Annotated in this window: 111 protein-coding genes, 4 tRNA genes and 2 pseudogenes (2 of these 117 only partly in view); 48 read left to right on the top strand and 69 right to left on the bottom strand. The window is 60.1% G+C overall.

Annotated features, from left to right (window positions below):
- From CAURI_RS00985 to CAURI_RS14050, 5 genes are all read right to left on the bottom strand, one after another.
- Nucleotides 1–1,268: the 5' portion of a SaeA-related protein gene (locus CAURI_RS00985; protein ID WP_010188423.1), read on the bottom strand. It extends 1,153 nt beyond the left edge of the window; the window shows 1,268 of its 2,421 coding nt (coding positions 1–1,268); its start codon is at nt 1,266–1,268; the stop codon falls past the left edge of the window.
- 23 nt (nt 1,269–1,291) lie between these two features.
- Complete coding sequence (locus tag CAURI_RS00980) at nt 1,292–4,129, bottom strand: AAA family ATPase (protein WP_010188422.1); 2,838 nt, start codon at nt 4,127–4,129, stop codon at nt 1,292–1,294.
- Nucleotides 4,129–7,794 carry a tubulin-like doman-containing protein gene (locus CAURI_RS00975; protein WP_010188421.1) on the bottom strand — a complete coding sequence of 1,222 codons (3,666 nt, stop codon included), beginning with the start codon at nt 7,792–7,794 and terminating at the stop codon, nt 4,129–4,131. Before CAURI_RS00975 ends, CAURI_RS00980 begins: the two co-directional genes overlap by 1 nt.
- Before the next feature lie 70 nt (nt 7,795–7,864).
- Complete coding sequence (locus CAURI_RS00970; protein WP_010188420.1) at nt 7,865–10,720, bottom strand: vWA domain-containing protein; 2,856 nt, start codon at nt 10,718–10,720, stop codon at nt 7,865–7,867.
- Entirely contained in the window at nt 10,720–11,403 is a 684-nt protein-coding gene (locus CAURI_RS14050; RefSeq protein ID WP_012714759.1) for a PMP-22/EMP/MP20 family protein, read from the bottom strand. The genes CAURI_RS00970 and CAURI_RS14050 overlap by 1 nt, the downstream gene beginning before the upstream one ends.
- 418 nt (nt 11,404–11,821) lie before the next feature.
- Here CAURI_RS14050 and CAURI_RS00960 point away from each other — a divergent pair, with 418 nt between their 5' ends.
- Together CAURI_RS00960 and CAURI_RS00955 are read left to right on the top strand one after the other, a co-directional pair.
- Nucleotides 11,822–12,556, top strand: a complete 735-nt coding sequence (locus CAURI_RS00960; RefSeq protein ID WP_010188418.1) for a queuosine precursor transporter — start codon at nt 11,822–11,824, stop codon at nt 12,554–12,556.
- A gap of 180 nt (nt 12,557–12,736) precedes the next feature.
- Nucleotides 12,737–13,462, top strand: a complete 726-nt coding sequence (locus CAURI_RS00955) for a sortase family protein (protein WP_012714757.1) — start codon at nt 12,737–12,739, stop codon at nt 13,460–13,462.
- Here CAURI_RS00955 and tgt read toward each other — a convergent pair.
- Together tgt and CAURI_RS00945 are read right to left on the bottom strand one after the other, a co-directional pair.
- Nucleotides 13,450–14,733: a tRNA guanosine(34) transglycosylase Tgt gene (gene tgt / locus CAURI_RS00950; protein WP_010188410.1), complete on the bottom strand. Its 1,284-nt coding sequence runs from the start codon at nt 14,731–14,733 to the stop codon at nt 13,450–13,452. The genes CAURI_RS00955 and tgt overlap by 13 nt on opposite strands.
- Nucleotides 14,734–14,739: 6 nt before the next feature.
- Nucleotides 14,740–17,172: an MMPL family transporter gene (locus CAURI_RS00945; protein WP_010188409.1), complete on the bottom strand. Its 2,433-nt coding sequence runs from the start codon at nt 17,170–17,172 to the stop codon at nt 14,740–14,742.
- Nucleotides 17,173–17,353: 181 nt separating this feature from the next.
- Between CAURI_RS00945 and CAURI_RS13915 the strand changes: the two genes are divergently transcribed.
- A complete protein-coding gene (locus tag CAURI_RS13915; protein WP_010188407.1) occupies nt 17,354–17,521 on the top strand; it encodes a hypothetical protein in 168 nt (55 codons plus the stop codon).
- Between the two features lie 47 nt (nt 17,522–17,568).
- On the opposite strand, the gene CAURI_RS00940 is transcribed toward CAURI_RS13915, so the two are convergent.
- From CAURI_RS00940 to CAURI_RS00925, 4 genes are all read right to left on the bottom strand, one after another.
- Nucleotides 17,569–17,659: transfer RNA gene (locus CAURI_RS00940), tRNA-Ser, on the bottom strand.
- Nucleotides 17,660–17,751: 92 nt separating this feature from the next.
- Nucleotides 17,752–17,949: a CsbD family protein gene (locus CAURI_RS00935; protein ID WP_010188406.1), complete on the bottom strand. Its 198-nt coding sequence runs from the start codon at nt 17,947–17,949 to the stop codon at nt 17,752–17,754.
- 92 nt (nt 17,950–18,041) lie between these two features.
- On the bottom strand, nt 18,042–18,485 hold the full coding sequence (locus CAURI_RS00930) for a nucleoside deaminase (RefSeq protein ID WP_010188404.1): 444 nt from the start codon (nt 18,483–18,485) through the stop codon (nt 18,042–18,044).
- A 34-nt stretch (nt 18,486–18,519) separates the two neighbouring features.
- Entirely contained in the window at nt 18,520–19,023 is a 504-nt protein-coding gene (locus CAURI_RS00925) for a tRNA adenosine deaminase-associated protein (RefSeq protein ID WP_010188401.1), read from the bottom strand.
- 39 nt (nt 19,024–19,062) lie between these two features.
- On the opposite strand from CAURI_RS00925, the gene CAURI_RS00920 reads away from it, so the two are divergent.
- A complete protein-coding gene (locus CAURI_RS00920; protein ID WP_010188399.1) occupies nt 19,063–20,091 on the top strand; it encodes a prephenate dehydrogenase in 1,029 nt (342 codons plus the stop codon).
- Nucleotides 20,092–20,528: 437 nt separating this feature from the next.
- Here CAURI_RS00920 and CAURI_RS00915 read toward each other — a convergent pair whose 3' ends face one another.
- The 13 genes from CAURI_RS00915 to CAURI_RS00855 form a co-directional block, all read right to left on the bottom strand.
- The gene (locus CAURI_RS00915; protein WP_010188398.1) at nt 20,529–20,717 is read right to left on the bottom strand and encodes a hypothetical protein; all 189 of its coding nucleotides are present in this window, start codon (nt 20,715–20,717) and stop codon (nt 20,529–20,531) included.
- An 11-nt stretch (nt 20,718–20,728) separates the two neighbouring features.
- Complete coding sequence (locus CAURI_RS00910) at nt 20,729–21,868, bottom strand: trypsin-like serine protease (RefSeq protein WP_010188396.1); 1,140 nt, start codon at nt 21,866–21,868, stop codon at nt 20,729–20,731.
- Nucleotides 21,868–22,773: a DUF418 domain-containing protein gene (locus CAURI_RS00905; protein WP_012714755.1), complete on the bottom strand. Its 906-nt coding sequence runs from the start codon at nt 22,771–22,773 to the stop codon at nt 21,868–21,870. Before CAURI_RS00905 ends, CAURI_RS00910 begins: the two co-directional genes overlap by 1 nt.
- 116 nt (nt 22,774–22,889) lie before the next feature.
- The gene (locus CAURI_RS00900; RefSeq protein ID WP_010188392.1) at nt 22,890–23,369 is read right to left on the bottom strand and encodes a hypothetical protein; all 480 of its coding nucleotides are present in this window, start codon (nt 23,367–23,369) and stop codon (nt 22,890–22,892) included.
- Between the two features lie 169 nt (nt 23,370–23,538).
- Nucleotides 23,539–23,614: transfer RNA gene (locus CAURI_RS00895), tRNA-Arg, on the bottom strand.
- A gap of 166 nt (nt 23,615–23,780) precedes the next feature.
- Nucleotides 23,781–24,848: a GTP-binding protein gene (locus tag CAURI_RS00890; RefSeq protein WP_010188390.1), complete on the bottom strand. Its 1,068-nt coding sequence runs from the start codon at nt 24,846–24,848 to the stop codon at nt 23,781–23,783.
- 42 nt (nt 24,849–24,890) lie between these two features.
- A complete protein-coding gene (locus CAURI_RS00885) occupies nt 24,891–26,465 on the bottom strand; it encodes an SLC13 family permease (protein WP_010188388.1) in 1,575 nt (524 codons plus the stop codon).
- 237 nt (nt 26,466–26,702) lie between these two features.
- Nucleotides 26,703–27,002, bottom strand: a complete 300-nt coding sequence (locus CAURI_RS00880; RefSeq protein ID WP_010188386.1) for a DUF202 domain-containing protein — start codon at nt 27,000–27,002, stop codon at nt 26,703–26,705.
- Nucleotides 26,999–27,361: a YidH family protein gene (locus CAURI_RS00875; RefSeq protein ID WP_010188385.1), complete on the bottom strand. Its 363-nt coding sequence runs from the start codon at nt 27,359–27,361 to the stop codon at nt 26,999–27,001. Before CAURI_RS00875 ends, CAURI_RS00880 begins: the two co-directional genes overlap by 4 nt.
- 60 nt (nt 27,362–27,421) lie before the next feature.
- Nucleotides 27,422–28,105 (bottom strand): potassium channel family protein, encoded by a 684-nt coding sequence (locus CAURI_RS00870; RefSeq protein WP_010188384.1) that lies wholly within the window; start codon nt 28,103–28,105, stop codon nt 27,422–27,424.
- A gap of 1 nt (nt 28,106) precedes the next feature.
- Nucleotides 28,107–29,471, bottom strand: a complete 1,365-nt coding sequence (locus tag CAURI_RS00865; protein WP_010188383.1) for a TrkH family potassium uptake protein — start codon at nt 29,469–29,471, stop codon at nt 28,107–28,109.
- 120 nt (nt 29,472–29,591) lie between these two features.
- The gene (locus CAURI_RS00860; RefSeq protein WP_010188377.1) at nt 29,592–31,640 is read right to left on the bottom strand and encodes a YhgE/Pip domain-containing protein; all 2,049 of its coding nucleotides are present in this window, start codon (nt 31,638–31,640) and stop codon (nt 29,592–29,594) included.
- Nucleotides 31,640–34,180 (bottom strand): YhgE/Pip domain-containing protein, encoded by a 2,541-nt coding sequence (locus CAURI_RS00855; RefSeq protein WP_012714752.1) that lies wholly within the window; start codon nt 34,178–34,180, stop codon nt 31,640–31,642. Before CAURI_RS00855 ends, CAURI_RS00860 begins: the two co-directional genes overlap by 1 nt.
- A gap of 174 nt (nt 34,181–34,354) precedes the next feature.
- Here CAURI_RS00855 and CAURI_RS00850 point away from each other — a divergent pair, with 174 nt between their 5' ends.
- The 4 genes from CAURI_RS00850 (at nt 34,355) to CAURI_RS00835 (ending at nt 37,830) form a co-directional block, all read left to right on the top strand.
- On the top strand, nt 34,355–35,539 hold the full coding sequence (locus tag CAURI_RS00850) for an Nramp family divalent metal transporter (RefSeq protein ID WP_011272788.1): 1,185 nt from the start codon (nt 34,355–34,357) through the stop codon (nt 35,537–35,539).
- 20 nt (nt 35,540–35,559) lie between these two features.
- A complete protein-coding gene (locus CAURI_RS00845) occupies nt 35,560–35,952 on the top strand; it encodes an NUDIX hydrolase (RefSeq protein WP_010188366.1) in 393 nt (130 codons plus the stop codon).
- 943 nt (nt 35,953–36,895) lie between these two features.
- Entirely contained in the window at nt 36,896–37,471 is a 576-nt protein-coding gene (locus CAURI_RS00840; protein ID WP_010188362.1) for a TetR/AcrR family transcriptional regulator, read from the top strand.
- Nucleotides 37,468–37,830, top strand: coding sequence for a DoxX family protein (locus CAURI_RS00835; RefSeq protein ID WP_010188361.1), 363 nt, complete (start codon nt 37,468–37,470; stop codon nt 37,828–37,830). Before CAURI_RS00840 ends, CAURI_RS00835 begins: the two co-directional genes overlap by 4 nt.
- 579 nt (nt 37,831–38,409) lie before the next feature.
- On the opposite strand, the gene CAURI_RS00830 is transcribed toward CAURI_RS00835, so the two are convergent.
- The 4 genes from CAURI_RS00830 to CAURI_RS00815 all read right to left on the bottom strand — a co-directional run bounded on the left by CAURI_RS00830 (nt 38,410) and on the right by CAURI_RS00815 (nt 40,864).
- On the bottom strand, nt 38,410–38,847 hold the full coding sequence (locus tag CAURI_RS00830) for an NUDIX domain-containing protein (RefSeq protein ID WP_010188359.1): 438 nt from the start codon (nt 38,845–38,847) through the stop codon (nt 38,410–38,412).
- 243 nt (nt 38,848–39,090) lie between these two features.
- Complete coding sequence (locus CAURI_RS00825; protein WP_035116966.1) at nt 39,091–39,438, bottom strand: hypothetical protein; 348 nt, start codon at nt 39,436–39,438, stop codon at nt 39,091–39,093.
- Nucleotides 39,439–39,575: 137 nt separating this feature from the next.
- Nucleotides 39,576–39,664: transfer RNA gene (locus CAURI_RS00820), tRNA-Ser, on the bottom strand.
- A 45-nt stretch (nt 39,665–39,709) separates the two neighbouring features.
- Nucleotides 39,710–40,864 carry a PucR family transcriptional regulator gene (locus CAURI_RS00815; RefSeq protein ID WP_012714748.1) on the bottom strand — a complete coding sequence of 385 codons (1,155 nt, stop codon included), beginning with the start codon at nt 40,862–40,864 and terminating at the stop codon, nt 39,710–39,712.
- Nucleotides 40,865–40,977: 113 nt separating this feature from the next.
- On the opposite strand from CAURI_RS00815, the gene CAURI_RS00810 reads away from it, so the two are divergent.
- The 4 genes from CAURI_RS00810 to CAURI_RS00795 are packed head-to-tail and all read left to right on the top strand — an operon-like array spanning nt 40,978 to nt 45,524.
- Complete coding sequence (locus tag CAURI_RS00810; RefSeq protein ID WP_012714747.1) at nt 40,978–42,375, top strand: amino acid permease; 1,398 nt, start codon at nt 40,978–40,980, stop codon at nt 42,373–42,375.
- Nucleotides 42,376–42,388: 13 nt separating this feature from the next.
- Nucleotides 42,389–44,062 carry an alpha-keto acid decarboxylase family protein gene (locus tag CAURI_RS00805; protein ID WP_010188354.1) on the top strand — a complete coding sequence of 558 codons (1,674 nt, stop codon included), beginning with the start codon at nt 42,389–42,391 and terminating at the stop codon, nt 44,060–44,062.
- 10 nt (nt 44,063–44,072) lie between these two features.
- Nucleotides 44,073–45,131: a histidinol-phosphate transaminase gene (hisC, locus tag CAURI_RS00800; protein WP_010188353.1), complete on the top strand. Its 1,059-nt coding sequence runs from the start codon at nt 44,073–44,075 to the stop codon at nt 45,129–45,131.
- A 21-nt stretch (nt 45,132–45,152) separates the two neighbouring features.
- Nucleotides 45,153–45,524: a phage holin family protein gene (locus CAURI_RS00795; protein WP_010188352.1), complete on the top strand. Its 372-nt coding sequence runs from the start codon at nt 45,153–45,155 to the stop codon at nt 45,522–45,524.
- Here the strand turns inward: CAURI_RS00795 and CAURI_RS00790 are convergent.
- Nucleotides 45,521–45,775, bottom strand: a complete 255-nt coding sequence (locus CAURI_RS00790) for a MoaD/ThiS family protein (protein WP_010188351.1) — start codon at nt 45,773–45,775, stop codon at nt 45,521–45,523. The genes CAURI_RS00795 and CAURI_RS00790 overlap by 4 nt on opposite strands.
- A gap of 40 nt (nt 45,776–45,815) precedes the next feature.
- Here CAURI_RS00790 and CAURI_RS00785 point away from each other — a divergent pair, with 40 nt between their 5' ends.
- The 4 genes from CAURI_RS00785 to CAURI_RS00770 are packed head-to-tail and all read left to right on the top strand — an operon-like array spanning nt 45,816 to nt 48,865.
- Nucleotides 45,816–46,967: a molybdopterin molybdotransferase MoeA gene (locus CAURI_RS00785; protein ID WP_010188350.1), complete on the top strand. Its 1,152-nt coding sequence runs from the start codon at nt 45,816–45,818 to the stop codon at nt 46,965–46,967.
- Nucleotides 46,964–47,434: a MogA/MoaB family molybdenum cofactor biosynthesis protein gene (locus CAURI_RS00780; RefSeq protein ID WP_010188349.1), complete on the top strand. Its 471-nt coding sequence runs from the start codon at nt 46,964–46,966 to the stop codon at nt 47,432–47,434. The genes CAURI_RS00785 and CAURI_RS00780 overlap by 4 nt, the downstream gene beginning before the upstream one ends.
- Nucleotides 47,424–47,843: a molybdenum cofactor biosynthesis protein MoaE gene (locus CAURI_RS00775; protein WP_010188346.1), complete on the top strand. Its 420-nt coding sequence runs from the start codon at nt 47,424–47,426 to the stop codon at nt 47,841–47,843. The genes CAURI_RS00780 and CAURI_RS00775 overlap by 11 nt, the downstream gene beginning before the upstream one ends.
- Complete coding sequence (locus CAURI_RS00770; RefSeq protein ID WP_010188345.1) at nt 47,840–48,865, top strand: ThiF family adenylyltransferase; 1,026 nt, start codon at nt 47,840–47,842, stop codon at nt 48,863–48,865. Before CAURI_RS00775 ends, CAURI_RS00770 begins: the two co-directional genes overlap by 4 nt.
- 137 nt (nt 48,866–49,002) lie before the next feature.
- On the opposite strand, the gene CAURI_RS00765 is transcribed toward CAURI_RS00770, so the two are convergent.
- Nucleotides 49,003–49,317 carry a DUF4288 domain-containing protein gene (locus CAURI_RS00765; RefSeq protein WP_010188343.1) on the bottom strand — a complete coding sequence of 105 codons (315 nt, stop codon included), beginning with the start codon at nt 49,315–49,317 and terminating at the stop codon, nt 49,003–49,005.
- A 72-nt stretch (nt 49,318–49,389) separates the two neighbouring features.
- On the opposite strand from CAURI_RS00765, the gene CAURI_RS14165 reads away from it, so the two are divergent.
- The 5 genes from CAURI_RS14165 (at nt 49,390) to CAURI_RS00745 (ending at nt 51,789) form a co-directional block, all read left to right on the top strand.
- On the top strand, nt 49,390–49,518 hold the full coding sequence (locus tag CAURI_RS14165) for a rhodanese-like domain-containing protein (protein ID WP_256380802.1): 129 nt from the start codon (nt 49,390–49,392) through the stop codon (nt 49,516–49,518).
- Between the two features lie 197 nt (nt 49,519–49,715).
- The gene (locus CAURI_RS00760) at nt 49,716–50,447 is read left to right on the top strand and encodes a DUF1648 domain-containing protein (RefSeq protein ID WP_010188341.1); all 732 of its coding nucleotides are present in this window, start codon (nt 49,716–49,718) and stop codon (nt 50,445–50,447) included.
- Between the two features lie 4 nt (nt 50,448–50,451).
- A complete protein-coding gene (locus CAURI_RS00755; RefSeq protein WP_010188339.1) occupies nt 50,452–51,195 on the top strand; it encodes an NAD-dependent deacylase in 744 nt (247 codons plus the stop codon).
- 45 nt (nt 51,196–51,240) lie between these two features.
- Nucleotides 51,241–51,510 (top strand): prevent-host-death family protein, encoded by a 270-nt coding sequence (locus CAURI_RS00750; protein WP_236660854.1) that lies wholly within the window; start codon nt 51,241–51,243, stop codon nt 51,508–51,510.
- A gap of 9 nt (nt 51,511–51,519) precedes the next feature.
- A complete protein-coding gene (locus CAURI_RS00745; RefSeq protein ID WP_010188336.1) occupies nt 51,520–51,789 on the top strand; it encodes a type II toxin-antitoxin system RelE family toxin in 270 nt (89 codons plus the stop codon).
- Between the two features lie 79 nt (nt 51,790–51,868).
- Here the strand turns inward: CAURI_RS00745 and CAURI_RS13910 are convergent, their stop codons facing one another.
- Nucleotides 51,869–52,009: a type II toxin-antitoxin system Phd/YefM family antitoxin gene (locus CAURI_RS13910; RefSeq protein WP_010188335.1), complete on the bottom strand. Its 141-nt coding sequence runs from the start codon at nt 52,007–52,009 to the stop codon at nt 51,869–51,871.
- A gap of 55 nt (nt 52,010–52,064) precedes the next feature.
- On the opposite strand from CAURI_RS13910, the gene CAURI_RS00740 reads away from it, so the two are divergent.
- Nucleotides 52,065–52,349 (top strand): hypothetical protein, encoded by a 285-nt coding sequence (locus tag CAURI_RS00740; protein WP_010188334.1) that lies wholly within the window; start codon nt 52,065–52,067, stop codon nt 52,347–52,349.
- A 13-nt stretch (nt 52,350–52,362) separates the two neighbouring features.
- Here CAURI_RS00740 and CAURI_RS00735 read toward each other — a convergent pair.
- Nucleotides 52,363–52,450 (bottom strand) — tRNA-Ser (locus CAURI_RS00735).
- A 153-nt stretch (nt 52,451–52,603) separates the two neighbouring features.
- On the opposite strand from CAURI_RS00735, the gene CAURI_RS00730 reads away from it, so the two are divergent.
- Together CAURI_RS00730 and CAURI_RS00725 are read left to right on the top strand one after the other, a co-directional pair.
- Nucleotides 52,604–53,500 carry an NAD(P)/FAD-dependent oxidoreductase gene (locus CAURI_RS00730; protein ID WP_010188333.1) on the top strand — a complete coding sequence of 299 codons (897 nt, stop codon included), beginning with the start codon at nt 52,604–52,606 and terminating at the stop codon, nt 53,498–53,500.
- A 15-nt stretch (nt 53,501–53,515) separates the two neighbouring features.
- A complete protein-coding gene (locus tag CAURI_RS00725) occupies nt 53,516–54,472 on the top strand; it encodes an NAD(P)H-quinone oxidoreductase (RefSeq protein ID WP_010188332.1) in 957 nt (318 codons plus the stop codon).
- Here CAURI_RS00725 and CAURI_RS00720 read toward each other — a convergent pair.
- Nucleotides 54,469–55,680 carry an aminotransferase class V-fold PLP-dependent enzyme gene (locus CAURI_RS00720; protein WP_010188331.1) on the bottom strand — a complete coding sequence of 404 codons (1,212 nt, stop codon included), beginning with the start codon at nt 55,678–55,680 and terminating at the stop codon, nt 54,469–54,471. The two genes, CAURI_RS00725 and CAURI_RS00720, sit on opposite strands and share 4 nt — an antisense overlap.
- 196 nt (nt 55,681–55,876) lie before the next feature.
- Between CAURI_RS00720 and wzm the strand changes: the two genes are divergently transcribed.
- Together wzm and wzt are read left to right on the top strand one after the other, a co-directional pair.
- Nucleotides 55,877–56,728 (top strand): galactan export ABC transporter permease subunit Wzm/RfbD, encoded by an 852-nt coding sequence (gene wzm / locus CAURI_RS00715; protein ID WP_049754615.1) that lies wholly within the window; start codon nt 55,877–55,879, stop codon nt 56,726–56,728.
- Between the two features lie 12 nt (nt 56,729–56,740).
- On the top strand, nt 56,741–57,538 hold the full coding sequence (gene wzt / locus CAURI_RS00710; protein ID WP_010188329.1) for a galactan export ABC transporter ATP-binding subunit Wzt/RfbE: 798 nt from the start codon (nt 56,741–56,743) through the stop codon (nt 57,536–57,538).
- A 2-nt stretch (nt 57,539–57,540) separates the two neighbouring features.
- Here wzt and CAURI_RS00705 read toward each other — a convergent pair whose 3' ends face one another.
- The gene (locus CAURI_RS00705) at nt 57,541–58,134 is read right to left on the bottom strand and encodes a GNAT family N-acetyltransferase (RefSeq protein ID WP_012714744.1); all 594 of its coding nucleotides are present in this window, start codon (nt 58,132–58,134) and stop codon (nt 57,541–57,543) included.
- Between the two features lie 267 nt (nt 58,135–58,401).
- Between CAURI_RS00705 and CAURI_RS00700 the strand changes: the two genes are divergently transcribed.
- The 3 genes from CAURI_RS00700 (at nt 58,402) to glfT1 (ending at nt 60,298) form a co-directional block, all read left to right on the top strand.
- Entirely contained in the window at nt 58,402–58,704 is a 303-nt protein-coding gene (locus CAURI_RS00700) for a hypothetical protein (protein ID WP_010188326.1), read from the top strand.
- Nucleotides 58,705–58,924: 220 nt separating this feature from the next.
- Nucleotides 58,925–59,332, top strand: coding sequence for a hypothetical protein (locus tag CAURI_RS00695; RefSeq protein ID WP_010188323.1), 408 nt, complete (start codon nt 58,925–58,927; stop codon nt 59,330–59,332).
- 60 nt (nt 59,333–59,392) lie between these two features.
- Nucleotides 59,393–60,298 carry a galactofuranosyltransferase GlfT1 gene (gene glfT1 / locus CAURI_RS00690; protein ID WP_010188322.1) on the top strand — a complete coding sequence of 302 codons (906 nt, stop codon included), beginning with the start codon at nt 59,393–59,395 and terminating at the stop codon, nt 60,296–60,298.
- On the opposite strand, the gene CAURI_RS00685 is transcribed toward glfT1, so the two are convergent.
- Genes CAURI_RS00685 through CAURI_RS00670 form a run of 4 tightly spaced genes read right to left on the bottom strand, consistent with a single transcriptional unit; the run spans nt 60,295 to nt 62,493 of the window.
- Nucleotides 60,295–60,750 carry a GtrA family protein gene (locus CAURI_RS00685; protein WP_010188320.1) on the bottom strand — a complete coding sequence of 152 codons (456 nt, stop codon included), beginning with the start codon at nt 60,748–60,750 and terminating at the stop codon, nt 60,295–60,297. The two genes, glfT1 and CAURI_RS00685, sit on opposite strands and share 4 nt — an antisense overlap.
- A gap of 2 nt (nt 60,751–60,752) precedes the next feature.
- On the bottom strand, nt 60,753–61,142 hold the full coding sequence (locus CAURI_RS00680; RefSeq protein WP_010188318.1) for a GtrA family protein: 390 nt from the start codon (nt 61,140–61,142) through the stop codon (nt 60,753–60,755).
- A 32-nt stretch (nt 61,143–61,174) separates the two neighbouring features.
- Entirely contained in the window at nt 61,175–62,050 is an 876-nt protein-coding gene (locus tag CAURI_RS00675) for a plasmid pRiA4b ORF-3 family protein (RefSeq protein ID WP_010188316.1), read from the bottom strand.
- Nucleotides 62,051–62,070: 20 nt separating this feature from the next.
- Nucleotides 62,071–62,493, bottom strand: a complete 423-nt coding sequence (locus CAURI_RS00670; protein ID WP_010188314.1) for a hypothetical protein — start codon at nt 62,491–62,493, stop codon at nt 62,071–62,073.
- 36 nt (nt 62,494–62,529) lie between these two features.
- Between CAURI_RS00670 and CAURI_RS00665 the strand changes: the two genes are divergently transcribed.
- From CAURI_RS00665 to CAURI_RS00645, 5 genes are all read left to right on the top strand, one after another.
- Nucleotides 62,530–62,808 carry a hypothetical protein gene (locus tag CAURI_RS00665; RefSeq protein ID WP_010188312.1) on the top strand — a complete coding sequence of 93 codons (279 nt, stop codon included), beginning with the start codon at nt 62,530–62,532 and terminating at the stop codon, nt 62,806–62,808.
- A gap of 148 nt (nt 62,809–62,956) precedes the next feature.
- Nucleotides 62,957–64,372 carry a decaprenylphosphoryl-beta-D-ribose oxidase gene (locus CAURI_RS00660; RefSeq protein ID WP_010188310.1) on the top strand — a complete coding sequence of 472 codons (1,416 nt, stop codon included), beginning with the start codon at nt 62,957–62,959 and terminating at the stop codon, nt 64,370–64,372.
- Between the two features lie 14 nt (nt 64,373–64,386).
- On the top strand, nt 64,387–65,145 hold the full coding sequence (locus CAURI_RS00655; protein ID WP_010188308.1) for a decaprenylphospho-beta-D-erythro-pentofuranosid-2-ulose 2-reductase: 759 nt from the start codon (nt 64,387–64,389) through the stop codon (nt 65,143–65,145).
- A 38-nt stretch (nt 65,146–65,183) separates the two neighbouring features.
- Complete coding sequence (locus CAURI_RS00650; protein ID WP_010188306.1) at nt 65,184–67,124, top strand: galactan 5-O-arabinofuranosyltransferase; 1,941 nt, start codon at nt 65,184–65,186, stop codon at nt 67,122–67,124.
- A gap of 31 nt (nt 67,125–67,155) precedes the next feature.
- Nucleotides 67,156–70,500, top strand: a complete 3,345-nt coding sequence (locus tag CAURI_RS00645) for an arabinosyltransferase domain-containing protein (protein ID WP_010188304.1) — start codon at nt 67,156–67,158, stop codon at nt 70,498–70,500.
- Between the two features lie 3 nt (nt 70,501–70,503).
- Here the strand turns inward: CAURI_RS00645 and CAURI_RS00640 are convergent, their stop codons facing one another.
- Both CAURI_RS00640 and CAURI_RS00635 read right to left on the bottom strand, forming a co-directional pair.
- On the bottom strand, nt 70,504–71,313 hold the full coding sequence (locus CAURI_RS00640; RefSeq protein WP_010188302.1) for an alpha/beta hydrolase: 810 nt from the start codon (nt 71,311–71,313) through the stop codon (nt 70,504–70,506).
- A 13-nt stretch (nt 71,314–71,326) separates the two neighbouring features.
- Nucleotides 71,327–73,243, bottom strand: coding sequence for a M13 family metallopeptidase (locus CAURI_RS00635; RefSeq protein WP_010188300.1), 1,917 nt, complete (start codon nt 73,241–73,243; stop codon nt 71,327–71,329).
- Nucleotides 73,244–73,285: 42 nt separating this feature from the next.
- On the opposite strand from CAURI_RS00635, the gene CAURI_RS00630 reads away from it, so the two are divergent.
- Both CAURI_RS00630 and CAURI_RS00625 read left to right on the top strand, forming a co-directional pair.
- Nucleotides 73,286–73,777, top strand: coding sequence for a hypothetical protein (locus tag CAURI_RS00630; protein WP_012714742.1), 492 nt, complete (start codon nt 73,286–73,288; stop codon nt 73,775–73,777).
- On the top strand, nt 73,774–74,616 hold the full coding sequence (locus CAURI_RS00625) for a PrsW family intramembrane metalloprotease (protein ID WP_010188296.1): 843 nt from the start codon (nt 73,774–73,776) through the stop codon (nt 74,614–74,616). The genes CAURI_RS00630 and CAURI_RS00625 overlap by 4 nt, the downstream gene beginning before the upstream one ends.
- A 104-nt stretch (nt 74,617–74,720) precedes the next feature.
- On the opposite strand, the gene CAURI_RS00620 is transcribed toward CAURI_RS00625, so the two are convergent.
- A protein-coding gene (locus CAURI_RS00620; protein ID WP_157860598.1) for an IS3 family transposase occupies nt 74,721–75,937 on the bottom strand; the annotation gives its coding sequence in 2 pieces (ribosomal slippage) (nt 74,721–75,676 and nt 75,676–75,937; 1,218 coding nt in all).
- 844 nt (nt 75,938–76,781) lie between these two features.
- Here CAURI_RS00620 and CAURI_RS00610 point away from each other — a divergent pair.
- Nucleotides 76,782–77,792, top strand: a complete 1,011-nt coding sequence (locus CAURI_RS00610) for an HNH endonuclease signature motif containing protein (RefSeq protein WP_010188287.1) — start codon at nt 76,782–76,784, stop codon at nt 77,790–77,792.
- 44 nt (nt 77,793–77,836) lie between these two features.
- Here the strand turns inward: CAURI_RS00610 and CAURI_RS13495 are convergent, their stop codons facing one another.
- The 5 genes from CAURI_RS13495 to betA all read right to left on the bottom strand — a co-directional run bounded on the left by CAURI_RS13495 (nt 77,837) and on the right by betA (nt 81,685).
- A complete protein-coding gene (locus CAURI_RS13495; RefSeq protein WP_010188284.1) occupies nt 77,837–78,136 on the bottom strand; it encodes an MGMT family protein in 300 nt (99 codons plus the stop codon).
- Nucleotides 78,108–78,812 (bottom strand): VOC family protein, encoded by a 705-nt coding sequence (locus CAURI_RS00605; protein WP_010188283.1) that lies wholly within the window; start codon nt 78,810–78,812, stop codon nt 78,108–78,110. The genes CAURI_RS13495 and CAURI_RS00605 overlap by 29 nt, the downstream gene beginning before the upstream one ends.
- Complete coding sequence (locus CAURI_RS00600) at nt 78,812–79,090, bottom strand: RNA-binding S4 domain-containing protein (RefSeq protein WP_029158896.1); 279 nt, start codon at nt 79,088–79,090, stop codon at nt 78,812–78,814. The genes CAURI_RS00605 and CAURI_RS00600 overlap by 1 nt, the downstream gene beginning before the upstream one ends.
- 19 nt (nt 79,091–79,109) lie before the next feature.
- On the bottom strand, nt 79,110–79,757 hold the full coding sequence (locus CAURI_RS00595; RefSeq protein ID WP_012714740.1) for a LysE family translocator: 648 nt from the start codon (nt 79,755–79,757) through the stop codon (nt 79,110–79,112).
- A gap of 152 nt (nt 79,758–79,909) precedes the next feature.
- Nucleotides 79,910–81,685: a choline dehydrogenase gene (gene betA, locus CAURI_RS00590; RefSeq protein ID WP_010188279.1), complete on the bottom strand. Its 1,776-nt coding sequence runs from the start codon at nt 81,683–81,685 to the stop codon at nt 79,910–79,912.
- Between the two features lie 331 nt (nt 81,686–82,016).
- On the opposite strand from betA, the gene betT reads away from it, so the two are divergent.
- On the top strand, nt 82,017–84,266 hold the full coding sequence (betT, locus tag CAURI_RS00585; protein WP_010188278.1) for a choline BCCT transporter BetT: 2,250 nt from the start codon (nt 82,017–82,019) through the stop codon (nt 84,264–84,266).
- A 45-nt stretch (nt 84,267–84,311) separates the two neighbouring features.
- The gene (locus tag CAURI_RS00580; RefSeq protein WP_010188277.1) at nt 84,312–85,889 is read left to right on the top strand and encodes an aldehyde dehydrogenase family protein; all 1,578 of its coding nucleotides are present in this window, start codon (nt 84,312–84,314) and stop codon (nt 85,887–85,889) included.
- 47 nt (nt 85,890–85,936) lie between these two features.
- On the opposite strand, the gene CAURI_RS00575 is transcribed toward CAURI_RS00580, so the two are convergent.
- Nucleotides 85,937–86,629, bottom strand: coding sequence for an SDR family oxidoreductase (locus CAURI_RS00575; protein WP_029158895.1), 693 nt, complete (start codon nt 86,627–86,629; stop codon nt 85,937–85,939).
- A gap of 5 nt (nt 86,630–86,634) precedes the next feature.
- Complete coding sequence (locus tag CAURI_RS13490; protein ID WP_010188275.1) at nt 86,635–87,171, bottom strand: NADPH-dependent FMN reductase; 537 nt, start codon at nt 87,169–87,171, stop codon at nt 86,635–86,637.
- 99 nt (nt 87,172–87,270) lie between these two features.
- On the opposite strand from CAURI_RS13490, the gene CAURI_RS00565 reads away from it, so the two are divergent.
- Together CAURI_RS00565 and CAURI_RS00560 are read left to right on the top strand one after the other, a co-directional pair.
- Nucleotides 87,271–87,894 (top strand): sugar O-acetyltransferase, encoded by a 624-nt coding sequence (locus CAURI_RS00565; protein WP_010188274.1) that lies wholly within the window; start codon nt 87,271–87,273, stop codon nt 87,892–87,894.
- Entirely contained in the window at nt 87,887–90,076 is a 2,190-nt protein-coding gene (locus tag CAURI_RS00560) for an ATP-dependent RNA helicase (protein WP_010188273.1), read from the top strand. Before CAURI_RS00565 ends, CAURI_RS00560 begins: the two co-directional genes overlap by 8 nt.
- Here the strand turns inward: CAURI_RS00560 and CAURI_RS00555 are convergent.
- Nucleotides 90,073–90,849: a TSUP family transporter gene (locus CAURI_RS00555; RefSeq protein ID WP_420805241.1), complete on the bottom strand. Its 777-nt coding sequence runs from the start codon at nt 90,847–90,849 to the stop codon at nt 90,073–90,075. The two genes, CAURI_RS00560 and CAURI_RS00555, sit on opposite strands and share 4 nt — an antisense overlap.
- 16 nt (nt 90,850–90,865) lie before the next feature.
- On the opposite strand from CAURI_RS00555, the gene CAURI_RS00550 reads away from it, so the two are divergent.
- Nucleotides 90,866–91,912 (top strand): AbrB family transcriptional regulator, encoded by a 1,047-nt coding sequence (locus tag CAURI_RS00550; RefSeq protein ID WP_420805225.1) that lies wholly within the window; start codon nt 90,866–90,868, stop codon nt 91,910–91,912.
- 83 nt (nt 91,913–91,995) lie between these two features.
- On the opposite strand, the gene CAURI_RS00545 is transcribed toward CAURI_RS00550, so the two are convergent.
- Nucleotides 91,996–93,657, bottom strand: a complete 1,662-nt coding sequence (locus tag CAURI_RS00545) for a DUF885 domain-containing protein (RefSeq protein ID WP_010188270.1) — start codon at nt 93,655–93,657, stop codon at nt 91,996–91,998.
- Nucleotides 93,658–93,727: 70 nt separating this feature from the next.
- Nucleotides 93,728–94,297 carry an LOG family protein gene (locus tag CAURI_RS00540; protein ID WP_010188269.1) on the bottom strand — a complete coding sequence of 190 codons (570 nt, stop codon included), beginning with the start codon at nt 94,295–94,297 and terminating at the stop codon, nt 93,728–93,730.
- Between the two features lie 98 nt (nt 94,298–94,395).
- Between CAURI_RS00540 and CAURI_RS00535 the strand changes: the two genes are divergently transcribed.
- Nucleotides 94,396–95,472 (top strand): ROK family protein, encoded by a 1,077-nt coding sequence (locus tag CAURI_RS00535; protein ID WP_010188268.1) that lies wholly within the window; start codon nt 94,396–94,398, stop codon nt 95,470–95,472.
- Here the strand turns inward: CAURI_RS00535 and CAURI_RS00530 are convergent.
- From CAURI_RS00530 to amn, 6 genes are all read right to left on the bottom strand, one after another.
- Nucleotides 95,469–96,038: an HAD-IA family hydrolase gene (locus tag CAURI_RS00530; protein ID WP_029158893.1), complete on the bottom strand. Its 570-nt coding sequence runs from the start codon at nt 96,036–96,038 to the stop codon at nt 95,469–95,471. The genes CAURI_RS00535 and CAURI_RS00530 overlap by 4 nt on opposite strands.
- A complete protein-coding gene (locus CAURI_RS00525) occupies nt 95,980–96,366 on the bottom strand; it encodes a hypothetical protein (RefSeq protein ID WP_010188266.1) in 387 nt (128 codons plus the stop codon). The genes CAURI_RS00530 and CAURI_RS00525 overlap by 59 nt, the downstream gene beginning before the upstream one ends.
- Nucleotides 96,367–96,430: 64 nt before the next feature.
- Nucleotides 96,431–96,913, bottom strand: coding sequence for a ferritin (locus tag CAURI_RS00520; protein ID WP_010188264.1), 483 nt, complete (start codon nt 96,911–96,913; stop codon nt 96,431–96,433).
- 112 nt (nt 96,914–97,025) lie between these two features.
- Entirely contained in the window at nt 97,026–98,474 is a 1,449-nt protein-coding gene (locus CAURI_RS00515) for a SulP family inorganic anion transporter (RefSeq protein WP_010188263.1), read from the bottom strand.
- Nucleotides 98,474–98,989, bottom strand: coding sequence for a phosphoribosyltransferase (locus CAURI_RS00510; RefSeq protein WP_010188260.1), 516 nt, complete (start codon nt 98,987–98,989; stop codon nt 98,474–98,476). Before CAURI_RS00510 ends, CAURI_RS00515 begins: the two co-directional genes overlap by 1 nt.
- Before the next feature lie 53 nt (nt 98,990–99,042).
- A complete protein-coding gene (amn, locus tag CAURI_RS00505) occupies nt 99,043–100,446 on the bottom strand; it encodes an AMP nucleosidase (RefSeq protein WP_010188258.1) in 1,404 nt (467 codons plus the stop codon).
- A gap of 167 nt (nt 100,447–100,613) precedes the next feature.
- Here amn and CAURI_RS00500 point away from each other — a divergent pair, with 167 nt between their 5' ends.
- Nucleotides 100,614–101,363 carry an esterase/lipase family protein gene (locus CAURI_RS00500; protein WP_010188257.1) on the top strand — a complete coding sequence of 250 codons (750 nt, stop codon included), beginning with the start codon at nt 100,614–100,616 and terminating at the stop codon, nt 101,361–101,363.
- Here the strand turns inward: CAURI_RS00500 and CAURI_RS00495 are convergent.
- From CAURI_RS00495 to bioB, 3 genes are read right to left on the bottom strand one after another with little or no spacing between them, the layout of a single operon-like run.
- Entirely contained in the window at nt 101,360–102,283 is a 924-nt protein-coding gene (locus CAURI_RS00495; RefSeq protein ID WP_010188255.1) for a Sir2 family NAD-dependent protein deacetylase, read from the bottom strand. The two genes, CAURI_RS00500 and CAURI_RS00495, sit on opposite strands and share 4 nt — an antisense overlap.
- 11 nt (nt 102,284–102,294) lie before the next feature.
- The gene (gene bsaP / locus CAURI_RS00490; protein WP_010188253.1) at nt 102,295–102,549 is read right to left on the bottom strand and encodes a biotin synthase auxiliary protein BsaP; all 255 of its coding nucleotides are present in this window, start codon (nt 102,547–102,549) and stop codon (nt 102,295–102,297) included.
- Nucleotides 102,549–103,529: a biotin synthase BioB gene (bioB, locus tag CAURI_RS00485; RefSeq protein WP_010188252.1), complete on the bottom strand. Its 981-nt coding sequence runs from the start codon at nt 103,527–103,529 to the stop codon at nt 102,549–102,551. The genes bsaP and bioB overlap by 1 nt, the downstream gene beginning before the upstream one ends.
- Before the next feature lie 77 nt (nt 103,530–103,606).
- On the opposite strand from bioB, the gene CAURI_RS00480 reads away from it, so the two are divergent.
- The gene (locus tag CAURI_RS00480) at nt 103,607–104,923 is read left to right on the top strand and encodes a M20/M25/M40 family metallo-hydrolase (protein WP_010188250.1); all 1,317 of its coding nucleotides are present in this window, start codon (nt 103,607–103,609) and stop codon (nt 104,921–104,923) included.
- 41 nt (nt 104,924–104,964) lie between these two features.
- Nucleotides 104,965–105,459, top strand: a complete 495-nt coding sequence (locus CAURI_RS00475; RefSeq protein ID WP_236660856.1) for a hypothetical protein — start codon at nt 104,965–104,967, stop codon at nt 105,457–105,459.
- 4 nt (nt 105,460–105,463) lie between these two features.
- Here CAURI_RS00475 and CAURI_RS13485 read toward each other — a convergent pair whose 3' ends face one another.
- A complete protein-coding gene (locus CAURI_RS13485; protein WP_174878613.1) occupies nt 105,464–105,778 on the bottom strand; it encodes a CHY zinc finger protein in 315 nt (104 codons plus the stop codon).
- The gene (locus CAURI_RS00470) at nt 105,760–106,587 is read right to left on the bottom strand and encodes an esterase/lipase family protein (RefSeq protein WP_010188244.1); all 828 of its coding nucleotides are present in this window, start codon (nt 106,585–106,587) and stop codon (nt 105,760–105,762) included. The genes CAURI_RS13485 and CAURI_RS00470 overlap by 19 nt, the downstream gene beginning before the upstream one ends.
- 104 nt (nt 106,588–106,691) lie before the next feature.
- Between CAURI_RS00470 and CAURI_RS00465 the strand changes: the two genes are divergently transcribed.
- Nucleotides 106,692–107,225 carry a hypothetical protein gene (locus tag CAURI_RS00465; protein ID WP_010188243.1) on the top strand — a complete coding sequence of 178 codons (534 nt, stop codon included), beginning with the start codon at nt 106,692–106,694 and terminating at the stop codon, nt 107,223–107,225.
- An 11-nt stretch (nt 107,226–107,236) separates the two neighbouring features.
- Here the strand turns inward: CAURI_RS00465 and CAURI_RS00460 are convergent, their stop codons facing one another.
- The 7 genes and pseudogenes from CAURI_RS00460 to CAURI_RS13725 form a co-directional block, all read right to left on the bottom strand.
- Entirely contained in the window at nt 107,237–107,650 is a 414-nt protein-coding gene (locus CAURI_RS00460; RefSeq protein WP_010188242.1) for a hypothetical protein, read from the bottom strand.
- A gap of 48 nt (nt 107,651–107,698) precedes the next feature.
- On the bottom strand, nt 107,699–108,130 hold the full coding sequence (locus CAURI_RS00455; RefSeq protein WP_100067419.1) for an ASCH domain-containing protein: 432 nt from the start codon (nt 108,128–108,130) through the stop codon (nt 107,699–107,701).
- A gap of 266 nt (nt 108,131–108,396) precedes the next feature.
- On the bottom strand, nt 108,397–108,873 hold the full coding sequence (locus tag CAURI_RS00450; RefSeq protein WP_010188240.1) for a hypothetical protein: 477 nt from the start codon (nt 108,871–108,873) through the stop codon (nt 108,397–108,399).
- Nucleotides 108,874–108,882: 9 nt separating this feature from the next.
- Nucleotides 108,883–109,176 carry a hypothetical protein gene (locus tag CAURI_RS00445; protein WP_010188239.1) on the bottom strand — a complete coding sequence of 98 codons (294 nt, stop codon included), beginning with the start codon at nt 109,174–109,176 and terminating at the stop codon, nt 108,883–108,885.
- 153 nt (nt 109,177–109,329) lie between these two features.
- Nucleotides 109,330–109,434, bottom strand: a pseudogene (locus tag CAURI_RS14240) (type I restriction enzyme endonuclease domain-containing protein); the annotation flags it as partial.
- Between the two features lie 38 nt (nt 109,435–109,472).
- A protein-coding gene (locus CAURI_RS00440; protein ID WP_420805220.1) for an IS3 family transposase occupies nt 109,473–110,665 on the bottom strand; the annotation gives its coding sequence in 2 pieces (ribosomal slippage) (nt 109,473–110,383 and nt 110,383–110,665; 1,194 coding nt in all).
- A gap of 1,184 nt (nt 110,666–111,849) precedes the next feature.
- Nucleotides 111,850–112,280: pseudogene (locus CAURI_RS13725) on the bottom strand (TIGR02391 family protein).
- Between the two features lie 345 nt (nt 112,281–112,625).
- Between CAURI_RS13725 and CAURI_RS00430 the strand changes: the two are divergent.
- Nucleotides 112,626–112,933: the 5' portion of a hypothetical protein gene (locus CAURI_RS00430; protein ID WP_029158892.1), read on the top strand. It continues 262 nt past the right edge of the window; 308 of the gene's 570 nt are visible here — the first part of the coding sequence; it begins with the start codon at nt 112,626–112,628; the stop codon falls past the right edge of the window.

Below are 112,933 nucleotides of genomic sequence, written 5' to 3'. Positions count from 1 at the left end.
GAGAGCTCCAGCTTCTCCAGCTCGCTGGCGAGCTTCACGGAGCGCTGGACTGCGACTTCGTCTTGGCTTTGCTCAGTAGCGCCGTGGAACTCCGCCTGGCCCAGCAAGGAGATGACGACGGTCTGTCCGGTCTCTTGCACCGGAATAGTCGCCTTGCGCCCGCTGCTGTCCACGTCTTGTTCGAAGCGCGGGGACAGCTTTTCCTTCTCGCTATCGCGGCAGGCATAAACCATGGCGCTCGAGTGCCCCGGCAGCAGGTCCCAAGACACCTGAATGGCGCCCTTGATGGTGGACACCTGAACGTTCACCGGCGGGAAGACCACGCCCGTGTCTCCCATGAATACCGGCTGGCTGTTGACAAGCTCACGAAGGTCGCGGCCCTTATAAGCCCATACCGCGTAGTGGCGCAAGCCTGTCTCGCCCGGCTCGTGTTCACGGTAGGCGGTTCCCTTCGTGTAGACGAGGGTGTCACCGGCATCCGGGGACGCCACCATCTCTGCGTCATCGGCGACGACTCGGTAGAACACCACCTCATCCGGCGCGTGCTCGAGCTCCGGCCACCACAGGCGCACCGGATGGCGCTGATCGGAATCCTCCGGCTCCGGTTCTGGCTCTATGCCGTAGCCAGGCTCTTCTTGAGATTCCTGCTCCAGCGCCGCCTCTTGCGGCACCTCGACTTCAAACTCGATGCCGGGGGCTTCCCAGTTCGGGTCCTGGCGAAACTGGTACTCCGCCTTAATCCCGAAACCAGGGATGGTGATGTAGTCCTCTTCGTTAACCTGAGTCTTTTGCTCTTCCTCTGCCTGCAGTGCCTCCCACTCGGCGAAGAAATCGTGCGGCTGTGCCGCTGCTTGCGCCGGTTGGGGTTGAGCCGCGGAACCTGTCTGCGCTACACCGGCGGCTGCAGCGGCACGCTGTGCTTGCTCGCGTTGGCGGGCCTGCGCTTCAGCCTGTGCGGCGCGCTCGCGTTCTGCGCGCTCCTGTGCCGCGCGTTCTTGCACGGCACGTTCTTGCGCTGCCCTCTCTTGTGCCGCGCGCTCCTGCGCAGCACGTTCCTGGTCCACCGCAGCATTGCGCGCCTGCGCGCTCAGCTCCGGGTGCTCGACCGCTTCGCCGTTATACGCGGCGGCAATCTGCTCGGCGAACTGCCTAAACGGCGCTGATACAGCTGCACGCACATCATCGGCGTTTACGCGCTTGAGCTGGTGCAGGGACTTAAGCTCACTCAGCGGCACATCCGCAATCGAAGGTTTCTGATTGTGTGTCATCAACGTTCCTTAAGAAGGTCTCGTCAGAAAGTTTCGTCGAGGTCTGAGAGGTCCAGCGCTTCCGGCCGGCCAAACGGCGGCTGCGCAGTCGGGCTTTCGCTATTGCTCTGCCCCGGCGACTTGAAGCCCATGTGGTCCATGTCATCCAGATCATCCAAGGAGAAGTCCGAGGAATCCTTAAAGGACGGAGCACCAGACGCCGCATCCGGGATCAGGTACTTGAAATCAGTGATCCTTCCGTACTGCACCACGGTCACAGAACGTGAGAGCTGACTGGTCAGTGCGGTCTGGCTGTCCACCTCCACGATGCGGGTGCGCGAGCCGTCGATTTCGGTATATCCTTCAGCGCCGCCCGCATTGGTCAGCGCATTGGGGCTAAAGGCCTGAAGAGCACCCTTTTCCTGGTTCATGCCGTCGAGGAACTCGGCGGTGCTCTGAACGCGGCTGCCGCCTTCCTCGCGGAAGGTCACGCGACTGAGGTATTGCTGCAAGCTGCGGGCCATGCGTGGATCCGTAATGACCTTCTGCCATTCCTGTTGCTTGAGGTCGCGGTCCTGCATATAAGGGTGGTCAAGGCTGCGCGATAGGTTATCTAACGCAGTGCTGGAGCCGAGGCCAGCCATGCCCCACATCTCATTGAGCGCCACGGCCGAGTGGCCAGTGCGGTTGCGCTCAAAGGTGTCATTCATGTCATCGAGGAGGGACTTGAGCGAGCGGTGTGCCCACTCCGTCTGGAAAATGTGGGAGCGGATTTCATCCGTCATGCGCACGGCATCATCGCGGTTGAGCACGGCCTGAGCAATGCGAGCGTTCTCCGGAAGGCCCGACTGCGGCGTCCGCAGGTGATCGCTCGACGTCTCCTTGCGCCCAAAGGGCGCGTAGATAGCGCGGCCCAGCAATGCCGACCAGCTCAGGAACTGGTTATAGGCATTAGAGATACGCGAGATCTCGGCCGAGGCCGTCGCCAGATTCTGCGCGGCGATCTCTTGGTTGCGGTTCAACAGCTTGCGGCGCTGCACGTAGTCAAAGATCTCACGCTGAGCCTTGGTAAAGACCGCCCAAGAACACACAAGGAAAAGAAGAACAGCCAGGATGATGCCCACGACGTACCACGGCCAGTCGAACCACTGCAGGTACTCACCCAACGGCAAGTCCGGGTTGTAGCGGCCGGCCACCATGTAGGTCATCAGAGCAAGCACTACGAAGAACACAATCCACATCGTGCGCAGCTTTCGGGTCAGCGCTTTGTTCTCCGCGTTGAAGTCACGCGCTTGGAAGCTGTTGGCCAACTCTTGCAGTTCACGTGCCTTGGCGTGTGCGTCGCGGTACTTCTGCTGGGCGTGCCCCAGCTTCTCCCACAGGCCCTGGCCCACCTTCCACGCGAAGGTGGTGCTGTTCTTTGCTCGCCACGAAGCAAACTCGTGCTTCTTGCGGCTGACAGCTTCATTGCGGGTCTGCTGGCTGGTGTACTCAATATCGGCGGCGAAGCGCTCGGCACCCACCGGATCGAAAGGCGCGACGGTTGCTTGGGACTCGTGCGTATAGCCCAGAGTGCTGGTCATGAGCGGATGGAAGCCCTCGAAAGAAGCGCTGACATCCTGCACGGACTGGCCACCGTATTGCACGATGTACATGTTGCCCTGGTTATTGCGCAGCCCCTTGGTGTCGATGCTGTCGCGCCAGGATCCGTCGACAAGGCCCAGCGCATAATCGTGATAGGCCTCCCACGTGCGCGAGAGTTGCGGCTCCTGGCCCAAGGAGAACTGCTGCTCGCGGGCAACTCGCATGGTGTGCTCACTGGCTTGGCGCAGCTCGTCGACGCTCGTCGCACCGCTGCCCTTACCGGAGTGCCCGGCCAAGACGACCTCCACGCTGGAGTCCGCACCGTAGAGCATCTTCTGCAGGAAGGTAGCCGCGTTCTTGTTCATTGCACCGCGCTGGCCCTCGACCCAATCCTGCGGCTTGCCCACCACGGTGGACCAGTACAAACGCAGGTTATCCTTCAACGCCGCCCAGCCGCTGACTTTGTGGGACTGCAGCTCCTCATAAGCGGTCGGAGCGCTCACCAACGGGGAAATCTCCTGGTTGATGAACATCTGGGCGCACTGATCCGTCAGCTGCTCCGGATTGGCGTAGTGCACGGCGCGAGAAATGTTATTGACCTGCGGCTGCGGTAGGCGCTGGCCGGGATCGAAGACGGCCTTCCTGACCTTGTCCTCAATATCACCGGCATCGATGGTGCGGTGGAAGGCACGCACCAAACGGAAGCGCTGCCGGTCACCGGTCTCGATGACGCGATGCGTATCCGGGTCCAGCACTGCCGGCTCGGGCATGCCGCGCCACAAACCGAAGATGCTGGCTACGGCTGGGGCTGCAAACTGTGCAAGCTCGAAACCGTTGGCAGTGCGCTTGATGGGGCGAATACGCGAGGAGGCCGGGGTTCCACCCTCCTCTGGGGAGAGCACGAGGTTACTCCAGCCCTGCAGCGGAGCGATGTCCACGCTCTCACGCGGCAGGGCGGAGAGCAGCAAACGCACGCGCAGGTTGGAGGCTTGAATCAGGCGCTGATCGACGGCCCCGACCCACTCCGTGAGCTTGGCGACGTCCTGCGGCTGTGCCGCATCCATCGGGTCAATGGTGGCGAGGAGGACGTCCCCGCTGAAGCTGCGGAGGGCATCGTCGAGCGTCGACAAGCGCGCCGTGCCCTCCTCCGTAAAGGAGCGCACAACGGCCCCGTTGATGGGGTGGGCATAGTCAATCCAAAGGAAGTCCTGCAGAAGGCCAACCGCACGCAAATCACTAAGACGCGAACGGATATCATCCGCCGTGGCGCCGTGTCCGAAAAAGATTACGTTCGTCATTAGAAGGTGTCATCCAGGTCGTTGAGGTTGAATTCCGGTGCGACGTCCTGGCCAAAGCCGGAATCGGAGCTACGCACCTGCGGGGCAGGCTGGGCGACGGGATTCTCCGCCACAGTCTTGGCCTGGTTCAGGTAATTGCGGATAACCGGAACTACCTCGATGACGTCCAGCGCCAAGTCACGGTAGTACGGCGTATGCGATGCGACCTCGCGGGAGCGTACCTCCGCAAAGGGCTTTTCCTTCCGTCCCTGTCCCGGCAAGGAATTGGTGTGGCCCGGCACAAAGTGATCTGCGCCGCGGGTGAACTTATCCAGCTCCTCCACGAAGGATTCGTAGCGGTCCTGGATGGAGGTACCCATGACTCCGCGGTTCGGAGCTTCACCGGATGCCAAGAACTGCGCGAGGCGGTGAACCACCGGGTGCGTGGATGCACCGGAATGGGCGAAGTCCAGGCCGTCGTCGAAAAGCCCGCGCAACAGCTGGTATGGGTAGAGCGAGGAAGCGAATCCGTAGCGCCCGGTTTCCTGCACCTTCGCGTAGGCGATGAAGATGGACTCCAGAACCGAAGACATCCAGTCGGATTTCTTGATCATGCGGCGCGGCGAGATAAGCAGCGGATCCGGGAAATCAACCCAGCCATTCACGCCACCATCCGTGTCATCGAAGATGTGGGCTGCCGCATTGGCTGCATCGGCGTTGGAAATGTAGACGCGGCCGGTAATGCGTCCGATGATCCAGCCCGCCACCATGGCCTGACGCTCCGTCTTCGTCAGCGGCAGGGCTGCCGGCAGCGGACGGGTGCGGCGCTCCGACCACCAGGAACCATCGAAATTGTCCTGCTTCTCGATGTCCTTGGCGATGTAGTTGAACATCGAAGAGAAGACGATCGGCGAGTAGTTGGGGTAGGAACCGAAGATCTCGATGTGCTGAACGTGATCCGACATGTTTAGCGAGTTGCGCAGAGCCACCGTGGAAGGCCCGTCAATCTCCGGGCGGCTGAGCACCGACTCCAGCTGGGAGGCAATGCCAGTTTCTGCGGAGCCAAGCTCCGCAAATGGGATATCGGAGAAGGAGTAGGTGTACTGCACGGACTTGCCGTGGATGCGCTGAACCATGTCGTCGTTAACAGCAGCCAACGGGCGGGCATAGCTCAGGGCCAGCTGGAAAGCCTCGATGAAGCGGCGCTGGCGCTCAGCGTGCTCGACCTCGTTGATGTCCGGGGTAAGAGTGAGGTAGCGGCGCAGATCCACCGAGTTGAACTTCTGGAACTCATAATCACGGCGGTTAATCCACTGGCGCGAGCGCTCCAGCAGATCAGTCGGGCGGATCTTGGCGTGGTAGTGCGCGCGCTGCGATTCGCGGGACTCACCACTTTGCGGATGGCGCGAGAGGTACTTGGACACCCAACCAGCACGGTTGGAGTAGGCATCGTTGGTACGCTTCTGCGGGGCCAGGGTGTCATTCGGCGCCTGGGCCGCATCGAGCGACTCCCATTCACCGCGGATGACCGCACGCACCGCAAAGGGATAAGCCTGCTCGTAGTTGGTGACATCCGAGGTGGACTGCTGGCCCTGGATGGTACGCAACATCTGGTCCCGGTAGTCCGAAATGAAGGTGTTGACGTCAGTCAGCATGATCTCGTTCTCGGCACCCTTGAAGCGGGTTTCCACGACCTCATCGAGCTCTGTTGGCCACGAGTTGACCTCGTCTGTGCGGACGTCGGCCAACTTGTTGGTCTCCGGGCGCTTTGACACGGCCTTCTCCAACACCGCGTGGGCATCCCCCAGCTCGCGCTTAAGGTGGAAGAGGTTCTCATCGGCATAGTCCTGCAGGACATCCTTGAGCAGGTGCGCAATGGCCATAAGGGCGTAGCTGTAGAACTGGTTGAAGTACAGACCCATCAGAGCATTAACCGTAGGAGTCGGGTCCGTCATCTGGCCCTTGCCAGTCAGCGGGCTGAGGATTGGATCCGCGCCTTCCGGCTTCGCCAACACGCGGGTGTTCTGGTAGTAGCCAGAGTACTCAAACAGGCACGGCAGGAGAAGGTCAGAGTTGGTGAGCACATCCGTGATCTTGGAGAGCATCTCGCGCACATAGGGCACGCCCACCGCAGCCAGCTCCGACTCCACGGTGGCGAGGACACCATCGCTGAAGAAGTTGGCGTAGCGGTAAACAATGTCATACGCAGCATTGTTCAGAACCGATGCGATGGCCTGCTCATTGCGGGGATCGGCCATGTTGCCCTCAAACTCTTCGCGCCATTCGTTGACGTTGCGGCCCTGGCCCACCGGAATGAAGTTCTGCAGGTGCTTCGCGGCGCTGTCCGCGGCTTGCTGGGCTTGGCCACCGAACACACTGTTGAGCCAGTTCCAGACGCTACCGCTATCGATCTGTCCGCCCTGTGCCCAGGAAGGATCAAGCGTCATAGAGCTAAAGGCGCTAGGCAGGCGCTCCTCCAACTTCTTCGCAATCTGCATCTCGCCGGCCTCGGGGTTCTGCGGATCGAGGTGCCCGTTGAAGAGGCGCTCGAAGGCGCTGCGGGCAAGGCGCTGGGAAGAGTATTCGGCAAAGCGGTCACGGCCCATCGAAACCTGGGCATAGCCCAGCGAACCCCAGGGCAGGCGCCCCCACGGCGTGCCGTCCGGGCGATCCCAACCGAAGAAACGGCGGCCGCCATCACCGGCCGGGGTGTTAGTCAGCGCGTAGGACACGAGGTTATCGCTGGCCTTGGTGGAAGCCATCAGCCCCGCCAACGCGCGGCCCAAGCCGCGGTAGATGGACATGGCGGAACCATCGCCGAAGCGAGCGCTGGTGGTGCCCATCTTGGAACCAATGGGGAAAATACGGCCGAAGGTCTGCCCTTCCGGCGGGGTTCCCATGTCGAAGGCCTCAAAGATAGCGCGGTCGTGATCATACGCATTACCCATCTGTGCGGCGACAACCTCACCGAACATAGCCAGCGAGTTCGGCCACGCACCGGCCATGTCATCCGCCTTGTTATCGGCGAAGATCTCCGGGGTGTACATGAAGATGAGGGTGCCCTGCGGGTTCACGTTTGGAATAGTGGTGAGTACACGGCACACATCGAGGAACATCGAGGCGCCCGCGCCACCTGCCATGGAAGAGACAACGAGGACAACCGGCTGGGAATCACCGGTATCGGTGTCCAGCTTGGTCTGCTTGTAGTTGAGGCGGTTGAGCTCCTGGATTGCCTCCTGCGTGAACATCTCATCCACCGCTTCCTTGAGCGACTGGCGGATCTTCTTGAGATTCGGCAGGGTCAGCATGCGGCCGATCGCGCGGTACTGGCCGGCGCCATCAGCCAGCTTCACGTCATTGGTAGAGGGGTTGCGGGTGGCCCACGTTGCGATCTCACCGAGTTTGCCGGCACGGCCCAGGATGCTGGACACGCCCTCATCGAAGGTGTTGTAGTTCTGGCGAGCACCAATGCCCACGTAGTGGCCGCCATTCTGGGTAACATTCGGCAGCTTCTGCGGGCCTGCCTCCTCCTCGAGCGGCACATCGATGTTGACGAACTGCCAGGCCTTGGGCAACTCGGTCATGTCCGGGTCGATGCTTCGCAGCTCGGCCTTGAGCTGGTCCATCATGAACGCCAGCGTCTTGGCGCCGGAGCCACCGCAACCGACGACGAGGAACTTCTTCATCTTTAACTACCTTTCGAAGGGGAGGTTCACTTCTGTGCTGTTTATGTCTGTTGTGTGCTGCTCTGCCGGCTTAACCCTGGGAGCCAAATCCCGGGGCTGGGGGCCAGCCGCCGTTATTACCAGGGTTACCAGGATTGTCTGGGCGCTGCTGGCCCGGTTGGCCAAAGCTCGGGCCGCCGCCGAAACCAGATCCACCACCAAAGTGTGGTGCTCCGCCGAAGCCGGGGCGTCCCGGCTCTTCAGCGTGACCTGGCTGGTTCTGAGGTGACGGTCCGGAAGGCTGGGACTGGCCGAAACCGCCAGGTTGCGGCGCCTGCTGGCGCCCACCCGGGTGGGGAGCGCCCTGCTGCGGTCCACGTTGCGGCGGCGGACCGCTCGGCGGCTGGGAGCCGGGCTGGTTCTGCTGGACCGGCTGCCCCGGTTGGCCTGCCTGCGGCGGCGTCTGTGCCTTCTCAGCCTTTTCGGCTGGGAATTCGACTTGGTCAAAGAGTTGCAGGGCCTGGCGGCTGATCTCCTTCGACATCTCGTCGTATGCGCTGGCCTGTGCCAACGTATCGATGGTCATGACAATCTCGCCAGAATCGCGGTCCTTCTTGTTACCGATGAAGAACCACGTGTTCTGCACCGCAAGCGGCAACACTGCCCGGTAACCGGACTTCTTGCCCTTGCCGGAGATAGTGCCATCGCGCTGGACCTCCACGTGGGCGGCAGTGAAGGGGCTCAGTCCCATCTTTACCTTGGCATCATTGCTGCCCAAGCGGGCAGAACGTGCAGAGGCTTCCACCGGAACGGCACCCTGAAACTCATCCTTGGACACCGCAAACGGGCGGCCGGTGTCGGTACGCACGAGGTTCGCACCCTCTCGGCGTACCGGGATGGTCTTCGTAAACATGCGGGGCTTTTCCGGAATGCGGCCGCTAAACCACTTCATGAAGTACAGAATGGCCAGCGGAATCAGCAGTGCCAGCAGTACCGCCAAGACAAAGGAGAGGCCGAAAGCAGACTTGCTCAGTGGTGCGGTCATGGAGCCCTGCAGCGTCAGCGGCAGCTCCATCTGCTGGTTATCCTCAGCAGACTGCAGGTTAATGACCGGCTCCACGCGCAGTGGTCCATCCGCCATCTCTTCCACGCTGAGAGTCACCGGGATGGTTGCCTTCTCATCCTTGGAGAGCTCGAGTGCGGAATCTTCCGAGTTGTGCTGAGAACTCACTGCAACGGAAGGAACTCCCGCGGGAAGCATTCCGCCATCAGAATCCATGGTCTGGTCTACCACCCACACCTTGCCGGGGCCGGTCACGGGAACGTCGACGGTAATCTCTTTCTCCGTCATGGTAATTGTCTGTGCCGAGCCCACCGTCGGCATATTGACCGGGGTAACCGTCAGCGGCGTTTCCGCGTTGATGGGATCCAGCTTCGAGCCCGGGCGCTCACCCGTTTCTTTGGTAGTGATCTCCACGCGGGTTCGCAACTGACCGGATGCCGCGTTTTCCACCTTGTCCAGCGGAATATCTACCTGCTGTCCATCGGTGATCGGCGCATTCTCTACAAGGGTGACCGGGGTGCCGTCCTCTGGTACGAACTCCGCGTAGAGGGTTCCCTCACCCTCCAGCGCACGTGGCTCGCCCTTGCCATCGACCAACTGTCCCTTCAGGATCTGGTCCGAGTTAATGCCGCCTTCTACCTTGGCCCCGTCTTCGGTCTTGAGGTCCAGGTTAAGGCCCGGCACCATAACGACGGAAGCAAGGTATTCGCCGTCCGTACCCTCAGCCGCCTTGTAACCAAAGGTCCATGCTCCGGCCCAGGAATCGCCATCCTTTTCCATAGCGATATCAACCATGCCCGGCAGCTTGTTGTTCTCCGTCACGGAGACCTTCGCGCCGGCGACGCTCGTGGTATCGGGTGTGAGCTCCACCGTTTCGCCATCGGGACCAGTCAGGGTCGGTATGAGGTCGCCTTCACCCACCGAATTCTTCGGCACCGCGGACAAACGCACAGGGGACACGGAGTTATCAAGGACGAAATCAAACTGGTCCTTGAAGTTACCTTCCTTGGTTACGCCACCCGAGGTAGGGATGAGGTTACGGAAGGCCGCGAACAGCGCTGCTGGGTCCTCACCCGCGTCAAAGAATGCACCGTTCGGGGCACCCTGGCCACAGTCTTCACCCTCCGCCATGCGGGTGAGCTGGCGGACTTGATCCTGGGCTTCCGCAGCTGGCACGAGGCCCACGTTAAAGAGGCGGATATTGGAGTTACGGAACGCGGTGACAGAGGAATTGACCTCACACAGCTTGTCCTGCGCGCCCTGAAGATCGTTGGCCTCGGCGTCGGTGTAGTACTTACCATCGGTAAAGAACACGATGCCGCGGCAGCTACTACCTTGATGAGAAGCGAGTTCCTTCAACGCGCCTTTGTAGGCCGCGCCATAGTTGGTCTCTAGATCCGCAACGCGATCCTCCTTGCGGAACTTATCCAGTTCGCCCTGCAGGGCATCAGCGTTACCGGAGACATTGGTCCACCCGCCATACTCGGCAGGATCGCTGTAATAGTCGGATCCGAAGCCAGCGAGTTTCACGTTAATGTCTGCGCCGTTGTCTTCCCCGAGGTGGGCCAACTGCTTCACGATGTCCGCCGTGGCATCAACGCGGAAGGCATCGGCATCCGTCGGCTGCGAGCCCTCATAGCCCACCAAGGACGCTGATTGGTCAAGAACAAAGAGCAGGTCCGCAGACTTCTCGCTGGCAATACAGGAGCCAAAATCGGAGAGGTTCTTTTGTGAGACTTCTGAGAGCGCAGATTCGGAGCCGATTCCCTCAGGGCGCTCTTCCGGAGGCGGCGGAGCATCCTGCGCCACCGCTCCCAGGCTGCCACCGAACCCAGTGATGGCCATCGCAGCGGATAAAGCAAGTACTCGTGTGAACTTCTTCATTAGGCGCCAACCGCCTTTCCTACGTAGAAGGCGATTTCCACCGCAGCGACAATGACAAGGACAAAACTTCCGCCCATGATGATGCGGTAAAGCAAAGTTTGCGTGGTGTCCTCAACATAAAACGTCTCGGCTTGGCGCTGCGTGTTCTTCAGCGTGTACAGGCCCAAGAGGATAAAGGACACGATTCCGGCCAGCAGCCATCCACCGATAGCCAGGACAAAGAACAGAGTCTGCGTCGGCGAAGCAATAAGCGGCGCAATGACCAAGAGGATCAGTGCGATAACTGCGGAAACGCCAGCAGCAATGAGCAGCGGCCACGGCCCCTTCGTCGGACTCGTCGGTGCTGCCACCTGACGGCGATAATCCGGTGCAGGCGAGGACTCACCAAAACCATCAGACGAGCCCGGCGCACCAAAAGAGCCACCTGCCCCTGAACTAGGGTTAGCCCCCGCAGGGCTTCCCGGGGCAGAGCCGAAACCGGAGCCCCGACCAAAATCAGTACCGGAGGAAGGCTTCTGCGCTGGGGTCTGGGCAGGATTCTGTGCTGGATTCGGGGCACCAAAACCACCGGGACCCCCAGCCCCACCGGGCGCGCCGAACCCGGAACCTGCACCTGGCTGATCAGCCCCTTGCGGCGGGCGCCCGCCAAACTGTGGCGACGAGCCTGGGGAACCAAACGTCATATCGATGACCTTCCCTTAAACGAAGTTGGGCCACCGGCGAACCTGGTACCTTCCCCATCTAGCGACGCAGAAGGTAGAAGATCCGCCAGAAAGCTCTAAGGACCAGAAACCAAGGTAGCCGCACCCCCTGACATGACGTGTCTTTCTCTGGCCTCGAAATTCGAACGCGCCCGAATCTCTTCGAGCGCGCGCCATGCACACAATAGACAGGAAACGTTCAGGGAATACGAAAACGTTGCAAGCAAAAGAATGCCATACTGCGTGCATTATTTCTGCCCAGTTCATAGATCTTTATGGGCACAGCACCGAGAGCGCACCCCCGAAACAGCCAGTTCCGCTGCAGGTTCTCAGGAAACAGCCGGGTGAGGGAGCACTCCCCATTTCTGCTTCCCCCAGTTTCGTGGAAAAATGCTGTTCCATGACAACTCAATCGGCAACCGCAACCACCACAAACGGTGGCGAGAGCATCCGATTCATCCCGGTACATTCCACTTTGTACCCGTGGCTGGTCGCGGTGTTCGTCGTTACCTTCCTCATTTCGAACATCAACGCCACGAAGGGTGTCCAGCTCGGCCCGCTCATCACCGATGGCGCCTTCTTCCTCTTCCCCATCGCCTACATCGTGGGCGATGTTCTCTCTGAGTGCTATGGCTTCAAGTCCACCCGCCGCGCCGTTTATATCGGTTTCGCCATGGCGCTTCTGGCCGCAGTTTCCTTTTATATTGCAATTTGGCTGCCCGCGGCTGATTTCTACGAAGGTCAGGAAGCCTTCGCCGCCACGCTGGGCCTCGTCCCGCAAATCCTGCTGGCTTCCCTCGTGGGCTACGTCGTGGGCCAGCTGCTCAACTCCTTCACCTTGGTCAAGATGAAGGCCCGCTCAGGCGAGAAGGGTCTCATCGCCCGCCTTGTCGCTTCCACCGTCGTCGGCGAATTCGGCGATACCCTGCTGTTCTGCGCCATCGCCGCACCCGTCATCGGTATCGATTCCTTCAGCGGCTTCCTGAACTACGTCATCGTGGGATTCCTGTGGAAGACCGCCTGCGAGGTGATCATGCTTCCACTGACCACCCTGGTTATCTCCTGGGTCAAGCGCCGCGAGGACTACGTGCCAATCGACGAGGCCGACGCCCCTACAGCAGCGCCGTCTAAGTAGCAGCGACCCGTCCCGATCTTTCACCCCCTTAGCACGCACTGTGCTGAGGGGGTCTATTTCTCTCTTCCTTTCACCCATCATGCGTAATACGATGCATTCACAGTGACAAAGGAGAATAAATGGCTGCAGAGGATTCCGGCGAGCGCTTTAACCTCGATGAGGTCTTAAAGGACATCTACGATGCATAAGCATCTTCGAGCTTCCTTCCTCCCTATCCTTGGCCTAGCCACAGCCTTAAGTCTTGTGGCGTGCTCGGGGACGGAAGAAGACCCGTCGCCTGAAACGACGAACCACGCGGCACCGGAAACGACGGCGGTGAGCAGTGAGGCGTCGCCAAGCGCAGCACCCACCCCGCCCCCACTTAATGAGGGCCCGGCACCCGCACTGACCGGCACGTTTGAGATGGACGGCCCAGCCACCATCACGGGCGCGACCTATGACTCAATGCCCTTCGTCGTGCCCCTCAACCCCGCAGGGCCGCAAGAGACCATGGTGCGATGGGTACAAGACTGGGGCGAGTCCCCCGCCACAGCGGAGCAGGGTACCACCTACGTGTTGGGCCATGCGTGGGGCCAGCAAAAACTGGTATTTAACCCCTTCTCCGAGGTGGTCACCGCCAACGTTGATCTGAGCAACCCCACCGCCGTGGAGGGCCTCGACGGGGCGCAGGTGCAGCGCTTTACGACGCCCACCCTCAACGGCTCCCACATCCGCATGACCTCCGAGGGCGGTGCCGGGCGCGAGTGGATCGTGGATAACGCCTTCCTGGTTGATAAGGAGCAGCTGGGCAGCGACGCCGACCTCATGAATACCGAGGTCCCCGGGCGTATCGTGCTCATTGCGTGTGCGGTGGACGGCACATCAGACTTGGAGTACAACGTCATCGTCACCGGTCACTTGGCGTAATAGCGCCCCAGGAATTCATCGCGATAAGCCTCGTAATAGCCGCCATCGATGGACTCCCGGATGTTATCCACCAGGCGAATCATGAACTCCAGGTTGTGGATAGTGCACAGCGTGCCAGCCAAGAATTCCTTGGCTTTGAGCAGGTGGTGGAGGTAGGCGCGGGAGTAATTCTCCGAGACGTAGCCGCCAAATTCCTCATCCACACCAGCAAAGTCACGCTTGAAGCGTGCATTGGTGAGGTTCATGCGGCCATCAAGGGTGTAGACGCCACCGCGGCGCGCCAGGCGGGTCGGCGCCACGCAGTCGAAAGTATCGGCACCAGCCTCAACGGCGGTAAAGATGTCATCCGGTTCAGAGATACCCAGCAGGTGCCGGGGCTTATCGACGGGCAACTCATCGCACACCCAGCCCACAATCGTGCCCAGGTTCTCCTTCTCTAAAGCGCCACCGATGCCGAAGCCTCCGAAGCCGCGCCGGCCATTCGCTTCAGCGCGATCGGAGAGCTCCACCAGCCCGCGCGCGGCCTGTCGGCGCAGGTCCTCGTACTGCGCGCCCTGCACCACGCCCCACAGGGATTGGCGCGGCTTCTGCGGGCCGCGGGCGAGCGTCAACCGGTCGTGCTCATCCAGGCAGCGCTGCGCCCAGCGGCGCGTGCGCTCGACAGATTCCTCCTGGTAAGTGCGGGTATCAACGAGCGTGGTGAGCTCGTCGAAGGCGAACATGATGTCCGCGCCCAGACCATGCTGGATCTGCATGGAGACCTCTGGGGTGAAGCGGTGTGTGGAGCCGTCGATGATGGATTTAAAATCCACGCCATCCTCATCGACCTGCGCCATACGCTCCTTCTTGGCCGCACGGATATCGGAGTCCGTTAGGTCCGCCACGTCCATGGCGAGGACCTTTTTGAAACCCACGCCGAGGGACATGACCTGGAATCCGCCTGAGTCGGTATACGTCGGCCCATGCCAGTTCTCGAAGGCAGCCACGCCACCGGCCTCGTCCACGATGTCGTGGCCCGGCTGCAGGTAGAGGTGATAGGCATTGGACAAGATAGCCTGGGCTCCGGTGAGGCGAATCTGCTCCGGGGTCAGCGTCTTCACCGTGGCCTTGGTGGCCACCGGGATGAAGGCCGGGGTCTGGATATCACCGTGCGGGGTATGGATAACACCGGTGCGGCCGTGCTTTCCCGGTTGTGCTGGACCGCTTAAATCTAGCTCCTTCTTCACGTCGAAGGAAAGGTCGGTCTCAAGCTGCGGCTTAGGGTGAGTCATAGGGAACTATTCTACGGGCTGCGCTGCCTTATCCTCTGCTTCACGGGATGCTGCCGCGTGTTTGCGCTCCCATTCTTCTTCCAACGCCGTGCCCTCGATGTCGAGCTGTGGGATCAGCTTGTCCAGCCACTTCGGCATCCACCAGGTGGTGTGCCCCATGAGGAACATGGTGGCGGGGACAAGCGACATGCGGACTAGGAAGGCGTCGAAAAGCACGCCCGCCGCCAGCGCGAAGCCGAAGATCTGGATGAAGGGCAGCGGCTGGCTGATAAAGGCCACGAAGACGGAAATCATGATGATGGCCGCGGCGGTGACCACGCGGGCACCGGCGGTAAAGCCGGCGATGGTGGCCTCATCATTGGCGTTGTACTTGCTGTACTTGCCACCGCTGCCCTGCGGGTAGCGGGAGAAGTGCTCACGCATGCGGGTGACCAGGAAGACCTGATAGTCCATGGCTAGGCCGAAGGTCACGCCGATGAGGAAGATGGGCATGAAGGAAATCAGCGGGCCCGGCGCGGGCACCAGGCCGGTGAGACCGTCCTGCCACACCAGCACGGTCAGGCCGAAGGCACCGCCGACGGAAAGCAGGAAGCCTAAGCCCGCCACCAATGGGACCAAGATGGAACGGAACACCGCCAACAGCAGGAAGATGGCCAGGCCTACCACGATGGCAAGGTATGGCCCCATGGCACCCTCAAGGCGCTCGGTGATATCGAGCTGCACCGCGGTCAGACCAGTCATTCCGATCTCGGCACCGGTGGCATCCTCCAGCTCCGCACTAGCGGTGCGCAAGGCGGAGGCGGTGCCAACCGTGGCCTCATCCGTCGGCGCTGTGGTGGGGCTGACCATGATCTGTGCTGCCTTCATATCCTGGCTCACACCCACCAGCTGGGCGTGCTTGACCCCGCCGACCTGGTTCAGGCGCTGCACGGAATACATAAAGGAGGACAGCGCGGCCTTCTTCTGCTCGTCCTCTTCGCCCTCCTGGCCCTGGATATAGGGCTGCAGCGCCGCGGAATCCGGGTTGGCGTTAGCGCCATCCACGATCACCAGGAAGGGGCCGTTAATGCCGGGGCCAAAGCCCTCGGACAGCAGGTCCGCCGCCTTGCGCTGGGTGGTATCCGGATTAGACGTGGTATCCGCCGGAAGCGCCAGCTCCATGTGCAGAACCGGAGCGGTCAAAGCACCGAGGCCGAGCACCACCAAGGCCATGACGACACCGGGGACACGCTGCACCGTGCGCACCCAACGGTTACCCATCGTTGGCTTCGTGCGGCGCGGTCGGCGCTTCGTCGGATTTCCGGCCACGCCGGGGATGCGCCCAGCGAAGGCTTTATCACCGAGCAGCCCCAGCATCGCGGGCACCAAAGTCAGCGCCACAAGCACGGCCATGAAGACCGTGCCCGCAGCCGCCAGGCCCATCGCCGTCAAGAAACTAATGCGTGCCACCAGTAGGGCGAAGAGCGCGATGAAGACCGTCGCACCGGCAAAGACCACCGAGGAACCCGCCGTACCAACGGCCATGCCGGCGGCATCCGGCCCGTCCATGCGGGAGCGCTCCTGCCGGTAACGCGACATGATGAACAGCGCATAATCGATGCCCACGGCCAGGCCAATCATGACGGCCAGCACCGGGGTGAGGTTGTTGAGCTCCATCCAGTGGGTCGCGATCATGACGCCCATCGCACCGAGCCCCACCCCCACAACCGCGGAGATAAGCGGCATACCCGCGGAGGCCAAAGAGCCGAAGGTAATAATGAGGACGATAAATGCCACGGCCAGGCCGATGACCTCAGAAATCGAGTTGACCTGGATTTCATCACCGAAGCCTGCGCCGCCGGCCTCTACCTCCAAGCCCGCCGCACGGCCGATATCCATGGCCTCATGGACCACGTCTTTATCCGCGGGGTCCACCGAATAGGGGCTCTCCGCGTCAAAATCGAAGGTGGTATAAGCAATGGTCTCATCGGCATTGACCATGGCCAGGTTGTCGGCATCCGCCCGTGCGGTCTCCTCCGGCAAGCCCATGGAGGTGAACTGCTCGATGACCTGCTGCTGCAGTGCTGGCGATACCTCAAGCGGATTGCCCCAACGCTGTTGGCTACCCTCCGGTATGTCTAGGCCCTCTGCGATGTGGTGCACCACGTCCTCGACCGCTTCCTTATTCTGCGGGTCACTGAGCTTCTGCCCTTCCGGGGCCTTGAAGACGAGGTTGACCGACGGCGCATTGGCCGGGTTACCGTTCTCCGGGAAGAGCTCCACCGCGCGGCGGGTGGCATCAATAGCGGGCGTGCCGCTGATGGAGTACTCCGTGGTCATCGGCTTCATCAAGCTCAAGGTCGCTCCGCCCGCGGCCGCTACGATGAAGATCCAGGCGATGATGACCTTCCATCGATTGATGTAAGACCAGCGGCCTAGGTGGTAGAGCAGCTTTGCCACGGAAATTCCCCTTCACATGCGCGATTATTGCTCGCGGAAGCTTTGGTGGTGGACACGAATGTGCACCAGTTTAACCAGTTGGGCTGTGAAGCCCTAACGGTCTCGTAAGAGTTCAACGACCCCTCCAGAGCGTGGCCAGCGCTACAATGCGGAATTACTGAAATACTCTAGGAGCACCACCATGTCTACTTTCGTCATTGTCGCCGTCGCGGCCATCCTCCTCATTGCCATCCCAGCAGGCATGATGAGCCGGCGGATTCACAAGCGCACTGAAGACCACGACCCCGAGGCACGCCAAGCCGCGCTGGATTTCCAAAGAGATGTTGATAGAGGGCGGGCTGGCTTTTAAAACACAAAAGACCGGCACCCCAGAGCTAAGAACTGGGGTGCCGGATGTGGCGGTGGCGGCGGGATTTGAACCCGCGGTTGGGGGTTACCCAACAATCGCTTTCGAGGCGATCACCTTCGGCCGCTCGGACACGCCACCGCGTTCCAGATTACGTCGAGTAACCCCGAGCGACAAAATCGCTGCCCACGCCAGGCGGCGGGGACAGCGATTCAGCTACTTAAGGCTAGGAATTAGTCCTTGAGGTTTCCGATGACCTCGTTGGCCTTGTCCTTGACGCCCTCAACGGCGTCGGAAGCCTTCTGCTTGGCCTCGGAGGTGACCTGGTCGGCCTTGCCCTCGTTCTCCAGCTTCTCGTTGTCGCTTACGTTGCCAGCGGCTTCCTTAGCCTTGCCAACAAACTCGTCCTTCTTGTTCTCGAAATCACCCATGGTTTTCTCCTTACTCTCTACGTCTCTCACGTGGGACACCCAGCCTACACGCGAATCGGAAGGTGGATCCGAGACCACGTCCCAACTCAGGGCTACTCGCTGCTTCCGCGCAGACCCCCGAAGAAGCCTGTGAGCAGCTCCGCGCACTCTTCCTCCAGCACACCGCTGCGTACCTCCGGTACGTGCAGGGCGCCAGGGGCGCGCAATACCTCCACCAGCGAACCACACGCCCCCGTCTTCGGCTCAAAGGCACCAAAGACCACCGAGGACACCCGGGAAGCCTGAATCGCACCAGCGCACATCGCGCAGGGTTCCAGGGTGACGACCAGCTCGCAGCCTTCCAGACGCCAGCCATCGCCATGCACGCGCACCGCCTGACGGATGGCTTCCACCTCTGCGTGCGCGGTGGGGTCATTCAGCTGCTCGCGGCGGTTAACGCCGGTGGCGAGTTCGTTACCGGAGGCGTCGTACAGCACGGCTCCTACCGGGATATCCCCCACCGGCGTGGTGCGTGCGACCTCCAGGGCGCGACGCATGCGAGACTCCGCGCGGACCAGCCCCGCCGCTGGTTTAAGAGTCATCCGAGTCGAGGCCGTCGATGAAATCCTCCAGCTCATCGCCAAAACCCAGCTCGCCGGCAATGCGCAGGAGCATATCGGAAGGCCAGTCCTCATCGTTGTCGATGATGTAGCCCACCTGGTTCTCATCGAGGCCGAGGTCAGCGAAGATGTCGAAATCGCCGTCGCCATACGGGTCGGCGTCCTCCCACTCGTCCTCGTCCAAATCCGGGATATCGATATCGCGCAGGTCCAGGAAATCCGCGGCGAAATCGTCTTCGGAGGCATAGGTGGCGTCGGAAAGCAGCATGCGCACATCCCCCGGCACTGGGCGCACGACGACGAAATAGTCATCCTCCACGCACAACAGCGCAAATGCCGCTCCCTCCGAACGCAGGTTGCGCACCGCCTTGATGGAAGTATTGACGTCGGTAAAGTCATCCTTGAAGGGGCGAATCACCCACGCGCCTTCGGCGCTGGTGACGGTGATAGCAAAGGACAGATCGTCGTGGCTCATACCTCGTCAGATTAGTCGGATTGTGCGACAATTGTCACCGTGAGTTCTCAAGATGTTCAACGCCCTGTCTGCATTATCGGCCTCGGTCTCATTGGAGGTTCCCTCCTGCGAGACCTAGCTGCTGCACGCCATTCCGTGTACGGCTATAACCACTCGACTTCTGGTGCGCGAACGGCCATTAAGCAGGGCTATGACGTCACCGATGATCTGCCGGCTATCCTGCGCCGCGCCGAGGAGGACAATGCGCTCATCGTCATCGCGGTGCCCATGGATGCGGTTGCCTCGGTCCTCGACGTCATTCAGGAACACGCCCCGAGCTGCGGGCTGACGGATGTCGTCTCGGTCAAGGCCGAGGTTCGCCAGCTCATCGTGGAGCGCAACATGGAGTCACGCTACGTGGGCGGCCACCCCATGGCCGGCACCTCCAAATCCGGTTGGGAGAACTCCCACACCGGGCTATTCAACCGCGCTGCCTGGGTTATCACCTATGACTACGCCGCCGAGTGCGACGCACGCGGCGAGCGCATCCCCGCCGAGTGGGAGAACATTTTTGCCGACGTTGTCCGCATGACCCAGATGGTTCACGCGGAGGCGGTTCCGGTGCGTGTGGCTAACCACGATGCCGCGGTCGCCCGTATTTCGCACTTGCCGCACGTGCTGGCGGAGACCCTCGCGGTGGTTGGCGATAATGGCGGCATCCTGGCGCAGTCCCTCGCGGCTGGCTCCTTCAAGGACGGAACCCGCGTGGCGGGCACTCGCCCGGACCTGGTGCGCCAGATGTGCGAGACCAACTCGACGGCGCTGGTCCAGGCCCTCGACGAGGCCCTCGAGTTGCTGCAGGATGCGCGCGACTCGCTGGCCTCGGAGCAGCCTTCCATCGCCGCGCTTGCCGACGCTGGCTTCCGCGCCCGTACCCGCATCGAAGCCCGATCCGGTGCTCGTAAGGAATCCGTTTCTCCGGTCAAGATTTCTTCCCGCCCGGTTCTGCGTTTGCACCCGGGTGCGCCGAACTGGGTGGCGCAGCTGCGCCAGACCGAGTCTTTGGGCGGGCGCATCGAGATCTTCTAGCCCGTTGGCGAGCTTCTAGGCCTGACCTTCTGCCCTAGCAGGCCGTTCTCAACGGGTTCCCCTCACCTGGTTCCAGTCAAAAGGTTTGTTTGCCCCCAAACGAACCTTCTACCTGGTTAAAGATGGTTTACTTGCCCCCAAGGGAACCTTTTGACTGGAGACTTCTGAGTGAAGCCTTTTGTGTGGTGCCGGCCATGGGGCAGTTTTCAAAAGGCATCTTGCAGATGGCATCTGTCAGAAGGCGTTTTCTTGTCTGAAAACGCCTTTTGGGGCGTGCAGATGGCGTTTTCAGCCCCAAAGATGCCTTCTAGCGGATGCCTTTTCTGGGGTGCCATTTGGCGACGGTTTGTGGGGTGCCATCTAGCGACCGACCGTGGAGGAGCGTGCGTGGTGGCGGGCGGGCGGCGTAGTGCGGTGGCATGGGGCGGCGTGGACGCTTAGTCGCGGAAGGTGTCGTCGCGGCGCTTGCGGGCTTGGGACTCATCGCGCGTGATGCCAAGCAGCGGGTAGCCCGCGAGGCCCGCCACTAGGCCCACCGGCAACAACCACAGCATGCCGGAGGCCAGCCACAGCACCACACCAAGGATGGCACCGGCAATCAGACACGGAACGAGTTTCTCCTTCATGGAGAAACAGCCTAGTTGGTCCGCCTCCCAGCACCAGACTTGCGACTAATCAATCGCGAAGCAATGGCTAGCACGATCAGGCCCACCACCCCAGTCACGCCGGCGGTCAGTGCTACGGGCGCGCTGACCTGCATCGTTGCCGGCGGCGCCGGGGAGTTCTCGACGTTGAGGACGCCGTCGGTATCGCGGCCGCTGGTGACGTCCTCGATCCAGTCGCGGACCTCAACCACGGATGTAATCGCCGCGGTTGGGGAAGGCAGATCCGGATCCGCATTAGACGTTCCGGCCGTAGCTACGCCCACGAGGCGGCCGTTGACGAAGAACGGCCCGCCCGAGTCGCCGCCCTGCATGCCTTCGCCATTGAGGGACTTCACGTCCATGATGGCAGCCGCAATCATCGGGCCCACTCCCCCGAGTTCACCGGCCGGAATGCTTTCCGCGCCGTCGGGTCCAACGGCGATCTCTGGCATGTCGCCGCCCTTCATTACCTGGGGCGCGTCGGACGAACCAGGGGCGGGAGCGACCATTCCACCGGGAGCAGGCACTGCCATGTCACCAGGAGCCATGGCCCCGGAATCACCCGGAGCAGTCGCCATTTCGCCCGGAGCCACCGGCGTCATCTTCTGGCCGGATTCGTCTGGGCTGGCCGGTGGGGTTCCACCGGAGAGCAATTCGCCTACTTCCATCTCCGCCATCGGCAGCTGGCCTTTACGGGCCATGCGGGAGCTACTACTCCAGCCGTAGAAGTGCCCCTTCTCGCCGGCGGTGGGGACCGCATCCGCGAGCTTAGCTGGCTTAATGCCCTTAACGGGCTCGGTCAGGTGCATGAGGCCGGCGTCGATAGTCGGCGAAACAGCCCAGGAGTCCACGTCATACACACGGGTTTCCTTGCCCTGGCCAAAGCGGGCCTGCGAGCCCTCGTTGTTGACGGACTCCAAGCAGTGGCGGGCGGTCAGCACCCACTGCTCAGCCACCAGCGTGCCGGTGCAATCGCCGAAGTTTCCGATCTTGCCCATACGCAGCGCAGCCACGGCGACGCTTTCCTCCGAGTGAGGTGCGGGCTGGGCGAATTCCAAGGCCATGGCCGGCGCAGCGCCTAGCCCCACGACCAGAGAGCTGGCCACAACAGCAGTTATCTTTCGTGCCACCATTACGCGGCCACCTCCTTGATTGCCCAAGCCACGACCCTCTCGGCCGGGCCCTTTCCACAGAACTTCTTCCACAGCGCGCTCAGCAGCAGGAACGCGAGCACAAAGCCCAGTGCCGCCATGGTGTTGTGCAGCGAGACGTGTGCTTGCCAGTAGCGTGCGGTGAGAATGTGCAGGATATAGATGGTCAACGACATCGAGCCCAATGCCGCGAAGGGGAAGGTCAAGCGCGGCAGCTGGCGGCCGATGATCAGGCACAGATGCAGCACCACCGCAGTGACCGCCACGGAGAGAAGGATTTCACCGAGCACACCCGTGTGGCCCGTAAAGCGCAGCCAGCCGGCGATGTCAGGGTTAAAGCGCTGCCACAGGCCGATGCCGGTAACGACGACGGCCACCGCGCTCGTGACGATCTGGGTGCGGGTGGGGCGGGTGAGGTAGACGTCGTAAAGCAGCATGCCTGCCACCATGTACGCCAGGAATGCCACGAGGGGGTAAACCTGCGGGAGGGTGTAGGGCGCGTATAGCACCGTGGCGCCCGCGGTGGCCAGCGCGAAGAGCAGGACCTTCCAGCCAGTGGCGAGCGGCGGCACCCACGCGGTGAGAGCCATGGCCGCGCCCATCACGACGAGCACCACCTGAATCTCACCGCCCACGGGAAGCAAGGCCACGCCGATGAGCATGACTATCAGGCCGCGGGCGACCAGCTTGAGGAAGACCCGCAGCGAGTAGTCGCGGGCAAGAATCATCATCGTGGTACCTGCAATGATGGCAAAGCCCGCCGCCGGCAGCCCAGAGAGCACCACTTTGGCGCTCCACACCAAGTTGGCCATGTGCAGAATAATCATCCCGATGATGGCCAAGGAACGAGCAATATCGAGGCCCACTATTCGGGCACGCGCTGACACCTATTCATCTCCTTGCAGTTGAAAACGTTTAAAGACCGACCAGTGGCTCTGGCCGGTCTTCTTATTTGTGTGTGTTTTCAGCTCTGCATTTCACTCAGCGCTGCGTGATATGCGTCTCAGCGGCTAAGAGCGATGGCTTTCTCATCTTGCACGAGGTAAATGCGCTCAGGGGTTGCGGAGGCATCGGGGTCCACCTTCACCGTTACTGGTCTTTGAAGAAAGTCTATGAGGGCCCCGTCCGATTGCGGGCCAAAGCAGATGTTGTCCGACATCAAATCCCACGTGATATCAATCTCACTAGCCTCGTTGCTCTCAAAGTGGAAACCGGCGTTATCGCAGGAGAAATCCAAGTACTGCTCCCTAAAGTTCACTTGAAAGGAATCCGGCTGCTGTGCGGACTTCCACTCGGAATTCACCACAAACTCCAGCTGCTGCGCATTGGCGGTAACCAGGCCTGCAGGCGTGCTAGTAATAATGTTGCGCTGTGAGGATCCAGCTTCCGCTATGCCCGAGCTCCCCGGCAACTCCGAGGAGCCTGCACCCGAGAAGAGGGAGGAAATGAACAGCAGGATAGCGGAGAGAATCGCTTGAATCATGGGCCAAAGTATAGCCCCAGGTGAAGGATCGGTGTTTGCATTCTGTTTGCACCGCGTTTGCACTCACTTCGGTTTACCCGGGATTACTCGGGGCTACTTTTAGGCGACTAAAACGCGAAGAAACCCCCAGGCTATCCGGTGTTTATACCGTTTAACCTGGGGGTTTAGGTGGTGCGCCCGGAGGGATTCGAACCCCCAACCTTCTGATCCGTAGTCAGATGCTCTATCCGTTGAGCTACGGGCGCAGTCTGTTGGTTCGCAGTGCTTAACGCCGGAGCGTTTGTGCTCTGCTGTGCAACGAGGAATAACTATACCCACACTCCAGAGAACTAACAAATCCCAATGTCAATGCATGTTTTCAACCCAAGAAATGGGCATAGCAATTCACCCCGTGTTCACCTTAAGGAGGGGCTAGACGAGGGCGGCCACTTCGGCGTCGGAAAGCACGGCGTCACGGAAGGACTGAAGCGTGGCCTCGTGGTCGAAGTCAATGCCGATGAGCACGAGCTCGGTGCCGGGAGTAACCCCATTGGCCGCCCACAAGGAGGCCGGCATGATCTGCAAGTTAGGTCCGGCCTGCTGCCAGGCGTGGGCCACGCGCAGATCAGTATCAATCCAGCAATAACCTTTCGAGCGCACCAGGCCGGTGCTGGCACGCAAGGCCTTGAGCAGACGCTCGCGGTTGAAAGGACGGTCAGCGCGGAAGACCACCGAAGAGATGCCATATTCCTCGGTTTCGGGGGTGTGCGGGTTGGCCAGTTCCTCGGCGTAGCCGTGGTAGGCCGCGGCGGCTACGGTGTCATAAAGATGGGCGTCAAGGACCAGCGCAGGGTCGATAACCCCGTTGGTTACGGGCACGACGCGAGCGCGGGGGTTCATGGCGCGCACGGTGGCGATGACGCGTTCGGTTTCGGCGGCCTCCACCAGGTCGGTCTTCGTCACGAGAATGAGATCGGCGAATTCGACCTGGTCCACAAGCAGGTCGGCGATGGTGCGGTCGTCATCAGGCGTGGCCTCGATATTCTCAGAGACCAAGCTGCGGCCACGGCGTAATTGAGAAAGGAACGTGGAGGCATCCACGAGGGAGACCATGGTGTCGATGGGGGCAACGTCGGCAAGCGTGGCGCCGTCTTCAAACTTCCACTCAAAGGTGGCGGCGACGGGCATGGGCTCGGAAATACCGGTGGATTCGATGACGATCTGATCGAAACGGCCGGAACGGGCCAGCTTGCCGACGGACTCGATGAGGTCCTCGCGCAAGGTACAGCAAATGCAGCCGTTGGAGAGCTCAACGAAGCGGTCTTCGCCGCGTTCAAGATGGCCCGCGCCAGCGACGAGGGCGGCATCGATATTGACCTCGGAAAAGTCATTAACGATGACCGCCAGCTTGCGCCCCTCGCGGTTGGCCAACAGGTGGTTGAGAAGGGTGGTCTTTCCGCTGCCTAAAAATCCGGACAGCACGGTAACGGGTGTAGCCATCCCGTAATGATAACGGTTTTCATCAAGGGACGGCTACGTCAGCTAGACCGCGAGGCCGAAAATAGGCACCGCCAGCAGGTAAACGGTCAGGGTAATGAGGAAGATGCCGATGATATTGAGACCCAGACCGCCCTTAATCATTTCACCAATCTTGACGTAGCCAGAGCCGTACGCAATGGCGTTCGGCGGGGTAGCCACCGGCAACATGAATGCACACGTTGCCGCGAGCGCCACCGGGATGGTAAGGAGGAGGACGTTGACGTCACCGTCAGCGGTCAGACCAACGCCCACCGCGACACCGCCCATGATCGGAATGAAGGTCGCGGCAGTTGCGGTGTTAGAAGTGATTTCCGTAAGGAAGAGCACCAGCGCAGCCACGGCAGCCACGATGAGCACGACCGGCAGAACGCTAAGCCCCTTAGCCATCTCACCAATCCATAGGGACAGGCCAGACTGATTGAACATTGCCGAAAGCGATAGGCCACCACCAAACAAGAGGAGCACGTCCCACGGCATCTCGTTCGCCGTCTCCCAGTCCAGGAGGCGGATACGGCGCTCGTTGTCCGCCGGCAAGATGAAAAGCAGAATACCGGCTGCAATACCTACTATGGCGTCATCGTAGTTGTCGAATTCCTTAAGCACGAGCGGCAGGGTCACCCAGGAAGCGGCGGCGAGCAGGAAGATAATACCCGTCATGATTTGGGGGCGGGTCCACGGGCCGAGGGCCTCAATTTCCTCATCAATAAGCTCGCGCCCACCCGGAATCTCCTTCATCTCCGGCTGAAAGATGGTGATGAGCAGGAACCACGCGATGAGCAGGAAAATGGCGGCCAGCGGCACACCTACAGCCATCCAGCGACCAAAGCCCAGGGTCACACCCCAGGTATCCGCCATATACGCATTGAGGAAGGCATTCGGCGGGGTGCCGATGAGCGTGCCCAGCGAGCCAATGGACGCCGAGTACGCGATACCAAGCATGAGAGCAGTGGCGAACTTCTTCTGCTTATCCCAACCACCAACGGTCTCCGCAGTCAGCGCCAGGACTGACGTACCAATCGGCAGCATAACCACGGCGGTTGCAGTGTTAGAGACCCACATGGACAAGAATCCAGTAGCCACCATAAAGCCCAAAATGAGACGCTTGGGCGAGGTACCAATCAGCTTCACCACGTAAAGTGCAAGGCGGCGGTGAAGGTTCCAGCGCTGAAGCGCAAGGGCAATAAGGAAGCCCCCCATGAACAGGAAGATAGTGGCGGAGGCATACGGTGCACCGACTTCCTTGATGGCACCCACACCAGCTAGCGGGAAGATAACCAACGGCAACAGTGCCGTAGCGGCCAACGGAATGGCCTCCGTCATCCACCACACGCCCATCAGAATGGTCACGGCGGCTACAGCACGCAATGCACCCTGGGTGTATTCGGCGTCATCCTTGGCGCCGGGGGATTCCAATACCGTGTCGACAGCGTTGCTGGGGAAGATGAACCACACGAGAATGGCCAATGCGAGACCGACAATGAGGCCAATGGCCATGCGGCGCCAGTCTTTGCGGTCGACACCGCGATCGTCCTCGCCCTCCGTGTGCGCGGTTGAGACGTGAGTTTGCGGGGTAGTCATCTGCCCCCTCCTTTTCCTGGTTAACCAGCCCCCATTCAGCCGAGAGAGTTATCGGGATCACCGAATGGGCCTACACGTTCAGGCTATCGAGACCACAGACAACCAACAAACACTTTCGTCTCATTACCCCCACTAAAGAACCAAATTCACCCCTGTTTGCAAAACTTTTTGCAGATTAGCTGCAAAGAATTCTCACCAATGTGTGGGCAACCCCTTTAAGATTCGCGTTGAGCACCGCTACCAGATAGCGGCGAAGGCCACCGCGCCAAGAAGCATCGTCCCCAGCGTAACGGCAACCAGCGCTGGGGCCCCGGGCAGGATAGGTGATGAAGTCCGGGCGAGGATCTCGTCAGCATGGCGGAGCTTAACGGTGGCCAACCACAACACAACGGCCACCACTACCCCGACAATCAGGGCGGCCCATGGCGCAACGGAACGCACGACCAGCAAACCTACGACGAGGCCCGCAAGCCCCGTGCGCTGCCAGGCTAAGCGGGTGCGCTCGGGTTGGAGGCCGGGATCAAAAAGTTCACTCACGCTAGCAGCTCGCCCACCAGAATCATCAGGCCAATGATGATGACCACACCAACAATTAACGCCAACGCCGGGCTTGCCGGGAGCGGACGCGCATGGCGCATCGCACGCTCAGAGGCACCCCAGTGAAACCACGCCACCGCCGGCAGGACGATGGCCACGATCAGCATGATGACGGAGACGACGCGAGTCAGCGTGGTGTTCAGCGGCAGCTCGAAGGTCTCCAGCGCCACACCACCGGCGATAAAGGCCAAGGACGTGCGGATCCACGCCAGAAAGGTGCGCTCATTGGCCATGCTGAAGCGCGGGTCGGGTTCCTCCCCTGTTCCATACACCGAGCCTGGGAAACGTGCCTTCGTCATAGGCGCCACTGTAGCGCCCCGCTCCTCACTGCACAGTGTGAGACTCCCAGAGCACGCCGACTAGGACTGCGAGAAGGCCTCCAGATCCGCAGGGCTGCCGGCGACGACGATGAGGTCGCGGTGGGTGAGCTCGGTGCCGTCGATAAGCGGGTGCCACTGGCCGGGCCCCTCGCAACGGGAGATGAGCTGGACGTTGTGTTCCTCCCACACCTGGTGAAGGTTGAGAGGACCCTTGCTTATCGACGCCGGCGGGGTCATCGCCGTCACGCCATAGTCGGTGGCGATTTCCGCAAAATCCTCGAAGCGCCCGCCCAACAGGTGCGCCACGCGGCGACCCGTATCGCGCTCCGGGCGGATCACGTGGTGCACTCCCAGTTGGCGCAGGATGCGGGCGTGCGCATCCGAATCTGCCTTGGCCCAGATATCGCCCACGCCCAGCTCCACGAGGTTGGAGGCCGTAAGGATGGAATCCTCCAGATCGGAGCCGATGGCCACCACCACGCGCTCTACTTCATCAACGCCCAGCTGGCGGAGGGCCTCGGCGTCGGTGGTATCCGCGGTCACCGCCTCGGTGAGGTACGCGGCGTGTTCGCGCACGTGCTTCTCCTCGGCGTCGATGCCAAGAACCTCCACGCCGTGTTCCATCAGCTCTCGGGCCAGGGAAGAACCGAACCGGCCCATGCCAATGACGACGACCGGCGGAATATTGATGGACGTCTTCTCGCGCCGCAGGGCGCTGAACATGTTAGCCAATGAACGGCCTTTCTTCTGGGTAGCGGTAGCGCAGGCTGACGGTCCGGGCGGCCAGTGCCGCCACGAAGGTGGTGGGTCCTACGCGGCCAACGTACATGATGAGACACAGCATGAGCTGCGATGGTGCGGACAAACTTGCGGTAATACCCGTGGACAAACCCACGGTGGCGAAGGCGGACATGACTTCGAAAGTGACCTGGTCCGCGGTGAACTCGGGGTCCCAGATGCGCAGCGTCGCCACGCCTACGGCAACGACGATCATTCCGGCGGCCGTCAGCGCGAGGGCCTGGCGAAACGTGGACAGCGGCAGGCGACGGTGCCCGATGGAGGTGTCTTCCCGACCCAAGAATTCAGAAATCATCGCCGCGCCCAGAACGCATGCGGTAGTCACCTTGATGCCACCCGCCGTACCGGCGGAGCCGCCGCCGATGAACATCAAGATGTCCGTCACCATCAGCGTCAACGGGTGCGCTTCCCCGTAGTCGATGGCATTGAAACCGGCCGTTCGGGGCGAAGCGCTCATGAAGAAGGCGTTGATCAGCTTCTGGCCCAACGGCATCCCATGCAGCACACCGGAGCCCTCGGAGAGGAAGAAGACCACGGTGCCACCCAGCAACAAGAACGCGGTGGCGCCCAACGTCATCCGGGCGGTCATGGACATACGGTGAATGCGCGGCGTGCCGCCGCGCCACCGCGTTAGCCGTGCGCGGGCCCGTCGCACGAACTCCGCCAGCATGGGATAACCCAAGCCACCGATGATCAGGGCGAAGGCAAGGGGAAGAAGAATCCAGCCATCAGCCGCGAAGGAGATAACGCTGTCCGAATAGGTACTAAACCCTGCGTTATTGAAGGCCGAAATGGCGTGGAACGCTCCTTCCCACGCTGCACGCCCAGGTGCTACACCGTGCTCGGTGGCTAGGCGCACGCCGATGAACACAGCGACGATGGCCTCGCAGATCAGGGTCATGACCAAGGTGAGCACGAGTGCGCGGCGAATGCCGCCGAAGGCCACGGCGCGGCCCTCCGCAGCGATGGTTCGGCGGGCTTTGAAGCTGATGCGGCCGGTCAACAGCATGCCCGACAGCGATGCCAAACTCATGATGCCGAGGCCGCCCAGCTGGATGAGCGTAATAATGACCACCTGGCCGAAGGGCGTCCAATAGGTACCGGTGTCCTCTACCACGAGACCCGTCAAAGAGACCGCTGAGGTAGCCGTAAACAGCGCTGGCAGGAACGGAGTCCACTGCGGAACGTTGGCGGAAATCGGCAGCATAAGAAGTACCGTTCCCACGAGGATGAGCAGGACGAAGCCCACGGCGGTGAGCCGAGCAGGGCCCAGGAAATGACCGCGTTTCACAGCGGTTCAGCTTACTGCTAATTGCTTTCGATGGGCAGTCCTCTCAGTCATAAATATCGCGATTTCATAATGCGAAACATCACAAGCAGCAGCCCAGGCGGTGGCGTCACAAAGTAGGCGCTACATCAGCTTGGTCTTGTCCAAGGTCTCCACCCAACCGTTGGTGAACTTCTCCAGCGGCTTGTGGAAGACCACACCCAGAATGAGCATCGGCACGGCAAAGAGCAAGAGGGCGAACAGGGAGAGCCAGAAATCACCGTGATAGGTTCCGGCGATGGCCGCGCGGAGTGCACGGATGGTGTAGGTCGCCGGCAGCCACGGGCTAATGTTCTGGAACCAATCTGGGAGCACCTGCAGCGGGTAAGCACCGCCCGACGAGGACACCTGAATCACCAGCATCAGCACCGCCAGCGCTTTGCCTGCGTTGGCGAAGGAGACCACGAAGGTATAGCAAATCAGCATAAAGATGAGCGAGCTAACCCAGCCCGCCAACAGCATGAGAATCGGGTGGGCAGGTTCGATCCCCACGAAGAAGATAAGGCCCAGAATCAGCATCGTCGACTGCATGAGACCAACCGCGGCAAACATTCCAAAGCGGCCGAAGAAGCGCTGCATCGGCGAGTACTTGTCCTTGTCCACCACGTCGGTTCGCACGCTCACCGCAGTCAGCAGCGCGCCGACCCACAGCGCCAGCGCCGTGTACATCGGCGTCATGCCGGCGCCGAAGCTCTTAACCGGGTAGACCGCTTGCCTGTCGACGTCCACCGGCGCCGCAATCGCGTGTGCCAGTGCGTCTGGATCGGAACCGATGAGGTCCGCCAACTTCTTCAAGTCACCAGACGCCGCAGCGGAGTCAATATCCTTCCGCAGGTCGCCAAACTTGTTGGCCTTGTCTTGCAGGCCAGAGGCGAGCTTCTGTACCGCATCCCGAGCATCCGTCAAGGAAGAGGAATCAATGGTGACGGGAGTCTTCGCGGTATCCAGGTCCGCGCTTACCTGGCCCAGGGAATCCTGCAGCGCGCGCAAGGATTCACGCAGACCGGAGGTGGAGATTCCCTCCACTGCCTTCTTGGCATCATCGAGGCTGGAGAGATCCGGCTTCGTGGGTTCGGGAGCGTTCGCGGCTGCCGTGAGGCGCGCGTGGAGAGTGCGCTGCGCGTCGATGGCCTCCTCGATACGGCTGAGCGCCTTCTCCTTATCCCCAGCAGGAAGCGGCAGGGCCTCAATGTGGCCGTGCAGGTTCTGGTACTGGGTAATCGTGCCTTCTACCTGGCCGGCTAAGGTATTGAGCGTGGCGACACGGTCGGCGCGGGAGGCGGAGGCGTCGTCGTAAAGCGCATCAATGCGTTGGCGTACCACGTCATAACTGGCGCTGGTGGCATCGAGGGATTGCTGCAGGGCGTCGGTGGAAACATTGAGTGAGGAAGACTGGATCTCCGGCAGCTCCAGGTCTGCCGAGTCCGCAATGCGCTGGGCGCTTTCCATGAGCGGAACCGCGGTATCCACCAGGCCCGCGAGGGAACGCGCGGTACGCGCGGCCATGTCCAGCTGGGTCTGCACACCATCCGCGCGCGCCTGCATCCGGTCCAACACAGCCTTGGTATCGCCCTGGCTCAAGAAGTCGGAGAGTGAGGTGACCAGATCGAAGGAGACGTCACCGACCGTCGTGGTGAAGGCCTCGGCCACCTGAGCCGACACGCCTTCTGCACCCTGACCAGTGATCTTCGGCGCCAGCGCATTCTTCTTCTCATTCGTATAGAAGGACAAGTCGGCGGGCTTGGATCCATCCGTGTAGAAGTTCATCATGTCGGTACTGAAATCTTCCGGCAGCACGATGGCTGCGTAATACTCACCGGACTTGGTACCTTCAATCGCCTCATCGGAAGTCGTCACAACCCAATCCAGCTGCTCGTTTGCACGTAGCTCATTGAGCACCTGGTCGCCGACGTTGATGGGCACCGGCAACAGATCGCTTTTATAGCCGGTGTCCTTGCTAGCCACCGCCACCTTGAGCTGGCTGGTGTTATCGAAGGGATCCCAGCTGGCCAGAACGTTAAACCAGGTGAACAGCATCGGGATAACGACGAGGCCCACGAGCATCACCGTGCTCATCACGTTGCGGCATGCGGTGCGCATGTCGTTGACGAAAAGATCGAGTGTTCCACGCATTAGTTATCCCCCTCCGTGGAGTCGGCCCCGATGCGAGCCGGATGTTTGATGTCATCCTCATCCAACGTCACCAGCTCTGCGGACTGCTTCAGACTGATGCGTAGGTAGTCCAGGGTGACCGCGGCGATAATGATGAGGAAGCACCACGCCGTCCAAATAGCTAGAAGCAGCGGCTTCTGGTCGGGCAAGAGACCGGAGACGACGATGAGGATCACCACGCCGATAACGCCGGCGATGGCCACCAGCTTGAGCCAGTAGCCCCAGTCATGTGCGCGGCGGTCCAGATCCTTCTTCAGACCACTGCGGCTATCCAGCGCCTGGATGACATCCGCGATGCGGTAGCCCGAGCCGACAACCTGCACGTTTTCATAGTCGAAGAGCTCGGTGTCCCGCAGCTCGCGGTTGAAAATGGCATTGAAGTGCGCCAATGCCTTGCGCAGAAGCAGGCCGAAGACAAAGAACAGAATGAACATGAAGGCGAGCACGCCCATGTTCTTGAAGTAGTGGTTGCCGTAGAAGCCACCGATGGTTTCACGCATGGCGTCGATGCCGTACGTGAAGGGCAGCAATGGGTAGATGGTGTGGAAGAAGTTGGGCAGCAGCTCAATCGGGTACAGGCCCGAGGCACCCGGAATCTGGATAATGACAAAGACCACGCAGACGCCACGTCCCAGGTGTCCCAGGGATGAGGACAAGGCGTAGATGATGCTCAGGTAGGCCAGCCCCACGAGCACGCCCGTCAGAATGAAGGCCGGTGCGTTCACGGTTTGCACGCCGATGAGCAGATCACCCACGGTCACCGTGACGGCCTGGACGATGACCATCAAGGCCATGAGGAGGAAGCGGCCCAAATAAGCCTGGCCCACCGTGACTCGGTCGAAGCCTTCCTTATCCACCTCAACCCGGAAGATCACCATGAGAACGAAGGCACCAATCCACAAGGAGAGGTTGGTAAACAGCGCCGCCATAGCGGAGCCGTAGCTGTCCACCGGGTACACAGTTTCGGTCTTCAGCTCGATGGGCTCGGCAAAGAACTTACCGATTTCTTCCGCATCCAGCCCGGTGACATCTTGAACGACTTTGGAGTTCATCGCGGCACGCAGCGAGCCCACATCGCCCTGCATAGCGCGCAGACTGTCCTGCAGGGCAAGGAGGTTGGCATCGAAATCAGACAAGGTGTCCTTCGTGGCACGCAGCTGCTGGGCAACACCATCCAGGAGACCATCTGCCTCCTGCATGGTGCCCTTCTGAGCTTCCAGGGTGGAGCTCAAAGCACTTGCCATGGAGCTCAGATTGCTCATGGCACGGTTGATTTCCGGCACGGCGGTGGTCACGGTATCGCGCAGCGTCTGCGACGTGGCCTTGGTATCTGCCGCTGCCTGGTTGATGGCCTCCGCGCTAGCCTGCACGTTGTCCGCCGCGGCCTGGGTATCCTTGCTCAGCGCATTCAGGTTTCCCACCAATTGGCGGTTGGACTCATTGCCCTCATCGAGGCGCTGGATGGCGTCATCGATTTCCTTGGCCACCTGCGGTGAAAGCGTTGCGGAATCGCGCAGGGCCTTGAGCTGTGCAATCGATTCCGCACTCGCGTCAATGGCGGTGTTGGCCCGCTGCGTGGCGTAATCGAAACGGTCACCGGCCTGGTTCAGGCCCGCGGTGACATCCGCGATAGATTCCTGCGCCTGGGCGGTGCCGTCCGCCACCGCACTTGCACCGCTAACAAAGGCGCCGGTGGTCTGGTCGGTGAAGTCCCCTATGCCTCCTTGGGCCTGGTCGACCAAGGAAGAGACCTCGGCGAGGGCTGTTTGTGCGTCGCCGAGCGCGGCACTCACATCAGCCACCGTGGACTTGGCACCCAACGTGGAATCAGCAGCGGCGTCAAGCTTTCCCTGGATGCGCGCGAGGTTTTCGCGGTTGCCGTCGATCTCCTGCGCGGTCTCCCCGAACGCGGAGCTGGTGTTGTTCATCGCGCGCGTGACTTTTCGCTCGAAGTCAGTACCGGTGTCCTTGACGTTCTCCGCCGCGACGGTGGCCACCTGCTCCTTGAAGGCCGCCGTGATCTGCTTGTCCAGACCTTTGGCACCGGTATCCGTGATCTTCACGGCGATGGCGTTGTTCTTCTCGTTGACGCGGTAAACCAGCTGCGGCTGCGTGAACTTCCCGTCGAGCATGCTCACGAGGTTCTCGCTAAAGTCCTCCGGAATCGTCACCGAGGCATACACGTCTCCCTCTAAAAGGGCTTTCTCGGCTTCGTCGCGCTCAAGGAATTGCCAGCCTATCTGGTCATTCTTTTTGAGTTTCTCAATGACCTCGCTGCCGACATCTATCTTCCCCGTCAGCTCATTGTTAGCACCCTTATCCTCGTTGACCACGGCCACCTTGATGTTGTTGGTATGGCCATAAGGGTCACGAAAAGCCGCGATGTTCACCCATGAATACAACGCGGGGGTGATGACGAGCCCGATGAGAATGATCCACGCCCTGGGGACGCGGCCAAGCCTGGCTACATCTCTGATAAAAATCTTCCAACTTTGGCGCACTGAAGGCAGTGTACCCGTTGCACCTCCCTGTCTCTAACCAGCCAAAATACATAAAGTAATTTAAATAATTAACAAATAAACTTTAACATGGTTTGCCGGATCAAACCCCTGGCTTGAACATATGGCGATGAAAACTAGACTTCAAGTAGTTGAACTTTTGGTATGGAGATGCCTATGCGTAAGACCTTAATCAGCCTCACCGGCCCCGCCTTCGTTGCTGCAGTGGCTTACGTCGACCCCGGCAACGTAGCCGCCAACATCAGTGCCGGCTCCCACTACGGCTACCTCCTGGTGTGGGTACTCGTCGTGGCCAACCTCATGGCCATGTTCATCCAGTACCACTCCGCCAAACTGGGCCTAGTCACCCACCGCTCCCTGCCGGAAATCATGGGCGAGCGTCTCTCCCGCCGCGCGCGCCTAGGCATGTGGGCCCAGGCCGAGCTCATCGCCGCGGCCACCGACCTCGCCGAAGTCATCGGCGGCGCCATTGCCCTGCAACTCCTCTTCAACCTCCCCCTGTTCGCGGGCGCGCTCATCATCGGCGCGGTCTCCATCATTCTCCTCATCTTCCAGAAGAAGAACCAGTGGTTCGAGGGGCTTGTCATCGGCCTGCTCCTGGTCATCTGCATCGGCTTCCTTGCCGGCCTCGCCATCGCCCCGCCCGACCCCGCCGACGTGGCCGGCGGCCTCATCCCCCGCCTAGAGGGCAAGGACAGCATCCTGCTGGCCGCCTCCATGTTGGGCGCCACCGTCATGCCGCACGCCATTTACCTACACTCCTCCCTGACCAAGCAGCGCTACCCCGACCTGGAAATCCCCCACGTGCTGGCCGGCACCCGCGCGGACATCGCCGTGGCGCTGTCCATCGCCGGGCTCGTCAACGTGGGCCTGCTGGTCCTGGCGGGCTCGGCCCTCTACGGCGTGGACGGCACAGAGACCATCTCCGGGGCCCACACGGCGATTGCCAGCCACCTCGGCCCGCTGGCCGGCGTTCTCTTCGCCATCGGCCTGCTGGCCAGCGGCCTCGCCTCGACGTCAGTGGGCGCCTACGCCGGCTCCGAAATCATGGACGGCCTGCTTCACATCAAGGTCCCCCTACTAGTCCGCCGCCTGGTCACGCTCATCCCGGCGCTGGTCATCATCGGCTGCGGGGTCGACCCCACTATGGCACTGGTGGTCAGCCAGGCACTTCTTTCCCTGGGCATCCCCTTCGCCATCATCCCGCTTTTCCGCTATGCCGGCTCCCGGGACGTCATGGGTGAGTTCGCCGCGAAACCCTGGTCTATGGCCGTGGGCTGGACGCTTGCCGCGCTGGTCATCGCACTCAATCTCGCCCTCGTGCTCCTGCCGCTGCTCTAGGCCGCCTACAATCAGCAGCCATGATTGAAGTAGCAGCCGTCGTCATCCGCAACCCACAAGGCCACGTGCTTACCGTGCGCAAGAAGTCCTCCACCAAGTACCAGCTGCCCGGCGGCAAGCCTGAGGCGGGCGAAGCGCTTGTCGACGCCGCCCTGCGCGAAGTCGCCGAAGAAGTAGGCCTCACTCTCGACGCCGAGAGCCTCAACGAACTCGGCACCTTCGACGCCCCCGCCGCGAACGAACCGGGCGAGGCCGTCGTCGGCACCATCTTCACCTGCACCCGCACCGTCACCACCGACGAACCCCACGCCGCCGCCGAAATCGGGGACACCGCCTGGGTCAACCCAACAGCACCCGACCGCGAGCTTGCGCACCTGTTGCGTGACCGCGTCTTCCCCGCGCTGGCTGGGTAGGTACGTTTTCGTAAATTGCATCTCGAAGCCACAGGCCGCATCGCCTGTTTCTACGCATCTGTAGCAGCGCACCTCCGCGCCCATTTTCTCGGCTCATCAACATAAGACAGAGGCAGGTCCGCTGAAATACCCACCCCTACTCAGGCATTTACTTCTTCCCGCTGGGAAGAAACACAAGGACAATGACCAAAACTGCTAGAGCAATCGTGACAGCATACGGCCATTGAACATAAACGGAAAGCGTCATCAGAATAACGCCAATAGTGGCCAAGATTTTTTTCCACATAAATTATTCTCCCTAACCGGTAGATTCTCTTTGACTGCTCTCCAGACAGTTCAGCAACGTCCATATGGCGAAATTCCAAGCACGCTACCCTAAAACCTTCGCCATTTAGTGCAACGATAGTTTTCAAAAACCAACCCGCTGAGGAAGTGCTTTAACTGGAGCGAGAACTGATACTGCCGCAATCAGCACTACCAGAGGCGCACATTTCTTGGGGCAATACATGCCCTTATCCCTTTCGCGAGAAGATGGCCGAGAACTCGGACACCCCCTAGAGTTACATGTGGTAGACAAATTTGGAAGCAAAAAATGGAAACCGTAGACGAACGTATACACTTCCCCAAAAATCCTTGCGAGAGCCCGCAAGAGGGCGTATCTTGCCGCAATTCGCCCTGCTGACATTTAGCCTCCTTTAGGCTTCGGCCTACCTGCTGCTTCTGTCATTGTCGGCACCATCTTCACCTGCACACGCACCGTCACCACCGACGAGCCCCACGCCGCCGCCGAAATCGGCGACACCGCCTGGGTCAACCCAGCTGCACCCGACCGCGAACTTGCGCATCTGTTGCGCGACCGCGTCTTCCCCGCGCTGGCCTAGCGCCAACTGTCAACACTTCGGCGTCATTGACCCCGAAGCCATCAAGAGCTACCCTTTTGAACATGTTCACTGAACACGTTCACCCATCGCGTTCGGCCGCCAAAGCTGGCACCGACAGCAAGGTCCTGGCCACCGCCTACGATCTCTTCCTCACCCAGGGCTACGCCACCACCAGCATCCGGACCATCGCATCCGAGGCTGGCGTCAGCGTGGGAACCGTCATGGGAGTCGGCGACAAACAAACGCTGCTCATCCGCACCATTGGCCAACACATTTCAGAGCTCCACGACGAGATTCGGGGGCAATCCGATAGCCTCCTCGATGTCCTCAAGCCATTCCTCCAGATGTTCACCGGCCACGAAGAACTCTCCCGTGCGTTCGGCGCGGCACTCATCCAACAAGGAAATCAAGGCGAAGCACTCACCGCGCTCAAAACACTCCTGACCGATGAAATCACCCTGCGCCTTGGCTCCAGACTCAACAGTGACGATGCAGCCGAGTACTCCAACCTGCTATACAACGTCTACCTCGGCTTTCTCATCGGGTGGGCCGCGGGCCTCTACGACACCGAACAACTCACCTCCCAAGCCGCCTCATCCATCGAACGCCTCAACACCGCATTCGGAGTAACCCAATGATCCTAGAATCCTCCCCCGCTTGGCCCTCCCTGCTACTGGCTGCCATCCTGCTTGGCGACGCCGCCCTCTCCCTCAAACCAGTCCCCTTTATCGAAGCCTGCCTCAGCGGCGTCAAACTCCCCAAGGACTGGTGGTGGGCGCTCATTGTCATCAAGTATCTCGCCGCCGCAGGACTCATTGCCGGCCTCTGGTTCCCCGGCGTAGGAATTGCAACCATGGTTGGCGTCATCGCATACTTCTGCGCAGCCGCAGCAGCCCATGTCCGCGCCCACTTCCTCGGTAGCGCATTCTGGATCAACTGCTTAGGCATGCTCGCACTCTCCATCGGAGTACTGATCCTGACGCTCGCACTGAATTAAGACACCAGTCAACCTTTCACGGCTTCCTGAAGGCAGATGCATCATTGCACCCCTTGATTGATGACTTGATGCTTTCTACTCTAAACGTATGCGCACCAGGATAGACCTCCCCTCCTTCGATTGCGGCGGACCAGCTCTAGTTGATCTCAGCGACAAGGAAGCCGTGTGGGCGGCGCTCGATGATCATTCCTGATGTCAACATTCTCGTTCATGCCTTCCACTCCGCAGCACCACAACATGAACCCGCTCAACAGTGGCTAAGTAGTGCTCTGAATCGGCATGAAACAATTGAGCTCCTGGATGTTGTGGCAACAGGCACCTAAAACTCTGCCATCAGGCTCAATGGTAACTTGGCAAATCCCCTGTAAAGTTTGACGCTTATTTCCACTATCCATATCTGAAAAGGCAGACAACGCAGCACGAAAACTTGGTTCCTCAGAATACTCTCTAATTTTCTCTGGGACTGCAGTAAACGAACGCCAGTCTCCAAGTTCGTTCGTCAACTTCATCACCTCATCAGCCGATAGCTTTCGCTTAAGACCTTCGGAAGGATCTCTGTCGAGCCTCTGTTTATATTGACTAGCTTTTGTTATTTCCACCCATCTCCAGATATTTCAAAATCACGGTCTTATATTCCGGCAAGAGATTTTGCAAACCCGAAATCTCATCCTTTCCAAATAAACCTAGCTTTTCATGCTCGATGCTTTCACTAATATCAATCCCTTCATTCAATGACACGGTGACCCCATATGCGATAATCGCAACCGGATTTTCCACTTTCGGATCTCTTAGAAGAAACGCATCTACTAGGGTATCGGGGAGAGTCTCTAAATTTGCCTCTTCTTTCAACTCGCGCTGAGCTGTCTCGCGAAGCGATAAGTCTCCCCTGTCCGGCCAGCCTCCGAGTAGCTCCCAATCCCCCCTAGGATTAAGCCCCAATAGCACCTTACCGCCGAGGACTGGAATAACCTTCACACTAGCGTGAACAAAAAACCATCCAGTTTGAGAGTCGATCATTTTTCTCCTTAGATCACGTTATTGAATGCTTTTGGGGACAAAAAATCTGTAGCTGAGCAAATTCCCGTTACCAATATTACCGAAAGCACGAATGGGTATCCTGCAGAAGAAGCTTGCGCTAAAGCGGCCCTTCCGGTTTTAGAGTGCCTCGCAGCCACAGGACGCAAGTGCTGAACTAGGTGACCAATAATTCTTCGGAACCACCCTGCCCCCATTTCGCCATCAAGCACATTCGCCCGATAATTACTTCTTTTTCATCCCCCACCTCACTACGCCGTTCGTTGCTTCGGGAAGTGGCTGCAGGGAATAGCACTCATGGATTTTGGAAAGAACAAAATATTTGGAGAAAGGGATTTGTTCACAATGGACTTTAAGTTTTGAATCCCACGCGAAAGCGTCCAAGCCATACCAAGCCTTGAATTGTCGCTGCAGGCAGTCGAAACCGTTAATTCCAAAGAAACTACACAGCTCGGCAATAGTAAATTCAGCTACAACGCTGTCTTCATGCAGCCTAATTCGAACAAAGCTCTCATCGGGATCGATGTTCACGTTACTTTCCACATCCCAGATTGGCTCATTTGGTAACTCCATGACGCTCCCAGCCAGCACAGATTAAGCTCAGTGCCTTCATTCTAAGTTCTCTGCTCACAGGCTGCCGACATACGAAGCGACTGAAAACGTAGAATCCCGAGCCACCGGTAAAACGATGACTCGGGTTCTGTAGTTTGCGGAGACGAGAGGATTTGAACCTCCGGACCTACGCAAGTAAGTCAACTCCTTAGCAGGGAGCCCCATTCGGCCGCTCTGGCACGTCTCCAGCGATTCGCAATGAATCGTCCATCACTCTACCTGAGTGCTTCCCCTATGGACAAAATGGGGCTTCCCTATTCTTTCCCTGAAGCGCCGCATGCAGCTTGAGGGCCACGTAGAGAGCCGCGCAGCGCCAGCCGTCATCGAGCACGCCGGGCCCGAGAATCTCACGCACGCGGTCTAGGCGGTAATGCAGAGTAGCGCGGTGAATATAGAGTGCATTAGCGGTCGCAGAGACATTGCGGGAATGCTCAAAATAGGTCAGCAGGGTGTGCCAGTAGGAGTTGCGGAGGTCGTCGAGAAGCACCGCGGCATCCGGGCTCATCTCCGCCACCGTTGCTGAGGTCAGCTCCCATCCGCGCAGCAACCGCCACGCGCCAGCCTCCTCCCAGCGCAGTAAATCCTGGCCGCAGAGCTTGGCCACGTCCGCCATGAGTCGCGCCTGCGGGGCCGTCGGCGCCGAGCCGCGGGCTACCACTTCGGCGCCGGCGACGAGCGCGGCACTCTGTAGCTCCTCCATGAGAGCCTCGGTGTCCTTGTCATCGCGACGGCACTCAATGAGCACGAGGGAATCGTGAGAATCCGCAACCAGGAAAGGACGGCGCACCAGCGGGCGGGCAAGCTCCACGGCCACCGCGCGCTGATCGCCCTCCACCAGCACGCGATGCACGGTCAGCTCACCATCGGAGGGCAAGAGATCGCGCTCACGCGCCCCAGCCAGCGCGGCTGGATCACCGGTGAGCACCTCGCGGGCCAGCTCGCCGAGCTGTTGGGCGCGGGCGGCGAGGGGCGCATCGCGTTCGTCGATAAGCCTGGCTAGCGGAGCCGTTAAAGAACCGAGGCGGACCAAGGGGGCATCACCCAGCGCGGGCTCATCAATAATCCACAGATAGCCCACGAGCCGATCCTCATGACGCAGGGGGATGACCACGCGAGGCAGCATGTCATAGCGCGGGTTGGCGGGCAGGCGAACCGGCAGAACCGCCTCTTGAATACCGAAACTCAGCATCCACGGAATCGGCTCCGGGGGCGGGGTGCGATTAAGAATAGAGGCCGCACGGTTCTTATCGATGGCACCAATCTGAGCACTGGCCGCGATCACCGCGATGGCGGGGGTAGTCACCTCAACGGAACGCTGCAGGATCTGGGCACAATCGTCGACGATGTCTTGAATGTTCATCAGCTGCGGGGGCGGCACTTTTGACATATGTCAAAGATACTTAAGAATATTGTCTAGTGACAAACAAAACTGTGCTGCGCAATAATCTCCTACAGCTAAATGACCCATGTCACACATATACGTTCATGAAGGGCGTCTTTATGACCACAACCAATAATTCCGTCAAAGCACAGGACGTTGTCGCCAGCGACAACACGAGTGCAGACGACGGCCTGCAGCGCGGCATGAAGTCGCGCCACCTGCAGATGATCGCTTTTGGCTCGTGCATCGGCACGGGCCTCTTCTTAGGCTCAGGCGCCTCCATCCAGGAGGCCGGCCCCGGCGTTATCGCCGCCTATGCCATCGGCGGCTTCATCATCTTCCTCATCATGCGCATGCTTGGTGAGATGGCCGTGGAGCACCCCGTCGCCGGTTCTTTTAGCGCGTATGCCCGCGAGTACATCGGCCCCATCGCTGGCTTCGTCACCGGCTGGAACTGGTGGTTTACCACCATCGTCGTCGGCATGCTGGAGCTCACCGCTGCCGGAACCATCATGGACTTCTGGTTCCCCGGAATCCCACACTGGCTGACCGCTCTCGTCGCGCTCGTTATCGTCACCGCCATCAACCTGGTGCACGTCGGCGCCTTCGCCGAGGCGGAATTCTGGCTCTCCCTCATCAAGGTTGCCGCGCTCATCCTCATGATCGTCGTCGGCGCGGCCATTGTCTTCGGCCTCACCCCGGAGCCCGCCCTGGGCTTAAGCAACATCACTGAGCACGGCGGCTTCTTTCCTAACGGCGCTACCGGCATGCTCTTCTCCCTCGTCGCGGTGTTTTTCTCCTTCGGCGGCATCATCTCCATTGGTACCGCCGCGGGCGAGGCGCAGGATCCCGCTAAAAGCCTGCCCAAGGCCATCAACAACGTCATCTGGCGCATCCTCATTTTCTACGTCGGCGGCATCAGCATCATCGTGCTGCTCGCTCCGTGGAATGAGCTCGATACCTCTACCTCCCCCTTCGTACGCGCGCTGAGCACCCTAGGCATTACGGCCGCCGCCACGGGCCTCAACCTCATCGTGCTCGTCGCCGCCGTCTCCGTGTTCAACACCATGACCTTCTCCGGCGCGCGCATGCTGCGGGATCTTTCCCGCGGCGGCCAAGCCCCGCCCTTCTTCAACTCCGTCAGCGCCAAGGGCGTGCCGGTTCGCGCCTTGCTCTTCAACTCCCTGCTCATGGGTTCTGCCGTGCTGCTTAATTTCCTCTTCGAGGGCAAGATCCTGATTGTTCTCCTCGCCATCATCGTCGGCGCGGAGCTCATCTCCTGGTCCGCCATTGCCATAGCACACCTGAACTTCCGCAAGCGCTGCCCGGATGCTGCTTTCCGCGCACCCCTCTACCCCATCGCTAACTACTTGTGCTTGGGCTTCTTCGCCCTCATAGTCGCCTTAATGTTTACGCTGCCCGACTACCGCACCGGCGCCATTGTCCTACCCTGTTGGATTGTGACCTTGGCCCTCATCTGGCTGGGCAAGAAGCGCCACGACGCCCGAAACAACTAGAAAGGACCCTCTCATGCAGACCACCATTGGTGATTTCATCCTGGACCGCCTCAAGGCCATCGGCATTACTGAAATCATCGGCGTGCCCGGTGACTTCAACCTGAGCTTCCTCGAGCAGATTGAGGCATCCGAGGGCATCCGCTTCGTCGGCGCCTGCAACGAGCTCAACGCCGCCTATGCTGCCGATGGCTACGCCCGCCAACGCGGCGTAGGCTGCCTGCTCACCACCTATGGCGTGGGCGAGCTTTCCGCCCTCAACGGCATCGCCGGTGCACGTGCCGAACACGTCCCGCTGGTGTCGCTGGCGGGCGCGCCGCCGCAGTACGCCACGGAGTTCCGCTGGAACCTGCACCACTCGCTTGCCGACGGCGACTTTGCCAACATGCTGGATTCCTTTGCACCCTTCACCGAGGTGGCCACGCGTGTGTCCCCCATGAACGTGGTCGAGGAATTCGACCGCGCCCTGCACACCTGCCTGCGCGAGAAACGCCCGGTCCACATCCAGATTCCTTCCGATATCACGCACCTGAGCATCGAGGTCCCCGACGAGCCTTTCTCCACCGAGCTGGCGCCCTCCGATCCGGAGCGCCTGAACGCCGCTGCGGACTACGTGCTGGAGCACCTCGCGAAGGCCAAGGACCCGATCATCCTCATCGATCAGGACACCAACCGCCACGGTTTCACGGAGAAGTTCCGCGCCATCATCGACAAGGCCCAGCTGCCCTACTCCCAGCTCTCTTCTGGCAAGGCCATCTTGTCTGAGCGCCACCCGCTCTTCATCGGCACATACAACGGCGCGGCGTCGGCACCGGGCGTGCAGGAGCGCATCGAAAAGTCCGACTTCCTGGTCACCACAAACCCGCGCTTCATCGAGGTCAACTCCGGCTCCTTCACCCACAACCTGGCCGATGCCCGCGTCTATAACTTCGGCGACCAGCACCTCAACGCTGACGGCGAGTACTTCGTGGGCATCAATACGCTGGAGCTTCTCGACGTCCTCCTCGACCGCATCCCGGAAGCTGGGGCATCAACAAGCGCGGCTTTCGAGCCCGAGCCCTTCGAGCCGAACCCGGATGCCCCGCTGACCCAGGAGCGCATCTGGCCGCAGATGCTCGGCTTCATCCAGGAAGATGACGTGGTCATCGCCGAGGCCGGCACCTCCAATATCGGCCTGGGCCAGCAGCGCATGCCCGAAGGCGTGCAGTACATCAACTCCACCATTTGGGGCTCCATCGGCTTTACCCTGCCGTGCGTCCTCGGCTCGCAGCTGGCTAACCCCAAGCGCCGCCATGTCCTCTTCATTGGTGACGGCTCCTTCCAGCTCACCGCCCAGGAGCTCTCCACCATCCTGCGCCAGGACCTCAAGCCCATCATTGTGTTGGTGAACAACGATGGCTACACCATCGAGCGCTACATCTTGGGCATGGAGCGCGAGTACAACGAGATCCAGATGTGGGATTACACGGCTCTGCCGAAGGCCTTCATGAAGGACACCACGATGGAGTCTTACGTGGCCTCAACCGAAAGCGAGCTGGCCAAGGCCCTAGACGACATCGCTGCCCACCCAGAGCGCGGCGCCTTCCTCGAGGTGCGCCTTGATGCTTTCGACGCGCCGAAGGGCCTTCAGGCCTTCGGCCCGCAAACCGCTGACTTCGACTTCGGGCCCCGCGGCCCGCGCAACGCCTAAGGTGGAGACCATGATTCGACCAGACCTTTCCTCCCTGCCCGCCTACGTTCCCGGAAAGAACGCCGAGCACGCCTTGAAGCTCTCCTCCAATGAGGCAACTCAGGAGCCGCTGCCCGGCGCGCTCAAGGCCATGGAAACTGCAGCCGCACACGTCAACCGCTACCCGGATATGGGCGCGGTGGAAATCCGCAAGGCGCTCGCCGAAAACCTTGGCGTCACCCCGGAGCAGGTCACCTGCGGCGCGGGTTCCTCCGCGATATGCCAGCAGCTGGTGCAGATCACCTCGGTGCCCGGTGATGAGATTGTCTTCCCCTGGCGCTCCTTCGAGGCTTATCCCATCTTCGCGCAGGTCGTGGGTGCTACCCCGGTCAAAGTCCCGCTCACGGCGGATCACCGCGTCGACTTGGAGGCCATGGCGGCTGCCATCACGGATAAGACCCGCCTGATCTTCGTGTGCAACCCGAATAACCCCACGGGCTCCATCATCACCAAGGAGGAGCTCGACGCCTTCCTGGCCAAGGTCCCGAAGGACGTCATCGTGGCGCTCGATGAGGCCTACATCGAGTACAACCGCAACGACGCCGTCCCGCTGGCCACCGACTATGTCCACACCCACGACAATGTCATTGGCCTGCGCACCTTCTCCAAGGCCTATGGCCTGGCCGGCATCCGCTTGGGCTATGCCTTCGGCAACGCCGAGATCATCGAGGCCTTAAGCAAGGTATCCATCCCCTTCTCCGTGAACTCGGTGGCACAAGCTGGCGCTGTGGCCTCGCTGGCCGCCCAGAAGGAGTTGCGCGAGCGCACCGACGAGACCGTTAAGCAGCGCGACCGCCTGGTGGAGCACTTCGCGGACTTTGGCGTTCCGGAGTCCCAGGCCAACCACATCTGGTTCGCCGCCGACAGCATTGCGAAGCTGGGCTCCCCGCAGGAGGTCGCCGCACAGCTCGCGGAGAATGACGTCCTCGTCCGCGCCTTCCCCGAGGGCGTGCGCGTCACCGTCACTACGGCGGAGGAGACCGAGACGCTGCTCAAGGCCTGGGACGCGGCCTTCGGTGCAGAGGGCTAGTTTCCGCGTTAGAGTGCAGTTGTGAAGACATTTATCAATTTTGCACTCAACGTCATTGCCGTCGCGGTGGCCTTCTGGGCCGTGGTGGCGATTGTCCCCGGAATCGACATTGTCCCTGCGACCACCCAGAATTTCCTGCTCATCGCGGCGGTCTTCATCATCGTCAACGAGGTCGTCACCCCGGTGCTCCGCTTCCTCGGCGCACCGCTGACCTGCCTAACACTGGGCCTCTTCGCGCTCGTCATCAACGGCGCGGTCCTGCTCCTCGTCAGCGCGCTGATGGACTCACTCGTCATCGACGGCTGGGGTGCCGCCATCATCGGCGCGGTTGTCCTCGCCATTGTTTCCAGCGTGGTGAACTTCTTCACCAGCCCGCTGCGGGTCCGCAACTAACCCCCAGCAAAAGGCGGGAGAACGTCGACTCGGGAGGCGTCGGCAAGCACGGCGTCCTCGGTAGCGCTCGCGCCATCCACCAGGAAGGTGCAGCGCTCCAGCACCTCCGCAAAGCTCATGCCGGCCTCGGTGCTGCCAGTATGCCGAGCACGCAACACGTCCAACAGCTCCCCCAAGGTCGCCGCCTGCGCCGTGTCTTGCGCGCGCCCCGCAGCAGCGCGGGCTGCGGCAAAGTAGTGTATGTCAACCATGGTTGCCACTATGCCAGCCTCTGTGACAGGAAGGAACCCGATGCGCACCTATGAGGAACACCTCGCCGCCGTTCGCGCGGCCCTTCCGCAGCCCCGGGTGGTCTCCACTCCCCTGACCAGCGCCTTCGGCCGCCGCTCCGCCGCCACGTACCGCGCGGAACACAACCTTCCACCTTTCGATAATTCGCAGATGGACGGCTATGCGCTTTCCACATGTGACGGCGGCGCCTTCACCGTCGGCCGCACCATCGCGGCGGGTGATCCTCCGGGCTCGCTCGAGCACGGCACCGCCCTCCCCATCATGACCGGCGCGAAAATCCCCGAGGGCACTGCCACCATCGTCCCCGTCGAACACTGCGAACCCCCGCACTTCCCGGAAGAGGGCGCCACGGTCACCGTGCCGGCAGCCCCCGAGCAGTTCATCCGCCGTGCCGGCTCCGATGTCCAGGCCGGCACGACCCTCATCAACGAGCACGCGCTTCTCGACGCCCCCTCCATCGCCACCCTCGCCTCCCAGGGCCTGGCCGAGGTCCTCACATACGCGCCCGCCCGCATCCTCATCTGCACCGGCGGCGCGGAAATCGGTGGCACGGGCGAGGCCACCATCCCCGATTCCAATGCACCGATGCTCGCGGCCTTGGCTGCGCAGTATGGCATCGACGTGGCCGGCTTCGTGCGCACGAATGACGATCCTTCTGCCCTGCGCGCGGACCTCGCCGAAGCGGTCATCACCCACCGCCCCGATGTCATCGTCACCTCCGGCGGCATCTCCCACGGAAAGTTCGAGGTCATCCGCCAAATCTTCGAAAAGGACGGCTGGTTCGGCCACGTGGCGCAGCAGCCCGGCGGCCCGCAGGGCCTATCACGTTTAGGCGAGGTGCCCGTTGTCTGCTTCCCCGGCAACCCCATCTCCACGCTGGTGAGTTTCCGCCTCTACTTAGCGCCCGTTATCGGCCACGCTCCCGCTCCATTTAGAGCACACCTTACTGAGCCCGCCGAAGGCCTCAACAACCGCGAACAGTTCCGCCGTGGAATCCTCAACATTTCCGATGGCATCACCCAAGCCTCCTTCCTCGGCGGCACCAGCTCCCACCTGATGTCCCAGGCCATCGGTGCTACTGCCCTCATCCGTATCCCGGCTAATACGCAGCTTTCAGCCGGCGACCTCGTGGGGGTATTCCCACTCTCATGACCCGCCGCGCACTCGTTATTGTTGCCTCGACCCGCGCCGCCGCCGGTGAGTACGAGGACCGCTCCGGACCCATCCTGGTGAACTTCCTTCGTGAGCAAGGTTTCGATACCCCGCAGCCCCTCGTCGTCGCGGACGCCGATATCGACTCAGCCCTCGCCACTGCCTTCGCCGATGCACCCTCCGTCATCCTCACCTCCGGCGGCACCGGCATCACGCCGGATGACCGCACCGTCGAAGCACTCACCCCACATCTTGACCGCGAACTGCCCGGCCTGGCCCACGCCTTCTATGCGCACTCGGCGGCCATCCCCACCGCGGCACTCTCGCGTACCGTTGCGGGCGTTTCTGGTCGGACTTTCGCCATGGCCCTCCCCGGCTCTACGGGTGCGGCCAAGGACGGCTGCGCGGTCCTCGAACCAGTTCTTCACCACATCATCAACCAGCTGGAAGGCATCAATGAGCACTAACTTCGGCCTACTCGGCGCGCACATCAGTGCTGAGCCCATCACGGCCCCCGACATCGCCACCGCGGAAACGGGTGCCGTCGTTTTATTCGACGGCATCGTGCGCAACCACGATTCCGGCCGGGGCGTTAAGCTCCTGACCTACACCGCGCACCCCTCAGCCCAGCAGGAAATCGAGCGTGTCGCCGGCGAGGTCGCCGCCGCTTTCCCCGCCGTCCGCCTGTGGTGCGCGCACCGGACTGGAGCACTAGAAATCGGCGAATCCGCCTTCATCGTCGCCGCCGCCTCCGCGCACCGCAAGGACGCCTTCGAAGCGGCGTCGACCTGCGCCGACCGCGTCAAGGCGGAAGTCCCCATCTGGAAAGAACAGCTGCATACCGATGACACCACCACGTGGGTAGGCCTGGAATGAGCTCACGTTATGCACGCCAGGAAACCCTGTGGGGAACCTCCACACAGGAACGACTTCGCGCCTCCACCGTCGCAGTCATCGGCGCCGGTGGCCTGGGCTCGCCTGCCCTGCTCTACCTGGCAGGCGCTGGCGTGGGGCGCATCCTGCTTTTCGACGACGACACCGTCTCCCTCTCAAACCTGCACCGCCAAGTCATCCACAGCACAGCAACCGTGGGCCAGCCCAAAACCGAATCCGCCGCTGCGGCTTTGAGTGCCCTCAACCCGGAGTGCACCGTCGAGCAGTTCTCACGCCTGACACCCGATACCGCCCTCGACCAGCTGCGCGGCGCTGACCTCATCATCGACGGCACCGATAACTTCTACTCCCGCCACCTTGCCTCCTGGTCCGCCCATGAGCTGGACATTCCGCACGTGTGGGCCTCGCTTCTGGGATACGACGCGCAGCTCACCGTCTTCCACTCCGGCCACGGCCCGGTCTACGAGGACCTCTTCCCCACCGATCCGCAGGTGCCCTCCTGTTCGCAGGCCGGCGTGCTGGGACCGGTCGTCGGCGTGGCCGGCTCCGCCCTGGCTGTCGAAGCGCTCAAGCTCCTCACGGGCATCGGCACCCCGCTCATCGGCACGCTGGGCTACTACGATTCCCTCGCCGGGACCTGGGAATACATCCCCGTGCGCGCGAACGGCGCCACCCCGGCGCGCCCCGACAACCCCACGGACATCCGCGAGATCCCAGAGGACGCCACGCTTATCGACGTCCGCACCTCCCCCGAGCGCGCCGCCTCCCTCATCCCCGGCTCGCAGCACCTCCCGCTCGATGAGATCCTCGCCGGCCACAACCCGACCCTAGACCCCGCCGACCTTGCCGTCCTCTACTGCGCCAGCGGCCTGCGCTCCGCCCAGGCCGTCGAGGCCCTGCGCGCCCGCGGCTTCAGAAACGTCTACTCGCTGCGCGGCGGCATCGACGCCTGGCAAGAGCACATCTCCGAACTCTCGGCCGAAGCCGACGCCGAGGCGAGCTAGAGACCATTTCTCTCGATGACCTAGAGGCCGAACGTAGCGTGGAGAATTAACTTCACGCCGCGCGGTGCGAAAGCCTTCCGAAAGCTAGCCAGGCCAATGCAGAAGAGAGTCAGCAGGTTTCTTCGCGAAGTCTACGATTAATCAGCCAACGGGTCGGTTCCGCCGAGCTTCATCTCGAAACGCTCGTAGTCCTCTAGGTTCGCAAAGTGCCGCGAGTAGAGATCACAATCGCGGTCTACATAACCATAGAGGGCTGGCGCGACATCCACGATATGCCGTACCTTCACGTCCTCACCATCGGCCTGCTCGTTCGCCATCGCTTCAACGCGCTCTCGAGCCTTCTCTTCCGACTCCGCATACACAATATAAAAGTCCTCGCGGAAGAAGCTTTGGGCAGATGAACTGGACTTTTTAGCAAGCTCCATCACGACAATTCCAACATAAGGTTCCATTGCCGGCTACTGTCCTTTCCGGTTCTTGGTCAGCTTGGGCTCGACTCTACCTGCTCACCCAGACCACGTAGCGTGGAAAGAATCAGCCGGTCGCCCTTTAAGCACATCTCCAATGAAGATCCATTCCGCGCCCACGGCTTCAGCAGCGTCTACTCGCTGCGCGGCGGCATCGACGCCTGGCAAGAGCACAACGACACATAGCCCGCACTCTTGCTCAGTCTCCTCTGCTCACATGGCATCTTGTAAAAGGCATCAACCAGAAGGCGTTTTCAGAGCCAAAAACGCCTTTTACCCCCGCGCAAATGGCGTTTTAATCCCAAAGATGCCTTTTGACAGATGCCTTTTGCCAGACGCCTTTCGCAGAGGTCCTCGGCCGGTCGCCTTGTAAACTCACTGCCATGAGAAGCCGCCAGTATTACGTCGCTACCGCTGTGGTGTGTGCTCTCACGCTGGTGTACATGCTGCTGCGCTGGGATTCGGTGCCTGATCCCATCCCGGTCCACTTCGATGGCTCGGGCAACCCGGACCGCTTCGAGCCCAAATCTTTCCTCAACGCAACGGTCCTGGTGTGGATCGGCGTTGTGTTCGCCATTGCGCTGCCGCTGTGCGTGCCGCCGATCTCGCTGGCTCGAAAAACAATGGATGTTCCGGCAGAGTCAACTCTTCCGTTCTCCGAGGCCACGGCACAGCGCGCGGAGCTGCTCACTGGAAAGACCTCCACGTTCATTGCCCAGACAGTCCTCACCATGACGGCCTGCGTGTGCCTCACTGCGGTCTGCACCGTCATTCCGGATATCCCCTTCTCGGGCTTTCTCCTCGTGGCCGCGTGGATAGCCTTCACCGTGTTCATCATGATTCAGGGCGTCCGGTTAACGCTGACATCTGCGAAGGCTGTGAAAGCCATACCAACCGACGATGATGAAAAGGTTCGCAACGAAGCACTTCGTTTTGCCGGTGGCATGGGCGTCTACAACGAGCCCACAGACCCCATGTGCATGGCAGTCTTCCCCACGAATCCATCGAAGCTGCAGATCAACACCGCGCACGAACCGGGCCGGCGCTACCTGTGGCGCATGGGCATCGCCCTCACTGCATCCATAGCATTCTGCGTGCTCATCGCCGTACTCTAGGCATATGGAGCACCTGTTTGAGCGCGCACACTCGATTCTTTCTGATGCCACCCACGTCGAGGTGTTCACCGGCGCGGGCATGAGCGCGGATAGCAGCATCGCCACGTACCGCGATGCGCAGACGGGCATTTGGGAGAACGTGGATCCGGTGGCGATGGCGTCGATAAGCGCATGGCGCAATGATCCTAAGCCCATGTTCGCCTGGTACCTGTGGCGCGCCCAGCTGGCGCAGCGGGCCGCGCCCAACGCCGGGCACCGCGCAATTGCTGCCGCACGCGGCATGACGGTGACCACGCAAAACATCGATAACCTGCACGAGCGCGCCGGAAGCCAAGACGTGGTTCACCTGCATGGCTCCTTGTTCGCATTCCGCTGCACCGACTGCGATACGCCGTATGACGAGGACATTGCACTGCCGAGCGAACCGGTCGAGAGCATCACCCCACCCGAATGCCCCGTGTGCGGCGGGCTCGTGCGCCCGGGCGTGGTGTGGTTCGGCGAGGCCCTGCCCGACGACGAATGGGCCGAGGCCGAGCGCCGCATGTCCACCGCAGACGCGTTGCTCATCGTGGGTACCTCCGGCGTGGTCTACCCCGCCGCCGGCCTGCCACAGATTGCCCATGCGCGCGGCATCCCCATCGTGGAAGTCACCCCACAGCCCACGGACCTCTCGCCGCTTGCCGACGTCGTGGTCACCGCCACCGCAGCAGAGTCGCTGCCTCGCATCCTAGCGGGGCGGATCGGATAAACAGCAACCCGACATCCGCAGCCCTTGCCCTCCAAAATGTACAAGATGTACATTCGTCGTATGAAAACAATGTCAGTGGCATCCAGTCAATTCCGCCAATCCCAAAGCCAAATTCTTGACGAGGCACAGCACACGCCCGTCGCCATCACTAGTCGTGGAAGCCGTGTTCGCGCTTTTGTCGTCTCTCCTTCATTTTTCGCCCGCGCAGTCGAAGCACTGGAGGATCGTGAGGATGTTCAGACCGCAGAGATTGCCCGAGGAGAAGCCGTAGAGATTTCACACGAAGACCTCAAAAAAGAACTCGGACTCACCTAATCGCCTTCTATGGCTGACTCCACTTATCACATCACCTATAAGGCATCCGCAGCCAAGGAGCTACGCAAGCTCGACAGGCCGACACAGAGGCGACTACTTGCTGCAATCGAAGACTTGGCCGTTACCCCTCGCCCGGATGGAGTAAAGAAGCTAAAAGCCTCGGACGACCTGTATAGAATTCGAGTCGGACACTATCGCGTGGTTTACGAGATCTTAGACGGAAAGCTCGTGGTGCTCGTGCTACGCGTTGCTCACCGACGAGATGTTTACCGGAAATAGGCAAAATTCCTCTCAGATAAACAAAACCGGTTCCACCCTGCTAGAAGGTGAATACTCCACTTCGATCGGAAGATAGTTCTTAGACATCTAGATCGATGTCGTGCTCCTTAGCCTTTCCGTCCAGCACTTGCTCGTAAGACTCCAATAGCCGGCGAGCATTGACTGGGGAGCCGAAAAGATAATCAGTCTCTACCCACGCCGAATAGTTATCCTCTGACATCACGAAACCGCCTTCCTTACCACAACCATTATTCCCCCCGAGAGGAGATGAATCCATGCTCTACCTTGTTCCAGGAGCCTTAGCGGGAATCGTCTTTTACGCCATTCTCACAGCAGTGAGCTGGGCCATCGGGAAAGCCTGGCCACAACGACGTCTAAGCGCACATAGCCGGTTGACCATCCACTGCGTAGCTGCAGTTGCATTTTCGATTTTTCTCGCCGTCGCTGGCGGCGGAGGAAACTGGGCCACCCACCTGCAAATTAGCGGATTCCTACTGGCAGGATGCGTTCTGAGCTTCGTTACAGCCGCGCAGGACAAGAAGCAGAGCCTGAACAAATGACCCCCAAAACAATTGGCGGAGGCGGCGGGATTTGAACCCGCGGTGAGTTTCCCCACGCTGGTTTTCAAGACCAGTGCATTCGGCCGCTCTGCCACGCCTCCTCGTCACGCGTCAGCATGCACCGCGCGCAACACGTTCAGAGTACTAGACTCCGCCACGGGAGAAGAATTCGCCTCATCACGTTGCACAAAGCGCCTGCCACAACCTACTGAAAACCATTGCCGCACGCACCTTGCTCTGGTTTACTCGGGCCCATGCAGACAGTAGATACCCTCATCATCGGCGGTGGCGCGGCCGGCCTTCAGGCAGCCCTGGTCATGGTCCGCGCCCGCCGCAGTATCCTCGTTGTTGATTCCTCCACTCCCCGCAACCGCTTCGCCCACGAAATCCACGGTGTCATCGCCCTCGAGGGCACGCCACCCCTTGAGTTCCAGGAGCGCGGCAAAAAGCAGCTGCGCAGCTACGGCGTAACAATCGCGAACGCCACCGTAGATTCCGTTACCGATAATGACCGCACCCTCACCGCCACGTTGAGCAACGGGGAGACCGTCGCGGCCCGCTCCATCATCGTCGCCAGCGGCGTGGACGATGTGCATCCTGACATCCCGGGCCTCGAAGAAAACTGGGGAAATACAGTCCTCCACTGCCCTTATTGCCACGGGTTCGAGGTGGCGGACAAGAAGCTCGGCGTGCTCTGCATCGGCGAGTTCTCCCTGCACCATGCGGCACTCCTGCGCCAGTGGTCCAAGGACATCACCTTCTTCACCAACGGCATGGAGCTTACCGAGGAACAGCGCGCGGACCTGACTCGGCGGGGCCTTGCGCTTGTCGACGGCCCCGTCACCGCCTTCCAAGATGGAAAGGTTCTGGTTGGGAGCACACCCCATGCCGTCGATGCGCTGTTCTACATGCCTGTCCCTCACCCGCACGATGAGTTCCTCACTGACCTCAACCTTGAGCGCCACAGTCCGCCACCTGCGATGGGCGGAAGCCTCATCAAGGTGGGCCCAGCCGGTGCCACCAGCCACCCGCGCGTCTGGGCCGTGGGCAACGTGGTTAACCCGCCAGCGCAGGTGGCAGTGGCGATGGGCGAGGCCAACGCCGCAGCCATCGCGGTCAACGCGTTTCTCGTCGAGGATGATTGGATTTAAGTACGGTGGTGTGGCATGAAAGCCATCATTCAGACCAACCTGGAAGACCCACACTCGCTGGAGTTGGGGGAAACCAATAAACCACAACTCCAAGACGGCGAAGTCCTCGTTAAGGTCAAAGCCGCCGGCGTAAACCGCGCCGACCTGCTCCAGGCCCGCGGGCACTACCCACCGCCGCCGGGCGCTTCGGAGATTATTGGTCTCGAAGTCGCAGGCGAAGTCGTCGACGCAGGCGACACCGACATCGAGGTTGGATCCAAAGTCGGCGCACTGCTGGCCGGCGGCGGCTACGCCGAGTACGTGGCCGTACCCAAGGGCCAGCTGCTACCCATCCCCAGCGGCTATTCCTTTGCCGAGGCCGCTTCCGTCATCGAGGTGGCCTGCACCGTGTGGTCCAATATCGCGATGGAGGCAGAACTAGATAAGGGCCAAACCATCCTCATCCACGGCGGCGCGGGCGGTATCGGCACCTTCGCTATTCAGGTGGCGAAGCAACTCGGCGCCACCGTCGCCGTGACGGCAGGATCCGCAGAAAAGCTCGCCACCTGCAAGGAGCTCGGCGCGGATATCCTCATCAACTACAACGAGCAGGACTTCGCCGAGGAACTGAAGAACCAGTGCGATGTCATCCTCGACATCATGGGGGCGAAGTACCTCAAGAAGAACCTCATCGCGCTAGCTAAGGGCGGCCACATGGTCACCATCGGCATGCAGGGCGGAACAAAGGCCGAGCTCAACATGGGTGTCCTCCTCAATAAGCGCCTGACCCTGCAGGGCACCACGTTGCGCTCCCGCTCGCTGGAGGGCAAGGCCGCCATCGTCGCCGACACCGTCAAGAATGTCTGGCCTTGGCTGGAGGACGGCAGCGTCAAGCACCACCTGCACGCCACCTACGCGCTTGCTCGCGCTGCCGAAGCCCACCAAGCCCTCGACTCCGGCAAGGTCACGGGCAAGCTTGTCCTCGAGGTCTAAGCCAACGACGCAACCACGCGAGTGAGGTGCTCGACGTCGTGGTAAGTGCTGAACGGGCTCAGCGAGACCGTAACGGCACCGCCAACCTCTTCCACGCCCATCTCCGTGAGCAGCGGGGTGTGCGGGGCGATGGTAGTCACCAAACCATTATCGAAGAGGCGGCGGTGGATCACGTCCGCAGGCACATCACGCACGGCAAAGGTGAGGCGTGGGAGGCGGTCATCGGAGGCGTCGGCAGCCGCCTCACCCGTCACGCCAAGGATGTGGACGGCCGGCAGCGTACCCAACAAGCTGTAGAGATCCCCGGTGAGTTCCTCCATATAACCGGAGAGAGCTTGCATCGAACGCGTCAGGCGCACGCGGCGCGAACCCCGCTCCCCGCCGGCGAGTTCTGCTAGATGATCCACTAGGGGACCAACACCACCCGCCAAGCCTGCGGAAACCGGGCCAACGACAATCTCATCGAGGCGGCGGAACATCGCGGTATCGCGGAAGACCAGCGCCGCCATCTGCGGGCCACCCAGCGCTCCCACATCCACGCCGAGAATGTCCGCCCCAATCGCATCAAAGTCGAGGAGACGGTAGGGGGCGATCGATGAGACGTCGACAAGCACCCAGGCGCGCGAACGCTCATGGACCGAATCAATAATCTCCGAGGCCGGCGTGACCGTGCCCAGCAGCTCGTGGGCGCCAGAAAAGGCGACAAAACGCGTCGAGCCATCAACCAGATCAGCGTATTGGAATGCCGGCAGCTCGCCAGTTCCTAAGTCCGGCTGTGCCCACCGAATATCAGTACCCAGCTGTGCGAACGCGCTCGTAAACTCCGGAGAATCAAAACGGGAGAGCACCACCGAAGACTGCCGGCGCAGCAGCGGGCGCAGTGCAGCGCCCAAAGCCTGGTACAGCACCGGCAGCGACGGGCCCAGGATGACCCGCTCCGCTGTCGCCCCCGTGAGATCCGCCACCGCCCGGCGCGCGGAGGCATACATGTCCGCCGCGTGGAGCTCCCCTGGGTCGTGATGCGCCGAGTGCGCGCCCACGGCGTCCTCCAGCGGCTTCACCGTGGCGGACATGCGGAAAGAACGGGCCACGCCAGAGGCCACACGTTCCGCAATCTGCGGCGCGGCATGCGCGTTCAGGTAGGTCCAACCATCGGACAGACCAGTGTAAAGACCTCGCACGCTGGCGACGTCATACTGTTCCGTCATGCTTCAACCCTTCCTCCCGATGCGGATGAACGCTCCCTACTCTATACGCCCCACGTAAATCTTTCCTAACCCTCGATTTCCCCAGCTCGCACGTGTTTTCCCAGGTTACGGGCGTGTGTGTAGGTGTTTGCCGGACGTGCGCGCTAGGGTGAAGGACGTGCAAGACAAGAAAAACCTGCGTGACGACGTCGCCCGCATGACCTCCGCGCCTGCACCCGGCGAGGAGCCGGCCTCGCGTTCCATGACCATGTCGGCGGCCTTCGCCGATCTGTTGCAAGGCGCTCGCCAGCGCGAGCTGTGGTTCAAGCTGGGCATCCAAGACATCAAGCAGCGCTACCGCCGCTCGGTGCTGGGTCCGTTCTGGATCACCATCGCAACCGGCGTGATGGCTGCGGCCCTGGGCCTGCTGTATTCCATGCTCTTCCAGATCCCCGTGGCGGAATTCCTACCCCACGTGACCGTGGGCCTGATTATGTGGAACTTCATTTCGGGCGCCATTAAGGAAGGCTCGACGGTCTTCATCGATAACGAGGGCTTGATCAAACAGCTGCCCGCACCACTGTCGGTGCATATCTACCGGCTTGTCTGGCGGCAAACCCTCTTTTTGGGCCACAACCTCATCATCTGGCTGTTGCTCATTCTTATCTTCCCGCGCCACCTGGGCTGGGAGTTCTTCCTGTTCATCCCGGCGCTAGGACTCTTCCTCGTCAACGGCGTGTGGGTCGCCATGTTCTTCGGCATCATCGCCACGCGCTTCCGTGACGTTGCCCCGCTGCTGGAGGCTCTAACCCAGCTGCTCTTCTACGTCACGCCTATCGTGTGGATGACCAACACCCTGAAGGATCAGGGAGGCGCTGTGGCTAGCCGCGCGCGCATCGCTGAGATCAACCCGCTGTATCACTACATGGAGATCATCCGCGCCCCCATGATCGGCGAGCCCGTCGCCGGCTACCACTGGCTCATCGTCATCGGCTGCACCGTCGCCGGCCTACTCATCGCCGGCCTGGCCATGCGCCAGTGGCGCTTCCGCGTCTCCTACTGGGTCTAGAAAGGATCGTCCATGGTTTCCATTGATACGTATAACGCTTGCGTGGACTTTCCCATCTTTGATGCCAAGTCCCGCTCCCTCAAGAAGGCGATGCTCTCCACGGCCGGTGGCTCCATTGGCAAGAATGACCAGAACGTGGTCATGGTGGAAGCGCTCAAAGACATCAACCTCCACCTGCGTGAGGGCGACCGCGTCGGCCTCGTCGGCCACAACGGCGCGGGCAAAACCACTCTGCTGCGTTTGCTCTCCGGCATCTACGAACCTACGCGCGGTGCTGCCGACGTCCGCGGGCGAGTTGCCCCAGTCTTCGACCTCGGCGTAGGTATGGACCCAGAGGTTTCCGGCTACGACAACATCATCATCCGCGGCCTCTTCCTAGGTCAGACCATCAAGCAGATGAAGGCCAAGATGGATGAGATCGCGGAATTCTCTGAGCTGGGTGATTACCTCTCCATGCCGCTGCGCACCTACTCCACCGGTATGCGCGTGCGCCTAGCGCTGGGCGTTGTGACCTCCATTGAGCCGGAGATCCTGCTTCTCGACGAAGGCATCGGCGCCGTCGACGCCGCCTTCATGGCCAAGGCCCGCGTCCGCCTCCAGGACCTGGTGAAGCGCTCCGGCATCCTGGTCTTTGCCTCCCACTCCAATGACTTCCTGGCGCAGCTGTGCGATACCGCCCTGTGGATCGACCATGGCCAGATTCGCTCTGTGGGCGAGGTCTCCGAGGTCGTCGGCGAATACGAAGGCCCTGAGGTGGGCCAGTACGTGCGGGACTTGCGCAAGCGCTTCGACAACGAGGAGAACGTTTAGAGCTAATACCCAAGCATTTCGCGCAGCTCTTCACTCATCCCAGCCACAGTCACTTCCGGCCCCGGCTGGTAATCCTCTTTGCGCAGCACGGCCTTGTTGCCTTCGATGGCGAAGCCAAGCTTGCGTGATACAGCCTGGGAAGCCTCATTGCCCGGCTCCCACTCAGAGCGCAACCGATGAGCCCCCAGGTAATTAAAACAAAAGACCGCAGCGGCGTGGCGGACCTGCGTACCTATCCCGCGGCCCTGAAGACGGTGGTAGAGCCACGATCCGGTTACGACCTCATGGTTATCGGGAAAATTCTGCGCCCGCAGATCCACCGAACCAATGACTTCACCGCCAAGGTGCACACCGAAGTCCAGCGACCATTCTTCCGGAGACATCTGCGCACGATGCGCCCACCGAAAACTCGGATCAGGCTTCTGCTTCAACCACGGGAACGTGTACTCCGGAAGCGGCTCACCAAAAATCTCAGCGGCGGTGACTCCATGAATCGCGGCGATGTCACTGTCACGCAGCACCCGCAGGGTCAGGTCACCCACATGGATGGAAACCCTAAAAGGAGCCCACATTTCTTCAACGCTTCTCTCGGTCATGAGATCACTGTACTGTGTGCAGCGTCCTTAAAATAGCCTGCGATAATGCACCGGCATAGACCACGATTGCTTTTCAGTTGAAAGCACCTAGCACTAAACCAAAACACCTCTTTTAAGCCCATGCGCTGGAAGAATGCATACCCCTGTATGGGTGCAGCGCGATAGATATTTTTACGATTTATTCTTTTTCTTAGGTCCTCTCAACTCAAAATTTTCGCGAGCCTGAATCACAGGCACCGTTCTCTCTTAACTCTAAGGAGCCCTATCATGAAGCGTTTCGCTGCTGGCGTTGTTGCCGCCGCTACCGCACTGTCCCTGTCCACTGGTGTTGCCTCTGCTGCCGGTGACCCGAATGCTAAGAACGGCTCTTCCAACGACGCATACACCACTGGTTACGTCATCGGAGGCATCCTGAAAGAGGCAGCCGGTCAAGACGGCATGACCTCCTCCGTAGAGAATATTCTTGAAAACCGCGAGGACGACCAGAGCCGCACTCCCCTTTTCAGCTCCTTTAAGGCCGACGCGGCAAACGGCTGGACCGTTGGCACCACCTTCGACATTCTTTGGTGAACCGGTGTTGCAGTAGCCGTCCTCGGCGCTGCTTACACCGCAGTTCAGAACGGCCTCATCCCGGGCGTTTCCCTTCCGTTCTAATCTGAACGCATCAAGCTTTTAGCTTTGAATTTCTAGCTCCAGTCCTTTGTGGGCTGGAGCTTTTCCATATCACGAACGTTTACACAATCCCTTCCTTTACTTCCTCATAACTACTTTTCTCTCAAGGAGTACCTCCATGAAGCGTTTCACTGCTGCTGCCGTTGCTGCCGCTACTGCATTGTCCCTGTCCATTGCCCCGGCAACTGCTGCTGAGAAGGGATCTTCTGAGGTCTCCGAGGGCGAGGTCTTTGGCTACATTCTGAAGCAAGGACTCAAGGAAGCCGTCGGCGGCGATGGCTACGCCTCCTCCGTGAATTACGGCATTGAAAAGGGCGCTGAAGCTATCAGCAGCAAGGGCAGCAGCACCCCTGAGGAAATCAAGGAGGGCCTTGAGACTGCCGGCTCCGCCAAGGAATACCCGGTGGGCACCACCGCCGAGATCCTCGTTGGCACCTCCATCGCCGCAATTGTGCTCGGCCTCATTGCTGGTGTGGTCAATGCTGTGAACTCCGGCCTCATCAAGGTTCCGGGCTTCAACGCCTAAACCTTGGTCACCTCCATGTCACGCACCTGAGCGCCACATGCGAGTGGCACAATAGAACCCATGACTGCCACTCTGTCCCAGGCCGGAACGACGGCCGCTGTGATCGTCACCCACCAGCGCGTGGAGCTGCTGCGCGCCTCCCTTGAGCAGGTGGTGAACCAGACACACCCAGTGCAGTGGGTGATCGTGGTGGATAACGGTGCGGAAGCAGCAGTAGAGGATCTCCTCCACGAACTAGCTGGTGAGCGCGCCGTCTACGTGCCTTCCGAAACCAACCTGGGCGGTGCGGGAGGCTTCGCGTTGGGCTTCCTGACGGCGCTGGCCCTCGGCGCGGATGCGGTGTGGTGTGCTGACGATGACGGCCGCCCCGCTGACCACCACGTACTAGAGGAGCTGTACCGAGTTGCGGAAAACAACGCACTCCACGAAGTATCCCCCGCCGTGTGCAATATCAATGAGCCCGCCAAGCTGGCTTTCCCGCTGCGCCAGGGCTTGGTGTGGCGGCGCTACATGAGCGAGCTGGAAGGGGATTTCCTCCCCGGCATCGCCTCCCTCTTCAACGGGGCGCTTATCTCCGCCGAAGCCATGGAGATCATCGGCGTACCGGACTACCGCCTGTTCATCCGCGGCGATGAAGTGGAATACCACCGCCGTCTAGTCAACTCGGGCCTAAACTTCGGCACCGCGCTGACCACCAGCTACCTGCACCCAGATGGCTCCGATGAGTTCAAGCCCATCCTCGGCGGCAAAATGCACACGCAATACCCGAAGGGCGAGTTCAAGCGCTTCTTCACCTACCGCAACCGCGGCTATCTTCTATGGCAACGCGGCATGCGCAAGCTCCTGCCGCAGGAATTCGCACGTTTCGGCTGGTTCTTCATCGTGCAGCAACATGACGTGAAGGGATTCATGGAATGGCTGCGCCTGCACAACCGCGGCCGCAAAGAAGACTTCCGCCGGCCCTAAAACTCAAAGGACTTGCGCGTGCTGCGGAAAATCACCCACCGCTGCACAAAGAAGTTAATCAGCGTTGCCGTGCCCTGGGCAATCACGAAAGCCACCGCCAACGCCCAGGACGAAGGCCAATCCAGCGTGTGGTCAAAGAAGGGGAAGGCCCAGCGATACAGCACAATGTTGATCGCATAGGTCATGGCGTAGGTGGCAAACACGGCAGCAAAGCGGCGCTTCGATGCCCGCGCGTTGAAGGTCCACCGCCGATTCAGCAGGTAGGCCACGAAGGTACCGGCGGAAAAGCCAACGGTCCGCGAGGCCACATCGCCGAATACCCCTAAGCCAATTTGAAAGAGCCAGGTCAGGGAGACGTCGATAAGCGCGGCAATAGCTCCCGTGATCGCGAACTTCGTGCCCTGCGCCTGCAGGGAATTTGACCGTGAGAGGCGTTCGGCGCGACCGGGCATGGTTACTTTCCTTTGAAGATGAAGGCGCGCTGAATGGCGAAGTTGGTCACCGTGGCCACGCCCTGTGCAATGACGAAGGCGATGGTGTCCTTCAGCGCGCCGTCGAAGCCCAGGCTGATTAGCGGAGCGTTGAGCACCCAATACAAGAAATTCTGCACGGCGAAAGTAGACAGATACAACAAGCCCACCGCGCCGGCGGTGCGACCAGAAACTTGGGCTCCAAAAGTCCACCGGGCATTCGCCACATAGGCGGCGATGGTGCCGAAGACCCAGCCAATCGCCTTCGCCAAAGAACGGTGCAGGCCTAGGTACGTCAGAAAGAGGGTAAGGCCATAATCAATCGCCGCGGTGAAAACACCGACGGATACGAAGCGCACGAGTTGGGTCTTCATGCTAGAGGTAGGTTCAGTCACGGCGAAATACTCTACCCGCGGACAAGGGCGCGGTAAATGTCCAGGCGGTCCACGGGTGCGACGGCGTTTTCACCATAGGCGCCGAGAGAAGAAAGCACCTTAAGCGAAGCCGAGCACAGCTCCCGGATCGCCGAACCATGCAATTCCTCCCCATCATCGTCGACCCACCCCAGCGCGGCCATGGACGTCTCCGCTACGGAATCGGTCAATTCGCGCCCGCCCATGCAGGATAGCGCTAGAGCCATGGACCAGAAAGCATCCTTGCCCTCGTTCGTCACCTCACGCGGCAAGGTGCGCAGCTGGCGAAACACCTCAGCCTCAATGCTGACCTCACGCTTCAGGTCCAGCGCTTGGAGGAGCGGAACAAAATCGCACAGCCGGGTTCTTTCAATCAGCGCGCGAACGGGACTAGCCACAAGATCCAGAACCTCATCAATGGTTTCCTGGCCAGTGAGCTCCGCATTCACGGCGGTGAGATCAAAAGGTGTCTGGAAAGAACCGGAACCGCCCACACACAGGGCCTCCGGCGTGCCGCTATCGCGCGGGTAGGTCTCCACCACAACGATCTCGAAATCCCACAGCCCCCAGGCGTAATCAACCTGCTCGCCCTCGCGGCTCAAAAACTCGCGCACAGTGTGGCTTGGATCGATTCGTTGGCCACGGGCTTCGGTGTGCTCAAAGAAGTGCCACGGAGAATCCTCGTGCGGCAGACCGAAGCAGATTTCAAGAATATGGTGGAGCTCTTCCAACGTGAGCGCATCAGAGAAACCGATCTGACGGTGAACCTCCGCATCTGCGCGGACGTTAGATACCTGGCACAGCAGGGTTCGAGCAGAATCACCACGATTGGCGCGGACCTGCGCCAAATCTGTGACCTTTGAGCTCATGTGCCCCACCATACGCATTTTTAGTTGCGGGCGGTGAGCTCACGTGCTTCAAGCTCGCTGAGAATGAAGACGATGGCAGCACTGATTCCGCCCCAGACGGTCCAGGGTTTTGCCACCCCGCGGCGACGAATAAATCGCACCACGCTGCGCTCAGTCTTTACGGTGATCCATCCGCCCAGCAGCAGAATGCCGAAGGCAACCGGGATGGCCCACACGGGAACGTCGGGAGTCTCCGGCTCCGGCCGGTCCTCGTGGCTCTCGGCATTAGTAATGGCCACCAGCGCGCCGAACCCGAGGAAGGACAGCACATAGGCGAAAACGAGCGCAGTCTTATTCTTAATCCAGTCGGGGAATGCGGTCATGATGCCCACGGCCGCGGCTTGGGTGATGCGTCCGGCGAGGGTGTCATCCAGCGCATAATTATCTTGCTTGGGAGAGGTCATACCGCCCCACTTTAGGCGGGCGGTAGGCTACCGTGCATGTACTCCTCTAAAAAAGAGCATCTCACCCCGGCACAGCGAGCAGCGCAAGATGAGCGCGCCGAGGACGACAAGCGTCACGGCCACTTTCTGGCGACCGAACACACATCGCTGCCGCTCAATGGTTTTATGACGCGGCTCATCGCCGAGGAACTTCCCATCCTCGATTCCACTTCGCGCGGCCGCGTCTATGAGATCCTGCGCGCCTACGAAGGTCCAGAGATTAGCTCCCAAGAAGAACTGCCGGAAGAAATCCGCGAGATCATGGATCTGTACTAATTCCGAACTAAAACCACAGACTCGGGCAATATAAACGTTCCGTTTACTTGGCTTTTGTACCTAATCTCACGTTTTCACTCCCGCCACAGGCACGACCGCCTAGGTAGTGTAGAAAACCGACCCATCACATCGAATCAAAGAGTAAGAGATGGAACTGCATACTACTGAGAAGTCCCTCCACGGTTGGGGCCGCACGGCGGCGACAACCGCCCACGTTTTGTCCACCCCAGACGTCGACGTCATCAAGACGGCCGTCGCCCAGGTGGCTGAGGACAATGCTGATAAGCCTTCCCACCTGCGCCGCGGCGTCATCGCCCGCGGTATGGGCCGCTCCTATGGCGACCCCGCGCAGAACGCCGGTGGCCTGGTCATCGACATGCAACCGCTCAACAAGATCCACTCCATCGATCCGGAGTCGGGCATTGTCGACGTCGACGGTGGTGTCACCCTCGACCAGCTCATGAAGGCCGCCCTGCCATACGGCCTGTGGGTTCCTGTTCTGCCGGGTACCCGCCAGGTCACCATCGGCGGTGCTATTGGCCCGGACATCCACGGCAAGAACCACCACTCCGCCGGTTCTTTCGGCGACCACGTCACCTCCATGGAGCTGCTCGTGGCAGATGGCCGCGTACTGCACCTAGCCCCGGAAGGCTCTGAGGATGACCCGAGCGGCGATCTTTTCTGGGCCACCGTCGGCGGCATGGGCCTGACCGGCATCATCCTGCGCGCCAAGATCAAGATGACGAAGACGGAAACCGCCTACTTCATCGCGGATACCGACCGCACGGATAACCTCGATGAGACCGTGGCCTTCCACTCCGATGGCTCGGAGCACAACTACACGTACTCCTCCGCATGGTTCGACGTCATCTCCCCGGAGCCAAAGCTGGGCCGCTCCACTATTTCCCGCGGCTCCCTGGCCACCCTGGAGCAGCTGGAGGAGCTCGCCCCGAAGCTGGCGAAGGACCCGCTGAAGTTCAATGCCCCGCAGCTGATGACGGTTCCGGATATCTTCCCGAACTTCACCATGAACAAGCTTTCCCTCATGGCCATCGGTGAGGCCTACTACCTCATGGGCGCCCCGGCACGTAACCAGGTCAAGAACCTCACGCAGTTCTACCAGCCGCTGGATCTCATCGGCGAGTGGAACCGCGGCTACGGCTCCAACGGCTTCCTGCAGTACCAGTTCGTGGTGCCGACCGACGCCGTCGAGCCCTTCAAGGACATCATCCGCGATATGCAGAAGTCCGGTCACTACTCCGCGCTCAACGTCTTCAAGCTCTTCGGCCCGGGTAACAAGGCCCCGCTGTCCTACCCGATGCCGGGCTGGAATGTCTGCGTGGACTTCCCCATCAAGCCGGGCTTGGGCGCCTTCCTCGATGATCTGGATAAGCGCGTCATGGAATTCGGTGGCCGCCTCTACCTGGCCAAGGAGTCCCGCACCTCGGCGGAAAACTTCCACAAGATGTACCCGGGCCTCGAAGGCTGGCTCAAGACTCGCAACGACATCGACCCGACCGGCGTCTTCGCCTCCGATATGTCCCGCCGCCTCGAGCTGCACTAGAAAGGAATCACCTCATGCTGAATGCAGTAGGCCAAGCACAACACATCCTCCTTCTCGGCGGCACCTCCGAGATCGGCCTCGGCATCGTCGAGGAATTCCTCGAGCGCGGCCCGGCCAAGGTCACCCTGGCGGCTCGTGCGGACTCCCCGCGCATCGCGGATGCCCGCGCGACTATCGAGTCCCGCGGTGGCGACGTCGAGGTCATCGATTTCGACGCGACTGACTTCGAGGGCCACGGGGACGTCGTCAACCGCGCCTTTGAGCGCGGCGATGTCGACGTCGCCATCATTGCCTTCGGCACCCTCGGTGACCAGGAGGAACTGTGGCAGGACCAGGCCAAGGCAGTTGCCTCGGCCCAGACTAACTTCACCGCACCGGTCTCCCTCGGTGTCCTACTCGGCCAGAAGTTCCAGCAGCAGGGCCACGGCACCATCGTGGCGATCTCCTCCGTCGCCGGCATGCGCGTGCGCCGCTCCAACTTTGTTTACGGCGCCTCCAAGGCCGGTGTGGACGGCTTCTTCATCAACCTCGGTGAAGCCCTGCGCGGCTCCGGCGCCAAGGTACTCGTGGTTCGCCCGGGCCAGGTGCGCACCAAGATGTCGGCGGAAGCCGGCGAAGCTCCCCTGACCGTCAACGTCTCCGACGTGGCTAAGGCCACCGTCAAGGCAGTGCTGGATGGCAAGCAGTCCATCTTCGTGCACCCGCTGTTTGAGTACGTGTCCTTGGGATTCAAGTTCATCCCGCAGGCGATCTTCCGGAAGCTGCCTTTCTAAAGTTCCGCTAAGTCCACGGCGTGTGGGAAACTACTTACATGACTGAGTCTCCCACCATGTCGTCTCCCACCATTGAATATGAGGCCGATCGCCTCTCACGTCGCGCCAGCCTCGTGGGTATCGCCGCCGCCGCTTTAGGTGGCGGCCTTGTTACGCTCATTGGCTTCTTCACCTTCAAAACGGTCTCCCTCCCGGCGTTCAGTACGTCGATGGTGACCCGTGCGTTGAGCACGGCGGGAACTGCGCTCACCGTTCTGTTGGTGGGCGCTCTGTGCGCGTGGTGGGTGATCGGCGCTTCGCCGCGCCCCCGTTGGCGGACGTGGCTCACCACCGCTGTGTGCTACATTTCGCCCGCACTGCTCACGCTGACCAGTATCGGCTTGCCCCTTTCGGCCTCCCGCCTGTGGCTCGACGGCGTCCAGGTCGACCAGGTATTCCGCACCCAGTTCCTCACCCGCGCCGCAGAGGCCAGCTCCTATGCGGACATGAATTACGAGGGCCTGCCTACCTTCTACCCGTTGGGCTGGTTCTGGATGGGCGGGCGGCTTGCGAACCTCCTTAACATGCCGGGCTGGGAGGTTTATCAACCGTGGAGCCTTATCTCCCTGGCCGTGGCCGGGTGCATCCTAGTTCCCCTGTGGCAAAGGCTCAGCGGTTCGCTGCCAGTCGCCACCGCCATTGCCTTAACCACCATGGCGGTGACCCTGACCATTGGCGCTGAGGAGCCCTATTCCGCCGTCATCGCCATGGGTGTCCCAGCGGTGGCCGTCCTGTGTTCGCACGCTTTCTACAGGGCTTCCTGGTTCTCCACTGCGGCAATCGCTATCTACCTGGGAGTCTCTGCCTGCTTCTACACGCTCTACACGGGCGCCGTTGCGCTCACCATCGTCAGCCTCATTGCACTGGTCACCGGCGTCGCTGAACGTACATGGGCACCCCTCGTGCACCTGGTCACCATCGCGGCCGGTTCCCTGGCCATCGCCGCGATTGCCTGGGGCCCTTACCTCTACGGGGTGCTGCACGCCGCCGCCCCGCTGGAGTCCACCGCGCAGCATTACCTGCCGGAAGAGGGCACCCAAATCCCCGCACCTTTCCTCTCTTTGTCCGTCATTGGCATCCTCAGCCTGATCGGCTTGATTTACCTCGTCATGCGCATCGACGAGCCCGAGATCCGCGCTCTGAGCACCGCTCTTGTCGGCACCTACCTGTGGACCTTGGCCTCCATGGTCATGACCCTCGCCGGCAGCACGCTGCTGGGCTTCCGCCTGGAGCTGATCGTCGTGGTGCTTTTCGCTACGGCCGGCATCCTCGCGCTGGCCGACGTCCGCCTCATGGGCCTGCCCACGCTCTACCCGGAAGGGTTCAGCGAAGCCACCAACAAGCGCGTGACCCTGGCCTTTGCCATCCTTATGGGGCTTGGCGGTGTTTACTATGCCCAGCAGATCCCGGCAACGAACGTGACCGCCTTGGACCACGCCTATACCGATACCGACGGCTACGGGGAGCGCGCGGACCGCTACACCAGCGATTCTTCCGCTAATTACGGCCAGATCCGTGAGTTCATCGATGCCCAGGGCTACGAGGCCAACGACACGGTTGTCCTGACCGATGAGAAGCTCTTCATGGCCTATAACCCCTATTACGGGTTCAACGCCTTCACCAGTAACTACGCCAACCCGCTGGGAGAATTCAGCACCCGTAACCTGCAAATCGAGGAGTGGGCTTCCAAATCCTGGGAACAGACTCCGGAAGAGTTTGCGAAGTCACTTGAGTCCGCACCGTGGCGCGGGCCGGACGTCCTCATCTTCCGCGGCGATCTAGAAGAGCCCGGCGATGGTTATAAGACGCACTTGGCTGAAGACATCTACCCCAACCAGCCCAACGTGCGCTACCGCGCGGTGTTCTTCAACCCGGAGGTCTTTGAGGAAGGCTGGAACACACAACAAATCGGCCCCTTCGTCGTGGCGGCGCGATCTTAAGAAGCCAAGGCGGTGACGTAGACTGATCGCCGTGTCAGATCGGAAAACCTCTTCATTACGTGCACCGCAGTCCCTGCGACTCACCGCCATCATCGCTGGATTCATTGGATTCCTGTGCTTCGTGGCGACGCCGCTGCTGCCGGTGAACCAGACCCAATCCTCCTTCGATTGGCCCCAGCAGGGCTCCCTGCAGTCCATCAACGCCCCGCTCATCTCGGTGGCGCCGGAAGAAATTGATGCAGAGATCCCCCTGGAAGCCGTCGACAAGCTGCGCGATGGCCAGGACCTGCTCTACGGCACCGTGCCCCCGGAGTCCAAGAAAGCCTCCAACCGCGGCATGTTTGTCCGCGCCGGCGAGGATGGTCTCTCGGTGACAAGCCTCGATGAGGTCATTTTCTCTCTCACGGCCGAGCAGGTGGCGAAGCTGCCAGAGGACGCCACCCTCAGCATCGCCTCCACGGAGGACGGGACCACCGTCTCCGTGGGCAAGCACAAGAAGACCACCGAGGAAGATCTGCGCCCGCAGGTCACCGGCGTCTACACCGAGATCGACGACACCCCGGAGAACCTCGCAGAGCTTGGCGACGACCTCCGCATCCACGTCGAAATCAACTCCCGGTTTACCTCCTCCCCGACACCGCTCAAGCTCATCGCCATGTGGCTGGGCCTGGCCATGGTGGTCATCAGCCTGGTCTGCCTGTGGCGGATTGACCGCCTCGATGGCAAACGCCTGGGCTTCATGCCCGAAACCTGGAAGCAGATCCGCCCGCTCGACGGCGTCGTGGCAGCTGTACTCGGCTGGTGGTATGTCTTCGGCGCCAATACCTCCGACGATGGCTTCATCCTCACCATGGGGCGCGTTTCCGATCACGCGACCTACATGGCGAACTACTACCGCTGGTACGGCGTCCCCGAGGCCCCGTTCGGCGCGCCGTACTACGACCTCGTGGCATGGCTGGCGCAATTCTCCAGCGCCTCCATCATCGTGCGCCTGCCCTCGCTCATCTCGGCGCTCATCATCTGGTTCGTTTTATCGCGCGAGATGCTCCCGCGCTTCGGTGCCCGCGTGAACGAGCGCCGCCTCGCGCACTGGACCGCCGCGTTCATGTTCCTGGCTTTCTGGCTGCCCTATAACAACGGCGTACGTCCAGAGCCCATCGTGGCCCTCGGTGTCATGCTGACGTGGGCTTCCTTCGAGCGCGCCATTTCCTCCCAGCGTCTCCTGCCGGCAGCGGTGGGCACCATCATCGCCACCATCACCCTGGCCGCTGGCCCCACCGGCCTGACCGCGGTGGGCATCTTCTTGGTCTGCCTGCCCGCACTGTTCCGCATCATGGGCACACGCGCCCCCGAAGTCACCTGGCCGGCACTCATTGCCCCGTTCCTTGCCTGCGGCACTGCGGTCATGGTTGCCGCCTTCGGGGACCAAACGTTGGCGTCAGTCATCGAATCCACTCGCGTGCGTTCCGCGGTCGGCCCGTCCCTGCCGTGGTACTCCGAGTTCGTGCGCTACTCCACGCTCTTCGAGCCCTCCGTGGATGGCTCCCTGACGCGCCGTTTCGCCATGTTCACCATGCTTTTCTGCTTGGCGCTCATCATCTACGCCTTCATCAAGAACCACCGCGTCGTCGGTGCGGAGGCAGATCCCACCAAGCGCCTGTTGGCCATCATGGCGCTCTCGGCCTTCTTCCTCATGTTCACGCCGACGAAGTGGACGCACCACTTCGGTATCTACGCCGGTATCGCCGGCGTCATCGCCGCGCTCGGCTCGGTGGTCCTTTCCCAGATTGCCATGCGCTCCCCGCGCGCCCGGACCTTCTCCATCGCCGCGGTGATTTTCCTCCTCGCCATCTCCCTGGGAGGCTGGAACGCGTGGTGGTACGTGTCCTCCTTCGGTATTCCATGGTGGGACCGCACGGTGCAGTTCAAGGCCATCGAGGCCAACACCGTGGTTCTCGCCATCGGCATGGTGGTCCTGGCGATTGGCCTCTACCAATCTCTCGTCCACAGCTACCGCAAGAACAAGGCTGAGGCCGACGGCACCCTCGCGGAATTCGAGGCAGCCAACGCCGCCAAGGTTTCTCGCTGGGCAGGCGCCATGTCCGCACCGATTGCGGTGGCCTGCATCCTCATCGTGGCCTTCTCCTGCGCCTCCTTTGCCAAGGGCTACGTGGCCCAGGCGGATTCTTATTCCGTGGGCAAGGGCAACCTGGCGTCCCTGCGCGGCGATGTCTGCTCGCTCGCGGATGCCACGTTGGTGGAAACCAACACCAACGATTCCTTCCTCACTCCGGTTACAGGCGAACTCAAAGACTCCCTGGTGGATCCGAAGGAAGACAATTTCGGTTTCGGCCCGAACATGATCAAGGAAGATATTGAGCCGGAGAACCTCAACTCGGCGTCGGTAGGCGCCATTGCCAACACCACCGGTGATGACTCGGCTGCGTCCAATGAACAGAAGGAACTCACCGAATCCGAGGAAAAGGCAACTGAGGTCACCGACTCTTCCGCCGGTGGCGTGCGCGGAACCCTGGGCGTCAACGGCTCCGAGATGCACCTGCCCTTCAACCTGGATTACACAAAGGTCCCGGTCATGGGCTCCTACGATGAGTCGCAGCGCTCCACCGCCACCATCACCACCCAGTGGTACAACTTGCCGGAACCGGGAGAAAACACCCCCATCCTCGCGGTCTCTGCTGCCGGCAAGATTTACCACCATGACGTCAACGGCGTGGAGCAGGAAGGCACCGAACTCACCTTGGAGTACGGCACCCTCAAGGACGGCAAGGTCACCAACAAGGGTGAGGCGGAGCTTTCCGACGTCGGTGCGACCCCCAAATGGCGCAACCTCCGCATTGCTTTGGACGAGCTCCCAGAGGAGGCCAACGTTGTGCGCCTCGTTGCGGTAGACGATTCCACCGATGAAGACGACTGGATGGCGTTTACCCCGCCGCGCGTGCCCGAGCTTGCCACCATCAACTCCCAGTTCGATTCCTCCACCCCGGCACTCCTTGACTGGTCCGTCGCCCTGCAGTTCCCCTGCCAGCGCACCTTCGACCACTACGCCGGTGTGACCGAGATTCCGGAGTTCCGCATTCTTCCCGACGCCGCCGCGCAAACCTCCCTCACGGACTTCCAGTCCTTCTCCGGTGGTGGCGCGCTGGCAACCGCGGAGGCAGTGAACTACTCCTATGAGATCCCGAGTTACCTCAACAACGATTGGGCGCGCGACTGGGGCGCTATTGAGAAGTATGAGCTGCGCACCAACTCCCAGGGTGAGGAACCGCTGAAGGCGGATATCGACCAGGAAATCATCCAGCGCTCTGGCTTGTGGAAGAACTCCGAGATGAAGATTCGCCCGGAGGGCGAGCAGTAGGGATTAAAGAAACTCGGCCGAATCTTTAATCCGCTGACGCGCCACGGCCGGAGTAGAGATCCGGTGCATTGACACGTACTCCGCGGTCTGTGCACCGGGAATCTCCACGCGCTCCGCAATCTCATCCTGCGTTGCGGTCTGGACCAAGATGTCAGAATAGGCCGCTGGCAGCGCCGCCTCGTCGAGGGCGTACTCACCGCGGATCTCCTCCGGGAGCTTGGCCAGCGCGCCGAAGTCTGGGAAGGTGAGGAGGAGGGCATCGGCAGGCACCAGCGCCGCGAGCGCGCCGCCGGAGGAATAGCCCCACACCGTCACGCGCTCGGCACCGTGTTCGCGGGCATAGTCAACGGCCGCCTGAACCGACTGAACCATCTCCGCCACGGTGTGCTCCGGCGCCAACGGATAATCGACATCAATGATGGTGGTTCCGGACAGCTGCGCCGCAGCAGCCACTTCGGGCCGCCACTGCATTTCCAGAGCCTTGCCGTCACCACGCCACCATCCACCGGAGTGCAACGACACCGCCCAGCGTCCATTCTGCTCTGAAGGAACAAAAATCGCTCCCACCTCAGAGTTCTCAACGCTCACGCCTTCCGTGAAGGCGGTGCCGGGCAGCGAGTGATCCACCGCGGAGCCCAGCACCATCATGGAGGCCTGCACGATGCGGTCCGGGAGCAGCGCACAGTAGCGGTCCGCATCCGGCGAACCTCCACCAGCCCACGGCGGGCGGAAGTCCGGCAGCGGGTAGTGCACCTCCATGTAGGAGGAAAGCTGCTCGAGCTGTTGTTCAGGGCTTAGCTGGTACTCACTCATGGCCCCAAGGGTACTACCAGATGATGACGCGCTCCTCCGGTGCAAGACCACCCTCGACATCAAAAGCCTCGTAGAACTCGTCAATGTTTTCCGCGATGATGTTGCAGCGGAACTCCGCCGGCGAGTGCGGGTCAATGGCCAGGTACTGCGTGGCCATCTCCGGACGAATGGCAGTGCGCCACACGCGCGCCCACGCCAGGAAGAAGCGCTGCAGACCCGTGTACTCGTGCTCTGCCAATTCCGGCTCAGCGCCCTCGGCCTCGAACGGTGCTACCTGACCGTTGATGTCCAGGCCCTTGTCGGCACAGTAGTTCTTGTAGGCCACCACGGCAATGCCCAATCCACCCAGGTCACCGATGTTCTCGCCCAGGGTGAAGCTGCCGTTGACGCCCGCGGAATCGGTGCCTTCCAGCACCTTCGGCACCTGGCCCTGGAACTGGTCCACCAGCTTCGCGGTCAGCTTCTCGAAGGCCGCGCGGTCCTCATCCGTCCACCAGGAGTTGAGGTTGCCCTGGCCGTCGTACTGCGAGCCCTGGTCATCAAATCCGTGGCCAATCTCGTGGCCAATCACCGCACCGATAGCGCCGAAGTTCTCCGCCGCGTCCGCCTCAGGGTTGTAGAACGGCGGGCGCAGAATCGCTGCCGGGAAGGTGATGTCATTGACCACTGGATTATAAAAAGCATTGACCGTCTGCGGGGTTGCGAACCATTCATCGCGGTCCGCCGGCTTGCCAATCTTGGCCAATTCATAATCGTGATTCCACGCATTACCCGCGCGCACATTGGCCACCAAGTCCGCACCCTTCGGCGAAAACTCCAGGTCAGAATAGTCGCGCCAGGTATCCGGATAGCCGATTTTAGCTTTGAACTGGGAGAGCTTCTCCAGCGCGCGCTCGCGGGTAGCCGGGGTCATCCACTCCAGCTGCGAAATCCTCTCACGATAAGCGGCGGTAAGGTACTCCACCAGCTCATCCATCTCGGACTTCGAGGAGGGCGGGAAGTGCTTGTCCACGAAGACCTTGCCAATCTCCTGTCCCACCATGTTTTCCGCTAAGCCCACGGCGCGCTTCCAGCGATCACGCTGCTCCGTGGCGCCAGAAAGCTTGGTGCCGTAGAACTCGAAGTTCTTCTTACCAATCTCCTCGGTGAGGTAGGGCGCGCGAGAGAGCAGAATGCGCCACGTCGCCCACAGCTGCCAATCCGCCATGCGGCCAGCAGTAAACAGGCCCTCGAGGTGCTCAAAATAAGACGGCATCATAGCCACCGCACGGTGCTCGGGCAGTCCCCCACCTTGCAGGATGGCGCGGGTGATGCTGGGCAGCTTGGCGACGTCCACCGGGTTATACGTCTTCACCGCATCACGCGAGGCCACGACATCCCAGTGGCCGGCCGCGATTTCCTTTTCAAGATTCACGATGCGCTTTGCGGCCGCATCCGCACCCAGCCCGAAGAGGCGGGCGGGGTCTAAGAATCCCAGCATCGCCGCAACGTGCTTCTCATAGTCAGCGAGCGTCTCCGCGTGGGCCTCCTCGCGGTAATAAGCCTCATCCGGCAGGCCCAAACCAGATTGAATAATGTAGGCCACCGCCTCCTCGGAGCCGGAGTCCTTTTCTACCCAGAAGGTGACCGGGGCGCCGACGCCCTCGCGCTCCAGCACACCCAAGTTATGAGCCAGCTCCTCCGGGTCTGCTGCCACCAACTTGTCCAAATCCTCGGAAAGCGGCGCCGTTCCCGCAGCATTAACTCCTTCAACGTCCATGTGGGAGGAATACACGATCCCTGGGCGGCCCGTGTCTTCCTTAACGATGTCGTGGACGAGCACCTCGGCTTCGTCGCGAAGCGCGTGAAAAGTGCCGTCGACACCGCGGTCATCGGGAATAACGTGAGACTCAATCCAAGGGCCATTAACAAACTGATACAGATCCTTCATGCACTTCACTCTATGTCAGATGCGCACGTTAGTGTGGTGTGCATGACTTCTTATCGTTTCCCGCCAGCGAGGATGACGGGACCGTTTTTCGCTGTGCTTGGGGCCACGCTCCTCGTGCTGGGCACGCCCGCCGTCCTCAGCTTGGCGCTACCGGAGCACGAGCCGGAAATAGAGCCGGTTGTCCTCGATGATCCGGAGTGGCGCCAGCCTATCGACGGCGTCGAGTGCAGCGTGAACTACGAATCCGTGGCCAACCAAGCCTGGGATTGCGGCGATACCTTGGTCGAGGCCTACCTCACCTCTGATGTCGACGATGATGAACTGGCCCTGCGCCGCGCGGTGCGCGCCACGACCTTCGGGTCGATGCCGAAAGAAGAAGTAGAAAACCACGACGGAATCCTCGTCCTGCGAACGTATACATATATCCCCGTCGTTGCCTTCAGCGTGGCCAAGGACAACCTCAACTATGAGCTCATCTTCTCAGAGGGCAACCCAGAGGAACTCGCCGATCAGTTTATGGAGGCCTTCAAGTGAGCAAGATTTTCCGCGTGACGCTGTGGGTCTTCATTGGCGTGTGCCTACCCGCAGCTCTGATCAATCTGCTGGGTTCCTTTATCGTTGCCCCGCTGCCGGGCCTGATAAGCCTGCTCATCGGGCTAGCCTTCACCGCACTAGGCCTATACCTGTGGCATCTCAGCCCAATGTGGGCGTCACCGGCCAAGGGCTGGGCCACAGCCAGCGTGTTGTGGGGAGCCGGCACCGCGGTGTCTTTGGCTCTCCTCTCCGCGCTTCCGTTCACCTCCCTCACCAAAGGAGTGGGCTGGGAGGAATCCATGATGTCCTGGTCCGGCGCTTATCCGGAGGAGTTCGCCAAGGCGCTGGGCGTGGTCTTTGTGTTGCTCAGCTTCCGCCAACTCAACCGACCCTGGCACGGCTTTCTCGTTGGCGCACTCATAGGTTGGGCTTTCGATGTCTTTGAAAACGTCCTCTACGCCTCTCTCGGTGCCGTGATGCACCCGACCTCTGATTGGATTGGCATGCTGCAGATGTGGGGGCTCCGCCTCGTGGCGGGACCAGGCCTGCACATGTCACTGACGGCCATTGCGGGCTTCGGCATCGGTTGGGCCATTTACGCTGCCCATAAAACCTGGTGGTGGCGTCTCGGCGTAGGTGTGGGCGCGCTCTTTGTTTCCTTCTGTCTCCACTTCGCGTGGAACTACATGTGGGATGAGACGTGGCAGTTGGTCACGCAGTATGTCGTCGTCGCACTCATCCTCTACCCCGCCGTCATCACTCTAGGGATTCGGGCCCACCGTCTGGCTAAGACGGACGATACCTACTCACACTCACCCGGCGCTACTAGCCTGCAGTGATTTAGTAGAGGTGCCCCTGTACTCACTCACAGCTATTTTCACAATGGCTACGCTAAGCTGGGGTTGCCCGCAAATCGTGGACACGTAGTGGAGCTACCTAGTGGTTAGGCAGCTATTTCTTTTCTGCTGTTGATTGCGCCGGCGTGGTTCTCGAAGTCGACGGGGCTGACCATTCCGAGTGCAGAGTGCCGGCGCCGACGGTTGTAGACGACTTCAATCCAGTAGGCAACAGCCTTGCGTGCAGCATCACGGCTCGCCCAGCGCTTACGGTCGTAGAATTCAGTCTTTAGCGTCGACCAGAACGACTCAGCCATCGCGTTATCGAAGCACACACCAGTACGCCCCACAGACTGAGCAATGCCCAGTCTGCTGCAGACCTCCCAGAGCTTCTCACTGGTAAATTGCGTTCCGCGGTCAGCGTGAAACACCAGCCCATCAGGAACATCACCGCGCAGTGTATGCGCCATCCGCAGGGCCCGTTCGACCAAACTTGTGTCTTGCACGCTATCCATAGCCCAGCCCAATACCCTGCGGGAATGACCATCGCGGACCGCGCACAAATACAGCCAGCCCTCACCGGTGCGAAGGTAGGTAATATCCGACATCCACACCCGGTTGAGCTCACCAGTATCAAACATGCGCTTGACCAGGTCAGGAAGACTCGACTTACGCTTGGCTTGGATTGTAGTCACCGGGACAAAGGCACGCGGTGAAATCCCTTCAATGCCCATCATGCGCATCCGCTTCGCCACAGTCTTACGGTTAAGCGAAATGCGGTAGCGCTCGGCGAGCTCTGCGGTGATCCGCGGAGCACCATAAACCTCATCAGAGTCTTTCCAAATCTGATGAATCTTACGGTCAACATCATCGTAAAATGCTGCCCGATCATCCTTTCCGGATAGTCGTTTCTGCTGCACATGGGCCCATTTGTAGTATCCAGACCGAGATACTTTTAATAGTCGTGCCATGCGCTTGATGCTGTAGTTCGCCTTCTCCTGCTGCATTAGTTCGAACTTTTCTGCTCGCGTTGCTTCGCGGCGAAGAAGGCTGTCGCTTTTGACAAAAACTCGTTATCCATCTTGGCTTCCGCCAACTCACGGCGCAGACGAGCATTCTCAGCACGAAGATCAGCCTCACTCATCCCATCCGAGGCTCCTCGGCGTTCACGCTCTAGTTTGACCCACCGGCCTAAAAGCCCGGCGGAAACACCAATCTCTTTAGCCACATGGGCAATCGGGCGCTCTGACTCGATTACCAGGTTCGCGGCTTCACGCCGGTACTCAGGCGTGTACTTCTTGCGCTGTTGACTCACAATGAACATCCTCTCTTACGGACACAAGATCCGTACAAATAGGGTGTCCACTAAACGAGGGTAACCTCAAAGCATGCCTGCGAAGAGCTCGGCACAGCCCGCTTTAGTTCCGCACACGCTCTATCGCGCGTCCTGTAGGGGCGTCGGCAAGCCTGGCACCTGTGGTGCAACCTCCACTGCACCGAGAACATCCGCACTGAGATCCTCCGTCGCCGCCGTGGGACTTTTCCAGGATCGAAGGTCAGTGCCTGGGCAGAAGGCGCGGTGACGGCCGCCAGGACAAGGCCAACAATAAAGGAGCAGGACTTAAACACTTGTATAGGTTGCCTCAAGTCACAGCTTTAACAGTCCTGATTGGAGATTTGACACCCTAACCCCCATCAGGGATCTCGAATGTTTGTTTTATCCGGCACTTAACCCACGCAGAGCGCAGAACATCAATTTTCCCATTTAACCCTTTAATCACAACTTCTATCCGCGGTATGGACTTTCCCAGATATACCGAATAAGCTCTTATTTCGAAAAGGGTTTCGAACGGTGGGGTTCGTCCCTTCGCAGTAACTCGACCAACAGTAGGGGGGTTGAAGTGTCTTCCACTTCAGACGTTGTTGTTTCCTATTTTTCTCATTCCAATCCGAACGACCCAGTATGTATGAGAGGCAAGGACATACGCCAAGCAGACTACGAGTTCTGGTCTAGTGTTCTTCCTGCCTTGGACGAAGATTCAGACACAGCGTGCATGCGCCTTGGGTTAAAGACCGGCAAAACGGCCGGAGCAGTTGCTCGCATAGTCATGGGGATTTACCGCCTTAGAGAACTCCCCCAGCTCAAAGCCCTGCAAGATACTTGTTATTTGCTGGACCTACCTGCCTTGATTGCCATCGACCAGGTCATGGCTAAGCTGGGCCAACCTTCCGCAGAGGTAGTGGCTTCCATTGATACTTCGTTGGCCCGTTGGTTTACTCCTACGAAGCCCAATCAGGCGTTTCCCACCACGTCACAGATTCGCCGCCGCATGCGTGATCTCGTCAAGGTTCATGATGACTCCATCGCGGTGGAAGATACACGCCCGAAGAACCGGTATTCCATACTCACCCGCGCCCAGCGCGCCACCATCGAACTAGAGGTTGACAGCAGTGTCGGGGTCATTATTCATGAGGCTATTAAGGCAGCGGCGGAAAAGCATGAGGTTTCTATGGCCGAGGCACTCATCCTCCTCATCACTGGAAAGGTGGAGCCAGAAGCTGCCCGAGTAGTACTCCACACCTATCAAGCTAATGACGTCGAGGATGCACCAGTATATGTAGAAGGTCATGGCTGGCAGGCCGGCAATATCCCCGCACGAGCGGTAACAAAAAGGGATTTGAGCACCAAGCCGGAGGCCTCCAAAAGTTACGGACCAAGCACGATGGTGCGCAAATACGTTGAAGGCCGCGATGGCACCTGTCGTGCAGCTGGCTGCGGAATGCCTGCGTGGCTATGCCAGTTGGACCACCGTATTAACTACACCGATGGTGGGCCAACGCACCCAGACAACATGGTCGCGTTATGCCAGCATCACCACAACATGAAGACCGACGGACGGGCCTTTTATATTCTGGACCCGGATACCGGCGATGTGGTCTGGCTTTTTGAGGATGGAACGTGGGCAATCACCGAACCTTCCGGGCCACTAGCCCCTAAAAATAAGCGTTGGGCGCGAAGTGTGGCACAAGATATTGAGGGCTTCCGCGCCCGGAAACACCGTGAAGCCCAAGAACTTAAAACTGAGCTAGACAAAGAACAACAAGAAGCCGTACACCACGCACACACAGAAAAGGCAGAGAACAAGGAATCTGAAGGCGGAGAGGAGATCCCCTTCTAAGAAAGGTCCGTCGTTTAAAACGACGGACAACATTGCCACTCGGATTATGCGAGATGTTGTAGATCCGCTGCATCCAGCCCACACTCTGAGAGGACCACGCGGTCGCCGCGATGCGGGACACCTTCTTCTTCCCAATGGACTTGGGCGGCTGAGGTATGGGCGCGGCCAGTGCTGTTGACCACCCGCCACCAGGGCAAGCCGGCGCTTTTCGACATCACCCAGCCCACATACCGCGCGCCGACCCCCACCACTTTGGCGATCTCTCCGTAGGTGGAGACGTTGCCAGGCGGAATGCGGAGAACGACCTCCGTAACCCTAGAGCTCGATGGGTTCTTCGGGGGCATCCTCAACCTCACACAAGGTGAGCGCGGCACCGGTGGAATCTTCGATCAGGCAGAGGCGGCCGAATGGGGAATCGTGGGGCTCACGAATGATCTTTCCGCCGTTATCCACCACAGCCTTCGCTGCCTGGTCAATGTCCCGCACGCCCAGGTAGGTTTGCCAAAAACTCGGCAGACCTTCCGCGTGCCAAAATCCTGCGAAGGCAGCACCTTCTTCTTCTGCGACTGCGTAGTGCTCATCACCACGGATTTCCCAGTCGAAGAGCTCACCATAAAAGTCCATCGCTGAGTGGAAATCCTCTGAAACCGTCAGCTCGTGCCACACCGGAGTACCAGGCTCACCACCAGCGACGAAGCGGTCGAGCTCCGGCTGCGTCAAACCAAACATGGCACCGGACTTGTCGAGTACGAGCGCCAGCGGGGCACCTAAAGCGAGGATTTTTCCGCCGAGTTGTTCAACCCGGGCGCAATCGGCTTCCAAGTCGCGGGAGAGGAAATAGGTAGCCCAGGTGTCCTGGCCCGGAACAATTTCTGCGATGGGAAGGCCCTGCAGCCGGGCAATGCCGTCTTCGAATTCCCAGCCAAGCACCGCCGAGTAAAACTTCTCGGAGGCTTTCACATCAGAGCTGGCCAGAGTAATCCAGTAGGGCATTCCTACTTCAGCTTCAAATGCAGGCATTAAAGGTTCCTCCACTTCTCCGGGTCGAAGTCATCATCGGCGGTGGCCTCATCAAAATAATCGTCGTCGTCTTCGACGACGCGGGCGCAGGTGTCGGAGACGCAGATGACGTCGCCAAGCGCGAGCGTTGCACCGCGCTGCTTAGTGACTTCCCCATTGACGGTGACCTGGCCCTGCTCGATGAGTTCTTTGGCTTCTCCCCCGGTGGCGACCAAGGAGGCCAGTTTGAGGAACTGGCCGAGCTTAATGGATTCTCCCCTAATTGAGACTTCTAGCATGTTGACCAGCATACCCAGCTCAAAGCGCAAGAATTCCCTCTGCCAGAATGATGACGCCAAGCAGGGCAAACACTATGCCACTAAAGATATCGACACTGGCGGAGTTCTTCGCCATCCACTTCGACACCGCACGAGTACACAGCGCAACGCCTACAAAAATAATGAGGCTTTCCACGATCAGAACGGAGCCCACCGTGGCATTGGCGCTTAAGCCCATGCCCGGATCGATGAAGTTGGCGAAGATAGCGCCGAAGAAGATGAGCACCTTGGGATTAGAAAGATCGCTGACGAGCCCCATGCGGTACGCCGTGCCGAGTCTGATGATGCCGTCCGGAGTGAACCCGCGCGGTTGGGGATTCATAGTTGCCGGTGCGCGGCGCTCTTTAATGCCGCTGCTTATTGCAGAAAATGCCATCCACAGCAGATAGCTACCGCCGGCAACCTGCAGCGCCACAAGGATTTCAGGATGGGCCGAAATCAGTGCGGTAAGCCCCGCCAGCGAAGCAACGGTCCAGATCATCAAGCCAGTTGTACTGCCTATTGCCGCCCACACCGCCGCGCGCGTGGAGCGTGCGCCCAAACGAATAATCTGCACCACGTCTGGTCCCGGCGAGGCCATCGCCGCGAACCATACACCCATCAAGGCCACTATGGCACTGAATGCCACCTAACACCCCCATACTCACATGCATTATTACTAACGCATGCCATTATAAGAGGCGTCTCACCTGCAGCGAAACAGGTAACCTGGCCCCTTCGACACAATAAGCGCTGTACTGGCGGCAGTACAGCGCTTAGAGGATGTAGCACAAGGCTAAATTAGTGGTCAGCACCCTTTATGGAATGCTTGTGATCTCGCACGGCCTCGCCCTCAGCGTAGAGCGGCATATCAGTTTTGGCCTTGTACCACTTGGCGTTGTTCGGTGCGAGTGGGGTGCGGCCAGCAATAAGGTCGGCAGCTTTCTCGCCCACCATCATCGTTGGGGCATAAATATTACCGTTCGTAACAGACGGGAAGACGGAGGCATCAGCGACATAGAGGCCTTCAACGCCCCACACACCCATGGTGTCCGGGTTAACCACGGCCATCGGATCGGACTCAGCCCCCATCTTGGCGGTACAAGAGGGGTGCAGCGCGGTTTCGCCATCGTTACGGACCCACTCCAAGATTTCTTCATCAGTCTGAACGTCTGGGCCCGGACTGAACTCGCGAGCACCAACCTCCTCCATAGCTTTAGTGTCCAGCAGGGAGCGGGCAACGCGCACGGCCTCGACCCACTCGCGGCGGTCCTGGTCAGTCTTCAGGTAGTTGAAGAGGATGGACGGCTTCTCGTGGATATCGGCGCTCTTAATGTGAACATGGCCCTTAGTATCGGAGAACATCGGGCCCACATGCCACTGGAAACCGTGCTTCACATCTGCCTTCTGACCGTCGTAACGCACGGCCATGGGCAGGAAGTGGAACATGAGGTTCGGGTAATCCTCGTTCTCGTTGGAACGCACGAAGCCACCACCTTCGAAATGGGAGGTGGCAACAGGCCCCTTCTTGTTCAGCAGCCACTGCAAGCCCATGAACGGCCAGCGCCACTTATCCAGGTACGGCTGGGAAGACGCCGTGGACTTGGTGGTTTCGTACTGGATGTAGACCTCAAGGTGGTCCTGCAGGTTCTCACCCACACCAGGCAAGTGCTTGACGACGTCGATGCCGTGCTTCTTCAGAAGCTCACGGTCACCGATGCCGGAGACCTCAAGCAGTTGCGGGGTATTGATAGCGCCGGCAGAAAGAACAACCTTCTCGGCGTATACACGGTGGACGCCGCCTTGCCACTCGTACTCGACGCCAACGGCCTTCTGGCCCTCGAAGAGCACCTTGGTAGTGAAAGCGCGGGTGCGGATCTCCAGGTTTTCGCGCTTCTGATTCGGGTAAAGGTAAGCACGGGCAGCCGACCAGCGCTTGCCGTTTTTAATGTTGCGATCGAACGGGGCGAAGCCCTCTTGGCGATAGCCATTGACATCGTTGGTGAGGTTATAGCCAGCTTCTTGAACAGACTTGAACAATGCCTGGAAGAGTTCAGACGTAGCCGGACCGCGGGAAAGATACAGCGGGCCTTCATGACCGCGCCGCGGATCATTCGGCTCCGCCGCAGCGGCAGTCTCCATGCGATTGAAGTACGGCAGGCAGTGGGCGAAGTCCCACTTCTCCATGCCCGGGTTCATGCCCCATTTTTCGTAGTCCATGGGGTTACCGCGCTGGAAAATCATGCCGTTAATAGAAGAGGAACCACCGAGGACCTTTCCGCGAGCGTGGTAAACACGACGGCCATTCATCTCCGGTTCGGGATCAGACTCATACATCCAGTCGTAGTTCTTCGCGCCAATCGGGAAAGAGAAGGCAGAGGGCATATGGATGAAAAGGTCCCAGAGGGAATCCGGGCGGCCTGCCTCAAGGACCAGCACGCGGATGTCTTTATCCTCGGTCAGGCGCGCAGCGATGACGGAGCCTGCAGAACCTCCGCCAACGACAACCACGTCGCATACTTCATCGGTGACCTTCTTCGCAGAACGCTTCTTGGTCAACTTGTTCAAGATACCCATAAATCCCCTTCTTTCCGTGATTCGTATCGCATTTCCGTGCCACGCTCCGCGAGTGGATCAACTGTAATTTATACAGCGATCTGCAATTATTCACCTCGCTTCTTTCGCAGGGCCGCTCCCCCAGCGTACACATCCGGTGGAGATTTTCCCAGATTAAGGTATATTTGCGTTGTTCGGATGGACGTCTGAGGAGATGAAATCCGAAGTCTCGACCGCATAGCTACCCAAATATGATTCATTTCACTCATCTATCCCTCAAGGATCTTGTGAGCAATTAAGGGCCCAGCAGCTAAGAGACTCGGCATAAATCAACCAACGATAGGAGAAGTAGATGGCTAAACACGGCCCTCTCGACTCTGGGGAGCCTTCCACGGCGCACGAGAGCAACTCGCTCGCCACGCAGGCCAGTGACACCCCCACTCAAACCAAAGGAACCAAGCGGCGCATCCCGCGCTATCAGGTACGAGCCCTCGTCGGCAGCTACAAAGCAGAAACCGGCGATGACGTGGGTGCGGGCGAAGTCCCTGTACCCAAGACCAACTGGCCAGTATTCGCTATATCGGGCCTACTCATCATCGCCATGGTGCTCTATGCCGGATTCGGCCGAGAATCCGCAGCGGAGACTTTGGCCGGGGTAACCGGATGGATCGGAAACAACCTCGGCTGGTTCTACGTACTCACCGCCACCATCGCCGTGGTCTTTGTCCTGTATGTAGCCCTATCCAAGGCTGGCAACATTCGCCTAGGGCCGGATCACTCACGCCCGAAGTTCAACACCTTCTCCTGGGTGTCCATGCTCTTTGCCGCCGGCATCGGCGTAGACCTCATGTTCTTTGCCGTCGCGGAACCCGTCACCATGTACATGGCACCACCGGTGGGCGAAGGCGAAACCATGGAGGCTGCGAAAGAAGCAGTGGTTTACGCTATGTTCCACTACGGCCTGACCGGCTGGGCGCTGTACGCGCTGATGGGCATGGCCTTCGGCTACTTTGCTTATCGTCTGAACATGCCGCTAGCCATTCGCTCGGCGCTGTACCCACTCATCGGAAAACGCGTGCACGGCCCCATCGGCTCCGCGGTAGACGTTGCCGCCATGCTAGGTACCGTCTTCGGTGTCACTGCGTCCCTCGGCATCGGCGTGGTTCAGCTTTCTTACGGCATTCACCTCATTTTCGGCTTCGAGCAGGGATTCGGCCTCCAGGCCGCGCTCATTATCATCGCCATCACGATTGCGACCCTGTCGGCCGTATCTGGCGTGGATAAAGGCATCCGCTTCCTGTCTGAGCTCAACGTATACCTAGCCATTGCGCTAATGATCTACATAGTTGTCTTCGGGAAGACCGCCTACCTCTTCGACGCCATCGTGACCAACATCGGTGACTACGTGTCCAAGTTCCCCTCCTGGACCTTGGAGACCTTCGCCTTTGCCGAAGACCAAGCCAGCACCGATGCCTGGATGCAGGCCTGGACCCTATTTTTCTGGGCCTGGTGGATTGCATGGGCAACCTTCGTCGGTCTCTTCCTCGCCCGCATTTCTCGCGGCCGTACCCTGCGTCAGTTCATCTTCGGCACCCTCACCTTCCCCTTCCTGTTCATCTTGATGTGGATGTCCTTCTTCGGCAACACCGCACTGGACATGGTTCGCTCTGGTGACTACCCCGAGTTCGCAGAAAACGCGATTAACGTTCCCGAACAGGGGTTCTACGACATGTTGCAGGAGTTCCCGGGCTCTACCATCGTCATCTTCTTGACCACCTTCATTGGTCTGCTGCTCTACATCACCTCAGCTGATTCCGGCGCCTTGGTGATGTCTAACTTCACCTCCCGCATTACTGATAACCGGCAGGATGGTTCCCGGTGGCTACGCATCTTCTGGTCTGTCACCGTCGGCGCGCTGACCTTAGCCTTGCTGCAGATCGACGGCATCGCGACCGTTCAGTCCGCCACCGTGGTGATGGGTCTGCCCTTTGCGTTCGTGGTGTATCTCATCATGTTCTCGCTGTGGAAGTCCTTGCGCCTAGAAAGCATTCAGGCCGATGCCCGGAGCACCGCCCTGCACGGCGTCATCTCTAGTCGCACCGAGCGCGAACCTGCCGATTCCAACCGGTGGAAAAACCGCTTGGATCGCGCCAACACCTTCCCTTCTAAGAAAGAGATGGACACCTACCTGCGCGATACCGCTACCTATGCTCTTGAGCAGGTGGCCACGCACATGCGCACCCGCGGCTACGACGCCATCTTGCTCACCAGCGAGCTTCCCGACGTCGAACTGCCACAGCTTGATCTCGAGGTTCGCCTGCACAACGAACGTAAGTTCCGTTACCAGCTCTTCCCAGTCGCCGCCGAGCGGCCAGACTTCATCGAGGGCGGGGAAGACGAGTACTACCGCCTTGAGGTCTATGACATGACCGGTTCACTGGGGTATGACGTCTACGGCTACTCCGAGAACCAAATTATCAATAACGTCCTAGATCTCTACGAGCGTCACCTGGCGTTTCTCTACATGCAGCAGACTCAACCTGGCGAATCCGATGTCTCCGATGGCGCCGAGCCTGAGCGCACGTGGCGCGAAGATAGCTAAGCTGGCAAATCTATAAGCCTCTATGAAAGAAAGGTTGCTTTTCACTTGAGCACCCAGAACACATTGTTCGACCCCACCCAGACCGAACTACTGAAGGGCGTACATGCCGACGGCGCACCCAAATCCCTTTTCATTAATGGCCAATGGGAAGCTGCCCAAAATGGCGACACCCGAACCATCATCTGCCCAGCCGACGGCACCACCGTCGGCCTCGTCTCTGAGGCTTCCGACGAGGACACCGAACGCGCTATCAAGGTAGCCCGTGAGACCTTTGACAAGGGCGAGTGGGCCACTACCCCGGCCGCCGAGCGCGGCAAGCTGGTCATCCGCGTCGCTGATTTCATCCGCGAGCACAAGGAGCTCTTCGCTCAGGCAGAGTCCGCCGACACCGGCAAACGTTACGAGGAATCCTTGGGCGATATGGATGACATCGCCAACGCCTTCGAGTTCTTCGGAACCCTGGCCCAGCACCAAGCCGGCCGCGTGGTCGATCCGGGTGACTCGAATATTCGCTCCCGCATCGATGCTGAGCCGGTTGGCGTCTGCGGCCTCATAACGCCGTGGAACTACCCGCTGCTCCAGGTGTCCTGGAAGGTGGCCCCGGCACTGGCTGCTGGCAATACCTTCGTCCTTAAGCAGGCGGAGCTCACCCCGCATACCGCCATGCTGCTCATGACTGCCCTCAAGGAATGCGGCCTGCCAGACGGCGTCGGCAACCTCATCACCGGCGCGGGCGCTAACTGCGGCAACCCGCTATCCAAGCACCCAGACGTAGATATGGTCTCCTTTACCGGTGGCTTAGTCACCGGCAAGATCATCGCCAAGAATGCTGCTGAGACTGTCAAACGCACCGCGCTGGAGCTCGGCGGTAAGAACCCGAACGTGATCTTTGCCGATGCCAACTTCGACGTCGCCGTTGACAACGCCCTCAATGGTGCCTTCTTCCACTCTGGCCAGGTTTGTTCTGCAGGTTCACGCATCATCGTCGAGGAGTCCCTCCACGATAGGTTCGTTAACGCGCTCGTAGAGCGTGCCAACAACATCAAGATCGGCGGCCCAACCGATGAGAAGGCCGAGACCGGCCCACTCATCTCCGCCGAGCACCGCGACAAGGTAGCTGCCTACGTAGACAAGGCACGTGAGCAGGGTGCCAAAATTCTCACCGGAGGCCGCATTGCCACCAGCGAGGACACCAACGGCCAGCACGGCACCGGTAATACCGATTTGGGCGCAGGCGTGTACTATTTGCCAACCATCATTGATGGTGCAACCCGCGAGATGGACTGTGTCCACGACGAGGCCTTTGGCCCCACCGTGACCATCGAGACCTTCACCACCGAGGATGAGGCCATCGCCATCGCGAATGACACCGAATACGGTCTGGCAGGCGCAGTCTTTACTACCGACGCTGGTCGCGCCGAGCGCGTTGCTCGCGCCCTGCGCCACGGCACCATTTGGATCAACGACTTCCACCCGTACTTGCCGCAGGCAGAGTGGGGTGGTTACAAGCAGTCCGGCAACGGCCGCGAGCTTGGTCCCACTGGCCTTGCCGAGTACCAAGAGCACAAGCACGTGTACCAGAACCTGTCCCCGGCGGCGTGGGACCAATTCGGCCTGCAGTAACACGTCCCGGACGCCGTTGAGGCCCCGCAGGGCCTCACACCGGGGTCTTAGCTTTGCGTACGCGGCTTAATAGTCATGGTGTCAATATTGACGTGCTCCGGCAGGGACGCCACCCAACGCACTGCCTCAGCGATGTCTTCTGCGGTGAGGTTGAGCTCGCCGTCATAAACCTGTGCGGCGCGTTTGGCGTCGCCCCGAAAACGATTGAGGGAAAACTCCTCCGTGGCTACACGGCCCGGGTCAAGTTCGGTAACGCGAACGCCGTGCTCCTCAATACGCAGTGCACGAGAAATCACGCGCACGCCATGTTTGGCGGCGTTGTAGCCGGAACCGCCCTCGTAGACGTTCCACCCGGCAACGGAGCCCATATTGATAATGAGCCCGCCCCGCAGCTTCGGCATCAGAGTCTGGATCATGCGGACGGTGCCAAGGACGTTGACCTCGTACATCCACTGCCAATCCTCAATGGTGGTATCCACGAGGGGCTCCAGGCCCTTTGCGCCACCGGCGTTGTTGACCAAGAGGTCAACGCGGTCGAGGTGGGAAACGAATTCGGCTACGGATTCGTCCGAGGTGACGTCGAGGGCATATGCCTCGCCGCCGATGTCGTTCGCGAGAGCCTCAAGGCGCTCCACGCGCCGCGCGCCGACGACGACATGCCAGCCGTCAGCCGCCAACGCTCTTGCCGACGCCTCCCCAATCCCCGAAGACGCTCCTGTAACGACTGCTACTTTTTCCATGCGCCTTAGAATAGGGCTTCTTCGAGCTCTGCGCAGATGTTTTCGACGATCCCGGCCTTGAAGTCGGCCGGGGTGAAGGTGCCATCCTTCATGTCGGTATTCAGCGAGATATCCAGCTGGGTGCGCAGCTGCTTCATAGAGAAGTTCGCCATGATGAGGCGCCATGCCTCAACCGCGCGGATACCGCCGCTGAAGCTGTAGCCCACGTAAGCAATCGGCTTGGCTACCCATTCAGCGCCGAGGGAATCGACGGCGTTCTTGAAGGCCCCCGGCACGGAGTGGTTGTACTCCGGGGTGACGAAGATAAAGGCATCGCAGGAATCGATGGCTTCGGACCAGGCCTGCACATTCGGGTCCTCATAGTTTTTGTTTGCCGCCATGGGAACAACGGAGGAGGTGAGGATCGGAACGTCGAAGGCCTTCAGATCAATGAGCTCGTAGTCCACGTCGCGGCCCTGAGCGAGGTCGGTGACCCACTGGGCGATGGCCAGCCCGGCGCGGTCGTCGCGGGTAGAGCCGAGGATGATGCCGATTTTCGCCATAAAGATGCCTTTCATGATTTGTTAACACGTCAACGTCTGAGGGTACGCCGATATGTCGACGCAATCGACATTTCTGCTCTACATGTTTATCCTTTTGCCATGTCACAGGAGAACTTGGCGGATCACGGATCCTTTGAACGCATGACCAGCGGGCAGTGGTTCATGCCCGGCGTCAACGAGGACGTCAGCGCCGAACATCGCCGCGGCTTCCTGCTGGTCAAGGAGCTCAATGAGCTGCACAACACCAACCCAGAGCGCGCGAAGGAGATCCTGCGTGCGCTGTTATCGCCCGAGTCCGAGGTTCCCGGGCTGCACGCGCCGCTCAACTTGGAGTATGGCTGCAATGTAACCATCGGAAAAGGCGTCTTCATCAACTTTGGTGCGACGATCCTGGCGCAGGCGCCTGTAACCCTCGGAGATCACGTCATGATCGGACCGAATTGCTCGCTCATTACCGTAGGGCATCCTGTCAACGATCATGAGATGCGGGCGGACGGTTGGGAGATTGCGAAGCCCATTAGCGTCGGACGCAACACGTGGTTCGGCGCCAACGTCACGGTCCTGCCTGGCGTGACAATCGGCGAGGATTGCGTCGTTGGCGCGAACACGCTGATCACCACAGATATCCCAGATAAGTCACTGGTGCTGGGCCAGCCAGGTCGTGTGGTGCGCACGCTGGAGGACAACGAGAATAGGTGGGAGCGCCAGGATCTCGATGTTTGATCTCAAGGCGATCGGCAAGGGGCTTCCCGTCCTAGAGACCATTGATTCGCTTCCTTCGGACGGCCACGTCGTCGTCCAGGCTCCGCCCGGCACGGGTAAGACCACGCTTATTCCACCGGCGTTGGCTAACCAGGTGGAGGGAAAGGTCCTCGTTACCGCACCACGCCGCGTGGCGGTGCGCGCTGCGGCCAACCGCTTGCAGGAGTTGTCAGGCCAGCGCATCGGCTATGCGGTGCGCGGTGATTCCCGGAAGGGTCAGGACGTTGAATTCGTTACCCCCGGCGTTCTGTTGCGCCGCTTGCTGCGGGATCCGGAGCTTGAAGGGATTTCCGCCGTGGCCATCGACGAGGTCCACGAGCGCCAGCTCGATACTGACCTCGTACTCGGTATGTGCTTAGAGTTGGCGCAGCTCCGCGATGATTTTCGGGTTATTGCCATGTCCGCGACTGTCGACGCCACCCGCTTCTCCCAGCTCATGGGGAATGCGCCCATCCATTCGACCGAGGCCGTAACGTACCCGCTCGACATTTCCTATGAACCGATTCCGGGGCGCGCTGCGGGAGATCGAGACTTTTGGAAAGGCGTGGCCAAGGTCGCCGCGCGACAGCACGAATCCACGCTGGTCTTTGTGCCGGGCGTGCGCGAGGTCAACCTGGTGTGTGATGCCTTGAGCGGCCACAACGTTTTTCCGCTCCACGGCCGCCAGACCACGCAGGAGCAGGACGCTGCGCTCTACACCAGAGAGCAGCGCATCGTGGTAGCGACGTCCATCGCAGAATCTTCACTGACCGTGCCGGGTGTACGCACCGTCATCGATGCCGGGTTGTCCCGCGTGCCCAAGCGGGATGCGCAGCGCGGGATGAGTGGGTTGGTGACGGTGTCGACGTCGAAAAGCAGCGCCGATCAACGCGCCGGACGTGCCGGACGTGAGGGGCCCGGTACCGTCATCCGCTGCTATTCACAGGAGGACTACCAGCACTTTTCTCCGCACGTGATTCCAGAAATCCTTTCCGCGGACCTCACGCAGGCGGCGCTGTTCATGGATTGTTGGGGCGCGGGGCCGGACTTCCCCTTGCTTGATCAACCGCCGAAGGCCGCGCTTGCCGACGCCCACCGCACCCTAGATCTGCTCAACGCTGGCGAAGAGCTGGCGCTGCTGCCGACGCACCCGCGATGGGGCGCGGCACTGTTGAAGTACGGTGCGGGGGCAGCACGCACGATTGCCCGCCTGGATGATTCGGACCCGAAGCGTCTGGCCCGCCTGGTGCCCAACAAGGGCCCGGTGGACCCAGGCGTGGTGGTCGCTAGCGCCTTCCCGGAGTTCGTGGCCAAACGCGTGGGCGACAAGGAGTACTTGTTAGCGAGTGGTACCCGTGCGCGGTTTTTCGAGGATGGTCACGGCTGGTTGGCTGTGGCAGAGGTGTCGTTGGCGCAATCTGGAAACGCCATCATTCGGGAAGCAGTGCCCATCGCGGAGAAGGACGCGCTCGACATCATCGGCGTCACGGAGGAAACCCGAGCTTTTCTCGACGGCCCCACGGTGCGCGGCGTGCGCGTGCGTGCGGCAGGCGCCATCGTGTTGTCAGAAACCCCCGTGAAGGTCTCCGGTGATGAGGCGGTGGAGGCACTCCGCAACTCCGGACAGGGTTTAAACCTGTTTCACTTCAGCGACAAGGCCCAGAACCTGCGGGAACGTATGCGGCACTTACACGCTGCATACGGTGAGCCATGGCCGGACGTGGACGGCGATGATCTGAGCTGGCTGGAGCCGGAGCTGCATGAGTTGGCTGCTGGGAAGCGCCCAGACATGTACCCGGCGCTGCAGCGCCTGCTCCCCTGGCCCGAAGCTAGCCGCTTGGACGAGCTCGCACCGGAGCGACTGCCGGTACCGTCCGGGCGTGCTGCGCGGATCGATTGGTCCGGCGAGCGCCCCGTGGTCTCCATCAAGCTGCAGGAGTGTTTCGGGTTAGCGGAGTCCCCCGAATACTGCGGCCACCGCGTGCAATTCCATCTACTGTCTCCCGCCGGGCGGCCGCTCGCCGTCACCGATGATCTGGCGAGCTTCTGGTCTGGGCCCTATGCCGGGGTGCGCGCCGACATGCGCGGGCGCTATCCCAAGCACCCGTGGCCGGAGGATCCGTGGAATGCGGTAGCAACCGCAAAGACGAAGAACAGGCTTTAACCCCACTGCTGCCAGGCCAGGTACACGCTCATCACCACGACGAGAGTAAGGAGCGCATAACGGATGAGCTTCGCACCGCCGCCGAGCACTGTTCGCGCACCCAGCTGCGCGCCAATGATATTTGCTGCTGCGAGAACGAGTGCTAGGCCCCATACCACGTGCCCGCCCACGATGAAGACCACGAGCGCGCCAACGTTGGTGCACGTGTTGACCACTTTGGACATCGCGGCGGAGGTAAGGAAGTTCTGGGAAAAGATGGCGGTGAAAGCCATGATGAGGAACATACCGGTGCCGGGACCAAAGATGCCGTCGTAGAAAGCAATGGCTGCTACAGCGGCTAACCCCGCCCACGTGCGCCAGCCGCCGCGGATACCGTTTCCTTCGCCGCTGCCAAAGTCTGGGCGAAAGGCCACGAAGAGGCCGACTGCCACCATGAGCACGATGATGACCGGCCGCATGACGTCCTTGTCCATGAGTGCGGCTGCTGTGGCGCCGAGCCCGGAGCATAGGAGGGCGATAAGGCCCATACGGATGAGCTCGCCCTTCGGCGGGCGGACTTTCTTGACGAGCGTAATGGCCGCTGACGCTGTGCCAGATACCGCCGCCACCTTGTTTGTGGCTAGGGCGGCGGCGGGAGCAAGCTGCGGTGCCACCGCCATGATGAGCGGAATAAGGACGAGGCCGCCGCCACCAATAACGGCGTCGATCCATCCGGCCACGGCAGCTCCAATAGTGAGAATCGCCCAACCACTCAATCCAAAGCCCATGACCATCATTAAACTCGATTGCATGTCTGTGCGTGCAAGGTGGGCCATCGTTGTCCCGGGATCTGTGGCTCTCGGGGCAGTATTCAGCTACCTGCACGTGCCCGCCGCCTGGATTCTAGGCGCCATCGTGGTCTCCGGCGCCATGGCACTGACGACGGGCAAGGAGCTTTCCGTCAACGATCGCTTCTATGCTGTCGCTCGCGGTTTCATCGGAATGATGGCGGGCATACCGCTGACCCTTGTGCCTGCCTCCACCCTCATTGGCTTTGTGCCGGCTGCGGTGACGATGTCCCTTATCACCGTGCTTATCGGTGTCGCCGGCGGTGTTCTGCTACACCGCTCGCAGCCGAAGGATATTTCCTGGGAGACGGGCATTTTATCCATGCTGCCCGGCGGGGCCTCGCTCATGCCCGCGCTGGCTAGCGAGCTGGGTGCGGACTACCGCTACGTGGCGCTGACGCAATACCTGCGCCTTCTGACGGTGTCGGTATCGCTCCCTTTGGTGGTTTCTTTATTAGATGCTCCTGCGGGCGAAGGCGTTGACATGAGCGTTGACGGCGAGGTCACGTGGTGGGTTGTGCTGCTGACCCTCGCTATCGCCGTGGTTGGTGAGAAGCTAGGCAAGCTCGTGCGTTTGCCTGCGGCTGCGGTGCTAGGTCCGCTCATCTTGACGGTGCTTGTCGCGCAGGTTATCCCAGCCGGCCACACTTTGGAGCCGCTCTACGTGTTCAAGATCATGGCTTTCATGTCCATCGGCTGGGTCTGCGGTGGCGGGCTTTCCGTGCCAGCCTTGCGGGCCTTCGCCAAGCAGCTGCCCGCGACGATCCTCTTCATTGTCGTGGTCATCGGCGTGTGTGCGCTGACCGCCCTGCCATTGACCGCATGGCTGGACATCACCTACTTTGAGGCTTACCTCGCCACCTCGCCCGGCGCGCTGGAGACGGTTCTCGCGCTGTCCGCAGAAGGAGGGGCGGGACCAGCCGTGGTGGCCGTGCAGATAATCCGACTCATCATCGTGCTCGTCATCGCCGGCTACCTGCCGCAGATTCTGGGGCTATTCCGCCGATAGTGGATAAATCACAGAGTCACTAGTGGATAAATCCAAGAGTGAGGTGTGGATAAATCCAAGAGTCTAAGAAGCGACCTGGGTTTTTAGTCCAGAATTGTCTCACGCAGGATCGACATCGGCACCGAGCCTAGGGCCAACGCCTGGGAGTGGAAGTCACGTACGTCCATCCCTTGTTCAACTGCGGCGTCGCGGGTCTGCTGCCACAGGCGCTGGCCCAAGGCATAAGACGGTGCCTGGCCCGGCCAGCCCAGGTAACGGGTGACCTCGAAGGAAAGGTTCGCGTCATCCATCGCGGTGTTCTCACGCATGAAGGTCTTGACGTGGGACTTGTCCCAGACACCAGACGCGGTGCAGTCCGGCAAGGGCTTACCCAAGTGGAGTCCGATGTCCACCACGACGCGGGCGGCGCGGAAACGTTGGGCGTCGAGAAGCCCCATGCGGAAGCCCGGATCATCCATGTAGCCCAGCTCCGCCATGAGCGCTTCCGCGTACAGGGCCCAGCCTTCGCCGTGGCCGGAGTTCCACGTCACCGCACGGCGCCAGAGGTTAAGATCCGGCTGCGTCAGCGCCGCACCAATCTGCAGGTGGTGGCCCGGCGCGCCCTCATGGTGGACGGTTGTGAGCTCCTGCCAGGTGTGGAAAAGCTCCTGACCAGCCGGCACGGACCACCACATGCGGCCGGGTCGGGAGAAGTCATCAGACGGCGAGGTGTAGAAGATGCCGCCGGTGCCTGCCGGGTCGATGCAGCACTCGATCTCTTTAGCGGCCTCCGGAATGTCGAAGGCGGTGCCATCGAGGTCCTTGATGACGCGGTCCGCAGTGGACTGCATCCACTCCACCAGCGCGTCGGTGCCGTGGAGCTGGTAGCGCTCCTCCTCGTTGAGCTTGCGCATCGCGGCGCGGACCGTCACGTCGGAGCCATAGAGCTCGTGGGCGATTTTTTCTTGCTCCGCCTTGATGGAGCGCACCTGGTCCAGGCCCCACTCATAGGCTTCGTCGAGGTCCACGGTGTCACCGACGAAAAGCTTGGAAAAGCGCTCGTAGCGCTCGCGTCCCACCGCGTCCTGGGATGGGGCCTGCGGCTGCAGCTCGTTGGAGAGCCAATCGGCGAATTCACCGAAGGCTTCCTTGGCGGCGTCCACCTCGGGGCCCTCGACGCCGAGATCCTCGAGCATGGAGCCGGCGTCGGCAAGCCGCTCGCATTGCACGAAGACATCGGAGATCTGACGCTGCGGGGCCACCATGCCACGCGACGCCGCCTCGGTGAGGGACTCCTTGTAGCCGTTGAGGGAGGCCGACACCTTCGACAGGCGCGAGCGCAGGGCGTCGAGCTGTTCCGGGGTGTCCTTCGGCATGAGCATCAGGGTGTCGCGGATGGTCTGCACCGGCGAGGCAATGTTGTTAAGACAACGGATGTCCTCACCAGCATGGTGCAGGTCAAGATCCAGGCAGAGACGGTCGCGCAGGACGGCGGCGGTGACGTAGTCCACCTCGTCGAAATCGTCGTCATCGTCGGATTCGTCGGTGGTGTCATCGAGTGCATCGAGATCCGCCATCATCTCACGGGTGCGATCCGCCACGGAGGAGTAGTACTCCGGGGAGAAATCCTCCAGCTCCCCATCGAAGCCGGGGATTCCCCACGCGGTGGCATCGGTGGGCGTGAGCTGCGCGAGGTCGTGGACGAAGTTATCGCACGACGCGTCCAGCAGCGAAGGCTGGCGCTCTGCGTTCTGGTCAAAACTCATAAGGGCGAAGTCTAACGAAGATCTGGGGCTTTGGGCCAACCCGGCGCCGCCTTATTTACCAGGTTGTTAGCTAATTGTTGCTCCACTTGCTACCCGGGCTCACCCAGGATGCGAATTCGTTCAGCACTTCAGCTGGATCGGCATTGACCACGAGCGCATCGAGGAAGCGTTTTTGAACAAACCCCTCCTGCACCATTGCGGAGTACATTTTTGTAAACGGCTGCCAGTAGCCGTTCACGTCTACGAGTCCCACCGGGCCATCGATGTTCCCCAACTGCTGCAAGGTGAGGACCTCGGTGAGCTCCTCCAAGGTCCCCACGCCACCCGGCAGGCACACGAAGGCATCGGCGAGCTCCTCCATGCGCGTCTTGCGCTGGGCCATGGTGTCGACCACCTCGAGCTGGGTTACCCGCTGGTGGGAAAGCTCGTAATCGACGAGCTGGCGCGGGATTACTCCAATGACGGTTCCGCCGGCGGCAAGGCAGGAGTCCGCAACGATACCCATCAGGCCTACGTCACCACCGCCATAGACCAGGGTGAGGTTTCGGCGCGCGAGCTCCTCCCCCAAATGGTGCGCGGCTTGGCTATAGGCCTCAGAGTTTCCGGCGGCGGAGCCGCAGTACACAGCAACAGAATCCATGGGTATCACTCTATCGCAGGCGCATTTCTAGACCATGATGTCTACTGAATCCTAATTTCTATTAGACAATGCGGTCTGGTGAATTTATACTTGACGCCATGATTAAATCCGGTCCCGTGTTCACGCGCCCCCGCACCCCAGCGGCGAAGTGCCTCCACATCATTCGACTCAACCCCGTTGTCACCCGCAGTGAGCTTGTCGAAGCCACGGGACTCTCCCAGCCCACAATCACCCGCGCCACCGCCGCGCTTTTGGGTGCTGGACTGATCCGCCAGCGCACGGATTTGACGCAGTCCCGCGGTCGCGGGCGCCCCACAGTGCCCTTGGAGGTAGCGGATAATGACTGGATGCTGGCCGGCATTGCCGTCGGTACCGCCTTTACCCACATCGCCTTCTTTGACACGCAAGGACGCACGCTCCGCGAGGAAGACGTGGCTACACCGGTTTCTCGCCTGAGCGCGAGTGACGTCATTGAGCACATCATCGCAGGCGTTAATCGCCTCATGGCCGGCCTGGATCGCCGCTTGGTGTCAGTCGGCGTGACCACCTCCGGCAGCGTCAACGAGGCAGGGCGCATCACCGCCCACAACCTGGGGTGGGACGAAATGGACATCGCCAGCCGCCTGGAGTATCAGTTCGGTGTTCCGGTAGTTGTGTCTTCCGTCATCCCGGCCATCCTCGGCTCAGAGACGCAGTCGACGGAGATGGGAGCGGAGAAGCCCGTCATGGTGCTCTACGCGGATGACTCCGTTGGCGCGGCGCTCACAGTCGGCGATGAGATCGTGCAGCTCGACATCGATGACCCTGACTCTCTCGCTACGCAGGCGGTGCTCGATGTGACAGGTGAGGAGTCTTTCCCAGACGTGGTTGCGAACGCTGACGATGAGACGCGAGCGCTTCTCGACGACCGCGCACGCTCCCTCGGCGCCACTGCCGCTGAGCTTTTGGCTGAGCATAAACCGGACACCCTCGTGGTAGCCGGCGGAGCCTTCTCAGATGATCCGGCAGCGCCGAAGCTCTTTGCTTCCGCTGTACGCCAGGCCACCGACCACCCGGTGGAGCTGCGCATGGTTCCCTCACACACCGAGATTGTTCGCGCCTGCACCCGCGCTGTGGCGCTGGATCCTCTGCTGCGGGTGCCGCTCGATCTCGGACGCGAGGCCAAAGCTGCCTAAAAGGGGATTGAAGTAATTCCCGTAAAAAGGTGGGCCTTGAGCCCAAGGTGCTGAGCACCGGCGACGAAGTCCGGCCGATCGTCGAAGAAGTGGGTGTCCTTGGCCTGGGCCCCGAGGGCATCCACGGCCACGAGGTAGGCTTCCGGATCCGGCTTGGCCACCCCGATATCGCAGCTCAGCGTCACGGCGGCGCATTCTTCCAGCCAAGGCTGCGTCTGGCGGATCCTGGTTCCCAATGCCGCTGGCACATTCGCCAGGATGCCAACACTATGGCCTTGGCCAATAAACCCTAGGACCGCACGAACCATTTCTTCGTCGGCTACCAGCAGGTGCTCGGTATCCAATTCGATGGCGTGACTGACATCAAAAGGAGCGAGACCGGCCAGCGCGCGAATGCGGCCCCAGTATTGCGCATCGCTCAGGTGCCCAGCGTCATATGCAGGGCGAAACTCCTCATAAAGAGACCAAAAGTGCTCTACATTGTCGGGACGGAGGTAATCCTCCAACTCAGAGTTCCCGGCGGGCCGCATGAGCACGCCATAAAGGTCGAAGAGCAAACTTGCCATGCGCCCAGTGTAGCCAGACCGCGCTTGCTCCAGTCAGCGTGCCCGCCACGAAGAGCGGGAGCGACAGCGTGCCGTGCGCCCACAACGTCGAGATGGCCCCCACGAGGAACAAGCCGCCGACGCTAAACAGGGAGCGGCTCAGCGCCGTCGATGCAGCAGCGGCGCAGAGCAACAGTGCTAGACCCGCGAACGGGCCGAGCATCACGGCGAGAGCGAAGAAGAAGGTTCCCAGCGCCATATTCGTTGCGGCCAGCCACGTGCCGCCGACCAATGCGATCACAAGGCCGGCCAGGGCACCGCAAATGAGCATCAGGCGCGTTGTAGTCATAAAAGAAATTCTCCCACCAACCGCAGGGGGCTGTGGGAGAATTCCTAGAAACTATATGGCTTCGTTACCGTTGCGCCAACGAACCATCGATGCGCAGCAAGCCCGAGCCGTCATTGCCCACGAGCTTGAGCTGATCAATGATCTCAGACACGGAGGACTCTTCCTCCACCTGCTCATCCAAGAACCAGTTGATGAGACCGCGGGAATCAAGATCCCCAGCCGCATCTGCGGTGCGGGCGATCTCCCGGATCTGCTCCGAGACCTTCTGCTCATGCGCGAGGGATGCCTCAAAAGCATCGAGCGGGGTGGCGGCCTTGACGGAGCCGACCTGGATATCCTCCAGCTCGACGCGGTAGCCGCGGTCCAGCAGGTGCTCGGCGAACTTCTGTGCGTGCTCGCGCTCTTCCTCTGCCTGCTTGAAGAACCAATCGCGCATGCCTGGGAAGGACAGGTTGTCCATCTCGTAGGCCAGCTGAGTGTAAATCAGGGCTGCGCCGTGCTCATTATTGACCTGGGCGTTGAGGAGCGTTTGCAGTTTCTCATCCATAAGAGTTATTCCTTTCGTGTGTTGTTCCCACAATACAGAAAAAAATCGGGCGCGCTAGCAAGGTGATCTTAAGCAAACTCGCACGTCATAACACTTTTTCTGGTAGGTTTACCTAACCCAAATCTGAGATCCGCTGGTAACGCGCGAGGCTCACACCATCAAGGCCGCGGAATTCCACCGCTATTCCACGGCTTGCGTACTTGCTTTCCACAGCCTGGAGTACCGCCACGGTTGAGGCATCCCAAATATCGGCCTCTGAGAAATCCACGATGACCTTGTCCACCGGCAGGGTGTAGTCAAAGGCATAGACCAGATCGTTCGAGGAGGCGAAGAAGAGCTGGCCGCGCACGGTATAAACATTGCCCTCCAGCTCCACTGACACGAGGTGGGCGACGCGGCGTGCAAAGGCCACCGAGGCGGTAAGGACACCGAGAATCACACCGACCGCTAGGTTATTCGTGGCCAAAGTGCCAACCACCGTCACCAGCATGACGAGGGTTTCGCTCAGAGGCATGCGGTGAATCGTGCGCACCGAGCGCCAATCCACGGTGTGGAAAGACACCATGAACATGACCGCCACGAGAGCAGCCATGGGGATTTTCCCTACGGTGTCCCCCAACACGAGGATGAGGACGAGGAGGAAGACGCCGGCGAGGAACGTCGACAAACGCGTGCGCGCCTGGGATTCCTTGACGTTGATCATGGTCTGGCCGATCATCGCGCACACGCCCATGCCGCCGATGGCTGCGGCGAGCATGTTGCCGATGCCCTGTCCTACGGATTCGCGTGTCTTATCGGAATGGGTATCCGTGAGGTCATCGACAAGCTTGGCGGTGAGCAGAGATTCCATGAGGCCGACCAGTGCCACGCCCAGTGCATAGGGAAGGCAGAGGAGGAAGGTCTCGCGGGTAAACGGCACGTCTGGAATGACGAAACCGGGCAGGGAGGTCGGAAGCTCACCTTGATCCGCGACGTCGGGAACCTGCCACCCAAAAATTACAGTCAGCACGGTAACCACCACGATCGCCACGAGCGGGGCGGGGATCACCGTGGTGATTCGGGGCCATACCACCATGATCAGCAGGCCCAATGCGACGAGGACATACACCAGCCACGGCACGTTCCACAGGTGGCTCAGCTGCGCGGTGAACATGAGGATGCCCAGGGCGTTGACGAAACCCAGCATGACGCTGCGGGGGATGAAACGCATGAGCTTGGCGACGCCCAGCACGGCCATCACCACCTGCAGAATTCCCGCCATCCAGATGGTCAGCAGCACGTATTGCAGGCCGTGCTCGTGGGCAAGTGGTGCGATGACCACGGCAACAGAGCCAGCTGCAGCAGAAACCATGGCCGGGCGCCCGCCGGTCACGGCGATGGACATCGCCATGATGACGGAGGCGAAGAGCCCCACCTTGGGGTCGAGCCCGGCGAGGATAGAAAAACTTAAGACTTCCGGGATGAGGGCCAGCGCAACAGCAAGCCCGCCAAACACCTCCTTGCGGAAGCGGGCGGGCGAGCTGAAGGCCGCGCGGAAAGAACCGGCGGAGGCTTCTGGCATTAATGTCCTTCCTGGAAAGAGCCATCGCGCGTGATGACTGGCAGGACGGACCACGCGAAGTTGATCCACTGGTCGGTCTTCTTCCACGAGAAGTCCGGCTCAAAGATGGTGGTCGGCTTGGTGTAGATCACCGCGGACTTGACCTCGGAAGCGGTCTGTTCCAAAAGGTTGACCACGAGGTCGAGGGTCTTGCCGGAATCCGCCACGTCATCAACGACGAGGACCTTCTTGTCCTTGAGCGAGTCCGTATCCAGCTGCGGGTTAAGAAGAATCGGCTCTGGGAGGGTCTCACCAATATCGGTGTAGAACTCCACGTTGATAGCGCCCATCTCCTTGACGCCGATGGCGTAGCCAATGGCGCCGGCCGGGATCAATCCACCGCGGGCCACGCCCACAATGAGGTCAGGGAACCAGCCCGAATCCACGATTTCCTGGGATAGGAAGCGACTGGCCTCACCGAAGACCTCCCAGGTCAGGTTCTCGCGTTCCGGGTTCCACCACTCCGGGGTGCTCATCGTCTAGGTCTCCTTCGCCAGATTGTGCATTTCTTTCAGTTTAATCATCTACCTCAGCGGAACGGAACCTCTGCCACTGTTCGCCGCAGTTTGCGGGTGCGCAGCCGCTCCGGATTCTCCGCTAGGGCCTCCACCGCGCGGACCGCGCACATGACGTGGGCCTCCTTGGAATTCGAATAAAAGGCCTGCGCTTGGGCAGGAAGTTTAGGCACGGCGTGCAATGGAAGATCGGACACGGATAGCAGTGTGCCGTACGGGATGCGGTAGCGGTAGCCGTTGGCGGCGAGGGTGCAGGATTCCATATCTACTGCCACTGCGGTGGAGTGGCGCAGCCATTCCCACAAATCCCGGGAGGTGCGCCACTCCCAGTTGCGGTCATCGGTGGAGAGCACCGTGCCGGTGCGCATGAGCGAATTGTCTTTCCCATACACCTCTTCGACGGCGGCCTCCAGCATGCGCTGGATCTCCGGGATGGCGGGAATCGGGTTGCTGGTGGTGACGGTGCCGTCGAGGATGTGGTCCTCGCGCTGGTAGGCGTTGCCCAGGATGAGGTCTCCGATGCGCATGCGGCCATCAAGCCCTGCGCAGTGGCCGATCATGATCCAGGCCTCGGGGCGCAGCACCGCGAGACAGTCCGTGATGGTTTTGGCGTTGGAGGGGCCGACGCCGATGTTGATCATCGTGATGCCATCGCCGCCGGCGGTGATGAGATCAAATCGCGGCATCTGGTAGCGGGAGGTGAGGGTGAGCTCATCGACGTCGAGAAGCACCGCGTCATTAGGGTGGATGGTCTCCCCCGTGGGCAGCACGAGCGCGGTGTAGCGGGAGTCTTCCCGCGCCAGCTCGCGCAGGCCGAACTTAACGAACTCGGTGGTGTGCATGGCGTAGTTGGTGAACAGGATGTACTTCTGCACGGTGTCCACCTCAATGCCGGTGTAGTGCTCGATGCGGGCGCAGGCGATGTCGAAGCGCTGCGGGCCAAAGTGAAAGAGCGGTTTGTCTTTCCCATGGAAGGCTTTCCATGCGCCATCGACGATTCCGTCGTGGACGGCGTCGAGTGTAGGCCGGGGGATATTACCCCGGTCCTGGGGAATGTGTGTAGTGCCCCGGATATATTCCGGTGGGATGCGCTCATCTGATTGGCCCACATAAAGATCACACGGGTAGTTGTTGCTAAGCCGCGTGAGCTGCTCTATGAGGTAATCACGAATCAGCCATGGTTTGGAAATCACTGCCGAGTAGCGGCCCTCTTGGTCCACGTAGCCGAAAGGTTCAGAGCGGTCGATGGGCGTCCACTGGCGAATATGCACGGTGATCTTCGGGTAAACCACGTGGCGGTAGGCGTCGTGGTCCCCTGAGGCCAATGCTTCACGTGCAAGCGCACAGGACTTGTCATAAAGCTCGCAGAGGCGAGCAACCGCTTCATTGACGGAATGGACATGCTGCAGGTCAGTCATGCTCGCGAGTGTATCCATGAAAGAAGCCCGCCGCGTGGAAGCGGCGGGCCCTATCCCCATGACTAATCCGGTAACGCGTGCGGTGTGGAGCTCACCGCCGGTCCGTATTAGGCAAGCCTTAGCTTAGTACGAAAGTTGGGGAGGGGTCAAGGGTAAACTGAAATTCCATGATCCCACTCCCCCTCGGCGCCCGCAGACGTGCGCGCGGCGTGTACGAAGACGACTGGTCCGCGCGCCCCACCGCCGAACGGCCTTGGCCGGTTGTTTTGATCCACGGAACCTGCGACAGCAAGGGGATATGGCAGGTTCTCGCAGACATGCTCCGCGCCGCTGGCTGGGTCACTTTCGCTCCTGACTACGGGACCCGCGCCACCGGTCCCCTGCAGGAGTCTGCCCGGCAGCTCGACGCCTACATCAACGCCGTCCGCACCGTTACCGGCGCTGAAAAAGTAATCCTCGTCGGGCATTCACAAGGTGGGTTACTGGCGCGCTACTGGATGCGCATGCACGACGGTGCGGAGTTTGTACGGCACGTCGTCTGTATCAGTGCGCCCAATCACGGCACGACCCAGGGTGGAATCGCCAGCCCCCTCTTTCGCAGCGAAAGGCAGGAGGAAGTGGCACGCTCGCTTATCGACGCCTGGTTTGGCCCCGCCGGAATGCAGCAAGTGACCGGCAGCAAGATTGTGGAGGATACGAACCGCGGCAGTGAGGTCGAGCCCGGGGTGAGCTATACGTGCATCGCCACGCGCTCCGATGCCATCGTGGTTCCGCCCAACACCTGTTTCCTCAATGGCCAGCAGGTACGAAATATCTATATTCAGGACATCGAGCGCCTTGCCATTATTCGCCACGAGGATATGCCCATGGATAAACGGGTCTGCCAGGTAATCCTCGAAGAACTGGAGCAACTCTAGAGTTCTAGCTCGTCCAGGATCGCATCAAAAGCCGGGCCCACTTGTGTGCGCCACAGGGTATCCACCCGGTCATCCGCGCGGCCTGGTCCGCCGTTGATGGTGGCTACGCGCTTGCCCTGTTTCTTGGCCTCCAGAACGAAGCGGAAGCCGCTCATCACCGCCAGCGAGGAGCCGGCTACCAGCAGGGAGTCAGATGCGTTGACCATCGCGTAGGCAGCATCTTTCTTGTGGGTGGGAACGGGCTCACCAAAATAGACCACGTCTGGCTTGAGGCGCTGCGAGCCGCACCGCACGCAGCCGGGCATGATGAATTCTTCCACTGCTTCCTCGCTGAGGGCGACGTCGCCGTCGGGGTTGACGTCGTCCTTGTTGACTGCCCAGCGTTGGAGGTACGTCGGGTTGGCTGTGGCCGCGCGGGCGTCGTAGTCCGCGCGTGCTTCTTCGTATCCACAGCTCAAGCACACGACGTGCTGCATGTCCCCATGCAGGGCAATAAGGTTGCGCTGCCCGGCTTCCTCGTGCAGGCCGTCGACGTTTTGGGTGACAACACCTTTAAGTAGTCCGGCGCGCTCGAGTTCGACCAAAGCGTAGTGCGTGCGGTTGGGGTGTGCGGCCTGCATGACCCGCCAGCCGACGAAAGCACGCGCCCAGTAGCGGTGCGAGGCCTGCGGGTCGTGCAGGAACTCCTGGTAGGTCATGGGGCGGTGGCGGCTGAGGGAGCCGTTCGGGCCGCGGTAATCCGGCACGCCCGATTCCGTGGATACGCCTGCCCCGGTGAGGACCATGACGTTGCCGTGGCGCAGTTGATCGGTGACGGCGTCTAGTGCTTGTTGTTGGGGAGTCGGCTCAGCGATCTCGGAGACAACACGGGAAATCGAGCGCAACGCAGACTGATGGGCGTGGGCAACGGCGGGATCCATGGTGCCCCAGCTTAGGGCAGAGCCTCCTCATAGAGGTGATCCGAGTCGAGCTCGCCGTGGCGCGAACAGTGCGCGTTCCAGCCGTCCGGGCGCACCTGAACCACCATGCGGCGCCCGCACAGCTGGCAATAGCGCGGGACGTCCAGGCCAGCCGCGGCCGCTGGATGCAAGGTAAAGTCCTCGCTCAGTGGCTTGCCGGTATTGGGATGGAACAGCGGCTCCTCGCCGGCAAGGACGGCGGCGGCCAGCTCCGTCGAGTTCTTCATTAGAGCGCCTTGATCGGCAGGTCGATGCGGCCGAGCATGTCAACGTCCTTTTCAATCTGCTTACCCAGAGTGGTCAAGTAGTTGCCGGCGATGATGGCGTTGATGCCGCCGAGGAGGCCCTTTTCGGTGCCGTCGTCACCGAGCGAGAGCTCGCGACCGCCCGCAAAGCGGAGGGTTACAGAGGGCATAGCCAGGCGGAAGGCGGCAACGGCGCGCAGCGCCTCACCGAGCGGGACTAGGGGGTAGTCCGCGAACGGAGTGCCCGGGCGCGGGTCGAGGAAGTTCATCGGCACCTCGCAAGGCTCAATCTGCGCCAGCTGGTAGGCAAACTCGGCGCGATCCTCGAGGGATTCGCCCATACCGATGATGCCGCCGGAACAAATCTCCATGCCGACAGCACGGACGTTCTCGAGGGTTTCTTTGCGCTCCTCCCAGGTGTGGGTCGTGACCACGTTGGGGAAGAAGGACTTGGAGGTCTCCAGGTTGTGGTTGTAGCGCTGGGCGCCCATGTCCTTAAGGCGCTGCGCCTGCTCGCGGGTGAGGGTACCTAGGGATAGGGAGATTTCGATATCGACTTCATCCAGGATGGCCGGGATGGCCTCGGCAACCTGGGACAGCAGGTTCTCATCTGGGGCCTTAACGGCCGCCACGATGCAGAACTCCGTAGCGCCGGTTTTGGCGGTCTTCTTGGCGGCCTCCACCAGCTCCGGGATGTTCAGGCGGGCGGCGCGTACTGGGGACTCGAACAGGCCTGACTGCGAGCAGAAGTGGCAATCCTCCGGGCAGCCGCCGGTCTTGATGGAGATGATGCCTTCCACGGAGACGTCCGGGCCGCACCACTTGAGACGGGTTTGATGCGCGATGTCCGCAATCTCTTCCAGCTGCTCATCCGGGATCTGGAGAACCTGCAGGAGCTCTTCTTCGTTGAGGCCGATGCCCTGCTCCAGGGCCTTCTCACGTGCGATATCTACGATGCTCATGCGGGAAACCTTACTTGAACACCGTTCAAGTTGTGGTAAATCGACGCACTTTATTGTGCACGGCTACCCTTTATGCCATGGATTCCACGCTCTACGACGACACCCTCACACTACTTCAGGAGCTTATTCGCAATGCTTGCGTGAATGACCTCACGCCGGACTCCGGCAACGAGGTTCGCAACGCTGACACCTTGGAGCGGTTTTTCGCAGGCACCCCAGTGGAGATCCAGCGCTATGAATCGCACCCAGGCCGCGTAACCATCGTGGTGACCGTTCCGGGTGACCCGGACAAGGAGCCACTGACGCTCATGGGCCACACGGATGTCGTGCCCGTCGACGAGCCCAAGTGGACCAAGCCGCCCTTCGAGGCGCTCATCGAAGATGGCAAGCTCTACGGCCGCGGCGCAGTGGACATGCTCTTCATTACGGCGACGATGGCGGCGGTAACAAGGGACGTCGCCAAGCACGGCAACCCGGGCGGCACCCTAGCTTTCGTCGGCATGGCGGACGAGGAGGCCCGCGGTGGCTTGGGCTCTATCTGGATGGATAAGCACCACCCGGAGGCTTACTCGGTGCGCAACTGCCTCTCGGAGACCGGCGGCAGCCACCTGCCCGGCGCGCTCGGCTTCAACGTCGGCGAGAAGGGCGCGGGCCAGCGCCGCCTGCACGTGCACGGCGATGCCGGCCATGGCTCGACGCCCTTCGGCAAGGACTTTGCCATCGTCAAGATCGGTGAGGTCGCTCGCCGCATCGCCGCCGCTGAGCCGCCCGTGGCCACAGACGAGGTGTGGCAGGGATTCGTCAAGACCTTCCGCTTTGACCCCGCAACGGAAGCAGCGCTTCTCGACGGCTCCGCAACCGCCGCCGACTATGAGAAGTTCGGTAGATTGTCCGCCTACGCCCACGCCTTCTCGCACACAACGATTGCCCAAACTGTCCTGCGTGCAGGTGGTGCCATCAACGTGCTGCCCTCCCACGCCTACCTAGAGATGGACATCCGCCCCTTTCCTGGCCAAACCCAGGAGGAACTTGATGAGTTCCTACGCGAAGCGCTCGGCGATATGGCCGAGGAGGTAGAGATCGAGCACCTTATAACTGAGGACGCCACACAGTCCTCCACCGACACTAAGCTCTGGCGCTGCATCGAAGAGACCGCTCACGAGTTTTTCCCGGATAAGGAGGTGCTGCCGGTGCTGGCAACAGGTGGTTCCGACCTGCGCGTGGCCCGCCGTCGCGGCGGCAACGCCTATGGCTTCGCACTGCATGCCGAGGATCGGGATATGGCTAGCGCGAACTCGCAGCTGCACAGCCACGATGAGCACCTCTACCTGGAAGACTTGGATTTGACTGTGAAGGCGTATTTTTCGCTGGTAAATCGTTTCCTGGCGCGTTAGCACTTGCACAAACGTGTAAAAGCTGTGGCACAATGTGGCGCATGAGAAATAAGCTTGTCCTCTGCTCCGTTGCTGCCGCCATCGGTCTGTCCGCTCCTACCGCCTCCGCCGACATGGTGGATGACTACTTGGCCAAGGTCCCGGCCGGCCAGATTTCCTGTGAGCAGGCCACCAAGTACTACACCAACCCGTCTGACTACAACAGCAAGAAGTCCCAGGCACTTGCTGCTGCTAACTTCCACCCGCGCGGCGGCGAGATCCGTGACGCCGTCGCGCGCGCCGACGAGGCCATCGCGCGCTGCGGCCTGAACGGTGGCGGCGGCAACACTGCTCCTGCTCAGAACGCTGCACCAGCTAACAACACCGCTCCAGCTAACAACACTGCCCCGGCCAATAGCGGCAATAACGCCCCAGCGAACAACGCTTTTCCGACCTTCCCAGTGACCATCGGCAACTTCACCTTCAACGTCCCGGACATTCTGGCGTACCTTAAGACCCTCGTCGAGGGCACCCCGCTGGCCCCGCTTTTGCCGTAGTTGCCTAGCTGAAATACGTCCCCGCGTGCAGCGCACAGCCTGGATTGAAGGCGTGCCCGCACGCGGGGCATTTATATGCCGAATATTCGGCGTAGGTCATTGTTCGGCCGCAGGCCCCACACATGACACACAGCTCGTCCTTCGGCATAGGCCCGAAGTCATGATCCGTTAATTCCGCATGACACAGCGAACACGCGAACCAGCCGCCGCAGGTGTGGCACTTGTTCGCAATGACGTCGACAAGCGTGTGCCAGTGGCGGCACCGGCCTTCCGCGTCGATGGCCCCTTGGATTTGTGTCACTAGCGCGTTAGCCCCCATATGATCTGCTCGTGCACGCGCGGGTCGTGAGGTAACTGCCCATGGTCGACGGGGGCGGACTCCACGTTGGCCACGTCCGCACCCGGAACAGCGCTCAGCTCCGAGGTCTGGTTCGGCGTCACGGTATTATCCGCCGGCGAATAAATAGACGTGTAGGTGACGCTGGGCGCGGTGTCCGGAAGCTGGTTGAGGTCCTCCATAAAGTCCCAGCCCTGCAACTGCTGGATGCCGGCGCTGGTGCCCAAGAAATCAACCACATCGGGCGCGATTTTTGCCGCAGTGTTGACGGGTGCTGCTCTGTCACCCCAGGTTGTCCCGTGGAAGTTCGCACCGATTGTAACCACTCGGTTCACTTCCTCTGCTGAGCCGTAGAGTTGCGTAAAGGTCTTGGTGTGCAGGCCGCCTTGGGAGAAACCGACGAGGTTTACCTTGTCTGAGCCAGTGACCTCACGGATGTGCTCGATGTGCCCGGCTATTTCGCGCCCAGAAGCATCCAGATCCGCAATGCCTTTCATGTAGTCGTAGGCGTTCTGATAGGTGACATCCTCGGCGCCGTAGTCGAAGGCCCACACGCACATGCCCTGCTCGGTGAGTTTTGGGATGAGGTCATTCCAATCGGCCGCGTTGGCTGAGGTGCCGTGGAGAAGGACGACCGGCTCGGTGACCGAACCCGTGGGCTTACAGTCAGGATCGTTGATACCGAGATCCTGCGCGGCGGAGGTCTCCATGGTCTGGGCATGCGCTGGAACAGGAGCGGCGGTGCCGAGGAGAATGGCGAGGAACGCGCGCTGCAGAAAGCCGTTTTTCATGAGAGACTAGCTTATCCTCCAAGGCTGGCCACCTGCTGTGTGATTCCTGTGCGGAATTGAGGTAGTGCCCATTAGTATGAGGAAGAGTAGCCAAAGGATCTGAAATGAAACGAATTCTCCCCCTTGCCGCTGCGCTCTTCGTACTCAGCGGCTGCACTTCTCTCGACGTCGAATCCACTCTTGAGAGTGAGACGCCACCAAGCACAAGCACCAGCGTTACTGAAACAGCAGAAGAGACCCCACACCCCACTCTTCCTGCTGCTGAGGAAAGCGCCGAAGATATCGGCGTGGATCAACCGCAAGAAGAAGTCATCGGCTTCACCGAGGCTCCCGGCGCGGCGCAGCCTTCTCCGATGGAGAAATCCATCGACTCCTGCGGTGACGTTTCACTGCACGAGACCGGAACGACATTCTTCAGCGATGGAACCTCTGGCTGGACGCAACAGTGCGCCGACGAAATGACGGCCGTAAATCCCCCAGTGCAAGAGGCCGCCGCTATTTATGAAGCACCCGCCGTACAACAGAACTACGTTCACCCCGGCGCGTATTGCAGTGGAGGAAGCGGCGTATCAAAGAAAGGTGTCCCGATGACGTGCGCACCCGCTTCTGATGGCAGGATGCGCTGGCAAAGCGCGTAACAGAATTGCCCTCATTCCGGCAGTTGAGGGCCTTTACCCTTCTTCCACAACGCAAAAGCGATGCCTCTGCGGATCAGTGCTGAAAGCCCTACGGGCAAACAGCACAGGAAGGGCAAAGCAATGAGCATCTGGCCGATCCAGCCGAAGAGACCGATCACCCCGATAACTACGAAAACGGCATCTAGGCGGAAATCTGTAATTTCCTTCCGCTGCATGGGCAGGGAAATAAGGTAGGCAATTCCCAGAAACACGAGTGCGGGAAGAACCACAAAGACCGCAAGGAAGCCACTTTCAGCATCAGTTCCTTGCGTATCGACGAAAAAGACGGCCACCAGCAGCCCAACAAACACGAACTCCACAAACGGTAACCGCAGCACTGGGAAATCTATAAGCCGCGGTGGCTGGGCGGAAGCGGGGCCGAACATACCGACAGTCTAGGCAAAACCATGTCCACGTGGGCTTCGCCAAAGCTTTTAGGCCTTGCGGAGCGTGAACTCAACAACGTCGACTTCGTCATCCCCAGCTAATCCGGGATAGTGGGTATCAAGCGCTTCGTGGAGCTCAGCAAGAGAACCAAAGCCATCCCTTCGGGCTTGTTCCTCCGTCAAGGACCTCCGCTGGGTAGAGACGACAGATGTGACCTCTGCGGGAATGGTGACAACCTCTCCAGATTCTTTCTCGAAGACAATCTGGGCGCTCCCTTCGTGGAAGGGGTCATCCACCCGAATTGTTTGTTGCTTTTCTCCGCTGCGAATTGATTCCTCGTAGCCTTCCCACATGTAGATGCGTTGCTCTTTGTCCATGTCGCGCCAGTTATATACGAACGGTAAGAGCTCTTCCACGGTGAGTGCTTCAAGCCCATTGCTTCCACGCACGATACCATTTCCCATCCAAATAGACGCCATGCCGGAATGAGAATGTATCCGGTTGCGGCGATCGTCCGCTTAGAAGACAATCTTCCCCGCACCAAGGCCCCTCTTGCCCCGATGAGACTTGGGGGCTAGGCCACTGTGTGTGGAACCCAGTAGTCCCGCCGCGCCCCGCGCTTCTTAGTCCGTTGCCAGTAATACCTCACAATGCCCTACTACGACTAAGAGGTTACAGCCAGTTCGCCAGTTCCTCCATTTTGATGGGCTGAGTGGGCAACAGGAAGGACCTCCTAATCCCAAGGTTATTCTGAAGTACGTAACTCTTTCGCAATTGCGAGAACCGAGTCGACGGCAAGAACGGCTTCTATACGGTGGACTGGCGTATCAGCCTGGGCCAGTTCCTCGCGGGCATTGGCAAGTCGGCGATACATATCTTCAATGACGCCATCCTGACCTGCGATTCTCGTGCCGATGCCCTTGGTGTATTTCAGCTTATCCCAGGCGATTAATTCCTCAGAAATATCAAACGAGGCATCATTGCTAAGCTGCTCAATCGCACCTGAAACTGCTCGAAGCTTGGCATCTCCACTCTCGGAGGAACGGAGAATGAGGAATACTCCAACTGCGATCGACCCCAGCGTTACTAAGGAAGCTAAAACGATAAGCGCTACACCATAAAGAAGGTATGCGAAGCAGCAAACAATGCCCCCGACCAGGAATAAAAGAGTTTGACGATCCGTAAGGGTTCCGTCATTGGTTTCAGAAGAGTTGTCTTTCACTAGCTTCCCTCACCAATCCTCGACGAAACCTGGCCACAGCAGGTAAGCAGCATAGAAGAGAAGCGCACCCACAATAATCCCAATGACCAGGATGATGATACCAGCGATTTTCGTGGTCTTTGGGTTTCGCACGGGGGTTGAGCGAAGCTCTGCAACTAAATCGCGCATCTGAGAACGTACATCGCTGTACTCTTCTTCGGTTTTCGCAAGTCTGCGTTGACGGCGCACACGTTCAACATCCTCAACGGAAATCGTCGGCTGTGTTTGAGCCGACTTAAACCGCGCCACGGGGTTCAGATTCATGCAAATAAAAATACCATGTCACGAAAGACCCCAGTGATACATGTTTCAGGAGGCAGTAACAGGCTTTATAGATCGCGGCAACACTTTAGCAATTGATGTAGTGATAAGGTACACCCCATTTTTCACCTTTTGATTGATACAGGTCTCGACCTTCTAAGCAGTGCGTATAGCCATAGTTTCCATCTGCCTAATGACTTCTTTAATCGCATCCTGCTGTTTGTCTGGCGGATAACCATTGAGCACTAGAAGGCGTTTTACGGGCCTGACCCCCGGAAAGTAGACACGTCGGGGGTTAGCTATGCTGCTTGGGTCAGTGTAGCTGATGTGAGTGCTTCGAAGTCATCGGGGGCTAGAAGATTGCACCAGTAGTGCCGTCTGCGGGTGTTGTAGCGCATGCACCATCGGAAGACTTCTTGGCGGCAGACGATGGGATTGTCAAAGAGTTTCCTATCACGCAGGACTTCACGCTTTAAGGTGGCGTTAAATGATTCTGCCAGGGCATTATCGGCACTCGTTCCCACGGCTCCCATGGATTGGCGCACACCAAGTTGGGCGCAGTGGTCCCTAAATGCCTGTGAGGTGTACACACTGCCATGATCGGAATGGAAAATTGCCCCGTTGAGGCTTCCGCGGACTTTTCTGGCATGAGATAAAGCTTCGATAACCAGCGATACCCGCATGTGATCTGCGAGTGCATGTCCGACAAGTTTGCGCGAGTAGACGTCGACGACCGTGGCCAGGTACATGTTTTTGCCGCCCTTACACGGCAGGTAGGTGATGTCGCCTACATAGACCTGGTTCGGCTTATCAGCTGTGAATCTGCGGCCTACTAAATCTGGCATGACGCGGTGACCAGGTTTACGCCTGGTAGTGACGCATCGGCGGCGCTTGGTAAAGCCTTTCAGCCCCATGGATTTCATGATGCGTGCGACCTTCTTGTGATTGATCGGGCCGAAATCCGTATCACTGTTGAGGCTTGCAGCGATGCGTTTAGCACCATAAAGCCCGTGCTCATCATCGAAGGTGGTCTTGATTTTTGCGCCAATAAGGGCATCGGAACACATCTTTAACCTGCGCTTTTCACGGGTTTGCACCCATTTATAAAACGAGGAACGATTGAGCTTTAACACGTGGCACATCCGCTTGACCGAGTATTCGGTTCGGTGGTCATAGACAAACTGGAAGCGGATCACCAGCGTGTCTCTTCGGCAAAATACTTCGCGGCCTTGCGCAGGATGTCACGTTCTTCACGCAGCTTAGAGACTTCTTTTTCTAGCTGGCGGATCCGTTCAGAATCAGTGGTCGCCTGGGCGTTGTCACGCAAGGTCTTCGTGCGGGCACGTTTGCCAGTGCCGTACTGCTTAAGCCAGGAATAAAGTGAGGAGCGATTGATTCCTAGCTCTGCTGCAGCCGTGTGAAGTGAGAGGTCCTCATTGTTTTCGTAGAGGGCCACAGCATCACGTTTGAACTGTTCGGAGTACCTAGGCATGGTGGTAGATTACCTTTCTTCCCAACCCAACCGGGCTGGATATCAGGTGTCTACCTAACAGGGGTCAGGTCCATCATCGAGTTCCCGACCAAACCCTTAAAACCCGACATCCCACAAGACTTACCAACGGATGGCAACCTCAACGTCGCAACCCGTAACTTGTACTCTTCAAGGCTAGAAGGCATTTAGCAGTATTCCCGAAGAGATAGTCGGAATGCGCCCCCACGGACTTCACCAGCAAGAATCGCTTTAGGGAAAATGTGATTGCTAGATAGGTATCAAGATAGAAGAAGTCATTATACGTGTATGCACGGATGTACACGTATGCATATGTAGCAAACGCAGAAGCTAACCACCTGCCGAAGAATTTTCCGGGTGCAGACACTCTATAAGGCGGCATGGTATTAGGTGTTCGCGGCACACTGCCCCCCTCCCTGTAGGAGGAAGCGTCCTAGACTACTCGCAGATGGTAAAAACTGGTATACTCATTACAAGCCTGAAAAGGCAGGGTATCTGTCGATGACAGCGAGTCCCGACCCTATTTTGGGCGCGCCCCACGTCAGTGGGGATAGCTCATAATTGGGCAGGCTGCATTCTCGGCAACGTACCCACACCCCACATCAGTGGGGATGCCCCACCCTCCTATGCCGCTCGTATGAGTATGGATAGGAGGGTTCTTTTAACCCTTAAGTCCGAATAAAGCATGTTTGAACACATTGTGTATGCGTCGACGAAAGCACAGGTGAAGTGACTATAAATAGAAAAGACGAAGCCTCCGAATTTTCGTATGACGAATTGGCGCGATGGGCTGAATCAGAAGAGTTCTTTGACGCACTGAAGTCTTCCTCCAAGTCACCGAAATCGACCGAGACTGCACTACAAAAAGCACAAGAGATACTCCATAAGCAGCGTGGAGAATTGCGGTGAGAGTCCCTAGGCGCGGTGGTGCGCGGTGGTGACCGGCTGGGAACTCTTTTTCTAGTGCGGCAATAGCTCTTGGATTAGTGGTGAGTGTCTAGTGGCTTTAGCTGAGGGCCGAAGACTGCTAGCGGTTCAGTTTTCTAGCGGGCAAATGTTATGGCATATGGCAGGTATTGATTCTATAAACCTAGGTTCTGAAGATGTTCAGCATTGTCGACGTGACGACGAATCAGTGAAGCGAGACCCATGATGTCGAGTGCGTCTTACTCACTAATATGCCAATTGAGTCGCGTTTCGTGGGCCGCAGGGTTACGAAAAGCAGAAACCACTCCTTCAGCTAGAAGCTGGGTGCCTGTTTGCTCGTTCCTGTCCGTTGATCTTTTTAATTGATTTATCTTCAACCGCGGGTTTCCTCTGCCGAAGACTGATTGGGCCAGCTTCCTTGCGTCCAAGTCCATTCCAGTAATAAGCGTAAGCGTTCGGCTAATCCTTTGATACTTTCAAAAGCGGCTTCGTAGTAGTCTTCCTTAAGAAGTTCTGGACGGCAGTGCCTCAAGACTTGTTCATGAGCGTCGCGTCCCAGGAGTAATGTTCGAAATTGTTCGCTTCGGAGCTTTGCTTCACTGAGCGTATTTGTTTTGGTGATCCATCTGGCTTTTCCCTCCTCTGAAACGAAAAGTCCGTCGAATGACATAATTATGTTCACCTCGCCTCGGGCTACATTTATGCCACATCCGGTCTTCACGGGGAGCAGATTTCGTGGATCGAATGCAACTGACGACAGTTTGACGAGTGGCCTGCCGTCATTCTGGCTAGCTTGTTGTTGCTCTACGGCATGTGCAATTCGCGCCCACTTAGTTGTTGAGCCGCCAAGGTCATATCGACTGATACCCGTTTCAGCCAAAACTTTGTTCAATTGACTTCCGGTATAAAATTCTCCGATGGGTCGTGGGTGCGCATAGAATGGTGCTCACCTGCGCCTGTTAAATTTCGAGTTGTTGTCCTGGGTAGTGCTTGCAACCATTGGTATCTTATTTACATGGATGTTTGGAGTCGGCGGGACAAAATCCTAGAAGTCGTCGTTAATTCTGGCGTAGATGTTGTTCAATTCTCAGAGCTTCGACGTGTTGAAGATTTGGAGGGTGAATACATTGATGACCTTCAATTGGATTTATATTGGTTAGGCCAGCGAGAGTTTATTGAAATTTTTGATAGTTTTCCCGGGGATATTTCAACGGTACGTGCGAAGCGTAGGGGAATTGATTTAGTAGAGCACGGGATTTCCGTCAAGGAAATCAGTCGTCCAGAAGCTAGGAGTTCTTTTGTGAGTAGTCAGGTCAATTTCAA

The sequence above is a fragment of the Corynebacterium aurimucosum ATCC 700975 genome (assembly GCF_000022905.1).
Taxonomy (GTDB): Bacteria; Actinomycetota; Actinomycetes; order Mycobacteriales; family Mycobacteriaceae; genus Corynebacterium; species Corynebacterium aurimucosum_F.
This window is presented reverse-complemented; position numbering and strand designations above follow the sequence as displayed.

Bases quoted from the DNA above. Each gene is read 5' to 3' on its own strand.
- CAURI_RS00475 (WP_236660856.1), top strand. From the start codon at position 104,965: ATGAGAAATAAGCTTGTCCTCTGCTCCGTTGCTGCCGCCATCGGTCTG.
- CAURI_RS00815 (WP_012714748.1), bottom strand. From the start codon at position 40,864: ATGTCAAAAGTGCCGCCCCCGCAGCTGATGAACATTCAAGACATCGTC.
- wzm (WP_049754615.1), top strand. From the start codon at position 55,877: ATGACCTCCGCGCCTGCACCCGGCGAGGAGCCGGCCTCGCGTTCCATG.
- CAURI_RS00975 (WP_010188421.1), bottom strand. From the start codon at position 7,794: ATGAAGAAGTTCCTCGTCGTCGGTTGCGGTGGCTCCGGCGCCAAGACG.
- CAURI_RS00515 (WP_010188263.1), bottom strand. From the start codon at position 98,474: ATGCCAGAAGCCTCCGCCGGTTCTTTCCGCGCGGCCTTCAGCTCGCCC.
- CAURI_RS00915 (WP_010188398.1), bottom strand. From the start codon at position 20,717: ATGAAGGAGAAACTCGTTCCGTGTCTGATTGCCGGTGCCATCCTTGGT.
- CAURI_RS00810 (WP_012714747.1), top strand. From the start codon at position 40,978: ATGACCACAACCAATAATTCCGTCAAAGCACAGGACGTTGTCGCCAGC.
- CAURI_RS00720 (WP_010188331.1), bottom strand. From the start codon at position 55,680: ATGACGGAACAGTATGACGTCGCCAGCGTGCGAGGTCTTTACACTGGT.
- CAURI_RS00785 (WP_010188350.1), top strand. From the start codon at position 45,816: ATGCGCACCTATGAGGAACACCTCGCCGCCGTTCGCGCGGCCCTTCCG.
- CAURI_RS00840 (WP_010188362.1), top strand. From the start codon at position 36,896: ATGTTCACTGAACACGTTCACCCATCGCGTTCGGCCGCCAAAGCTGGC.
- CAURI_RS00705 (WP_012714744.1), bottom strand. From the start codon at position 58,134: ATGACCGAGAGAAGCGTTGAAGAAATGTGGGCTCCTTTTAGGGTTTCC.
- CAURI_RS00675 (WP_010188316.1), bottom strand. From the start codon at position 62,050: ATGAGCTCAAAGGTCACAGATTTGGCGCAGGTCCGCGCCAATCGTGGT.
- CAURI_RS00885 (WP_010188388.1), bottom strand. From the start codon at position 26,465: ATGACTACCCCGCAAACTCACGTCTCAACCGCGCACACGGAGGGCGAG.
- CAURI_RS00770 (WP_010188345.1), top strand. From the start codon at position 47,840: ATGAGCTCACGTTATGCACGCCAGGAAACCCTGTGGGGAACCTCCACA.
- CAURI_RS00550 (WP_420805225.1), top strand. From the start codon at position 90,866: ATGTCTGTGCGTGCAAGGTGGGCCATCGTTGTCCCGGGATCTGTGGCT.
- CAURI_RS00685 (WP_010188320.1), bottom strand. From the start codon at position 60,750: ATGCCCGGTCGCGCCGAACGCCTCTCACGGTCAAATTCCCTGCAGGCG.
- CAURI_RS00640 (WP_010188302.1), bottom strand. From the start codon at position 71,313: ATGAGTGAGTACCAGCTAAGCCCTGAACAACAGCTCGAGCAGCTTTCC.
- CAURI_RS13490 (WP_010188275.1), bottom strand. From the start codon at position 87,171: ATGGCGAAAATCGGCATCATCCTCGGCTCTACCCGCGACGACCGCGCC.
- CAURI_RS00835 (WP_010188361.1), top strand. From the start codon at position 37,468: ATGATCCTAGAATCCTCCCCCGCTTGGCCCTCCCTGCTACTGGCTGCC.
- CAURI_RS00745 (WP_010188336.1), top strand. From the start codon at position 51,520: ATGGCTGACTCCACTTATCACATCACCTATAAGGCATCCGCAGCCAAG.
- CAURI_RS00730 (WP_010188333.1), top strand. From the start codon at position 52,604: ATGCAGACAGTAGATACCCTCATCATCGGCGGTGGCGCGGCCGGCCTT.
- CAURI_RS00575 (WP_029158895.1), bottom strand. From the start codon at position 86,629: ATGGAAAAAGTAGCAGTCGTTACAGGAGCGTCTTCGGGGATTGGGGAG.
- CAURI_RS00790 (WP_010188351.1), bottom strand. From the start codon at position 45,775: ATGGTTGACATACACTACTTTGCCGCAGCCCGCGCTGCTGCGGGGCGC.
- CAURI_RS00830 (WP_010188359.1), bottom strand. From the start codon at position 38,847: ATGATCGACTCTCAAACTGGATGGTTTTTTGTTCACGCTAGTGTGAAG.
- CAURI_RS00775 (WP_010188346.1), top strand. From the start codon at position 47,424: ATGAGCACTAACTTCGGCCTACTCGGCGCGCACATCAGTGCTGAGCCC.
- CAURI_RS00845 (WP_010188366.1), top strand. From the start codon at position 35,560: ATGATTGAAGTAGCAGCCGTCGTCATCCGCAACCCACAAGGCCACGTG.
- betT (WP_010188278.1), top strand. From the start codon at position 82,017: ATGGCTAAACACGGCCCTCTCGACTCTGGGGAGCCTTCCACGGCGCAC.
- CAURI_RS00600 (WP_029158896.1), bottom strand. From the start codon at position 79,090: ATGCTAGAAGTCTCAATTAGGGGAGAATCCATTAAGCTCGGCCAGTTC.
- bioB (WP_010188252.1), bottom strand. From the start codon at position 103,529: ATGAGCATCGTAGATATCGCACGTGAGAAGGCCCTGGAGCAGGGCATC.
- CAURI_RS00660 (WP_010188310.1), top strand. From the start codon at position 62,957: ATGGAACTGCATACTACTGAGAAGTCCCTCCACGGTTGGGGCCGCACG.
- CAURI_RS00955 (WP_012714757.1), top strand. From the start codon at position 12,737: ATGCATAAGCATCTTCGAGCTTCCTTCCTCCCTATCCTTGGCCTAGCC.
- CAURI_RS00850 (WP_011272788.1), top strand. From the start codon at position 34,355: ATGCGTAAGACCTTAATCAGCCTCACCGGCCCCGCCTTCGTTGCTGCA.
- CAURI_RS00680 (WP_010188318.1), bottom strand. From the start codon at position 61,142: ATGAAGACCCAACTCGTGCGCTTCGTATCCGTCGGTGTTTTCACCGCG.
- CAURI_RS00500 (WP_010188257.1), top strand. From the start codon at position 100,614: ATGATCCCACTCCCCCTCGGCGCCCGCAGACGTGCGCGCGGCGTGTAC.
- CAURI_RS00980 (WP_010188422.1), bottom strand. From the start codon at position 4,129: ATGACGAACGTAATCTTTTTCGGACACGGCGCCACGGCGGATGATATC.
- CAURI_RS13485 (WP_174878613.1), bottom strand. From the start codon at position 105,778: ATGGGGGCTAACGCGCTAGTGACACAAATCCAAGGGGCCATCGACGCG.
- CAURI_RS00460 (WP_010188242.1), bottom strand. From the start codon at position 107,650: ATGTTCGGCCCCGCTTCCGCCCAGCCACCGCGGCTTATAGATTTCCCA.
- CAURI_RS00805 (WP_010188354.1), top strand. From the start codon at position 42,389: ATGCAGACCACCATTGGTGATTTCATCCTGGACCGCCTCAAGGCCATC.
- CAURI_RS00760 (WP_010188341.1), top strand. From the start codon at position 49,716: ATGAGAAGCCGCCAGTATTACGTCGCTACCGCTGTGGTGTGTGCTCTC.
- CAURI_RS00740 (WP_010188334.1), top strand. From the start codon at position 52,065: ATGCTCTACCTTGTTCCAGGAGCCTTAGCGGGAATCGTCTTTTACGCC.
- CAURI_RS00470 (WP_010188244.1), bottom strand. From the start codon at position 106,587: ATGAAAAACGGCTTTCTGCAGCGCGCGTTCCTCGCCATTCTCCTCGGC.
- CAURI_RS00935 (WP_010188406.1), bottom strand. From the start codon at position 17,949: ATGGGTGATTTCGAGAACAAGAAGGACGAGTTTGTTGGCAAGGCTAAG.
- CAURI_RS00545 (WP_010188270.1), bottom strand. From the start codon at position 93,657: ATGAGTTTTGACCAGAACGCAGAGCGCCAGCCTTCGCTGCTGGACGCG.
- CAURI_RS00695 (WP_010188323.1), top strand. From the start codon at position 58,925: ATGAAGCGTTTCACTGCTGCTGCCGTTGCTGCCGCTACTGCATTGTCC.
- CAURI_RS00555 (WP_420805241.1), bottom strand. From the start codon at position 90,849: ATGGTCATGGGCTTTGGATTGAGTGGTTGGGCGATTCTCACTATTGGA.
- CAURI_RS00540 (WP_010188269.1), bottom strand. From the start codon at position 94,297: ATGGATTCTGTTGCTGTGTACTGCGGCTCCGCCGCCGGAAACTCTGAG.
- CAURI_RS00565 (WP_010188274.1), top strand. From the start codon at position 87,271: ATGTCACAGGAGAACTTGGCGGATCACGGATCCTTTGAACGCATGACC.
- CAURI_RS00900 (WP_010188392.1), bottom strand. From the start codon at position 23,369: ATGATTCAAGCGATTCTCTCCGCTATCCTGCTGTTCATTTCCTCCCTC.
- CAURI_RS00960 (WP_010188418.1), top strand. From the start codon at position 11,822: ATGACAACTCAATCGGCAACCGCAACCACCACAAACGGTGGCGAGAGC.
- CAURI_RS00535 (WP_010188268.1), top strand. From the start codon at position 94,396: ATGATTAAATCCGGTCCCGTGTTCACGCGCCCCCGCACCCCAGCGGCG.
- CAURI_RS00510 (WP_010188260.1), bottom strand. From the start codon at position 98,989: ATGAGCACCCCGGAGTGGTGGAACCCGGAACGCGAGAACCTGACCTGG.
- CAURI_RS00765 (WP_010188343.1), bottom strand. From the start codon at position 49,317: ATGGAACCTTATGTTGGAATTGTCGTGATGGAGCTTGCTAAAAAGTCC.
- CAURI_RS00530 (WP_029158893.1), bottom strand. From the start codon at position 96,038: ATGGCAAGTTTGCTCTTCGACCTTTATGGCGTGCTCATGCGGCCCGCC.
- CAURI_RS00725 (WP_010188332.1), top strand. From the start codon at position 53,516: ATGAAAGCCATCATTCAGACCAACCTGGAAGACCCACACTCGCTGGAG.
- amn (WP_010188258.1), bottom strand. From the start codon at position 100,446: ATGACTGACCTGCAGCATGTCCATTCCGTCAATGAAGCGGTTGCTCGC.
- CAURI_RS00860 (WP_010188377.1), bottom strand. From the start codon at position 31,640: ATGCGTGGAACACTCGATCTTTTCGTCAACGACATGCGCACCGCATGC.
- CAURI_RS00870 (WP_010188384.1), bottom strand. From the start codon at position 28,105: ATGTTCAGCGCCCTGCGGCGCGAGAAGACGTCCATCAATATTCCGCCG.
- CAURI_RS00925 (WP_010188401.1), bottom strand. From the start codon at position 19,023: ATGAGCCACGACGATCTGTCCTTTGCTATCACCGTCACCAGCGCCGAA.
- CAURI_RS00495 (WP_010188255.1), bottom strand. From the start codon at position 102,283: ATGGATCCCGCCGTTGCCCACGCCCATCAGTCTGCGTTGCGCTCGATT.
- glfT1 (WP_010188322.1), top strand. From the start codon at position 59,393: ATGACTGCCACTCTGTCCCAGGCCGGAACGACGGCCGCTGTGATCGTC.
- CAURI_RS00665 (WP_010188312.1), top strand. From the start codon at position 62,530: ATGTACTCCTCTAAAAAAGAGCATCTCACCCCGGCACAGCGAGCAGCG.
- CAURI_RS00780 (WP_010188349.1), top strand. From the start codon at position 46,964: ATGACCCGCCGCGCACTCGTTATTGTTGCCTCGACCCGCGCCGCCGCC.
- hisC (WP_010188353.1), top strand. From the start codon at position 44,073: ATGATTCGACCAGACCTTTCCTCCCTGCCCGCCTACGTTCCCGGAAAG.
- CAURI_RS00755 (WP_010188339.1), top strand. From the start codon at position 50,452: ATGGAGCACCTGTTTGAGCGCGCACACTCGATTCTTTCTGATGCCACC.
- CAURI_RS00910 (WP_010188396.1), bottom strand. From the start codon at position 21,868: ATGGTGGCACGAAAGATAACTGCTGTTGTGGCCAGCTCTCTGGTCGTG.
- betA (WP_010188279.1), bottom strand. From the start codon at position 81,685: ATGGGTATCTTGAACAAGTTGACCAAGAAGCGTTCTGCGAAGAAGGTC.
- CAURI_RS00875 (WP_010188385.1), bottom strand. From the start codon at position 27,361: ATGACGAAGGCACGTTTCCCAGGCTCGGTGTATGGAACAGGGGAGGAA.
- tgt (WP_010188410.1), bottom strand. From the start codon at position 14,733: ATGACTCACCCTAAGCCGCAGCTTGAGACCGACCTTTCCTTCGACGTG.
- CAURI_RS00455 (WP_100067419.1), bottom strand. From the start codon at position 108,130: ATGGCGTCTATTTGGATGGGAAATGGTATCGTGCGTGGAAGCAATGGG.
- CAURI_RS00525 (WP_010188266.1), bottom strand. From the start codon at position 96,366: ATGACTACAACGCGCCTGATGCTCATTTGCGGTGCCCTGGCCGGCCTT.
- CAURI_RS00560 (WP_010188273.1), top strand. From the start codon at position 87,887: ATGTTTGATCTCAAGGCGATCGGCAAGGGGCTTCCCGTCCTAGAGACC.
- CAURI_RS00930 (WP_010188404.1), bottom strand. From the start codon at position 18,485: ATGCGTCGCGCCCTGGAGGTCGCACGCACCACGCCGGTGGGGGATATC.
- CAURI_RS00465 (WP_010188243.1), top strand. From the start codon at position 106,692: ATGAAACGAATTCTCCCCCTTGCCGCTGCGCTCTTCGTACTCAGCGGC.
- CAURI_RS00890 (WP_010188390.1), bottom strand. From the start codon at position 24,848: ATGGCTACACCCGTTACCGTGCTGTCCGGATTTTTAGGCAGCGGAAAG.
- CAURI_RS13910 (WP_010188335.1), bottom strand. From the start codon at position 52,009: ATGTCAGAGGATAACTATTCGGCGTGGGTAGAGACTGATTATCTTTTC.
- CAURI_RS00635 (WP_010188300.1), bottom strand. From the start codon at position 73,243: ATGAAGGATCTGTATCAGTTTGTTAATGGCCCTTGGATTGAGTCTCAC.
- bsaP (WP_010188253.1), bottom strand. From the start codon at position 102,549: ATGAAGAACTCGACGGAGCTGGCCGCCGCCGTCCTTGCCGGCGAGGAG.
- CAURI_RS00750 (WP_236660854.1), top strand. From the start codon at position 51,241: ATGTACATTCGTCGTATGAAAACAATGTCAGTGGCATCCAGTCAATTC.
- CAURI_RS00700 (WP_010188326.1), top strand. From the start codon at position 58,402: ATGAAGCGTTTCGCTGCTGGCGTTGTTGCCGCCGCTACCGCACTGTCC.
- CAURI_RS13495 (WP_010188284.1), bottom strand. From the start codon at position 78,136: ATGCCCCCGAAGAACCCATCGAGCTCTAGGGTTACGGAGGTCGTTCTC.
- CAURI_RS00520 (WP_010188264.1), bottom strand. From the start codon at position 96,913: ATGGATGAGAAACTGCAAACGCTCCTCAACGCCCAGGTCAATAATGAG.
- CAURI_RS00445 (WP_010188239.1), bottom strand. From the start codon at position 109,176: ATGAATCTGAACCCCGTGGCGCGGTTTAAGTCGGCTCAAACACAGCCG.
- CAURI_RS00480 (WP_010188250.1), top strand. From the start codon at position 103,607: ATGGATTCCACGCTCTACGACGACACCCTCACACTACTTCAGGAGCTT.
- CAURI_RS13915 (WP_010188407.1), top strand. From the start codon at position 17,354: ATGTCTACTTTCGTCATTGTCGCCGTCGCGGCCATCCTCCTCATTGCC.
- CAURI_RS00605 (WP_010188283.1), bottom strand. From the start codon at position 78,812: ATGCCTGCATTTGAAGCTGAAGTAGGAATGCCCTACTGGATTACTCTG.
- CAURI_RS00630 (WP_012714742.1), top strand. From the start codon at position 73,286: ATGACTTCTTATCGTTTCCCGCCAGCGAGGATGACGGGACCGTTTTTC.
- CAURI_RS00670 (WP_010188314.1), bottom strand. From the start codon at position 62,493: ATGACCTCTCCCAAGCAAGATAATTATGCGCTGGATGACACCCTCGCC.
- CAURI_RS00825 (WP_035116966.1), bottom strand. From the start codon at position 39,438: ATGGAGTTACCAAATGAGCCAATCTGGGATGTGGAAAGTAACGTGAAC.
- CAURI_RS00655 (WP_010188308.1), top strand. From the start codon at position 64,387: ATGCTGAATGCAGTAGGCCAAGCACAACACATCCTCCTTCTCGGCGGC.
- CAURI_RS00970 (WP_010188420.1), bottom strand. From the start codon at position 10,720: ATGAAGAAGTTCACACGAGTACTTGCTTTATCCGCTGCGATGGCCATC.
- wzt (WP_010188329.1), top strand. From the start codon at position 56,741: ATGGTTTCCATTGATACGTATAACGCTTGCGTGGACTTTCCCATCTTT.
- CAURI_RS00650 (WP_010188306.1), top strand. From the start codon at position 65,184: ATGACTGAGTCTCCCACCATGTCGTCTCCCACCATTGAATATGAGGCC.
- CAURI_RS14050 (WP_012714759.1), bottom strand. From the start codon at position 11,403: ATGACGTTTGGTTCCCCAGGCTCGTCGCCACAGTTTGGCGGGCGCCCG.